We start from the raw sequence: 93324 nt of genomic DNA on the forward strand, positions 1-93324 counted from the left end.
CGTCGCGCTGCGGCCCGAAGGCACGCCATTCGATGATGTCCGGATCAAGGAGGTTCCAGTCACTGACGGGACGCACCCGCGTACCGACGTTCGGCCGGGCGCTGACCAGGCCCTTCGCCTCCAGTACACGAAGGGACTCGCGCACCACGGTGCGGGAGACCTCGAAACGCTGGCCGATCTCCTCGGGCACCAGCGGGCGGTCGGCACCCAGGTCGCCCGAAACGATCATCTGGCCGAGCTGCTGGACGAGTTGCCCGTGCAGCCCACGGCCACGGTTGCCCGCGCTGCGCCGGCCCACGCGGCCCAGCTCGGTCTCCACCCCTTCCCAGGAGGGCGCTCCGACGCGGTCGACGGCGGGCGTCTCGGCGTACGGGTAGCGGTCGAGTTCGCCCGGGTTCGCGAGGCCGGAGTCGGCGGAACGGGCGGCGGTCATCATGGTGTGCGCAAGGGTACTCACGCATCCTTTGTCGGCGCCCACCCCAACTCCCTTGAGGTCTTTGGTGAAAAGCACACGAAAGGGTGATCGCTCACCCCGTCGCAATTGACGCCTTATCGGAAAGAAATGGGCTTTCCCCGGGGAGTTGCGCACACGGTCGGAACGGAAGGGTGAGACAGGCGTCATCGAACCCTGTTGCGCAGGGTCATGAGCAGGTACACGCAGAGCAGCGCCGTCAGCCACAACGTCATTGCCCCGCCCACGGGTTGGGCGATCAGTCGCAGCATCTCCGCCACGTACCGCTCGCCCCCGAACGGCCACTGGGTCAGGAGGACCTCGCGCACTCGCATCGGGAAGCCGGCGGCCGTCCGCACGGACGGGCCCTCCCAGACCTTCTGTACGAGCGGTACGACGGCGACCGGAACGGCGACCACCGCCGCCAGCCCGGCGGTGGTGGACCGGAAGACCCCCGCTGCGAGCACCCCGGACCACGCGCAGCCGACGACGAGTCCGAGCCAACCGGCACTCAGCTCGGGCCAGTCGGCGGGGAGCCCCGCGAGCTCGGACCCGTAGAAGAGACGCAGCACTTCGGCGTCGCAGCCCACCGTCAGGACGCCCAGCAGCAGTGCGGTGGCCGCGGAGACGAGGAGTTTGGCGGTCAGCAGTCCCATGCGGCGGGGCACGGTGCCGCGGTCCGCCGCGAGGGCGGGGTGGCGGAACTCGTCGCCGAAGGCGAGCGCGCCGAGCAGCCCGGCGCCGAGCGCGGCGGGCGGCAGCGGGAGCTCTCGCGGCCACGCGGCCAGGAGCCGCGCCTGCGGGGTGTGTCCGACTCGGGCGAGGACCACGGCGGTAACGGCTGACACGAGGAGCACCGCCGCGCCGGTGACGAAGCCGGTGCCGACTCCCAGTGCGCGCCGGAGTTCGTAGCGCAGCGGCCGGAGGGGGCTGGGGGCGGACCGGACGGAGATGGGCGGCGGAAGGGCGACTGCCCCGTCCCGGGACCTCGCCGCGCGGAGCGTGAGGGCACTGAACGGGCGCGGCGCACGGTGCGGGACGGCGTCGGGCGCGGCGGGCCCGCGGGCTGCGGGAGCGTCCGCGGGGGCGGGGGCTTGGCGAGGCCCGGGCGTCTTGCGGTTGGCGGTCCCGCACGCGGATACGTCCGTGTCCGTGCCTCCGTCGGCGGCGGACACCCGGGGGCCGGTGGGAGGGGTTGCGTCGCCGGGGCTCGGCTGCGAGACGGCGGACGGAGGGGAGGAGGAGCCGGCGGGCGAGGAGCGGAGCGCACCCGGTGTCCCGGCGCCCTGCGCACGGTCGCCGTCCGTCTCCCGTCGCTCTCGGTGCCGGGCTGCGGGGACCGCGCCGGCCCCGGCACCCATGTCGCCCACCTCGTCGGCCAGTTGGTGTACGAGGATGCCGTGCCGGAAAGCCGTCTCGCCGATGTCGGCGCACGTACTGCCGTACACCGCGAGACGGTTGCCGCCCTCGGGCACCACCTCGACGGAACGGCGGGCCGTACGCGCCTCCTTGGCCACCAGGGCGGCGAGCCGGACGGCGTGCGGGCTGCGGACGGCGACGCGGGGGCGCAACCGGGTGCGGGAGAACTCCGTCGCCTCCTGGTCGGCGACGACTCTGCCCCGCTCCAGCGTGACGACGTGGTCGGCGCTGCGCGCGGCCTCCTTCGGATCCGCCGTGCTGAACAGGACCGTGCCGCCCTGGGCGGCGTGGGCACGCAGTGCGCCGTGCAGCCGTCGGGCGTCCTGGACGGAGAGTGCGCCGGCCGGGTCGTCGAAGACCAGGGTGTGCGGGTCGGGCACGAGCGCGCAGGCCAGGCCGAGCCGCCGGTCCATGCCCCGGGAGAGGGTGCCCAGGCGTTCGTCTCGCAGGCTCTCGAGACCGAGCGACTCCAGGACCTCGTCGGCCCTGCGGACGGGAACACCGGCGGCCGCGCACAGCATGCGCAGATGACCGCGCACCGTACGGGCGGGGTGCCCCGGTACGTCACCCAGCAGCACGCCGACCTCGCGGGAGGGGTGGGCGATGCGGTGCAGGGGGCGGCCTCTGAAGTAGGTGAGGCCCCGGCCGTGTTGGAGCTCGAGCATGAGTCTGAGAGCCGTCGTCTTCCCGGCGCCCGATGCTCCGAGCAGTGCGGTGACGCGGCCCGCGCGCGCCTCGAACGAGACGTCGTCGACGGCGGGCGGAAGCTCCTTGCGGGGGTTGCTGGTCAGTCCGAAGGCCTGGATCACCCGTAGCAAGATAGCGTGTGATATCCGGTTTTTCGGGTATAGCGCGGCCTGTCGGCACGGGCGCGGCACCGCTCCCCACGATCCTTCGCCCGCCATGCGCGCCCGGTCCGGCCGGACCCGGCGTCAGACCTCGGGACGGAGCATCGGAGGGTTGAGGAGGGTCGCGCCGCCCGCCCGGAAGAGCTGGGCGGGACGGCCGCCCTGGCGGGTGGTCGTCCCGCCGGTGGGCACGAGGAACCCCGGCGTGCCCGTCACCTTGCGGTGGAAGTTGCGGGGGTCGAGCGCCACGCTCCACACAGCCTCGTAGACGCGGCGCAGCTCGCCTACGGTGAACTCGGGCGGGCAGAAGGCAGTGGCCAGCGACGAGTACTCGATCTTGGAGCGGGCTCGTTCCACGCCGTCCGCCAGGATCTGGGCGTGGTCGAAGGCGAGCGGTGCCACCGCCTCGCCGGCGTGGCCGTAGCCGCTCTGTTCCAGCAGCTCCTCGACCGGTGCCCAACGGGCGTTGCTGGCGTCGCCCCCCGCTCTCGGTGCGGGCAGATCGGGGGCGAGTGCGAGGTGGGCGACGCTGACCACCCGCATCCGGGGGTCTCGCTCGGGGTCGCCGTACGTCGCCAGCTGCTCCAGGTGGGCACCGTTGTCCGTCGGCGCGGCAGGGTCGTGGACGCACAGTCCCGTCTCCTCGGCCAGTTCCCGCGCCGCCGCCTGCGCCAGGTCCTCGCCAGCCCTCACGAACCCGCCGGGCAGAGCCCAACGGCCCTGGAACGGCGGCTCGCCCCTGCGCACCGCAAGCGCGCACAGGGAGTGGCGGCGCACGGTCAGCACGACCAGGTCCACAGTGACGGCGAAGGGCGGAAAGGCTGACGGGTCGTAGGGCATGCCGCGATCATAGTCGTCTGCCTGACGATAAACACTCCCTTCGCCAACCGCTGCGGACAGTGATCCACTCTCTTCCCACCATGTCCCACTACCCGTCCCGGCCAGCCGCACGAGCACGTGTCGCACCAGGTCAGGCGACCATTCTCAGCCGGGTCCCGGGGCCGGGGGCGAGCAGCGCCCGCCGGCATCGGCCCAACGCCTCGGGGACGGCGACCGCCCGCTTCAGGAGCGCCCGTCCCCGTCGGTCCCGCGCTCTCCCGTATGTGTCCCGTCCGGGCGTGGCCCCTGCCTGCCCGTGGCCGCCGTCCCCGAGGCGTCGGGGCGGGTCCGGCCCGTCCGCGTGGTTCCGGGCCGGCCGCCCCCGGAGGGCGTGCGAGGACGCACGATCCCGGTGCCCGGCTCGTCGGCCCGCGACCTCATACGGCGTCGGACGCCGTGCGGCGAGCTGACGGCGCGCGAGCGGCGCCGACGGCCGGACGGCGAGGCGGACGAGAGGTCGGCCGGCTCCCGTTCCCCGGGCGCACCGCCGCGTCCGTCGGAGCCCGAAGCGCCGCCTTCCGTGTCCGCGCCACCCTCCCTGTCCGCGCCGCCTTTCCTGCCCTCACGCAGGCAGCGCCGGATCGACTCGGGGTCGAGACCCTCGTTGCACGCCTGGTGCAGCAGCCGGGCGAAGAGGTAGTCGGGGTCCGCTCCGAGGGCCATGGCCAACGCCTCCCGCGCCTCCAATTCGTCCCCGGTGGACCAGGCGACCCAGCCCGCGAGGGTGAGGGGCGCCGCCGCGTGTTCGCCGTAGGGCCCGACGCAGCGACGGGCCAGGGCCCGCCAGAGGCGCATCGCGGGTGCCGCCTCGTCGCCCTCCATCCATGCGGCCGCGCGGTCGCGTGTCGTACGGTCCTGGAGTCCGAGGATCAACGCCGCCGCTTCCTCGTCGCCGAGCAGTTGGTCGTCGCGCAGGTCTTCGGCCGGCATACCGGAGACGGGCGGGGCCCCGGCGAGGCGTCGCATGACCCGCTCCGCCGTGTCCAGCGTCTCCTCGGCCACCTCCGAGCGGCCGCCGGCGTCCAGGATCCGGGCGACCAGCGTCGTGGCGGCCGCGTCCAGGACGGCCGTCTGCCCGCCCGCCGCCACGTCTTCCCGTGGGAGCATCCTGGCCCTCAGGTCACGGAGCGAGCCGCGCACCTGGATACCGGCGTAGGTGGCCGCCGCGGCCAGTACCGACGTGCCCGGCAGTCCCATGGGGAGGCCGCCTGCCGGGCAACAGGCCTCTTCGTCGCAGCAGTAGGACCAGAACCGCCCGGCCGAGATGCACAGCGCCTCGACGACGGGAACGTCGAGGGCACCGCACTCGACGCGCAGCTTCTGTGCCAGCGGTCGCAGTCGCTCCATCACGTCGCGTCCGGTCTCGCCCGGGCCCGGTTCCTGGCAGAGGTAGGCGACCATCTGCTCGGGCCGCACCCCTCGCCGCTCGCTTCCGTACACCAGGCCGTGGACCAGTTGTCCGGCCGCGCCCGCCCAGTCGTCCGGGTTCGCGGGGATGCCGAGTCGCGCGCGGCCTCCGAAGCGGCCCCGCCCGTCCCTGTCCCGCAGGGCGGCCAGGACGATGCTGTCCTCGGGGCGGTACCCGAGCAGGTACGGCAGGGCGTCGGCGAGTTCCGCGGGGGTGCGCAGGGTGACCTGGTGTTCGTCTCCGGGGCTCTCGTGCGGGGCGCGGTCCAAGCGGCTCTGCTCCGCGGCGTCCGGGATGTCGCCGTTCTCGAAGGATCCGGTCGTTTCGCTGTGGTTCGTCATGGCTCGACGATCTCGCGGATCGCCAAGTTCCGCTTGCCCTGTGGATAACTCCCGGCAGGAGCCGTCACTCGGGGCGGTCCCGGCCTTGGGGCGCCTGGCCCGGGGCGCCGTCCCAGCCCGTCCGCGACGCTCGCCGGGCGGGCCGCCGAGTCCTGCCGTGCGCAGGGAGGAGGAAGACGCACAGCGACTCCTGCGAGAGACGCACCACGAAGATGCACCACGACTCCCGCGAGCTGCCCGCCTCGCAGCAGTTGCGGGCCTTGCCGAGGGGGTTCCACACCCGCTCACTCGGCATCCGCACACCGACCCGCTGCCCGGCATGCGCGACCCGGCTGCGACCTTTCCCTCGCGCCCTGTCCGGCCCTTTTCGCTCGCGCCCTATCCGGCCAGGGCGAGGACGAGCGGGAGCACTGGGCCGGCGCCGGCCTGGCGCAGGAGGCGTGCGCCCACGGCCAGGGTCCAGCCGGAGTCGGTGTAGTCGTCGACGAACAGCACCGGGCCGGGAGTGCCGGCCAAGGCCGTGGCGAGTTCGCCGGGCACCGTGAACGACTCCGCCAGGGCCCGCAGCCGCTGGGCGGAGTTACTGCGGTGGGCGGCGTACTCGTCGGCGTGCGGGGTGTGGGCGAGGCTGCCCAGCAGCGGGAGCCTGCCGACCCGTGCCACTCCCTCGGCCAGTGAGGCGACCAGCTGGGGACGGGTGCGGGAGGGCATGGCGACGACGCCCACGGGCCTCGCCACCGCGTCGGGTGAGCCGGTGGCCCAGCCGCCCGGCGAGCGGGCCCAGTCGGCCAGCACCGTCACGACGGCGGCCAGGACGTCGTCCGGGACCGGCCCGTCCGCCGCCTGTGCCGACAGCAGCGGGCGCAGACGGTTGCCCCAGCCGATGTCGGAGAGCCTCCCCAGCGCCCGCCCGGTGAGTGCCTGCTGCCCCACGGGGATACGGCCCTTGAGGTCCATGCCCACCGCGGCGAGCCCGGTCGGCCACATCTTGCGCGGCTCGACCTCCACGCCCGGACGGTCCAGCTCGCCCGCCGCCGCCGCGAGGGCCGCGGCGGAGACGGCGGGGTCGAGCCAGGGTCCGGCACAGGTGTCGCAGCGACCGCACGGGGAGGCCTTCTCGTCGTCCAGCTGCCGCTGCAGGAACTCCATCCGGCACCCCGTGGTCGCCACGTAGTCCCGCATGGCCTGCTGCTCCGCCTGACGCTGCCGGGCCACCCACGCATACCGTTCCGCGTCGTACGTCCACGGCTGCCCCGTGGCGGTCCAGCCGCCCTTCACCCGCTTGACCGCGCCGTCCACGTCCAGGACCTTGAGCATCGTCTCCAGACGCGAGCGGCGGAGGTCCACCAGCGGCTCGAGCGCCGGAAGCGACATCGGCCGCCCGGCCTCCTCCAGCACCGCCAGCGTGCGCCGCACCTGATCCTCCGGCGGAAAGCCCACCGAGGCGAAGTACGCCCAGATCGCCTCGTCCTCCTGGCCCGGGAGCAACAGGACGTCCGCGTGGTCCACACCGCGCCCCGCACGTCCCACCTGCTGGTAGTACGCGATGGGCGACGAGGGCGAACCCAGGTGCACGACGAAGCCCAGGTCGGGCTTGTCGAAGCCCATGCCCAGCGCCGAGGTGGCCACGAGGGCCTTCACCCGGTTCGCCAGCAGGTCCTCCTCCGCCTGCAGCCGGTCGGCGTTCTCCGTCTTGCCCGTGTAGGAGGCCACCGGATGTCCGCGCTGGCGCAGGAACGCCGCGACCTCCTCCGCCGCAGCCACGGTCAGCGTGTAGATGATCCCGGAGCCGGGCAGATCGCCCAGCCGCTCCCCCAGCCATGCCAGCCGGTGCGCCGCGTCCGGCAGCCGGAGCACGCCCAGCCGGAGGCTCTCCCGGTCGAGCGGTCCCCGCAGCACCAGCGCGTCCCCGCCGCCCGTGCCCAGCTGCTCCGCCACGTCGGCCGTGACCCGCGCGTTGGCGGTGGCGGTGGTGGCCAGCACCGGCACCCCGGCCGGCAGCTCGGCCAGCATCGTGCGCAGCCGGCGGTAGTCCGGGCGGAAGTCGTGTCCCCAGTCGGAGATGCAGTGCGCCTCGTCCACCACGAGCAGGCCGGTCGTGGCCGCGAGCTTCGGCAGTACCTGATCCCGGAAGTCCACGGAATTGAGGCGTTCCGGGCTCACCAGGAGGACGTCGGTCTCACCCCGCTCGACCTCCCCGTAGATCGTCTCCCACTCCTCAGGGTTGGCCGAGTTGATCGTGCGCGCCCGGATCCCTGCCCGCGCGGCCGATTCGACCTGGTTGCGCATCAGCGCCAGCAGGGGCGAGACGATCACCGTGGGGCCCGCGCCACGCCTGCGCAGCAGGGCCGTGGCCACGAAGTAGACGGCCGACTTTCCCCAGCCGGTGCGCTGCACCACCAGGGCCCGCCGGTGCTCCTCCACCAGGGCCGCCACCGCCTGCCACTGATCCTCCCGCAGCCGTGCCGATCCCTCACGATCGCCGACGAGCTCGGCGACGACGGCGTCGGCTTCGGTACGGAGTTCCACGTGGTTCATGCCCCCATGCAACCCGATGGCACTGACAATCGGCGAATCCGGAGCGGACCGGAGTGGGTGCCGCGTCCCATGCGTCGCGCGGTGGCCCTCCGGGTAGGGATATAGAACGCACATCAGCCGATAAAGGGCCTCGGCCTCAATTGCTCGTTGCCGCATTCCAGTTCGACAGGAAGAATTGAAGTCCGCTCCCCGCACGGCCCTTCCGTGATCCGGCAGGGCTTCGCTGCGGTGCGCGCTCCCCGAATCCGACCCTGCCCGCAGTGTGGGCGCGTAGCCGAAGGGAGGAACGTGACCTTCGGATTCGCTCCGTCCTCGGCGGCCTCGTTTTCGTCGTCCGCCGCTTCCGCAACCCGCATGCTCGAGCCGGCGGAGTGGGCCGCCGCCGGAATCCCGCTGCTGCGCAACCCTCGGGAGGTCGTCAGCGGGCTGCACTCGCGACACCGCCCCGAACCGGCGACGGCGGTCGTGGCCGTACTCGACCCGGCCGAACGGCTGCGCGCCAGCGCCTCGTTCACCAGCCGCCACTCCCCGGCCGACGGCTGGATGTTCCGCAACGCACTGCTGTCCCAGCTGCGCCGGGTCATCCCGCACGATCTGCGGCGCCGCACACCGGTGCGCACCGCCGTACTGCTCTACTGCCGTGAGGGCGACGCGCGTTGGACGCAGGAGGACGGCGCGTGGATGTGGGGGCTGCGGGACGCGTGCACGCTGCACGGGCTGCGCTGCGGCGCGTACATCACGCTGACCCGGGACGGCTGGCAGGTGCTCGGCGAGGGCCGTGGCGGCCGTCGGCCCAACGCGGCGTCGGTGCCGGAACCCTTCGCCACGGCGGAGTCGCCGCCCCCGCCACCACGCACCGGCGGTGTGGCCTCGGACGTACTGCGTCGCGCCGCGGCCCGCTGAGTACCGCAGCGGCGGCTCGGGGGACCGCTGCGGGCCCACCCGAGCCGTGACACGGCCCGCCCGTGACCCGCTCCGCGCGCGGGCGGTCCGGCCTGCGCCGGAACCCGGCAGCACCCGTAGACCGCCCGCGCCCCGGTGACGGGCACGGGCAGGGGTGCTCCCGGTCCGCCCAGGCCGGTACCGCGTGGAGGGGCGTCGGTGCACACGGGCCACCGAAGCCGCCGCCGCGTGGGCAGCACCGGCCCGGCGCTCTCCGCGTCACACCGCCGACTGCCGCACTCGGCGCTACGGGCTCAGACGGTCGCGCCCAGCACCGAGTTGATGCGCTGCGGGTCACCGCAGACGATCAGCAGGGCGCCGGCCCGGGAGTGGGCCGCGGTCAGGGCGGTGACGGCGGCGGCCTCGGGACCGCCGTTGAGCGCGACCACGACCACGGCCCGCGATGCGGCGCGGTCCGCGACGGCGGTGTCGGCATAGAAGACGTCGTCGCCCGCGTCGTGTTGCGCCCAGTAGGCGGCGTCGCCGAAGGACAGTTCGTGGGCCGCCCACGGGTGGGCGTCGCCGGTGGTGATCACCAGCACGTCACCGGGGGTACGGCCCGAGTCCAGCAGCAGGTCCACGGCCTCTTCGGCGGCGTCGAGCGCGCCGTCGGGCGTGGCCGGGATCAGCTGGATCTGCGGAGCGGCCGGGGCGGTGGCCGGGGCAGCCGGACCCGCGGGTCCGGGCTTGGCCGCGGCCGTGTCGCGCGACGCGCGTTGCGCCGGCGGTGCCGGCCGCGCCGGGCCGGGTCGGCCGGGGCGCGGCGGGGCCGCGGGGCGGGGGCCGGGTACGGGGCGGGGGGTCGGCGCGGTGCGGCCACTGGCCGGAGTGGCGCGGGGACCCTGGGCCTTCTCGTGAATCTGAGGCTCCTCGGGAATGAGAGGCATGAGCTGATGTTTATCAAACGTTGGTGCGGCGCGCGTCGGCGGGTGGCACATGTCTGCGAGCGGAACCGTCAGAAATCGAAGCCGAGCTGACCCTCGATTTCCGGAACGCTTCCCTCCACCCAACTGCGGACCTTCTTGAGGTGCCGCCACTGGGGCAGCGCATCAAGATACGCCCACGACAACCGGTGGTGCGGGGTGGGGCCCCGCTCCTCCAGTGCGGCCTTGTGCACGGGCGACGGATACCCGGCGTTGTCCGCAAAACCGAAGTCTGCATGGTCGACACCCAGTTCGGCCATCATTTTGTCGCGCTGGACCTTGGCGAGCACCGAGGCCGCCGCGACGGCGACGCAGGACTGATCGCCCTTGATCACCGTACGAACCCGCCAGGGGACTCCGAGATAGTCGTGCTTGCCGTCCAGGATGACGGCCTCGGGGCGGACCGGCAGGGTCTCCAGGGCCCGCACCGCCGCCAGTCGCAGCGCGGCGGTCATGCCCAGCGCGTCGATCTCCTCGGGAGAGGCGTGCCCCAGGGCGTATGACGTGACCCAGGTACGCAACTCCACGGCGAGCTCGGTGCGTCGCTTGATGGTGAGCAGCTTGGAGTCGGTCAGACCGGCCGGTGGCCGGCGCAGTCCGGTGATCGCGGCGCAGACGGTGACCGGACCGGCCCACGCGCCGCGCCCCACCTCGTCGACACCGGCAATGATCTTCGCTCCGGTCGTGGCGCGAAGAGAGCGCTCGACGGTGTGAGTAGGTGGTTCGTACGGCATGGCGTCCCTAGCCTACGCCGCCGCGATCCCCGGGCGACACCCCGGTTCCCCGAACGAGCGCGGCCTCTTCGACGGCGGGATTCAGGGACCGTCGGCCCGCAGCAGCGGGACCATCAACTGGTCGATCATTTCCTCGAGCTCGCGGTCCGGCCATTCACTTGCACAAATCTTGGAGCGGTACATCATCATCGCCGGGATGGCGTCGAAGACGTATCCGTTGGCCGCGTCGCGACGGACCTCTCCCCGCTCCATTCCGCGGTTGATGACCTCGCAGATCATCGTGAGGGTCGGCTCCACCACACCCTTGATGATCACCGCGTGGAAGCGTTCGGCCTGCATGTTGTCGCATTCGTGAATCACCGAACGCAGTGCGAATCCGGGCCGGGAGAACATCGCGTCCCGCGCCCTGCGGCACAGCTCCAGCAGGTCCTCGCGGACGCTCCCGAGGTCGGGAACCGTGTCGAAGTCCGGTAGCCCGGACCGCAGCGCGTCCGCGACGAGGTCCTCCTTGGACGGCCAGCGCCGGTAGACGGCCGCCTTGCCGGTCTGCGCGCTCGCGGCCACGCCCTCCATCGTCAGGCCGTTCCAGCCGACGGTGCCGAGCTGGTCCAGCGCGGCCTCGAGGATGGCGCGCTCCAGGACCGCGCCGCGCCTGCGGGAGGGCGTCTGGGCGGAGGCGGCCGCCCAGTGCGAAGGAACCATGTCGAACGTCTCCAGAAAGCGGTGAAAACGGGTATTCGGGGATAAGGCACACATCGCGCGGCCGCGACGGGGGACCGGCGGCACGACGGCTCACTAAGTGAACGGTTGCGTTCACTGTCTCGGGGTCACTAACGTTGAGGCAACAGTGAACGCGAGCGTTCACTAAGTGATTCGTGGGGGACACATAGTGACAACCTCTTCTCTGATCAAAGACCAGAAGCCGGGAGCGGCCCGCCGGGAGGGGCATCCCGGCATCGCACTCGCCGTCATCGCGGCCTGCCAACTCATGGTCGTACTCGACGCGACGATTGTGAACATCGCGCTCCCGCACATTCAAAACGCGCTCGAGTTCAGCACCACCGACCTCACCTGGGTCGTCAGCGCGTACACACTCACCTTCGGCGGCCTGCTCCTGCTCGGCGGCCGAGCCGGTGACATCCTGGGCAGGCGCCGGGTCTTCATGACCGGCATCCTGCTGTTCACCTTCGCCTCGCTGCTCGGCGGCTTCGCCCAGGAACCCTGGCAGCTGCTGGCGGCGCGCGTGCTGCAGGGCATGGGAGGCGCGATCGCGTCGCCCACGTCGCTGGCCCTTATCACCACCACCTTCCCAGAGGGGCCGGAACGCAACCGTGCCTTCGGCGTCTTCGCCGCCGTCTCCGCGGGTGGCGGCGCCATCGGCCTGCTGGCGGGCGGCATGCTCACCGAGTGGCTCGACTGGCGCTGGGTGCTCTTCGTCAACGTGCCGATCGGTGTGCTGATCGCCGTCCTCGCGCCGCTCTACATCAACGAGTCCGAACGGCACTCCGGCCGCTTCGACATAGCCGGCGCCGTGACGTCCACCGCGGGCATGGCGTCTCTCGTCTACGGCTTCATCCGGGCCGCGGACGAGGGCTGGCGGGACAACCTGACCATCGGCTCCTTCGCTGCCGCCGCGGTCCTGCTGCTGGCCTTCGTCCTCATCGAGCGGCGGGCCAGGGAACCGATCACGCCGCTGAAGATGTTCGCCGACCGCAACCGCTCCGGCACGTACGTGATCATGCTGAGCCTGGCCGCGGCGATGTTCGGCATGTTCTTCTACATCGTGCTGTTCGTGCAGAACGTGCTCGGCTACACCCCCATCCAGGCCGGCCTGGCCTTCCTGCCGGTCACGGTCGTGATCGCGCTCGGGGCGGGCCTGTCGCAGCGGTTCCTTCCCGTCTTCGGCCCGAAGCCGTTCATGATCGTGGGTTCGACGCTCGCCGCGGTCGGACTCGGCTGGCAGGCCCTCATCAGCGCCGACAGCTCCTATGTCGGCGGCGTCCTGGGACCGATGCTGATCTTCGGCTTCGGCATGGGGCTGAACTTCGTGACACTGACGCTGACCGCGGTCTCCGGGGTCGCCCAGCACGAGGCGGGTGCGGCGTCGGGGCTGCTCAACGCGATGCAGCAGGTGGGCGGATCGATCGGTCTCGCCATCCTGACCACGGTCTTCGGCACGGCCAGCAAGGACGAGGCGGAGAAGCAGGTGACGGACTTCCTCACCAACGGTTCGCCGCAGCAGAAGGCGGAGTTCGCCCAGACGCACCAGCTGCCCGCGCCCTGGTCGCACGACGTGCTGGCGCAGGGGATCTCGGCCGCCTTCATCCCGGCCGCCGCCATGGCCGTACTCGCCCTGGCCACGGCGTGGCTGGTGATCCGGGTACGCAAGAGCGACCTGGAGGCCCTCTCCGGCTCCGCCGGTCCGGGGGTGGGCTGACCCCGCGGCACGGGGGCCCTGGCGGGCTCCGGACGGCGTCCCGCACGCCGTCCGGAGCCCGCCTTGCAGGCTCGCGGTCGCCCGAGGGCCCGGCCGGCCGGGCAGGACGACGGACAGCGCCAGGGACAGCAGCGCGACGCACGCCGACAGCGTCTCCATGCCCAACCCCCTCATGACCTTCCGTCCGGTCCGGGGCCCGCGCCCCGCACGGCGGCTGTCATGAGAACGGGCAAACGGTCACAGAGAGTTCCCGGCCCATACGGAGAGTTTCCGTACGCACACCTGTCAGGCCGACGCCGTCATCCAGGCGGGCAGCGCCTCGACCCGTGCCGCCCACTCGGCCGGGGGTGCCCCCGCCTCGCCGGCCGCGACCACCCCGCCCACGATGGCGCAGGTCGTGTCCACGTCGCCGCCGACCTGGGCGGTCGTCCAGAACGCGGTCTCGTACTCCCCGAGGGCGCGGGCCGCGGACCAGAGGGCGAAGGGAACCGTGTCGTGTGCGGTCGTACGCCGGCCGCAGCCCAGGACCGCCGCGACCGTGGCCGCGTCGCCGTAGTCGAGCATGTCCCGGGCGCGGCGCAGTCCGGCGCCCACCGCGCTCTTCGGCACCAGCGCGATCACCCCGTCGAGGAGTGCGTGCGCGCGGGGCGGGCCGGCCGGATCCGCGGCCAGCGCCGCGGCCGCGGCGACGGCCATCGCGCCGACCACCGCCTCACGGTGCTGATGCGTGGGGTAGGCCGAGATCTCCGCCTGGTGGGTCGCCTGTTCCGGGTCGTCCGCGTACCAGGCACCCAGCGGCGCGATGCGCATGGCCGCGCCGTTGCCCCACGAGCCCTGGCCGTTGAACAGCGCGGCGGCCAGCTCGCGCCAGTCGCCGCCCTCCCGCACCAGCCGCAGCAGCCGGTTGACGGCAGGACCGTACCCACGGTCGAAGTCGTGGTGCCGGGCGAAGGAGAGCGCCAGCGCGTCCTGGTCGATGCGGTGGTGTCCGGCCAGGACGGAGACCACGGAACAGGCCATTTCCGTGTCGTCCGTCCACTGCCAGGTGCCGGGCGGCAGCTCGCGGCGCCCCAGCAACGGGTAGTTCGCGGGAACGAAGAACTGTGAGCCCAGCGCGTCCCCCACCGAGAGTCCGCGCAGGCTGGAAAGGGCGCGGTCCAGGCGCCCGTCGGGAGAGGAATGAGCGGTCATCGCCCTGCCACCCTATCCGGTGATCCCGTACGGTTCCGGATCTCGCCAGCGTTCGAAGGGCCGGTCAAGTGTGTACTTGCCGTCCGCACCGAGAACGAGCATCCGCATCTCGGCGTTCCCGGGATTGGACAGCGACTCGAACTCCGCGACCGTCCAGTGGAACCACCGCATGCAGAACAGCCGCATGGCGAGCCCGTGGGTCACCAGGAGCACGTTCGGCGGGTGGTCGGGGTCCTCGAAGCTGCGGAAGAGACTCTCCAGGAAGTTGCCGACGCGGTCGTACACGTCCGCGCCGGACTCGCCCTGGGCGAAGCGGTAGAAGAAGTGCCCGTAGGCGTCGCGACAGGCCTTCTGCAACCGCACGTCGTCGCGGTCCTGCCAGTTGCCCCAGTCCTGCTCGCGCAGCCGGGGCTCCTCGCGTATGCGTATGAGGTCCGGGTCGAGGTGGAAGGCCCGGAGTGTCTCGTGGGTGCGGCGGTACGGGGAGACGTACACGCTGATCCGCTCGCGGCCGAACACCTCGCGCAGCGCCTTGCCGGTCTCCCCGGCCTGCGCCCGGCCCCGGTCGGTGAGGGCCAGGGAGTGGTCGGGTTCGCGCTCGTACACGGTGTCATCGACGTTGCCGGTCGACTCGCCGTGCCGGACAAGAACGATGCGCCGTGGTCGTGCCATGCCAGAACCCTAGATCGAGACGGCCGGAACCAAGCACTCGTACGGCCCCCGTACGGCGTACGTCACACAGTTTCCACACCTTGGCCGGGCCGGGTCCGGTGTCATGCGGGTCCGGATCTCAAACCGTCCAGGACGGTTCCAGTTGGACGATGTCGCCCGTGAGGGCCGCGATGTCGGCCTCCGTCTGGGCGCGCAGGGCGAGTCGCTCCACCCGCTCGGTGCGGTACTTTCCGTGCTCGGCGGCCGACATCCACATGGAGAGCACGAGGTACTCGTTGTACCCGTCTCCCGGGGCCTCGCCGAACAGGCCGCGGATCATCCCGGGCGAGCCGGCCATCGCCGGGTTCCAGACCTTCTCCTGCATGAGGACGTAGTGCTCGGCCCGCTCCTCGTGGACGCGGCACAGCGCCACCCGCAGGAGGTCGGCGTCGGTGAAGCGCGGCTCGAAGCCGGTCTTCACGTCGAACCGGTAGTCGAAGAGCCTGACCTGGGCGTCCTTGAAGGTGCCCACCTGGGCCGAGGCCAGTCTGTCGTGGGAGCGGGCCATGAAGGAGTCGTAGAAGGCACGGCTCTCCCAGAAGGCGAAGACGTGCGCCACGTCCGGCCGCCCCCGGCTCCAGCCACCCCCCTGTCCCCGAAAACCCGGCTCCCCCGGAAGCCCCGCCCACTTCCGCTGCCCCCGTTCGAAACCGCGGCGGTCCACCACGGTGCAGCGAATCCACTTGACCAGCACCGCGCCATGGTAAGGCCAGGGAACGTGGCACCGGTCACTCTCCGGAGGACCGCTTTCCCGCACCCACGTCCCGGTGCGTGGCAGGATGGACAACCGGCCGTCACCGTCCGGCAGTTCGGATGGCCGGGCAGGGCGGGGGACCGTGGAAGGGGAAATCTGTGAACGGCCTCAGCAAGGGCATGCGCAAGGTAGAGGTCGCGCTGCGGTGGGACCCGAGTCCGGCGGGACAGCCGGCCGCCGACCTGGACCTCGTCGCCGGGACCTATACGGCCGACGATCCGTACGGCACTCCCTCCTACGTGGTGCACTTCGACAGCCGCTCGCCGGACGGCACGATCTATCTCAACCGGGACAGCAAGGACGGCAAGGGCTTCGGTTTCGACGAGGTCATGACGCTGGAGCTGGAGCGGCTCGACCCCCGCTACGCGCGCGTGGTGGTGGGCGTGGCCATCCAGCAGGGCGCCGAGGACCGGACGTTCGGCGAGGTGGCCGGCCCGGGCCTGCGCATCCGTGAGGGGTACACGGACCTGGCCACGGAGGACTTCGGCGGCGTCCTGGGCGCCACCGCGGCGACGGTCGCGGAGTTCGTCCGGGACGAGACCGGGGCCTGGGAGTTCCGCGCCGGTGTGCACGGCTTCGAGGGGGACCCCGCGACGTTCACCCGCGTGATGGGCGCGGCGCGGCGCACCTGAGGGCGCACGGGCACGAGTAAGGGGCACCCGCCATGGCGGGTGCCCCTTACTCGTGGGCCACTACTTACTCATGAGCGCCTACGCACGGCTGCCCGTCAGCTGCAGCCGCTGGTCGAGCCGCAGCCCTCGCAGATGTAGCAGGAGCCGGCGCGCTGCATCTTCGTGCCGCAGGAGAAGCACAGCGGGGCGTCGGCCTGGATGCCGAGCTGCATCTCCACCAGTTCAGCGCTGGTGTGCGCCTGCTGCGGAGCGGGCTTGGCGGCCTCGGCCTCGGCCTTCGGCGTGGCGACGGCCTTCAGTTCCTGGGCGAGCGGCGCCGACTGGGCCAGGCCCTCGACGTCCATCTCGTCGTCGGACGGCTCGTACGAACCGGTCTCCAGGTGGCGCTGGCGCTCCTCGGCGGAGTGGATGCCGAGCGCGGAGCGCGTCTCGAAGGGCAGGAAGTCCAGCGCCAGGCGGCGGAAGATGTAGTCGACGATCGACTGCGCCATCCGCACGTCCGGGTCGTCCGTCATGCCGGCCGGCTCGAAGCGCATGTTGGTGAACTTCGAGACGTACGTCTCCAGCGGCACGCCGTACTGGAGGCCGACGGAGACCGCGATGGAGAAGGCGTCCATCATGCCCGCGAGGGTCGAGCCCTGCTTGGACATCTTCAGGAAGACCTCGCCGAGACCGTCGTCCGGGTAGGAGTTGGCGGTCATGTAGCCCTCGGCGCCGCCGACCGTGAAGGACGTGGTGATGCCGGGACGACCCTTCGGGAGGCGCTTGCGGACCGGGCGGTACTCGACGACCTTCTCGACCGTCTCGCGGATGGCCGCCTCGGTCTTCTCGGTGATCTCCGCCTTCTCCGCGTCCTTGACCGACTTGGTCTTGGCGGAGAGCGGCTGGCCGACCTTGCAGTTGTCGCGGTAGATGGCGAGCGCCTTGACGCCCATCCTCCAGGCCTCGAAGTAGACCTCCTCGACGTCCTCGACGGTCGCCGACTCCGGCAGGTTGACCGTCTTGGACAGCGCGCCGGAGATCCACGGCTGGATGGCGGCCATCATGCGGACGTGGCCCATCGCGGAGATGGAGCGCTCGCCCATCGCGCAGTCGAACACCTCGTAGTGCTCGTGCGCGAGGCCGGGCGCGTCGACCACGTTGCCGTGCTCGGCGATGTGGGCGACGATCGCCTCGATCTGCTCCTCCTGGTAGCCCAGGCGGCGCAGGGCCTGCGGGACGGTGCCGTTGACGATCTGCATCGAGCCGCCGCCGACCAGCTTCTTGAACTTGACCAGGGCGAGGTCGGGCTCCAGGCCGGTGGTGTCGCAGGACATCGCCAGACCGATGGTGCCGGTGGGGGCGATGACGGACGCCTGGGAGTTGCGGAAGCCGTTCTTCTCGCCGAGGCGCAGCACGTCCTGCCAGGCCTCGGTGGCGGCGGCCCAGACCGGAGTGTCGAGGTCGTCCATGCGGACGGCCTTGGCGTTCTCGTCGGAGTGCTGCTTCATGACCCTGAGGTGCGGCTTGGCGTTGCGGGCGTAACCGTCGTACGGGCCGACGATCGCGGCGAGTTCGGCGGAGCGGCGGTACGACGTGCCGGTCATCAGGGAGGTGATGGCGCCGGCCAGGGCGCGGCCGCCGTCGGAGTCGTAGGCGTGGCCGGTCGCCATCAGCAGGGCGCCGAGGTTGGCGTAGCCGATGCCGAGCTGGCGGAAGGCCCGGGTATTCTCGCCGATCTTCTGGGTCGGGAAGTCCGCGAAGCAGATGGAGATGTCCATCGCGGTGATGACCAGCTCGACGACCTTGGAGAAGCGCTCGGCGTCGAAGGACTGGTGGCCCTTGCCGTCGTCCTTCAGGAACTTCATCAGGTTCAGCGAGGCGAGGTTGCAGGACGTGTTGTCCAGGTGCATGTACTCGCTGCACGGGTTCGAGCCGTTGATGCGGCCGGACTCCGGGCAGGTGTGCCAGGCGTTGATGGTGTCGTCGTACTGGATGCCGGGGTCGGCGCACGCCCAGGCGGCCTCGGCCATCTTGCGGAAGAGCGCCTTGGCGTCGACCTCCTCGATGACCTCGCCGGTCATGCGGGACGCCAGGCCGAACTTGCCGCCGTCCTGCACGGCCTTCATGAACGTGTCGTTCACGCGGACCGAGTTGTTGGCGTTCTGGTACTGGACGGACGTGATGTCGTCCCCGCCCAGGTCCATGTCGAAGCCCGCGTCGCGCAGGGCGCGGATCTTCTCCTCTTCCTTGACCTTGGTCTGGATGAAGTCCTCGATGTCGGGGTGGTCGACGTCGAGGATGACCATCTTGGCCGCGCGACGGGTGGCGCCACCGGACTTGATGGTGCCGGCGGACGCGTCGGCGCCGCGCATGAAGGAGACCGGTCCCGAGGCGTTGCCGCCGGAGGAGAGCAGTTCCTTGGAGGAGCGGATCCGGGAGAGGTTCAGGCCGGCGCCGGAGCCGCCCTTGAAGATCATGCCCTCTTCCTTGTACCAGTCGAGGATCGACTCCATGGAGTCGTCGACGGACAGGATGAAGCAGGCGGAGACCTGCTGCGGCTGGGGCGTGCCGACGTTGAACCACACCGGGCTGTTGAAGCTGAAGATCTGGTGCAGGAGGGCGTAGGCCAGCTCGTGCTCGAAGATCTCGGCGTCGGCGGGCGAGGCGAAGTACTTGTTGTCCTCACCGGCCTTCCGGTACGTCTTCACGATGCGGTCGATGAGCTGCTTGAGGCTCACCTCGCGCTGAGGGGTGCCCACGGCGCCCCGGAAGTACTTGCTGGTGACGATGTTGACCGCGTTCACCGACCAGAACTCGGGGAACTCGACGCCACGCTGCTCGAAGTTGACCGAGCCGTCGCGCCAGTTGGTCATGACGACGTCACGACGCTCCCAGGCCACCTCGTCGTAGGGGTGGACGCCGGGAGTGGTGTGGACGCGCTCGACGCGGAGTCCCTTGCCCGCCTTGGTGCCCTTGGCGCGGGAACTCCGTGCCGGACCGCTCGCCGTCTCTGTCATGCCGCCTCCCTGTACGGGCGAAAACGCCCTGAAGTGCCCCGATTGTTCCCGTGGGCACGGTGTTCTGTCTGGTGCTGCGGGGCATCTCTCGCTGCGCCCGCAACAGGTCTCTGCTCGCCGCCGTCCGGCCGGGCCCGGGCGCCGAAGTCCGGGTCCGGCCCGCCGGTCAGTCGGCGGCGCCTGCGGGCTCGGGGACCTGTCCTGCCCCCGTGGACCCGCGGTCGTTCTTCTGGCTCCCCGCGCCGGTGCCGTCGTCTCCGCCGGGACGCCCCGTCGTCTCCCTCAGTTCCGCGATCGCGGCCTCGAAGTCCTCGAGCGAGTCGAACGCCCGGTAGACCGAGGCGAACCGCAGATAGGCGACGAGGTCGAGTTCCTGCAACGGGCCGAGGATGGCCAGCCCCACGTCGTGGGTGGTCAGCTCGGCGCTTCCGGTGGCCCGCACCGCCTCCTCGACCCGCTGGCCGAGCTGCGCGAGCGCGTCCTCGGTGACCGGCCGGCCCTGACAGGCCTTGCGCACCCCGTTGATCACCTTGGTACGGCTGAACGGTTCGGTGACCCCGGACCGCTTCACCACCATGAGTGAGCACGTCTCCACGGTCGTGAACCGACGGGAGCAGTCAGGGCACTGGCGGCGCCTGCGGATCGACGTGCCGTCGTCGGTCGTACGGCTGTCGACGACACGGCTGTCGGGGTGCCTGCAGAAGGGGCAGTGCATGGACTCCGAACCCTCCTCACAGCAGACTCAACAGCCTCGAAAGGCCCTTCAGGCCCCTCGAAGCAGCCCCCAGCATAGGCGATCGCGGCGGACTCGAAGACCCGGGGGACCACAACTTGTGGGCTGCTGATGCAATCCAACCACTAGATGTGGGGATTGGCTCATACAAACACGCCGTGCACGCGTGTCGCGCCTGTGCGTACGCGCCCGGAGCGCAAGGGCGCGGCGCGCCCACCCGTGGGGCCGCAGAGGCGCGCACACGGGCGTACACAGGCACACGCGGCCACCCGCACGGCCGTATCGCCCGGGAGCATGCGGAGATACCGTGGGCGCCGCGGGGAGGGGACGTGGGACTACCGCAACAGATGGGAGACCCACCCCGTCGAACGGGATGCCGGATGGCAGACTGGAGCGACATCCCGGAGGTTGTCACCACGGCGGTGAAGAGTACAGCAATAAGCCCTTTTGTCCGCCGGGCGCCACGGTAGCCATACACCCAGACATGCAATACGGATGAGAGATTCGCGGATTTTCACTCGAACGTGTGTTTGGCGCAACCTTTCGAAAGCTACTACCGTTGTGCAGCAGGGAGACCATCGAGAGGGGCCGACGTGACCACCACCGCCGACAGTGCCACCATCACTGCCCAGGAACGCCCCCAGGGCCGACCTGAGCCGGTGCACGCGATGAGCGACGCCACGAATCCCGAGGGGCACAAGCGCTCCCTGCCGGGGCGACCTCCCGGCATCCGGGCGGACAGCTCGGGGCTCACCGACCGGCAGCGCCGGGTGATCGAGGTCATCCGCGACTCGGTGCAGCGACGTGGGTACCCGCCGTCGATGCGGGAGATCGGCCAGGCCGTCGGCCTCTCCAGCACCTCGTCCGTGGCGCACCAGCTGATGGCGCTGGAGCGCAAGGGCTTCCTGCGCCGTGACCCGCACCGCCCGCGCGCCTACGAGGTGCGCGGCTCCGACCAGGCCGCCTCGGTGCAGCCCACGGACACCGCCGGAAAGCCGGCCGCGTCGTACGTGCCGCTCGTCGGGCGCATCGCCGCCGGTGGTCCGATCCTCGCCGAGGAGTCCGTCGAGGACGTCTTCCCGCTCCCCCGGCAGCTGGTCGGCGACGGTGAGCTGTTCGTCCTGAAGGTCGTCGGTGACTCGATGATCGAGGCCGCGATCTGTGACGGCGACTGGGTCACGGTCCGCCGCCAGCCGGTCGCCGAGAACGGTGACATCGTGGCCGCCATGCTCGACGGCGAGGCCACCGTCAAGCGCTTCAAGCGCGAGGACGGCCACGTCTGGCTCCTCCCGCACAACTCGGCCTACGAGCCGATCCCCGGTGACGACGCGACCATCCTCGGCAAGGTGGTGGCCGTACTGCGCCGCGTCTGAGCGCCACGGCGGGCGGGTACGCGCGACAGCGCCCCGCCGACCCGACCGGGCCCCGGAACCTCTGCGCCGGTTCCGGGGCCCCGCGCTGTGCGGGGTCGTGCGGCCCGGCGCACGGGCCGCCCTCTCAGTCGCCCTCCGTCTGCTCCGCGGCTTCGGCGGGGCGCGCGTCCTCGCCCGGCCCGGTGGCGCCCTCTGTCTGCTTCGCCTTCGCGTCGATCGCGGCGAGCGACTTGCGGACCTGGTTGCGGTCCGTGGTGAACCAGAAGTCGGGCAGGGACGCCTTCAGATAGCTCCCGTACCGGGCCGTCGCCAGCCGCTGGTCCAGTACGGCGACCACCCCGCGGTCGCCGGACGCCCGGACGAGCCGGCCCGCGCCCTGGGCCATCAGCAGCGCGGCGTGTGTCGCCGCCACCGCCATGAAGCCGTTGCCCCCGGCCTCCTCGACCGCCTTCTGGCGGGCGCTCATGAGCGGATCGTCCGGACGCGGGAACGGGATCTTGTCCATGACGACCAGCTGACAGCTCGGCCCTGGGACGTCGACGCCCTGCCACAGCGACAACGTCCCGAAGAGACAGGTCCGCGGGTCGGCGGCGAAGTTCTTGATCAGCTCGCCCAGGGTCTCCTCGCCCTGGAGGAGGATCGGGTACTCCGGGATCCGCGAGCGCAGCTCCTCGGCGGCCAGCTGAGCAGCGCGCATCGAGGAGAACAGTCCCAGCGTGCGACCGCCCGCCGCCTGGATCAGCTCGGTCAGCTCGTCGAGCATGTCGCCGCGGTCGCCGTCCCGCGCGGGGCGGGCCAGATGCTTGGCGACGTAGAGGATGCCCTGCTTGCGGTAGTCGAAGGGGGAGCCGACGTCGACGCCCTTCCACTGGGGCACGTCCTCGCCCTCGGTGCCCTCTGGGGCGAGGCCCAGCGAGGCCCCCACGCCGTTGAAGTCGCCGCCGAGCTTCAGGGTCGCGGAGGTCAGGACCACCGAGCGGTCGGTGAAGAGCTTCTCCCGCAGCAGCCCCGAGACGGACATCGGGGCGACCCGCAGCGAGGCGCCACTGTACCGATATGCGGCTCCGCCGCGGGGCTCGTGGCGCTCGTACCAGACGACGTCCCACTCGGAGCCGTTGGTGATCCGCTCCGCCACGTCGTGCACGGACTCCACCGAGGCAAGCGCCTGCTTGCGGACCGCGTCCTCGTCCTGCACGGACTTGTCGCGGGTGCTGCCGATGGCCGAGATGACCGTGCGGCAGGCGTCCCGCAGCGCCATCAGGGCGTAGCCCAGGTCTTCCGGGATCTCCTCCAGGCGGCCCGGCAACGCCAGCTCCATCAGCCGCTCGAAGCCCTCGGCGGCGGTCTGGAGCTGGTCGGCGGCCTTCTCGTTGACCAGCTTCGCGGCGCGGCGCACCGCACGGTTGACCTGGCCGGGGGTCAGCTCGCCGGTGGCGACCCCGGTGACCCGGGAGACCAGCTCGTGCGCCTCGTCGACGATCAGCACCTCGTGCTGCGGCAGGACGGGCGCGCCCTCGATGGCGTCGATCGCGAGCAGCGCGTGGTTGGTGACGACGACCTCGGAGAGCTTGGCGCGCTCGCGGGCCGACTCGGCGAAGCACTCGGCGCCGTAGGCGCACTTCGAGGCACCCAGGCACTCGCGGGAGGAGACCGACACCTGTGACCAGGCCCGGTCGGAGACGCCCGGCGTCAGGTCGTCGCGGTCGCCGGTCTCGGTCTCGTCGGCCCAGTCGCGCATCCGCAGCAGGTCCTGGCCCAGCCTGCTGGTGGGGGCGGCGGCCTCGAACTGGTCGAAGAGGCCCTCTTCCTCGTCCTGCGGAACGCCCTCGTTCAGCCGGTGCAGGCACAGGTAGTTCGACCTGCCCTTGAGCATCGCGAACTCCGGGCGGCGGCGCAGCTGCGGGTGGAGCGCGTCGACCGTGCGGGGCAGGTCCCGCTCGACCAGCTGGCGCTGCAGGGCCAGGGTCGCCGTGGCCACGACCACCCGCTCCCCGTGTGCCAGCGCGGGCACCAGGTACCCCAGCGACTTTCCGGTGCCGGTGCCGGCCTGGACCAGCAGATGGGAGCCGTTGTCGATGGCTTCCTCGACGGCTTCGGCCATGGCCACCTGGCCGGGACGCTCCGTGCCGCCGACGGCGGTGACGGCGGCGTGCAGGAGTTCGGGGAGTGAGGGCTTCGTCATAGCGCGACCACCCTACGGCCCGGGACTGACAAACGGGTCGGCAAGGCGGGTACGAGGGGCGGGGGTGGCTGTGGAGGCAGAGGGCGCAAAGGTGGCTCCTGGGCAGTCGGCCGGAGTGACGGGCAGGAGGGGCGGACGGCGGAGTCGGCGGGCACCGCGCGTCACCGCGCCCCCCGCGCCGCCCGTTCGCGGACCATGAGCGCGGCCCGCTTGCCGGGCAGGTCCACCTCGGCCGCCAGCCGGAACCCGGCGCCGAGGAACGCCGCGACGGACGGCCCGTTGCGGACGTCGGGTTCGGCGAGCACGCGCGTGCAGGCGGGGCGCCCCGCGAGGACGAGGTCGGCGACGGTCCTGATCAGCGCGGTTCCGATGCCCCGCCCGCGGTCGGCGCCGTCGCCGATCAGCAGGTGGACACCGGTGTCGTGCGGCCGGACCGGGCAGTACCTGGCCAGCGGGTCGAGGTCGGCCCGGTAGATCTCCCAGTAGCTCATCGGCACTCCGTCCAGCGTCCCGACGCACGGGATGCTGCGCCCGTCCCCGGCCAGCTGGGCTCCCAGATGGTCCGCGGTCACGCTCTGGGGCCCGGTCAGCTGCCAGTACGCGGCGACGGCGGGGTCGTTCATCCAGCGGGCGACGAGCGGGGCGTCCCGTTCGGCGTCGACGGGCACCAGGTGGAACACGCCGACGGGGGTGACGCTCGGTCCCCAGTCTGCGAGTCGGTCGAGGAGGTCTTCGCGCGCGCGTGCCTCGGCCGCCTGCGCGCGGTCGTTCCCCTCGCCGCGCAGGAGGGCGACGAACTCGTCCGGCAGGTGCAGGTCCAGGGTGTCGTCGGCGCTCGCGTCGGTGGAGTTCACAGTGTCGTCCTTCAAGAGGGCGGCCCGCTCAGGCGCGCAGGGGGTTGGCGATGGTGACGTAGACGGACTGGGTGTCCACCGGTCCGACGAGTTCGTCGAGTCCGTGCAGCCGGGTCAGCAGGTTCGCCTTGCAGCGCAGGGCCGGCGAGTCGAGGAGGTACGCGGGGAGCGGACCGCCGAGTGGGGCGGGGCCCGAGAGCAGCTCGGCGAGGAAGCGGCGGAAGGCCGCCAGCAGCGTTCCTTCGTCGGCGAGCTCCTGGGAGCCGAAGGCCCCGACGAGACCGAAGACGTTGTTGACGGCGAGGTAGTAGGCGAAGCGCTCGTCGGTGACGTCGTCGGCCACGAACGTGTCGCTGTGTTCACCGATCCCGGGCAGCCTGGCTTCGAGTTCCGCCCGCCTGGACTCGCGGAAGTAGTACCCCTGGTTGTCGCGGTAGCGGCCGCCCGAGGGCCAGCCGTCCGCGTCCAGCAGGACGAGCGTGTTCTGCTGGTGCGCCTCCAGGGCGATCCCCGCGCGGGCGTCCAGCCACAGGACGGGACGTACGACGTGGTGGAGGTAGCGCAGGAACCACTCGACGGCGACGGCTCCGCGCGGTCGGCCGGTCCGTCGGGCGAGCCGGGCGACGATCTCGGCCAGCCGGGAGCGTACGGCGGTCCCGGACCCGCCGGCCCCGGCGGGCCGCGCCACCGCCCGGGTGTGCGGTCGCGGCGCGACGAGGGCGGCCACGCAGGAGACGTCGTCCGAGGGCCGGAAGGGGTTGTGGCGGACGACCACGTCGAGCCCTCGCACGGGTGTGCCGTCCGGTTGGTCGACGGCCAGCCAGGCCGGGTCGCGGACGATGTCGAAGCCCGGGTGGGCCGCCTGCCACCGGCGGGCCAGGCCGCGGCGCAGCAGGCGGTGGACCTCGACGCCGCGGTGGAGTTCCTTGCGGAGGTTCTCCCGTCGGGAGTTGGTGATGTGCAGGGCCAGCGAGAGCTTGAGCATGGCGGGGGCACCCGTGCGGTGGACGGTGCGCACGGAGGACGTGGGGTGCCACTCCGGGCCCTGCGCGCCGAGGTCCCTGACCAGGCCGGTGTCCAGCAGTGCGGTCATCTCCGGCCGGTGCAGCAGCGCGCGGAACTGCCAGGGGTGCAGGGGCAGGAGGGCGTGCCCGTCCGGTGGCGCCGGCCCGTCCGCCGCGAGGCGCTCGGTGAGCTCGGTCGCCTGGACCGGGCGGCCGCGCTCGGTCCAGGCCGAGTCGGTGGCGAGTACGCAGGGGGCGACGGCCAGCCAGTGCAGCGGGAAGGAACCGCGCAGCTCCGGTGAGTACCGGTGGGCCTCCGCCTCGGTGAGGCCCTCACGGCTCTTCGGGGTGGGGTGCAGCGGGTGTCCGAGGAGGAGCGCCTGTTCGGCGGCGAGGAAGAGGTCGGGTCCGCCGTGGTCTCCCGGGCCTTCCATGGGGCGTTCCGCCCGGTCCCGGAGGAACACGGCGGTGCGGCGGACGGAGTCGGCGACGCGCGCGACGAGATCGGGACCGTCGGGCCCCGGTGCGCCGTCCGTCTCCCGTACGAGCAGCGCGGCGAGTGTGACCGCGTCCACGGGCGGCGCCGAGGCGGGCGCACCGGCCAGCCGCGGGGGGCCGAAGCGGTGCCGTCCGGTCGGGGACCAGTAGCGGACGGGAACGGCAAGGGCCGTACCGCAGGCCGGGAGCGGCACCCGGAGGAAGCCGTCGTCGGGGTCGGGCGCGTCGGCCTCGCGGGCCCAGCAGCGGATCAGGTTCTCCGTGGCCGCGGCCTGGGCGGCGGCGTAGGGGTCGAGGTGGTCGAGCGGGTCGGCCGCCGGGGGCGCGACGGACGGGGCCAGCAGGGGCGGGGGCGCGGGCGGCGAAAGGAGCAGGGCGTCGGAGACGGTGCCCGCCCCCGGGGCCGGACCGCGCCCGGCGCCCGGAGCGGCGGCAGGCTCCGCGGTGGCCGGACCCACCGGATCGATCGGTGCTCCGGAGGCGGAGACGGCCGCGGGGGCCGGTTCGGGTACGGAGTCGGGGTGCAACGCGGGTCCTCCTGGCGTGCTGTGTCCGGGCGGTGCAACTCATCGCGGCGTGCGCTCACAGCGCAACGTGGCGGCACCGTGCGCGCGGTGGCGGTCCACCGCCCGGACCGCGTCGAAGAGCCGGTCCAGGACCGCCGACATCTGCTCCTCGCTGACGATGAGCGGGGGCAGCAGCCGTACGACGTTCGCGCACGGCCCCGCGACGTCCACGATCAGCCCGCGGCGCAGACACTCCCGGCGGACGGCGGCGGCGAGGTCGGCAGGCGTGCCGGGTATGCCGGCTGTGCCAGTGCCAGTGCCAGTGCCAGTGCCGGGGCGGGGGCCGGGGTGCACGCCGTCGCTGGGGACGTCGGTCGTTCCGTCCGGTGCGACCAGTTCGATGCCCGCCATCAGGCCCCGCCCCCGTACGTCGCCGACGCACTCGAACTCCCCGGGCAGGGCGCGCAGTCGGGTCAGCATCCATTCGCCCAGTGCGGCGGCGTGTTCGGCGAGGCGGTGTTCGCGGACGTGGGCGAGTGTGGCGGCGCCCGCGGCCAGGGCGAGTTGGTTGCCGCGGAAGGCACCGGCCGCGCGTGCGGCGGCCGGGCGGCCCACCGTGTCCTTCCCTGCCGGTCCGCCCGAGTCGCCCAGGTCGCCCAGGTCGTCGCGGTGGACCACCGCGGCCAGCGGCAGACTGCCGCCGACCGCCCTGGCGAGGACCAGCACGTCGGGTGTGACCCCGCTGTGCTCGAACGCCCAGTAGGCACCGGTCCGGCCGACGCCCGTCTCGGTCTCGTCGACGACGAGCGGGACGCCCCGCCCGTCCGTGCGGGAGCGCAGGCGCCGTACCAGGGCGTCCGCCGCCGGGAACACCCCGGCCTCGCTCCGGACCGGCTCCAGGAGGAGCGCGGCGGGCGGTTCCCGCCCCGTCTCGTCGTCGTCGAGAAGCGGCTCGGGCGCGTCGGCGACGGCGATCACCCGGGCCCGCCCCGTGGCGGCGCGGACCAGCGAGACGGCGGTGGCGACCGGATCGGTCCCGGTCGGGCCGCAGAACCTCACGCGCGCGTGGTCGGCGAGCCCGGGCGGCAGGGTGCGCAGCAGCTCGGTGACGAAGGCGTCCTCGACCGGAGTGGTGAGGTCCATGACGTGCAAGGGGGCGCCCGAGTCGAGCACCGCGCGGATCGCCTTCAGGACGACGGGGTGGTTGTGGCCGAGGGCCAGGGTTCCCGCACCGGAGACGCAGTCCAGGTAACGGCGGCCGTCGGCGCCCTCGATGGTGAGCCCCCGGGCCCGCACCGGCACGACCGGGAGTGCGCGCGCGTAGGTGCGCGCGGCCGGTTCACGCGCCGGCTGGCGCCTCGAAGCGCCCCCCTGCACGGCACCCTCCCGCAGGGCGCCCTCCCGCACGACTCCCTCGTGCGCGGCGCCTTCCCGGGCCGCACCCGCCCGCGTGGACGCCACGCCCGCGGGCTCCCCCGGCACGACCGGCCGCACGTTCCCGCCTCCGGCCGCCCGGCTCCCGACAAGGGATCCCGCCACGTCCTGTCGACCTCCCGCTGTCCGGACGCGGCGGCGTGCCGGGCGCTCCCGGCCTGGGGGACCGCGTCCGGACAGCAGGCCCCCCACCGCTACCAACCGCGGACCGCTCAGGGGGTTACGGCCTGCCCGAAGATCGTTGCCGGGACGGGGACTTCACGGTCCGCTCCGTCCGCGCGGCCCGGTCCTCCGCACCGGCGGGCGCCGCGTGCCAGGTCAGGCGGCTGTGTCCGAACCGTTGCCGTTCCGTCGGAAGTCCCCCACAGCCGGCTAATAGTGTGTGGTGCCGTTCCCGGTCACCGTCGCTCGGCGGTCCGGCCGCGGCACCACGTTCGTTCACAGCAGGGGGAGTCAACACCATGCGATCCATACGGCCGTCGTTCACCACACGCGGACGCAGACGCGGGCGGCGCGGAGCCTCCTCCACGGCCGCCGCCGTGGCGCTCGTCTCGGCGCTCGCGCTCACCGCCACGGCGTGCGAGGACGGCGACCCCGAGGCGGGCGGCGACGCCTCCGCGTCCGCTGCCGCCGACGACGGCAACGGCAGCGGCGGCATCCGGATCCCGGACCACATCAAGGACAAGCTCAAGGAACACGGGATCGACGTCGACGACTGGAAGAACGGCGCCTGGAAGGACTGGAACAAGGACGACTGGCTGCGCGAGGCGCAGGACTTCGTCAACCCGATCATCGAAGGCCTGTGGGACCCGGACCGGATGCGGGACGCCGAGGAGCCGGATCAGGAGGTCGACGAGAACGACATCTCCGGCGACCAGGGCGTCACCGACCCGGAGCCCGCACCCGTCGAGGCGGAGGCCGTACCGGCCAAGTACCACGACAACGCCGCCACGGCCGGCAAGCTCCTCTTCGACTCCCCCAAGGGCTCGATGGTGTGCTCCGCGACGGTCGTGAAGGACCCGGCCCACCCCGGCAAGTCCAACATGGTCTGGACGGCCGGTCACTGCGTGCACGCCGGCAAGAACGGCGGCTGGTACCGCAACATCGCCTTCGTCCCGTCGTACAACGACGCGGACATGTCGGTCGACGAGCTGCAGAACGCCACCAAGGAGGAGGTCGCTCCCTACGGCGTCTGGTGGGGCGACTGGGCGCAGACCTCGGACCAGTGGATCGAGCAGGGTGGTGCGACCGGCGGTGAAGGTGCCTCGTACGACTTCGCGGTGATCCACGTGACGCCGGAGAAGGGCAGCGGCGGCAAGTCGCTGGAGGAGACGGTCGGCTCCGCGCTGCCGGTGGACTTCGACGCGCCCGCCGTGCCGGACATCGAGAGCATGAAGGCGATCGGCTACCCGGCCGCGCCGCCGTACGACGGTCAGAAGCTGTACCAGTGCCAGGACAAGCCCGGACGGCTGTCGATCAACGCGTCCGACCCGACGATGTACCGCATCGGCTGCACCATGACCGGCGGTTCGTCCGGCGGCGGCTGGGTCGCGACCGGCTCCGACGGCAAGCCCGCGCTGGTCTCCAACACCTCGATCGGCCCGGTGACGGCCGGCTGGCTGGCCGGTCCGCGCCTGGGCAAGGAGGCCAAGGGCGTGTTCGACGCGGTGAGCGGCAAGTTCACCGGCCAGTGATCGCGCGCCGCCCGCGCCGATGAGCGGGCGGCCGGTGGGGTGTGCCGGGCCGAGGCCGGCACACCCACCGCGCGGTTTCGAGACTTTCATGTGTTCACGGACGTTCAGACGTTTCAACGGGGGTCGTAGCACCATGCGTTCCACATCCGTGTCCGCCGCGCCACGGCGCGGGCGGCGTACCGCACTCACCGCCGCCGGCCTGGTCGCCGCGCTCACGCTCACCGCCACCGCCTGCGGCGGGTCGGAGCAGGACGGGGCCGATGCCAGGCCCGGCGGCGGCACGTCCCAGGCCGCCGACGCCGGCGACACCGGTGGCGGCGAGGGCGGTCTGCCGGCCGGCCTCGCGGACCGGCTCAAGGAGCACGGCATCGACGTCGGCCAGTGGAAGGACGGCGGCTGGAAGAACTGGGACGAGGACAAGTGGCTCAGTGAGGCCAAGGACTTCGTCAATCCGGTGATCGAGGGCCTGTGGAAGCCGGACCGGATGAAGTCCGCGAAGGAGGCCGACAAGACCGTCACCACCAAGGACGCCTCCGCGGACCAGGGCGCCACCGACCCGGAGCCGGCGCCCGTGGAGGCCGTGGCCGAGAAGAAGCCGTACCACGAGAACGCCGCTCCGGTGGGCAAGGTCTTCTTCGACTCCCCCGAGGGCTCGATGGTCTGCTCCGGCACGGTCGTCAAGGACGTGAACCACCCCGGCAAGTCGAACCTGGTGTGGACGGCGGGCCACTGCGTGCACGCCGGCGGCAGCGGCGGCTGGTACCGCAACATCGCCTTCGTCCCGTCGTACAACGACTACGGCAAGTCCGAGGCGGAGCTGGCGAACGCGACGACCACCGAGATGGCGCCGTACGGCACCTGGTGGGCCGACTGGGCCTCGACCTCGGACCAGTGGATCCGGGGCGGCTCGGAGAGCGGCGGCGACGGGGCCGCGTACGACTACTCGGTACTGCACGTGAAGCCCGAGCAGGGCGGCAAGTCGCTGGAGGAGACGGTCGGCGCCGCGCTGGAGGTGGACTTCTCCGCCCCGTCGGCGACCGAGGTGTCCAGCATGGGCGCCTGGGGCTACCCGGCGGCGGCGCCGTACAACGGCCTGGAGATGTTCAAGTGCGTCGACCGGCCCGGCCGGCTGTCGCTGAGCCCGTCGCTGCCGGCGATGTACCGCATCGGCTGCACCATGACCGGCGGTTCGTCCGGTGGCGGCTGGTTCCGGGTGGTGGACGGCGAGACCAAGCTGGTCTCGAACACGTCGATCGGCCCGCTGGAGAACACCTGGCTGGCCGGTCCGCAGCTGGGCCGGTCGGCCGAGGCGATGTACCAGAACATGAGCAAGACGTACGGCGGGCAGTGAGCACCACCCGACGACCGAGGGCCCGCCCCCTGCCGTGGCAGGGGGCGGGCCCTCGGTCGTTGTCCGCCGGACGGACGCGGGTGTCTCAGGCGAGCGGCGCCGGAACGTACGGCGTGAGCTCCGCCGCCAGTTCCTCGTGCACCCGCGCCTTGAGCAGGGTGCCCTCCGGGGTGTGCTCCTCGGAGATCACCTCGCCCTCGTCGTGGGCTCGGGCGACCAGCTTGCCGTGGGTGTACGGCACGAGCGCCTCGATCTCGACCGAGGGACGCGGCAGCTCGTCGTCGATGAGCGCGAGCAGCTCGTCGATGTTCCGACCGGTGCGCGCCGAGACCGCGATGGACCGCTTCTCGACCCGCAGCAGCCGCTGGAGGACCAGCGGGTCGGCCATGTCGGCCTTGTTGATCACGACGATCTCGGGCACGTCGGTGGCGCCGACGTCCCTGATCACCTCGCGCACGGCGGCCAGCTGCTCCTCCGGGACGGGGTGCGAACCGTCGACCACGTGCAGGATCAGGTCGGAGTCGCCGACCTCCTCCATCGTGGAGCGGAACGCCTCGACCAGGTGGTGCGGCAGGTGCCTCACGAAGCCGACGGTGTCCGCCAGGGTGTAGAGGCGGCCGCTCGGCGTCTCCGCGCGGCGCACGGTCGGGTCGAGGGTGGCGAACAGCGCGTTCTCCACCAGCACGCCCGCGCCCGTGAGGCGGTTGAGCAGCGAGGACTTGCCGGCGTTGGTGTAGCCGGCGATGGCGACGGAGGGCACCTTGTGACGCTTGCGCTCCTGGCGCTTGATCTCGCGGCCGGTCTTCATCTCCGCGATCTCACGGCGCATCTTCGCCATCTTCTCGCGGATCCGGCGCCGGTCCGTCTCGATCTTGGTCTCACCGGGACCGCGGGTGGCGAGGCCGCCGCCCTTGCCGCCGCCCATCTGCCGGGACAGCGACTGACCCCAGCCCCGCAGCCTCGGCAGCATGTACTGCATCTGCGCGAGCGCGACCTGTGCCTTGCCCTCTCGGGACTTGGCGTGCTGGGCGAAGATGTCCAGGATCAGGGCCGTGCGGTCGATGACCTTGACCTTGACGACGTCCTCGAGGTGGATCAGCTGGCCGGGGCTCAGCTCACCGTCGCAGATGACGGTGTCCGCGCCCGTGTCGAGGACGACGTCCCGCAGCTCCTCGGCCTTGCCGGAGCCGATGTAGGTGGCGGCGTCGGGCTTGTCGCGGCGCTGGACGACGCCGTCGAGCACGAGCGCGCCCGCCGTCTCCGCGAGGGCGGCCAGTTCGGCCAGCGAGTTCTCCGCGTCCTGCACGGTGCCCGAGGTCCACACGCCGACGAGGACGACCCGCTCCAGGCGGAGCTGGCGGTACTCGACCTCGGTGACGTCCTCGAGCTCGGTGGACAGGCCCGCCACCCGTCGCAGGGCCGCGCGGTCGGAGCGGTCGAACTGCTCGCCGTCCCAGTGCGAGTCGGTGTCGTGGTTCCAGGCGACGTCCTCTTCCATCAGGGCATCGGCCCGGAGGCCCTCGGGATAGGTCTGCGCGAGACGCTTGGTGTCCTGGGAGGGGGAAGAAGAGGGGGTCATTGGATCCTTACGCAGTCGGGAAACGGTGGGCGCGGCACATTCGCCGCGTCGTTCTGTACAACGTGCGGACCGCCGGGGAGATTCCCGCGGCCCGTACCGCGCCGTCCCGAAGATGGTCGCACGGTACGGGCCGTCTCGTCACCGGCTTATTCCCCGTGTGCCTTCGCCGGCGCCTTGGCGGGTGCCTTCGCGGCGGCCTTTTCAGGGGCCTTCTCGACGGGGGTCTGCTTCCAGTCGGGGTGGCCGGGCATCGGCGGGGTCTTCTCCCCGTACAGCCAGGCCTGGAAGAAGTCGCCGAGGTCGCGGCCGGAGACCCCGGAGGCGAGCCGGACGAAGTCGGCGGTCGTCGCCGTGCCGTCCCGGTTGTGGGCGACCCATGCGCGCTCGAGGCGTTCGAAGGCGGCTCGGCCGATCTCCTGGCGCAGTGCGTAGAGCACGAGGGCGGCGCCGTCGTACACGTTGGCGCGGAAGATCCCGGTCTTGCTGCCGTTCTTCGGCGGCTTCGGGGCGGCGGGCGGTCCGCCCGCCGTGCGCCAGCGGTCGGAGGCGCCGTAGGCGGCCTTCATGCGGGCCGCCATGGGCTTGTCGGCGGTCTCCTCGGCGTACAGGGCCTCGTACCAGGTGGCGTGTCCCTCGTTGAGCCACAGGTCGGACCAGGTGGCCGGGCTGACGCTGTTGCCGTACCACGAGTGGGCCAGCTCGTGCACCATGATCGACTCGACGTACCACTTCGGGTAGGCCGGCTCGGTGAACAGCTCCCGCTCGAAGAGGGTGAGCGTCTGGGTCTCGAGCTCGAAGCCGGTGGTGGCGTCGGCCATGAGCAGGCCGTACGTCTCGAAGGGGTAGCGCCCGACCTTCTGTTCCATCCAGGCGATCTGGTCGGGGGTCTTCGCCAGCCACGGTTCGAGCGCCGCGCGGTGCTCGGTCGGCACTACGTCCCGGACGGGCAGCCCGTGCGGGCCGGCGCGGTGCAGCACCGTGGAGCGCCCGATGGACACCTGGGCCAGCTCGGTGGCCATGGGGTGCTGGGTCCGGTAGGTCCAGGTGGTCGACCCGCCGTCCCGGTCCACGTCGGTGGGCAGGCCGTTCGCGACGGCCGTGAGCCCCTTGGGAGCGGTGATGCGGAAGGTGAACCGCGCCTTGTCGGAGGGGTGGTCGTTGCAGGGGAACACCAGGTGGGCGACGTCGGCCTGGTTGGCCATGGCGAGGCCGTCGGCGGTGCGCACCCAGCCGCCCTGACGGTCCTCGGGGTACACCGGGTCGCTGCTGTGCCGCACGGTGATCCGCGTCCGCTCGCCCTCGTCGAGCTCGTCCTCGGGCGTGACGACGAGGTCCTCCCCGGCGGTCGCGAAACCGGCGGGCTCGCCGTCGACCTCGACGGACTCGACCTTCCCGTGGGCGAAGTCGAGGTTGATCCGGTCGAGGTCGGCGGTGGTACGGGCGTCGATGGTGGTGACGGCCTCCAGCGGCTTGCTGTTGTCGCCGGAGTAGGTGAAGGAGAGGTCGTACGCCGTCACGTCGTAGCCGGGGTTGCCCAGCTGCGGGAAGAGGCGGTCGCCGACGCCCAGCGGGGCCGGCGGGGCGCTCGCGGCGACCAGGCAGACCGAGACGGCGGAGGCGAGCAGCGCCGCGGCCCTGAGCCGGCGCCGGGAGCGTGCGCGGAGGCGCGGAGTCGGGGGGTGAGGGGTGTGCAGCATCCCTCACGGCTATCAGCGCGCGCGTGCCGTACGGCGACGGCGCGCGCCCGGAGCACCCGAACGGGGTCCCGTGCGACGCGCCGGATCAGGCGCCGGCCGGCTGCGGCTGGGCCCGGCTGACGTCGTACACGCCGGCGACGTCGCGCATGGCGCGCATGAGGGCGGGCAGTCGGGCCGCGTCCGGGAGCACGACGGTGTAGCTGTGCCGCACCCGCTGGCGGTCCGGGGGGTCGACGGTCGCGGAGACGATTTCTGCGCCTTCGAGGGCCATGGCCTCGGTGAGGTCGGCCAGGAGGTGCGGGCGGCCGAACGATTCGGCGAGCAGGGTCACCCGGCAGCCGGTGCTCTCCCCCCAGCGCACCCCGACCTCCGCGCGGCCGGCGCTTTTCATGCGCGCCACCACGGCGCACTGCGCGCGGTGCACAGTCACCACTCCCCCGCGCACGGCGAAGCCGGTGATCTCGTCGGGGGGTACGGGGGTGCAGCAGCCCGCCAGCCGCACGGTCGCGCCCGGCGGGTCGACGAGGACGTCGGCGGCGGGGCGGGCGGCGGGTGCGGCGCCCGTGGCCGGACGCGGGGAGCCCGAGTGGGGGTGGGCGGGGGACTCGGGTGCGGCGGGGCGGCGGACCGGCTCCTCCGCGCCCGGCGCCGGTTCCGGGTGGGCCGCGAGCCGTCGCTGGATGGCGATGCGCGCGGCGGGCGTGCGGGCGTGCTCCAGCCAGTCCCTGGAGGGCTCGGAGGCGGGGTCCTGGCCCATGAGGAGCTGCACGGTGTCGCCGTCCCGCAGGACCGTGCTCATGGTCGCCAGGCGGCCGTTGACCCGGGCGCCGATGGTCGCGTGGGCGTCCTCGCCGTACTGGGCGTAGGCGGCGTCGACGCAGGTCGCGCCCTCGGGGAGGCCGAGGGTGCCGCCGTCGGGGCGGAAGACGGTGATCTCGCGGTCCTGGGCGAGGTCCTCGCGGAGGGTGGACCAGAAGGTGTCGGGGTCGGGGGCGCCGCGCTGCCAGTCGAGCAGCCGGGAGAGCCAGCCGGGGCGGGTCGGGTCGGCGCGCTCGCCGTCGCCCGCGCCCTGGTCCTCCGCCGGAGGCGCGTACGGGTTGCCGAGGGCGACGACACCGGCCTCGGCGACCTTGTGCATCTGGTGGGTGCGGATGAGGACCTCGACGACCTGGCCGTCCTGCGCGCGCGCCACCGCCGTGTGCAGCGACTGGTAGAGGTTGAACTTGGGGACGGCGATGAAGTCCTTGAACTCCGAGACGACGGGCGTCATACAGGTGTGCAGTTCACCGAGGACGGCGTAACAGTCGGCGTCCTCCTGGACGAGCACCAGGAGGCGGCCGAAGTCCGCGCCGCGAAGGGTGCCGCGCTTGCGGGAGACGCGGTGCACCGAGACGAAGTGACGGGGGCGGATGAGTACCTCCGCCTGGATGTCGGCCTCGCGCAGCACCCCCCGCACCTCGTCGGCGACGGCGGCGAGCGGGTCGTCCGCGCGGACGGCGTTCTCGTGGACCAGCTCCCGCGTGTGTGCGTACTCCTCGGGGTGCATGACCGCGAAGACGAGGTCCTCCAGCTCGGACTTGAGCGCCTGGACGCCGAGCCGTTCGGCGAGCGGGATGAGGACGTCGCGGGTGACCTTGGCGATGCGTTCCTGTTTCTCGCGGCGCATGACGCCGAGGGTGCGCATGTTGTGCAGCCGGTCGGCGAGTTTGATCGACATCACGCGGACGTCGTTGCCGGTGGCGAGGAGCATCTTGCGGAACGTCTCGGGTTCGGCGGCTGCGCCGTAGTCGACCTTCTCCAGCTTGGTGACGCCGTCGACGAGGTAGCGGACCTCGGCGCCGAACTCCTTGCCGACCTGGTCGAGCGTCACCTCGGTGTCCTCGACGGTGTCGTGCAGGAGGGACGCGGTCAGGGTGGTGGTCTCCGCGCCGAGTTCGGCGAGGATCAGGGTGACGGCGAGGGGGTGCGTGATGTACGGCTCGCCGCTCTTGCGCATCTGCCCTCGGTGCGAGGACTCGGCCAGGACGTAGGCGCGGCGCAGCGGGTCGAGGTCGGCGTCGGGGTGGTGGGCGCGGTGGGCCTCGACGACATGTCCGATGGCGTCGGGCAGGCCCCGGCTGCGGGTGGCGGAGCCGAGCAGGGCGGCGCGGCCGAGACGGCGCAGGTCGATGCGGGGGCGGGCCTTCCTGCGGGGCGCCGGCGCGACGGCACCGGTGGGCGCGGGCGGCACAGGGCCCGGGCTCGTTGGGTTCACGGCCTCCGCGTTCATGGGCACCTCCGGCTGCACGGACCGGCGGACGGGGAATCCCAGGGCGGACACGGCTCAGGGGATGGTGTCGGTCCCCCGTCCGGGCCGGTGCTTGATGCTATCGAGCCCATCACGTGCGGCCGACCGCCTCTCGCCGAGCGTGAAACGGATCACCCATTCGAGCGATGGTCCGAGGGTTTACGTTTTCGCACTGAGTGTCATGGACCGGGCTGTGGTTCCCCGCGGCCGCGGTCACCGGGTCGTGGTTCAGGCGAGTACCCCTTCCAGCCAGGCGGAGTCGAACTCGCCCTCCGCGACGATCACCGCGGGCCCGGTCATCTCGATCTCGCCGTCCGGGCGCTCGGTGATCACCAGTCTGCCGCCGGGCACGTCCACGGTGTACGTGGCCGGGGTACCGGTGACCGCCGGGTCGACGCCGTCCCGGCGGGCGGTGGCGACGGCGACGGCACAGGCGCCGGTGCCGCAGGAGCGGGTCTCCCCGGAGCCGCGCTCGTGGACGCGCATCGCGACGTGGCCGGGGCCCCGGTCGGCCACGAACTCGACGTTGGCCCCGTCCGGATAGGCGCCGACGGGCTCGAAGGGCGGCGGGGCATGGAGGTCGCCCGCGTGGGCCAGGTCGGCGACGAAGGCGACGGCGTGCGGATTGCCCATGTTCACGTTCCGTGCGGGCCAGGTGCGCTCGCCCACACTCACCTCGACGTCGCCCCCGGGGAGCCGCGCACGGCCCATTCCGACGGTGACGTCACCTGCGGCGGAGCCGCTGCCGGAGCCGGCCTTGGCGATGTGCACGCGCTTGACTCCCCCGCGCGTCGCGACGGCCAGATCGCCCTCGGTGACGTGTCCGGCGCGCTGGAGGTAGCGGGCGAAGACCCGCACGCCGTTGCCGCACATCTCGGCGACCGAGCCGTCGCCGTTGCGGTAGTCCATGAACCACTCCGCCTCGGCGGCCATGGCCCCGGCCTCGGGATGCGCCGCGGACCGCACCACGTGCAGCAGTCCGTCCCCGCCGAGGCCCGCACGGCGGTCGCACAGGGCGGCGACGGCGGCGGCGGACAGGTCGAGGGCGTTCTCCGGGTCGGGAACGATCACGAAGTCGTTCTCGGTGCCGTGGCCCTTGAGGAAGGCGATCCGCGTGCTCATTCCTCGATCGTACGGGGTGGGCACACCTCGACGACGAGGAGCGGCCGGGCCCCCGGGCGGGGCGCTCCCTCAGCCCCGCAGGCGGGCGACCCGCCACACGGCCAGGACGACGACAGCGGCGACCGCCAGGGCGTACACGAGGATCGTCCGCCAGTCGGCACGGCGCTCCGACCCCCGCTGGGGCAGGCCCGGCCACGTGTAACCGACCCGGCGGGCGGCCATCATGCCCCAGCCCGCCGCGCAGGAGCAGATCAACAGCCCCAGCATCGCGATCACGGCGCCGCTGTCGCCGAAGTCGAAGGCGAGGGGAAAGGCGAACATCAGGGAGCCGAGTGCGGCCAGGCACACGATGGGGGCGAGCTGCCAGATCCGCAGCCGGCGCTGGGGGCGCAGCTCGACCTCGACCTCGTCCCCGTACATCTCGTCGGGCTCGGGACCGTCCGCTGCGACACCCTCCGGCGTCTCGTCGGGTCCGTCGGGGCTCAGGGCGCCGCCGTCCGGCCCCGGCCCACCGCGGTCGGCGGTGCCGTGCTCGGTGCTCGGTGCGGTGTCGCGAGGGCCGGCCTCCATCGCCACGCGCCCTCCCAACTAGGACTCACTCGGTCGATCGAAGCTCGATGATGGCACGCCGCCGAAGGCCCGGATGACGGCCGGGGCGTCCCGATGCCATCACGTGATCAGGCTGTAACCGGTCGTTCGACCAACGACAGGGCGAGCCGCGGAAGTTCCGTGCGGTCCGCCACACTCCCACTCAGCCAGTGCACCCGCGGATCGCGCCTGAACCACGAATCCTGACGGCGCGCGAAGCGCTTGGTGGCACGGACGGTCTCGGCGCGCGCCTCGTCCAGCGTGCACTGGCCGGCGAGCGCCGCGAGGACCTGCTGGTAGCCGAGCGCGCGCGACGCCGTACGCCCCTCGCGCAACCCCTGTGCCTCCAGTGCCCGCACCTCGTCGACCAGACCGGCCTCCCACATCCGGTCGACGCGCAGGGCGATGCGCTCGTTCAGTTCGGGGCGCGCCACGTCGACGCCGATCTGCACGGTGTCGTAGACGGAGTCGTGGCCGGGGAGGTTGGCGGTGAAGGGCCTGCCGGTGATCTCGATCACCTCCAGGGCGCGCACGATCCGGCGGCCGTTGCCGGCCAGGATGGCCCGCCCCGCCTCCGGGTCGGCGGCGGCCAGGCGGGCGTGCAGCGCACCCGAGCCGTGCCGTTCGAGCTCTTCCTCGAGGCGGGCCCTGATCTCGGGGTCGGTGCCGGGGAACTCCAGGTTGTCGACGGCCCCTCGGACGTAGAGGCCGGAACCGCCGACGAGGACGGGCCAGCGCCCCGCGGCGAGCAGCGCGTCGATCCGCTCCCGCGCGAGGCGCTGGTACTCGGCGACGGACGCCGTCACCGTCACGTCCCAGACGTCCAGCAGATGGTGCGGGACTCCGCCCCGCTCCTCGGGCGTCAGCTTGGCGGTGCCGATGTCCATCCCACGGTAGAGCTGCATGGAGTCGGCGTTGACGACCTCGCCGCCGAGCCGCTCGGCCAGGAAGACGCCCAGATCGGACTTTCCGGCCGCGGTGGGTCCGACTACGGCGATGACGCGGGGGGCGGGGGGTGCGCTGCTCACCGCACCAGTCTCGCAAACCTCTCGGCGGGCCCTCGAACGAGTTACGTGACGGTCCGCTGCCGGGTTCGTTGCCCGTTGCGAGGTTCCCGCTCCCCGGACCACCGGGTCATGGCCCCGGCCACGCAAACGGACGCACCGGATGCCGCGGGATTTCGCCCGCACGAGTAACGTATGGAGTTGATATGGGCGTTTTTGCACGGCTCTTTCGGAGGTCGAAGCGCACCGAGGCGGCGGCGGCCGCCGAGACGCGGACCGACACCCCGGACGCCGAGAGCGCGGCGGACGTGAGCACGGCCGAGGCCGCGGACACGGCCGACGCCGGTCCCCGGAACACGGCGGAGGCCGCCGAAGCCGCCGGGGCCACCGCCGAGGGCGGCGACTCGGAGAGCGTCGGCATCCCCAAGCAGCAGTCGGCCGGGGAGGCCGTCGACAACGAGGCCGACAACGGCGCCCGCACCTGACTGCCCCGTGAGGGAAGGCGAACCATGGGTCTACTGGACAACCTGAAGGCCAGACTCGAACCGGCGAAGGGCAAGGTCTCCGACCTCGCGCAGCAGCACGGCGACAAGATCGATCGCGGCCTGGACAAGATGGCGCGGACCGTCGACGAACGGACCAAGGGCAAGTACAGCGACCGTATCCAGACGGGCACGGGCAAGGCCAAGGACGCCATGGACCGCCTCGCTCACAAGGACGACGAGGGCGGGGAGTCCGGCGGTGGCACACCCGGCGGCCGTCCTCCGGCCGGCCCGCCTCCGGCTTCCTGACCCCGGTACGTCGTCGGACGGTCGCGGAGCCCGATCGCCGGACCGGATCCGGGCCGTCCGCGGGTGGCCGAGGCGTCCGGGCCGCGAGGCACGCGCGCGTGCGCCGGCCGGTCCCGGTCGGCGCCGCCCGCGCGTGACCGTCGGGCCGCCGCGGCCCGGCTCACCCGCTACGACCAGGTGGCCGCGACGTATCCCACCCCGTACGGCGCGTCCTCGTACAGCAGCGCGCCGGCGAGGTCCCCGCTCCCGGCCGCACCCGCGAGGACCTGCCAGGGCGCCCGGCCGGATGCCTTGAGCTCGCGGGCCAGTGCGACGTCCAGGGCCGCGAGGGCGGCCACGTCGGCCGTGCCCAGGGCGCGTCCCACCTCCGCGTCGAAGGGCGCCGCCCGCTCGTCGAGATACCCGGGCGCCTTGAGTGTGCGGCACGCGCTGGCGTCGCCCAGCACCAGCAGTGCGGTCCGCCCGGACGCGGCGGCGATCTCCCGGCCCACGGAGGCACAGCGCTCGGCCGACAGCTCCTCCCCCACCCCGACGCCGTCGACGGGGGCGTCGGTCCAGCCGGTCCGCCCGAGCAGCCAGGCGCCCACGGTCAGGCCGTACGGCAGGTCGGCGCCGGCCGCGTCGCCGCGGTCGGCGCCCAGGTACACGTCCACGTCCACGCCGAAGCCGCGCAGCGAGCCCCGCGCACCCTGCGGATAGACCTCGGGGCCCGCGGAGTCCGCGGGTCCGACGACCACGAGCCGGTCGGGCCGGGACGCGGCGAGCACGCCCAGCGCGTCCGTGCACGCGGCGCGTGCGGCGTCCAGCTCGGGTGCGGCACCCGCGGCGACCTCCGGAACGAGGAGCGGCGGGCAGGGACAGACGGCGGCGGCGACAAGCATGATCGGCAGCGTATCCCCGTACCGCCGCCCCCGGCGGCACCCCCTGCGGTCAGTCGCAGCCGCAGCCGCTCGCCACGGCCGGCTGGGGCTCGGGGACGCCGATCTTCGGCAGGCCGAGGAGCACGCCGGCCGGCTTGGCCTGCTCGGTCGTGTTGCGCTTCTCCCAGGCGTCGCCCGCGCGCGTGCGGCGCACGTCGAGCACCGCGCCCTCGGCGAGGAGGTGGTGCGGGGCGGCGTAGGTGATCTCGACCGTCACCACGTCGCCGGGGCGGACCTCCTGCTCCGGCTTGGTGAAGTGCACCAGGCGGTTGTCGGGGGCCCGGCCGGAGAGGCGGTGGGTGGCACCGTCCTTGCGGCCCTCGCCCTCGGCCACCATCAGCTCCAGGGTGCGGCCGACCTGCTTCTTGTTCTCGTCCCAGGAGATCTCCTCCTGCAGGGCGACCAGGCGCTCGTAGCGCTCCTGGACGACCGCCTTGGGGATCTGGCCGTCCATCTCGGCGGCCGGGGTGCCGGGCCGCTTGGAGTACTGGAAGGTGAAGGCCTGGGCGAAACGGGCCTCGCGCACCACGTGCAGGGTCTGCTCGAAGTCCTCCTCGGTCTCGCCGGGGAAGCCCACGATGATGTCGGTGGTGATCGCCGCGTGCGGGATGGCCTCGCGCACCTTCTCGATGATCCCCAGGTAGCGCTCCTGGCGGTACGAGCGGCGCATCGCCTTGAGGACCGGGTCGGAGCCGGACTGGAGCGGCATGTGCAGCTGCGGCATCGCGTTCGGCGTCTCGGCCATGGCGGCGATGACGTCGTCGGTGAAGTCGCGCGGGTGCGGCGAGGTGAAGCGGACGCGCTCCAGGCCCTCGATGTTCCCGCAGGCGCGCAGCAGCTTGCTGAACGCCTCGCGGTCGCCGATGTCGGAGCCGTAGGCGTTGACGTTCTGCCCGAGCAGGGTGATCTCGCTGACGCCCTCGGCGACCAGGGCCTCGACCTCGGCGAGGATGTCGCCCGGGCGGCGGTCCTTCTCCTTGCCGCGCAGCGCGGGGACGATGCAGAAGGTGCAGGTGTTGTTGCAGCCGACGGAGATGGAGACCCAGGCCGCGTAGGCGCTCTCGCGCCGGGTGGGCAGCGTGGACGGGAACGCCTCCAGGGACTCGGCGATCTCGACCTGCGCCTCCTCCTGGACCCGGGCGCGCTCCAGGAGCACCGGGAGCTTGCCGATGTTGTGGGTGCCGAAGACGACGTCCACCCAGGGGGCCCGCTTCACGATGGTGTCGCGGTCCTTCTGCGCCAGGCAGCCGCCGACCGCGATCTGCATGCCGGGGCGGCTCGCCTTCCTGGGGGCGAGGTGGCCGAGGTTGCCGTACAGCTTGTTGTCGGCGTTCTCCCGTACGGCGCAGGTGTTGAAGACGACGACGTCCGCGTCGCCGTCGGCGCCCTCGGGGGCGCGGACGTAGCCCGCGTCCTCCAGCAGACCGGACAATCGCTCGGAGTCGTGGACGTTCATCTGGCACCCGTAGGTGCGTACTTCGTAGGTGCGCGTGCCGCCCACTGACTGGCTCCGGTCGATGCTGCTCATGGCCACAAGGGTAGGCGCTCGCGATGGTGGCGAAGGCCGCCGCATGTATTGACAGTGCACCGTCAGGTCGGTGTGATGCGTGAGAGCGCGAATGGGAGCGCTCCCACGCATACGCGCTGCATCCCTTCTTCCATACTGGAGGCACACTGTGCTCACCCGAGTCCCGCGATTACTGCGCCGGCCCTGGACCGCGGCCGTCGCCGCCGTCGCGCTGGCGGTGTCGGTCCTGGTGGCGATGCCCGCGAGCGGTGCGTCGGCGGCCGCGTGCCGCGTCGACTACACCGTCGACGCGTGGGCGGGCGGCTATACCGCCCAGGTGAGGATCACCAACCTCGGTCCCGCGGTGACCGACTGGCGTCTGACCTGGAGCTACCCCGGCGATCAGCAGGTGACGTCGGCGTGGAACGCGACCGTCACCCAGAGCGGCGCGTCCGTCGTCGCCGTCGACGCCGGCTGGAACGGCACGCTGGCCACGGGCGGCACCGCCGAGTTCGGGCTGCAGGGGACCTGGCGGTCCGCGAGCCCGGCGCCGGAGGACTTCGCGCTCAACGGCCTCTCCTGCGGCGCGGACGGCGGCACACCGCCCACGACGCCGCCGACCACTCCTCCCGGGACGACTCCGCCGCCGTCCGCGGAGTGCGGTGACGCCGTGATCTGCTCGGGCTTCGAGGAGCAGGCCGGTCCCGAGCCGTCCGGCGACTGGCGGTTCACCGCGCCCGACTGCCAGGGCACGGGCGCGGTCGCCGTCGACTCGGCGGTGTCGCACGAGGGCGGCAAATCCCTCCGGGTGGACGGCCGCGCCGGCTACTGCAACCACGCCTTCGTCGCGCATGCCGCGGACCTGTCGGCGGTCGGCCCGGTGATGTACGTGCGCATGTGGGTACGGCACACCACCGCGCTGCCGGTCTCGCACGTCACCTTCGTGTCGATGCCGGACTCGGCCCAGGGTGGCCGGGCGCTGCGCGTGGGCGGCCAGAACGGCGCGCTGCAGTGGAACCGGGAGAGCGACGACGCCACCCTGCCCGCGCAGAGCCCGGCCGGGGTCGCGCTGAGCAGGCCGCTGCCGACGGACGGGTGGCAGTGCTTGCGGTTCGCGGTCGACACGTCCGCCGGCCACCTGGACACCTGGCTCGGCGAAGAGCAGGTCCCCGGTCTGCACGCCGACGGGGTGCCGACGCAAGACGTCGACCAGCAGTGGCTCGCCAACGGTACGGCGCCCCGGCCGACCGCGCTGCGACTGGGCTGGGAGAGCTACGCGACGGGCGACGACACGGTCTGGTTCGACGACGTGGCCGTGGGCTCCGCGCCGATCGGCTGCTGACCACCGACGCACCGGCACCGGGCGCGGACCCGCCCGGACCGTCGTCCCCACCCGCTTTCCGCTGCCCGCCCGGCACGCCCCGACCTCCGCCGCCAGAGCCCCGGCGGGCGGGCGCGGCGGCTGCGGGGTCGGCCGGGGAGCGCAGGCCGGGCCGCTGTGCGAGCGCCGCGGGCCCGGCCCTGCGGTGCTCGGCCAAGCGGCCGGGCGCCGGGCCGGTTTCGCGGTCTCGGACGCGCGAGCGGGCAGCCGCCCCGGCAACGCCCGTGGGCTGCGTGCAGGCCTTGTGCGAGCCCACGCGTCGGCACCCGGCGCGGATGCCGCAGCCGTGACGGTGTCCGGTTCCCACGAACCCGTCGCACCAGCCCGGCAGGTGTCGGCAGCTGTGCGGACTGCGCGACTCACGCGCAGTCCGGACCGGGCCCCGTCGCTCAAGCTCGACGAGAAGCGCGGCTCACGGCTCGATCAGCCCCGCGCGGATCGCGTACCGGGTGAGTTCCAGACGGTCGCGCACGCCCAGTTTCTGCAGGAGGTTCGCGCGGTGGCGTTCGACGGTCTTGGCGCTGATGAACAGCAGCTCGCCGATCTCCTTGGACGTGTGGCCCTCGGCGACGAGCTTGAGGATCTCCTCCTCGCGTTCCGTGATGGGCCGCTCGGGCAGGCCCTCACCGCCCTGTACGCGCTCCAGGTAGGAACGGACGAGGGCCCGCTCGGCGCCGGGGTAGATGAACGGCTCGTCGCGCACGGCGGCCCGGCACGCCTCGACCAGGTCGCGGTCGGCGACGGACTTGAGGACGTATCCGCAGGCGCCCGCCTTGAGGGCCTCGAAGAAGTACTGCTCGTTGTCGTACATGGTCAGGATCAGGATGCGCAGCTCGGGCAGGCGGCGGGAGAGTTCACGGGCCGCCTGGAGGCCCGTCATGCGGGGCATCGCGACGTCCAGGACGGCCAGGTCGACCTCGGTGGCCCGCGCGGCCGCGACCGCTTCGGCACCGTCACCGGCCTCGGCGACCACCGTCAGATCGGGTTCGCCGTCCAGGATGAGGCGGACTCCGCGGCGTACGAGGGTGTGGTCGTCGGCGAGCAGGACGCGGATCGGGGGCCGTGCGGACATCAGGGGCGGTCTCCGGTTCTGTCTGCGGTTCGGTCACCCGGTGGCGCGGGGACGCGCAGGCGTACGTCGGTGCCCCCTCCGGGGGCGGCTGCGAAGTGGATCTCGGCTCCTATCAGCAGGGCCCGCTCCCGCATCCCGCGGATGCCGGCACCCTCGGCGGCCGTGCCGAGGCCGGTGCCGTTGTCGCGGACGAGCAGTTCGACGCCGCCGCCCTCGGGCGGCGGCAGCGGGCGCAGGGTGAGGCGGGCGCGGTCGGCGTCGGCGTGGCGGGCGGTGTTGGTCAGGCCCTCCTGGGCGACCCGGTAGAGCACGAGTTCGGCCTCCGGGGCGAGCGGGGGCAGGTCGCCGGGAATGTGGTGCTGGACGGTCAGCCCGTGGTGGGTGAACTCGGCGGCGAGCGAACGCAGGGCGCTGGTGAGACCGAGTTCCTCCAGTACGCCCGGGCGCAGCCGGCGGGCGATGCGGCGGATCTCGTCGAGCCCGGCCCGGGTGGCCTCCTGCGCCAGGCTCACCTCCTCGCGCAACTCCCCGGGGACACGGTCGGCGACCCGCTTGAGCTGGAGGAGGACGGCGGTCAGGGTCTGGCCCACCTCGTCGTGGAGCTCGCGGGCGATGCGGTGGCGTTCGCGCTCCTGGGCCTGCAGCGCGCGGCCCGCACCGGCGGCACGCTCGGCCTGGAGCCGGTCCAGCATCGTGTTGTACGTGGCGATCAGCTGCGCCGCCTCGGCCGGGCCGGAGACCTCGGGACGTGTGCCGGGCACCAGCAGGTCGGCGGTGGACATGGCCCGGCCCAGCCGGTGCAGCGGGGTGAGGCCGATACGCAGGACGACCGCGTTGCCGGCCAGCAGCGCCGCGAGGCCGGCCAGCAGGATGAGGGCCTCCCCGGCCAGCACGGGCGTCGACACGGTGACCGGTCCCAGCAGCAGGGCGGTGGCTACGACAAGGCCGGCGGCGTTGAGCAGGAAGATCCGCCAGAACAGCGACACGTTCTTACTTCCGCTCCTCCCGGCCTTCGCGCACGACACCCCCACATCCAGCCTCGCCGACCGCGACCGGCTCCGTATATCCGTCACGACACCCATATCGCCACCGTACGTGCGGATGGCAGCATGGCGAGGTCGCGAGCACGTCACCCACGTGCGGGAACGCGGCGCGAGACGCAGGACGAATGAGGGGAAAGCACGTGTCAGCTCCACGCCTGAGGGCGACGCCGCTCCCGGGTATCGGGGTCCAGTACGACCTGGTGACCCGCGAGCACCGCCACCTGTCGGTGGTGGCCCACCGCGACGGCGCCCGCACGGTGAACGTGTACCGGACCGACGACCCCGATTCCTGCGCCCACTCACTGCGGCTGACGGGGCCCGAGGCGGGTGCGCTGATAGACGCGCTGAAGCCTTCGCACCACAGCGCGAGCCTGCTCTACACCACCGATCTGGGGCTGGTCGCCGAACGGATCGAGGTGGCCGCCGCCTCCCGGTGGAACGGGCGGCTGCTCGGCGACACCCGGATGCGGACCGACACCGGGGCCTCGATCGTGGCGGTTCTGCGGCGGGCCGAGGCGATTCCCTCGCCGGCGCCGGACTTCCGGCTCGTGGGTGGTGACACCTTGATCGTCATCGGCACCCGTGAGGGCGTCGACGCCGCCGCGGCGATCCTCGGGCAGGAGTGAGCGCGTGCACTCCGCGGTACTCCTGATCGAGTTCGGTTCCATCATCCTGGGGCTCGGGCTGCTCGGCCGGTTCGCCGGCCGCTACCGCCTCTCCCCCATCCCGCTGTACCTGCTGGCCGGCCTGGCCTTCGGCGAGGGCGGCCTGCTCCCGCTCGGCGCGAGCGAGGAGTTCGTCGCGACCGGCGCCGAGATCGGTGTCATCCTCCTGCTGCTGATGCTGGGCCTGGAGTACACGGCCAGCGACCTGGTCACCAACCTCAAGTCCCACTATCCGGCGGGTCTCGTCGACTGCGCGTTCAACGCCGTGCCGGGCGCGGTGGCCGCGCTGCTGATGGGCTGGGGCCCGGTCGCCGCCGTCGTCCTCGCCGGCGTGACGTGGATCTCGTCGTCCGGTGTGATCGCCAAGGTCCTCGGAGACCTGGGGCGGGTCGGCAACCGCGAGACGCCGGTGATCCTCAGCGTGCTGGTCCTCGAGGACCTGGCGATGGCGGTGTACCTGCCGATCGTCACGGCCCTGGTGGCCGGCGCCGGTCTGATGACGGGCAGCATCACACTGGCGATCGCGCTGGCCGCGGCGGGCCTCGTGCTCTTCGTCGCGGTGCGCTACGGGCGCCTCATATCCCGCTTCGTCTCCAGCGACGACCCCGAGAAGCTGCTCCTGGTGGTGCTGGGCCTGACGATCCTCGTCGCCGGTGTCGCGCAGCAGCTCCAGGTGTCGGCCGCGGTGGGCGCCTTCCTGGTGGGCATCGCGCTGTCCGGGGAGGTCGCGGAGGGTGCGCACACGCTGCTGAGCCCGCTGCGGGACCTGTTCGCGGCGGTCTTCTTCGTCTTCTTCGGGCTGCACACGGATCCGGCCAGCATTCCGCCGGTCCTGCTGCCCGCCCTGGCGCTGGCGCTGCTGACCGCCTTGACGAAGATCGCCACCGGGTACATCGCGGCGCGGCGGGCCGGGATCTCCGTCAAGGGCCGCTGGCGGGCGGGCGGCGCGCTGGTGGCACGCGGCGAGTTCTCCATCGTCATCGCGGGTCTCGCGGTCTCGGCCGGCATCGAGCCGTCCCTGGGCCCGCTGGCCACGGCGTACGTCCTCATCCTGGTCGTCCTCGGCCCCCTCACCGCGCGCTTCACCGAGCCGCTGGCGATGCGCCTCTTCCGGCACCGCTACAACCCCGACCGCCCCGCCGGCCCCACGGAGGGGACGCCCCGGGCGACGGAGGCGGAGGCCGGGGCGGAGGCCTCGGTGGGCGACTGACGTCTGCGCGGCCCCGGCCCGCGGCGCCCCCGCTCGCAGCTACCCCGGCACGACCCCGGCACACAGGTGCCGGGGTCGTCGTACGGGGGCCCTCGGCACGCGACCGGACCCGACCCGATCGACGGACGGGACGGCAGGCGGGACGGCAGGCGGGGCGGCGGCCTCACGTCCCGTTCCCGGACGCCGATCCGCGTCCGCACCCCGGTGCCGTCTCGCCGCCGTGTGAGCCCGGCCCTGGTCAGTGCGGGTGCCGGCTGGCAGGATCGCCCCCATGTCCACGCTGCTCTCCCGTATCGGCAGGCGCCGGGCCGTGCAGGGCGCGGTCGCGGGTGCCGTCGTGCTCGGGCTGCTGCTCTGGTGGCTGCTGCCGCTGGGCGAGAAACCACCGAGCGGGACGATCACGTTCAGCACGGGCACCCGCGCGGGCGTCTACCAGAAGTACGGCGAGCTGCTGCGCACCGAGCTGCGCAAGGACATGCCGGGCCTGGACGTACGGCTGATGACGAGCGCGGGCTCGCAGGAGAACGTCGAGCGGGTGGCGACCGGCGAGGCCGACTTCACGATCGCGGCGGCGGACGCGGTCGAGACGTACAAGCTGGCCGGCGGCCCGGGCGCCGATGAGCTGCGCGGGGTCACCCGGCTCTACGACGACTACGTGCAGCTGGTCGTGCCGAACGACTCGGGCATCCAGTCGGTGGCCGACCTGCGTGGCAAGCGGGTGGCCATCGGGCTGCCCGACTCGGGGGTACGGCTGATCGCCACCCGGCTGCTGAAGGCCGTGGGCATCGATCCGGAGACGGACATCACACCCCGTGCGGACGGCATCGACACCGGCCCGGGGCGGCTGGGTGACGAACTGGACGCGTTCTTCTGGTCGGGAGGGGTGCCGACGGACGGTCTCAAGCAGATCGCGGAGAACTCCGCCTTCCGGTTCGTCCCGATCGGCGACGACCTGATCACCAAGCTGCACCAGTCGGGCGGCGCGACCCGCTACTACCGCACCACCAACATGCCGGAGTCGGCCTACCCCACCGTGCAGAACGGTGCCGTGGTGCCCACCATGGCGGTGTCCAACCTGCTGGTGACCCGTGCCGACGTCGATCCGCGGCTCACCGAGTGGCTGACCCGGACCGTGCTCGACAGCCGCGACGGCATCGGGGCGCACGTGCACTCCGCGCAGCTGGTGGACCTGCGCACCGCGATCTACACAGACCCGCTGGAACTGCACGAGGGCGCCCGGCGCTACTACCGGTCGGTCAAGCCCTAGGGCCGCGGCTCCGCGGGCGCCGTGCCCGTCCTGGGCACCCTGACCGTGACCTCCAGGCCGTGCGGGTCGTGGTGGCCGAAGGAGAGCGAGCCGTCGCCCGCCGCGAGCAGCGCCCGGCAGATGGACAGGCCCAGACCCGAGCCGTTGATGTTCTGGTGACGCCCGCTGCGCCAGAAACGGTCCCCCACGCGCGCGAGCTCCTCGTCGGTGAGCCCGGGACCGTTGTCGGTGACGACGACGGTGGCGGTGTCCCCGGTGGAGGCGACCTCGACCCGCACGGTCTCGTCGGGGGGCGTGAACTTCACCGCGTTGTCGATGACCGCGTCCAGGGCGCTGGACAGGGTCACCGGGTCGGCCCAGCCCGTGGTCGGCGGGCAGTCCCCGACCAGCCGTACGCCCTTGGCCTCGGCCGTCGGCGCCCAGGCCGCCACGCGCTCGGCGGTCAGCGCGCCGATGTCGGTGACCTTGAGGTCGGTCTGGCTGTGTTCGGCCAGCGCGAGGTCGAGCAGGTCGTCCAGGACCCGGGCCAGACGCTTGCCCTCGGTCTGGACGGAGGCGATCTCCTCGTTGCCCTCGGGCAGCTCGAGGGCGAGCAGCTCGATGCGGAGCAGGAGGGCGGCGAGCGGGTTGCGCAGCTGGTGCGAGGCGTCGGCGACGAAGGCGCGCTGCTGCTCCAGCACGTCCTCCACGTGGTCGGCCATCTCGTTGAAGGACCCGGCCAGGCGTCTGAGCTCGGGCGGCCCCCCGGCCGGCGCGACCCGGGACTTGAGCCGGCCGGTGGCGATGTCGTGGGTGGTGGCGTCGAGCACCCGCACGGGCCTGAGCACCCAGCCGGTCAGCCGCAGCGCGGCGCCGACGGCGAGCAGCATCGCGGCGACCTCCCCGGCGCCGATGACCAGCCAGCCGCGCAGGGTGCTCGCGCGCATCGAGTCGGTCGGCGACTCGGTGACCACGACCGCGACCACGTCGCCGTCCCGGATGACCGGCGAGGCGACCACGAGCCGCCCGTCCTGCCAGGGCCACACCTGCTCGGGGTCGTGGCTGCGGCGGCTGAGCAGCGCCTCGTCGAAGGAGTCGCGGACCTCACCGGTCTGGGGCAGGAACCACGTCGTGGGGGCGTTGGCCATCGGGATGTGGTTGCGGTAGAAGACGCCCGCATTGATGCCGTAGACCTCGTAGTAGCTGGTCAGCTCGGTCTGCAGGGTCTCCAGGCGCTCGTCCGTACTCGTCCGGCGTGAGCCGCCGGAACCGTCCTGGGTGACGAACTGGGCGAGCGCGGCGAAGCGTGCCGTGTCGTCGATGCGGTCGATGACGACCTTCTGCTGCTCCGCGCGCGCGACGCTGACGCCGAGCGGCACACCGAGCGCGAGCAGCACGGCAGCCATCAGGACGATGAGCAGCGGGAGCAGGCGTGTGCTCACCCGGCCCCTTGGGCGGTGGGGGCGACGAGGCGGTAGCCGACGCCGCGGACGGTCTCGATCAGTGCGGGCATGTGCAGCTTGGAGCGCAGGGAGGCGACGTGGACCTCCAGGGTGCGGCCGGTCCCCTCCCAGCTGGTGCGCCAGACCTCGCTGATGATCTGCTCGCGGCGGAAGACCACACCGGGGCGCTGGGCGAGCAGGGCGAGCAGATCGAACTCCTTGCGGGTGAGTTGGACAACCGAACCGTTCACGCTCACCTGGCGTGTCGGCAGTTCGATGCGCACGGGGCCGAGGCGCACGACGGTCTCGGTGCTCCCGGTGGCGTCCTCGTGGGCGGTGCGCCGGCTGACGGCGTGGATCCGGGCGAGCAGTTCCCCGGTGTCGTACGGCTTGACCACGTAGTCGTCGGCGCCGAGGTTGAGGCCGTGGATGCGGGAGCGGACGTCGGAGCGCGCGGTGACCATGATGACCGGGGTGCCGGTGCGCTTGCGGATCTTGCCGCAGACCTCGTAGCCGTCCTGGTCGGGCAGGCCCAGGTCGAGCAGGACGACGCCGAAGCCGTCGACCTCGGGGACGAGCGCCTGGAGCGCCTCTTCGCCGCTGCGCGCGTGGGTGACGTCGAAGCCGTGCCGTGCCAGGATCGCGGACAGGGCGGCGGCCACGTGATTGTCGTCCTCTACGAGCAGCAGTCTCATCTGGGCTCCCTTCGGTTCATCGGCCGTACGCTCGGGGCGGGTAGGAATCGGGACGGGTGACAGGACCCTCACGCGCGCGTGCGTCCTGTGCAGTGACGCCGATGCAGGGGGACGGCGTCAAGAGGCTTCCGGTTGCGGCCGCTCGAAGTTATCCGGCCGATATGCGCCCAGCTCACAAGTGCTGCGACTCGTGTCCGATTGCTATCGGATCGTGATGCTCAGATCTCGCTCAGATGTAGAGACGTGACGTGGCCCGGGTCACTACTGTCCTGCGAAACCCAGGAGGACGGAGCCCGAGAGCGATGACCGAAGTATCGGTGGCCAAGGAAGACAAGGCTGCGACCGGCGAACTGGTCGTCCTGAACAGTGTCAACAAGCACTTCGGCGCGTTGCACGTGCTCCAGGACATCGACCTGACGATTCACCGCGGCGAGGTCGTCGTGGTCATCGGACCCTCGGGGTCCGGCAAGTCCACTCTGTGCCGCACCGTCAACCGTCTGGAGACCATCGACGACGGTTCGATCACGATCGACGGCAAGCCGCTGCCCGCCGAGGGCAAGGAGCTGGCCAGGCTGCGCGCCGACGTCGGCATGGTCTTCCAGTCCTTCAACCTCTTCGCGCACAAGACGGTGCTCGAGAACGTGACCCTGGGCCAGGTCAAGGTCCGCAAGGTCGACGCCAAGAAGGCCGAGGAGAAGGCCCGCGCCCTGCTCGACCGGGTCGGCGTGGGCGCCCAGGCCGACAAGTACCCCGCGCAGCTCTCCGGCGGTCAGCAGCAGCGTGTCGCCATCGCGCGTGCGCTGGCCATGGACCCGAAGGTCATGCTCTTCGACGAGCCGACGTCGGCCCTCGACCCCGAGATGATCAACGAGGTGCTCGAGGTCATGAAGCAGCTCGCCGAGGACGGCATGACCATGGTCGTGGTCACGCACGAAATGGGCTTCGCGCGCTCCGCCGCCAACCGCGTGGTGTTCATGGCGGACGGCCGCATCGTCGAAGAGGCCACGCCGGACCAGTTCTTCAGCAATCCGCGCAGCGACCGTGCCAAGGACTTCCTGTCGAAGATCCTGCACCACTGATTTCCCGAGGCGGCTTGGACGTCCCGCGTCGCCCACCGTGGCGGCGCGCCGTCGAAGGCCGCGTCTGATCGCCTGATCCTCTGATCGTCCGATCGCAGCTCGTTCTCAGCCAAAAGGATGTTCACCATGAAGCTTCGCAAGGTCTCCGCCGCCTCGGCCGCCGTGCTCGCCCTCGCCCTGACCGCCACCGCGTGCGGCGGCGACGACAAGGACAGCGGCTCCTCCGGCGGTGGCGACAAGAAGATCACCATCGGCATCAAGTTCGACCAGCCCGGTCTCGGCCAGAAGACCCCGGACGGCTACGCCGGCTTCGACGTGGACATCGCCACGTACGTCGCCAAGAAGCTCGGTTACACCGAGGACCAGATCGAGTGGAAGGAGTCGAAGAGCGCCGACCGCGAGACGATGCTGCAGCGCGGTGACGTCGACTTCATCGCCGCCACGTACTCGATCACCCCGCAGCGCCAGGAGAAGGTCGACTTCGCCGGCCCGTACCTGCTCGCCCACCAGGACGTGCTGATCCGTGCCGACGACGACAAGATCAAGTCGCCCGAGGATCTGAACGACGCGAAGCTCTGCTCGGTCACCGGCTCGACCTCCGCCCAGAACATCAAGGAGAAGCTGGCCCCCAAGGCCCAGCTGCAGCCGTACCCGACGTACTCGGCCTGCCTGCCCGGCCTGCAGAACGGTGCGATCGACGCCCTGACCACGGACGACTCGATCCTCGCCGGTTACGCCTCCCAGTCGCAGTTCAAGGGCAAGTTCAAGCTCGGCGGCTTCAAGCTGACGAACGAGAACTACGGCATCGGCGTCAAGAAGGGCAGCGACCTCAAGGACAAGATCAACAAGGCCCTTGAGGACATGGTCGCGGACAAGTCCTGGGACAAGGCCGTCAAGGACAACTTCGGTCCGGCCAACTACCAGAACGAGCCGGCGCCGAAGATCGGCGACATCAAGAGCTGAGGCCGGGCCTGACGGGGTGCGCCGCCGCACGGCAGGGGCGGCGCACCGGGGCGGGCATCCCTACACGCGGAAGCGCGGGAGATCGTGTTCGACTTTCTTCAGGATTACGACCTGGCAGGTGCCGTCTGGACGACAGTGCAGCTCGCTGTGCTCTCGGCCGTCGGCTCCCTGATCTGGGGCACCTTGCTGGCCGCCATGCGGGTCGGCCCGGTTCCGTTGATGCGCGCTTTCGGAACCGCGTACGTGAACATCGTGCGGAACATCCCGCTGACCGTGATCATCCTGTTCGCGTCGCTGGGACTGAACCAGACGCTGGGCGTCACCCTCGGCGGAGGGAATGACTTCGAGACGATCAACTTCCGGCTCGCCGTCCTGGGCCTGATCCTCTACACGTCGTCGTTCGTGTGCGAGGCACTGCGCTCCGGAATCAACACGGTGCCGGTCGGTCAGGCGGAGGCTGCCCGGGCCCTCGGCCTAAGCTTCGGCCAGGTGCTCCGGACGGTGGTCCTGCCGCAGGCGTTCCGCTCGTCCGTGGTTCCGCTGGCGAACGTGCTGATCGCGCTGATCAAGAACACCACGGTCGCCGCCGCCATCGGTGTGGCGGAGACGGCGCTGCTGATGAAGGAGATGATCGAGAACGAGGCCCAACTGCTGCTCATCTCCGCGGTCATCGCTCTCGTGTTCGTGGTGTTGACCCTGCCGACCGGCCTGATCCTCGGCTGGGTGGGCAAGAAGGTGGCGGTGAAGCGATGAGCTCGGTCCTCTACGACGCCCAGGGCCCCCGTGCCAAGCGTCGCAACATCCTCTTCACGGTCGTCTTCCTGGCCGCCTTCGCCGCCCTGCTGTGGTGGGTGTTCGGCACCCTCAACGACAAGGGCCAGCTCGAGTGGGCTCTGTGGAAGCCGTTCTTCACAGGCACCGAGGCGTGGTCGACGTACATCTGGCCGGGTCTGCAGAACACCCTGAAGGCCGCGGTCCTCGCGGTGGTCATCGCGCTGCCGCTCGGCGCGGCGCTCGGTATCGCCCGGCTCTCCGACCACCGGTGGGTGCGGGTACCGGCCGGGGTCGTGGTCGAGTTCTTCCGGTCCATCCCCGTGCTGGTGCTGATGATCTTCGGTCTCGCGCTGTTCGCGGAGTACACGAACGTCAGCTCGGACGACCGCCCGCTCTACGCCGTCGTCACCGGCCTGGTGCTGTACAACGCCTCCGTCCTCGCCGAGATCGTCCGGTCCGGCATTCTCGCCCTCCCCAAGGGCCAGGCCGAGGGCGCGATGGCGGTCGGGCTGCGCAAGGGTCAGATCATGCGGCTGATCCTGCTGCCGCAGGCGGTCACGGCGATGCTGCCGGCCATCGTCAGCCAGCTCGTCGTGATCCTCAAGGACACCGCGCTCGGTGGCGCCATCCTCACCTTCCCCGAGCTGCTCGCCTCGGCCAACACGATGAGCGGCTACTACGGCGCCAACGTGATCGCCAGCTACACCGTGGTGGCCGTGATCTACATCGCGCTCAACTTCTCCCTCACCACCTTCGCGGGCTGGCTGGAGCGCCGGCTGCGCCGGGCGAAGAAGTCGACCGGTGCGGTGCTCAGCGCGGACGACGTGGAGACCGCCGACGCCGGAACCGTCGGCAAGGTCTGACACACCTGACGCACCTGACACACAGTCATCTCGTATGACCATCAGCGGAGGCCGTGGCATGATCGCCACGGCCTCCGTCGCTTGACGCAAGCTGCGGCAATAGGTTGCATACGTTCTGTGACCGTGCACCCTGCTCAAATGTCCTGTTCACCCACGTCCCCCGGGACACCGCCACGGGCAGGGGGCGCCGCACCGTGGACCCGGTGATCATCACCGGAGCGGGGCCCGTCGGGCTCACGCTCGCCCTGGCGCTGGCGCGGCAGGAGGTGCCCTGTGTGGTCCTCGACGAGGGACCGGGCAAGGACGAACCCCGCCCCGCGCGCACCGTCGTCCTGCGCGAGGAGGCCGTCGCGCTCGTCGAGCGGCTGACCGGCACACCGCTGACGGGGCTGGGTTCGCGTTGGGCCGGATGGCGGTCGATGCGGCGCAAGCAGGTGATGCGCGAGGTCGTGTTCGGCGACGCCGAACCGGCCCCTCTGCACATCGCCCAGCACGAGCTGGCCGGGGTCCTGCGCACGGCACTCGCCCGTGAACGGCTCGTCAAGGTCGCCGTGGACAGCCGCCTGGACGGCATCGAGCAGGAGAGGTCCGGCGTCACGGCCCACACCCGCGGCCCCGCCGGCACCTGGTGGCGCGGCAGTTACCTGGTCGGCTGCGACGGCCCCCGCTCCACCGTCCGCAAGCTGCAGGACATCCGCTTCCCCGGCCGTACGGCGGTGGAACGATACGCCGTCGCCGCGCTGCGCACCGAACTCCGCTGGTCCGACGAGGCGCTCCTCCACCGCGTGCCGCCGTGGCGGACGACCGGGCCGTCGGCCGGCGAGGTGGTCGGCCGCCCGCTGCCGGACGGCGTCTGGCGCCTGGACTGGCTGCTGCCGCCCGGCAAGGACCTGGTCACGCCGGAGCTCCTGGTGAACCGGGTCCGCGAGACCCTCACCGGGTGGGCCGACGGTACGACCCCGGCGTACGAACTGCTCGACACCGGTGTACACACCGTCCACCATCGTCTCGCCCGCCGCTGGCGGGTGGGCCGCGTGCTGCTCGCCGGGGACGCGGCGCACCTGCTGGGCGCGCTGGGCACACAGGGCCTCGAGGAGGGGTTGCTGGACGCCGACAACCTCGCCTGGAAACTGGCTCTGGCCTGGCACCACGGGCCTCGCGAGGCGCTGCTGGACAGCTATCAGAAGGAGCGGCGGGCGGCGGTCTCCGCACGGCTGCGCGCCGCCGACCAGCTGCTCCCCCTGCTCCGCGGCGGCAGCGGGCTGCGCTCCTACGTCCCCGGCTCGGCGCGCGGCAACGACGCGCTGCTGACGGACGGTCACCTCGGGCGCGGAACGCTGGGCGCGCTCGGGACGTACGCCGACTCGCCGCTGGCGCCCGAGCACCTCACCGGGGAGGTGTCCGTGGGCACACCGCCCGGGACGCCGGTCACCGACGTGCGGGTCACGGCGGAGGACGGCACCTTCGTACGGCTGCGCGACCGGCTCGGGCGCGGGGCGCTGCTGGTGGTGCTGATCGCGCCGGGTACGGGGGTGTGGGAGCGCAAGCACTGGGTGACGGCCGGGATCATGCCCCGGCTGGCGGCGGCGGTGACGGCGCTGCCTCACCACGCCGAGTTGCTGGTCGCCGAGAGCTATCCGGGTGCCGCCGCCCACACGGTGCTGCTGGTGCGGCCCGACGGCCATCTGGTCACGGCGCTGAACGGGGTGCGCCCGGCCGACCTCTACGCGGCCGCGGAGAGCGCGCTGGGCGGCGGAGCGACGGCGGGGGCGTCGACGGACGCCGAGGAGGGGGCGGGGGCGGGGGCAGCGGCCGGGTCGCGTTGAGCGGGCCGGCCCGCCGGCGCCCGGCCGCCGACGCCTCGTGGCCTTCGGCCACCGGGCGCACGGTCGCTGTCCGCATGGTGACGGCGAGTTGACCGGTTCGCACCGTCATGGTCTACTCCGGATCGTGACCGACACCTGTGTGCGCCTGTGGCGGAGGGTCCATATGGACCTCGTCCGCTATGCGGGCTGCGTGTGTCGTCCGTCCTGCTGACTTCGCATCCCCCTCTTCGCGCCGCCGCAGCTTCTGCCTGCCTGCCGCCGCGCGCTCCCTCGCGAACTCCCAGGACGGTACCCGTGTCCCTCCCCTCTCTTTCTCCTGCCTCCGCTGCCACGGCCGCACCGACGCAGGCCGAACTCCTCGACTTCGTACGGCGTGCGGCGGCCGACGCCGAGCTGATCGCCTCCCTGCCGCTCGACCCGGAGGGCCGCACCTGGGTGCGGCTGGCCGGCCCGGGCGGCAGCGAGGCCTGGCTGATCGGCTGGCCGCCCGGCACGGGCACCGGCTGGCACGACCACGCCGACTCCGTGGGCGCCTTCGTCACGGCCGCGGGCGAACTCAAGGAGAACGCGCTTGCCGCCCGCCTGCCCACCGACGGCTGGAAGACCCTGGAACTCAGCGACGGTGTGGACCGGGAACGCCGGCTGACCGCCGGCCAGGGGCGCGCCTTCGGCCGGCACCATGTGCACGAGGTCCTCAACGAGTCGTCCGACCGCCACGCGGTGTCCGTGCACGCCTACTACCCGCCCCTGCCCCAGATCCGGCGCTACAGCCGCAGCGGGCAGGCCCTGCGCCTGGAGCAGGTCGAGCGCCCGCAGGACTGGCAGTGAGCGGACCCACCGAGCCCGCGGGGCCGACGAGCCCCACTGGAATCGACGACCTGCTGGAGCGCGTGCGCGCCGGATACCGGCGGATCGCACCGGACGAGGCGTACGACGCCGCCGAGGCCGGCGCGGCCCTGCTCGTCGACATCCGGTACGCCGCTCTGCGCGAGCGGGACGGTGTGATTCCCGGCGCTCTGGTGGTCGAACGCAACGAACTGGAATGGCGTCTGGATCCACAGGGCAGCCACCGCCTGCCCGAGGCGACGGACCACGACGTGCGGGTGGTCGTGGTGTGCAACGAGGGCTACGCCTCCAGCCTGGCGGCGGAGTCCCTGCACCGTCTGGGCCTGCACCGGGCCACCGATCTCATCGGTGGTTTCCAGGCCTGGCGCGCCGCGGGCCTGCCGGTGGCCGCCGGTCCTCAGTAGTCGGCGGGGCAGTACAACGGTGCCGTGTCCGCGTTGCCCTTGGTCACCAGGCGGATCGGGGTGTGGTCGATCTTCTTCGTCTTCCTGTCGCGCAGCAGGGCGATGGTGTTGCGGACGGCCAGCTCACCGGTGTTACCGGCCGAGTTGGACACCGTCGCGGAGAAGCGTCCGTCCTTCAGCGCGGCCAGGGCTTCGTCGGTCCCGTTGACCGTCACGATCCTGACCCGGTCGGCTCCGGCCGCGTCGAAGGCCTCGCGGGCCGCGAAGGCCATCTGCTCGTTGGCGACGAAGGCGTAGTCCAGGCCGGGATGGGTGCGGGCCATGGCGGCGGCGATCTTTCCGGCCTTGCCTGCGTCGAACATGCCGGGTTCTTCGGCGACCACCTCGGCGTTGGCGGGCAGGGCCTCGGTGAAGCCGTCGGTGAGCAGGTCGGAGGCGGCACCCGGTGCCCCGGCGATCACGCCGACCTGCACGTCCCGGCCGGCCGCGTCGTCGGCGACCCAACGGGCGTCGAGCCGCCCGACGGCCTCCAGGTCGACCACCACGGCCCCCAGGATGTCGTCGGGGTCGGTGCTCACGGAGGTCAGGAAGACGGGGATGTCCGCGCTCTCGGCCTTCTCGATGTCGCGTTCCAGGGCGCCCGTGTCGACGGGCTGCAGGATGATCGCGTCGACCCCGCGCGCGATCATCTCCTCGATGTTGCTCAGCTCGGTCGCGGCGTTCTGCCGGGAGTTGGCGGTGACCAGCCTGGCGAAGTTGTTCTTGGCGGCGATCTCCACGGACCGCTGGAGACAGGTGTGGAACGGGCTGTCGCCGCCGTTGACGAATCCGAGGGTGAGCGGCCCGTCGTCCGCGGAACCGGAGCCGGCCGTTTGGAGGCCGCAGCCGCTCAGCAGCAGGCCGGTACCGAGGAGCAGGACAGGGACGGCTCTTCGACGGCGCACGGGCGTGGGCATGGCGGGGCCGCCTTTCCGGGGCGTGCTTGAGGAGTGTCCGCGCGGGTCGGTCGCCGCCGGTCCTCCGGCGACGGTGTGCGCGTGCGGTGACCGCGGCTCTTGCGGCCACGCGACGGCGCAGACGGTACCGCCGCGCGGAGGGTGTTCACCCTTCCGGGACCGCAAGGTAAGCCTGCGCGCTCCTCGCCCTGCCCGGCCTGCCCGCCCACGGCTTGCCTGCCCCGGAGCGCCACGGGCCGGACGCCGGCTCAGAACCCCTCGTCGCCGAGGAACTCCGTGTCCTCGCCCTCCTCCTCCAACGCCTGGCGGACCACGCGCAGGGCCATGCCCTCGGGGTAGCCCTTGCGGGCCAGCATGCCCGCGAGGCGGCGCAGTCTCTTGTCGCGGTCGAGGCCCCGGGTGGTGCGCAGCTTGCGGTCGACCAGGTCGCGCGCGGTCTCCTCCTCCTGCTCGGAGTCCAGTCGGGACACCGCCGCGTCGATGAGCGGGGCGTCGACGCCCTTGGTCCGCAGCTCTCTGGCGAGGGCCCGTCTGGCCAGCCCGCGGCCGTGGTGCCGGGACTCCACCCAGGCCTCCGCGAAGGCGCTGTCGTTGATCAGGCCGACCTCCTCGAACCTGGACAGCACCTCCTCCGCGGCCTCGTCGGGGATCTCCCGCTTGCGCAGGGCGTCGGCCAGCTGTCTGCGGGTGCGCGGGGTCCCGGTGAGCAGACGCAGGCAGATCGCCCGTGCCTGCTCGACCGGGTCCCGCGGAGGCTCCCCCTTCTCGGCCCTCGACGAGGAAGTGGCACCTCCGTCCTCGGCTGGCGGCTGGGCGCGCTCGCGCCGCCGGCGGCCTCGCCCGCCGCCCCCGCCGCGGCCCCGTCCGCCCTTGCGGCGCGCCTCGCCGTCACCGTGGCGTGCCTCGTCGTACTCACGGGAGTCCGCGGCGAAGAGGTCCGTCTCGTACGGGGCCGCAGCCGCCCCGTACGTGCCGTCGCCCGGCCCGGCGGAACCGTCGGTGTACTCGGCCCAGTCGGTTCGTCGGGTCACGGGTCAGCTCTTGGCTGCCGCGGCCTTGGACTTGGTGGCCTTGGCGGTCGTGGGCGCGGGCACCGCAGGGGCGGCATCGGCCGTGGCGGCGGAGGCGGCGTCCGCGCCGGACTCGGTGGCCGGCTCCTCGGGACGCACGCCGACGCCCAGCTTCTCCTTGATCTTCTTCTCGATCTCGTTGGCCAGGTCGGGGTTGTCCTTCAGGAAGTTGCGCGCGTTCTCCTTGCCCTGGCCGAGCTGGTCGCCCTCGTACGTGTACCAGGCGCCGGCCTTGCGGACGAAGCCGTGCTCCACGCCCATGTCGATCAGACCGCCCTCGCGGCTGATGCCCTGGCCGTAGAGGATGTCGAACTCGGCCTGCTTGAAGGGCGGCGCGACCTTGTTCTTGACGACCTTGCAGCGGGTGCGGTTGCCGACCGCCTCCGTGCCGTCCTTCAGCGTCTCGATGCGGCGGATGTCGATGCGCACGGAGGCGTAGAACTTCAGCGCCCGGCCACCGGTCGTGGTCTCCGGGGAGCCGAACATCACGCCGATCTTCTCGCGGAGCTGGTTGATGAAGATCGCGGTGGTCTTGGACTGGTTGAGCGCGCTGGTGATCTTCCGCAGGGCCTGGCTCATCAGCCGGGCCTGCAGACCGACGTGGCTGTCGCCCATCTCGCCCTCGATCTCCGCGCGCGGGACGAGCGCGGCGACGGAGTCGATGACGATGAGGTCGAGGGCGCCGGAGCGGACCAGCATGTCCACGATCTCCAGAGCCTGCTCGCCGTTGTCCGGCTGGGAGAGGATCAGGTTGTCGATGTCGACGCCGAGCTTCTTGGCGTACTCGGGGTCGAGGGCGTGCTCGGCGTCCACGAACGCGACCTGGCCGCCGGCCTTCTGCGCGTTCGCCACCGCGTGCAGGGTCAGGGTCGTCTTGCCGGAGGACTCGGGGCCGTAGACCTCCACGACACGGCCGCGCGGGAGGCCGCCGACGCCGAGGGCCACGTCGAGCGCGGTCGACCCGGTGGGGATGACCTCGATGGGCTCGTTCGGCCGCTCGCCCATGCGCATGACCGCGCCCTTGCCGAACTGCCGTTCAATCTGTGCGAGCGCGGCGTCCAGGGCCTTCTCGCGGTCGGTGCCTGCCATGGGTTCCACCCGGTTTGCTTGATTCGATCGCTTCACGTCAAAGACGCTAATGCCTGCCACTGACAATGGGCCTCGACACGGGTCCGGCCTGTGGATAACTCGGGTGCATCTCCACCCGAACCCACTTGAATCACCCGCCACGAGCCCTGCCGGAGCCTCCATGAGAATGGATGTTCGATTTTCGTGTCAAGCGCACCACGCGGCACTTCCGAGCGTACGTCTCCCGGCCCGGTGGGCCCGGAGGTTGGACGCGGGGTGAGCCGGAAGAAGGGCGCCGGGGCCGGGACCGGCATCGGTCTCGACGCCGAACCGGCGGTCACCGCACCGAGACCCCGCACCGAGTCCGAGGACCGCGGCCTGCGGGACATCGACGCCAAGCCGCAGGAGCCGCAGGGCTGCCCCTGCTCCCGCAGGCGTACGACAGGAGCCTCCGGCCGGACGACGACGGGGCGGGCCGCCCGTTGGCAGGCTCCTCCCATGCAGAACGCGAGGACCGCCCCGATCGCCCACCGGACCGGATCCACCCCGTCCACGGGCGCCGCTCCCTCCCAGCCCTCCTCCCCCGTACCGCGCCTGTGCCACGCGACCGGCCTCCTGCTGGTCCTCTCCGGTCTCGCGCACCTGGTGGTGTTCGCGGTGGACGGCGGCCCCTGGGACGGGCCGGTGTCCTGGCGGAAACCGGTGACGTTCGGGCTGTCCTTCGGGGTGACGCTGATCGCGGTCACCTGGGTCACCTCGTACCTGGGCGTGCGTCCGCGGCTGCGCTCCGCGCTGCTCGCGGTGTTCGCGGCCGACTGCCTCGTGGAGGTGGGCGGGATCACCCTCCAGGCATGGCGCGGGGTGCCCTCGCATCTCAACATGGAGACCTCGTTCGACACCGCCGTGTCCATGACGCTCGCGGTGGGCGGCGGCGTCCTGGTCGTGCTGCTCTCCGTGTTCGCACTCGCCGGGTTCCTCCGTCGACCCACGGGACCCGCGGGAATGGCCCTGGCGGTGCGCTCGGGGTTCGCGGTGCTGCTCGTCGGGCTCGCCTCGGGCGCCGCGATGATCGCGCGCGGTGTGGTGCTCACCCGCACCGGTCACCAGGAGGCCGCCTACCACTCCACGGCGTGGCTGAAGCCACTGCACGGCGTGTCCCTGCACGCGGTGCTGGTCCTGCCGCTCCTGGCCCGCTTGCTCGCCTACACACCGTGGAGCGAGGCGGTACGGCGGCGGGTCGTGACCGCAGCGGTGTGCTGCTACGCGGCTGCCGTGGCCGGCGCCGGCGTGTGGGCCGGTCTGACGTACTGACGCGGCATCCCCCGAGAAGGCCCGCCGCCCTCACGAGGATTCGCCGTCCCCGTCCCCTTCCGGCCCCTCCGCCCCCGGGTGTCCCTGCTCCGGTCGCCGGACCCACAGCGTGCGCAGCCGCGTGGACCCCCCGGGCGCCACCCTGCGGACCCGGCGCCCGTGCACGCGCGGATCGTCCGTGACGTCGTAGCGCTTGACGTACGCCCCGAGGAACGCCTGCAGCGTGGCGACCGCCGGGATGGCGATCAGCGCGCCGACGGCACCGAGCAGGGCGGTGCCCGCGATGACGGAGCCGAAGGCGACCGCGGGGTGGATGTCCACGGTCTTGGCCGTCAGCTTGGGCTGCAGCATGTAGTTCTCGAACTGCTGGTAGATCACCACGAAGACCAGCACCCACAGCGCGTACCAGGGGTTGACGGTGAACGCGATCAGCATGGGCAGGGCGCCCGCGAGATAGGTGCCGATGGTCGGGATGAACTGCGACACCAGGCCCACCCAGACGGCGAGCGCGGGGGCGTAGGGCACCTCGAGGATCTCCAGGAGGATGTAGTGCGCGATGCCGGAGATCAGCGCCATCAGCCCGCGTGAGTACAGGTAGCCGCCGGTCTTGTCCACGGCGATCTCCCACGCGCGCAGGACCTCGGCCTGGCGGGCGGGCGGCAGGACGGAGCAGAGCCCGCGCCGCAGCCGGGGGCCGTCGGCGGCGAAGTAGAACGAGAACAGCACGACCGTCAGCAACTGGAAGAGACCGCCGAGGACCTGGGCCGACACGTCCAGGACGCCCGTCGCGCTGTTCTGCACGTAGTTGCGCAGCCAGTCGGAGCGGAGCAGGCCCTCCTGGATGTCGACCCGTCTCAGCTCGGTGTGGAAGTGGCCGTTGACCCAGTTGATGACGGAGTCGAGGTAGTCCGGGAACTCCTCGACCATCTTGACGATCTGGCCGGCGAGCATGGAGCCGAGCAGGGTGACGAACCCCGCGGCGGCGATCAGCACGGCGAGGAAGACGAGGAAGGTGGCGAACCCGCGGCGCAGGCCGCGCGCGGCCATCCAGCTCACCGCGGGTTCGATGGCCAAGGCCAGGAAGAACGCGATGAGGACGTTGACCAGCAGCCCGGTGAGCTGGTGGAAGGCCCAGCTGCCCAGCTGGAAGGCGGCGATCAGCGCGAGGGCCAGCACCATGGCACGCGGCAGCCAGCGCGGCATGCGGGCACCCGGGCCGGCGCCGGCGGAGACGCCGTCGGCCGGGGGCCCGGTGGGCGGCGTGGGGCCGGCCGGGGATGCGTGCCGGGCCGCCTGCCCGGTCTCGTCAGTGGATGGCACGGAGCAAGTCTCGCCCACACCACCGACAGGCAGACCCCGCCGGGTGATCTTCGTGAACTTTCACCGCTTCTCCCGCGGCACGTTCATGACGGTGCACACCACCCGCCACACGTCCTTGGCGTCCCAGCCGGCGTCCAGCGCCTCGTGCACCGTACGTCCGCCCAGCTCCGCCATCACGTGATCGCGCGCGAAGGTGTCGGCGTACCCCGGACCGAAGTGGTCCGTCATCCGCTCCCAGAAGACCGTCAACCGCATGCCCCCAGTATCCCGCCCCTGGGAGTGGGCCTTGGGCCGGGACCACTTGAGGGAACCGCTTTTCGGCCTACGGTCTGTCCCATGGCCGAAACCGGAGCGTCCCCACTCCCCGCGATCCCGCCGCCCACGTCCCCCCGTGCCCCGGATCCGCGCTCACCGCTCGCGCGCGCGGAGCACCTCGTGTGGCTCACCGCGCGCGTACTGGAACGGCGGCTGTTCGCGTACCACTTCCGCGGCGGCGACCCCGGCCCGGTGGAGACCGCGCTGGAGGCCTACCGCAACGAGGACGGCGGGTACGGGCACGCGCTGGAGCCCGATGTGCGCGGTCCTGCCAGTCAGCCGCTGCACACCGCGCGCGCCCTGCGCGTCCTGGACGCCGTGGGCCGCTGCGGCGGGCAGCGCGTCGAGCGGGTGTGCCGCTATCTGACCTCCGTGTCCACCCCGGAGGGTGCCCTGCCCCTGATCCGCGCGGGCGGGCAGTCCCGTCCGGCCGCGCCCTTCGTGCCGGTCGCGGCCGGCCCTTCCGGCGAGCTGCTCGCCACCGGCCCGGTGGTCGGTCTGCTGCACCGCAACGAGGTCTGGCACGCCTGGCTGTTCCGCGCCACCTACTTCTGCTGGCAGGCGGCCGAGTCACTGGAGCCGTCGCACCCGTACGAGGTCCAGGCCGCCGTGGCCTTCCTGGACACCGCTCCGGACCGTCCGCGCGCGCAGGCCGCGGCCGACCGGCTGGGCCGCCTGGTGCGCGAGCGACGCCTGGCCGTGCTGGACCCGGACGATTCCGGCGCGTACCCGGTCTCCCCCGGCTGTGCACCAGACGAGCACCGTTTCCCGCACGACTACGCGAGGGATCCGCGTTCGCTCGCGCGCGCGTGGTTCACGGACGACGAGGTGGCCCGCTCCCTGGACTTCCTCGCGGCGGAGCAGGAGGGCGACGGCGGCTGGCCCGTCCGCCGGCCCCGTTGGGCGCTCGCCCCGGCGCTGGAGGCCCGCGCCCGGACGACGATCGAGGCCCTGCGCACGCTCAGGGCGTACGGCCGTCCCCTCGGCTGACCTGCCGGCCTCCGGGCGCTCAGCCGCCCATGGCCCGCACGCCTGCGGTGACCACCACGGCGGCCGCGACGACGAGCAGGAACGGCGCGCGCAGCAGCAGCGCGACAGCGGCCGCGGCGACGCCCGCGGTCCGCGCGTCCAGCACGAGTGCCTGTCCGTCGGCGAAGGTCTGCTGGGCGGTGAGCGCCGCGAGGAGGGCCACGGGCAGCAGCGCGGCGAGCCTCCGGACCAGGGGCCGTTCCAGGGCGCCCGCGGGCACCAGCAGCCCCAGAAGCTTGACGGCGTAGCAGCCCACCGCGGTCACTCCGATCGCGATCCACACGCTCACCGTTCCTCCTCCCCCTCGGCGGTCCCACGGCCCGCGCCGTCCCCGGCACCACCCGCGCGGCGTCCGCGCGCCCACAGGACGAGGGGTGCCGCCAGTGCGGCCACCAGGACGGGCACGCCGGCGGGCAGCACGGGCAGCAGACCGAGCCCCAGGAGCACGGCCAGGGCGGCGACGGTGCGCTCGGTGGTGTCCTTCAGCATCGGTGCGAGCAGCGCGAGGAAGACGGCGGGGCCGGCCGCGTCGAGGCCCCAGGCGTCGGTGTCCCCGATGGCCTCCGCGCCCAGCGCGCCGAGCAGTGTGGTGAGGTTCCACAGGACGTACAGGGTGAGTCCGGTGACGGTGAACCCGATCCGGACGCCGCGCCGTGTGGGCTGGGCGAGGGCCACGGCGGTCGTCTCGTCGATGACCCACTGCGCGGCCAGCGGCCGCACCGCGCGCGGGAGGGCCAGCAACTGCGACAGCCGCAAACCGTAGAAGGCGTTGCGCACGCCCAGGAAGAAGGCCCCCGCCGCCGCGGTGAGCGGGTTGCCGCCCGCCGCGAGCGCACCGACGAGCGCGAACTGGGACGCCCCGGTGAACACCAGGAGGCTGAGCGCACAGGTCTGGGCGAGGGTGAGTCCGCTGCCGGCCGAGGTCACTCCGAAGGCGAACCCGGACAGTCCGACGGCGACTCCGACCCCGAGGGCGTCCCGCACGACGGCGGCGTCCGGCTTGCCACCGGTGGCGCCCGCGTCGGGGGCGTCGGGAAGAGCTGTCTGTTCTCTCACGCCTCGAACGGTAGGAGCAGCTCCGACCGCGCGTCTTGTACGTTCTTGCGCTCCCGCTGGTAGGCACCGGGCGGCACGCCGACGATCCGCGCGAAGTGCCGGTTCAGGTGCGGCTGATCGGTGAACCCCACGGCGACGGCGGCCTCGGCCGGGGAGGTCCCGGTGTCCAGCAGCCGCCGCGCCCGACGCACCCGGGCGTCCGTCAGCCAGGTGTGGGGCGGCATCCCGTAGGCGTCCCGGAAGGCGCGCAGCAGCGCGAACGGGCTGCTGCCGAGCTCCCCGGCCAACCGCTCCAGGCTCGGCGGGTCGGCCATCCGCTCTTCCAGCGCGGCACGCGCGCGTGCTGCCGTCCTGGCTCCGGCCGTGCGCACCGGGCGCCGTGGCAGCGGGCCGCCGTTCAGCCGCAGCAGCCGGGTCACGGCCACCCGCAGCAGGGTGTCGGCGGCGAGCGCGTTCCCGTCGTCGGCGGCCCGCAGCACGCGGTGCACCAGCTCGACGGTGTACGGATCGTCGAGCACCGGCCGGACGAACCCCGGTGTCCCGCGCAGTGTCGTCGTCTCCGCCGCGATCCCGGCCACCAGCTCGGGCGCCGGGTAGACGGCCCCGTACCGCCACCCCTCGGGTACTCCGGCCCGTCCGGTGTGCGGGGTGTCCGGGTTGACCAGGGCGAGCGAGCCGGCCCCGGCGTACTGGTCGCCGCCGCCGTGGTGGAAGACCTCCACGCCGTCGGCGATGGCGGCGATGACGAAGTGCTCGTGCGTGTGGCGCACGAAGGTCTTCCGTATGTACTGGGCGCGGAGCAGGTCGACGTCGGGCAGCTCCGCGTAACGCCAGTGCCGTGCCCGCTCACCCGATCCCGCCATGTCCCCATTCTCCGCCACGCGCACCCTGCCGTCCCCGCCTCGCCGCCCGCGCCGGCCCGGGCGGGCTCGACGACCTGCGGGGACTGCCGACGGGGACTGCCGACGGGCTCGGCCGGCCCGGTCGACCGGAGCGATCCACCCTCGGCTGCCCCGGCCTCCGGCCACCGCCCGGGCCACCGCCCCCGGCGCCCGGCCCGGAGGCCGCAACGACGCCGCCGCCGACGCCGACGGGCCACCCAATCCGGCCCTCGGACATTCGCGCCCGGCCTCCGACGACGCCCCGGACGGGCTCGACGACCAGCCCGTACCCCCTTCCCGGAACGCCGGCGTGACCGAAGCCCCCGGACGCGCGGCCCCGGCCGTCGTTCCCCGCGACCGACTCGGAACGCCCCACCAGTCCGTCACGCTCGCACGACCCGCGTCCGGCCGGACGGACTCGACGACCAGTCGGTCCGCACGCCCTGCCGGCCACCGGCCGTGGACGTCCGGCTCCGGGCCGGCTCGGAACCCCCTGACGCCCGGCTCGGACGAGCGGCCCCGGCATCCGGCCGGTACTGCCGCCTGCCCGGCGTCCGGCCGCCCGCTGCGCACCGGCGGGGACCGGCCCGTCCGCCCGGCTCGGGCCGATTGTCAGTGGCCGGGTGCACGATGGATCCATGGTCAGCTCCGCACACCGAGCCCTCGACGGCTTCTCCCCCGCGACCCGCGGCTGGTTCACGGGGGCATTCTCCGCGCCCACCTCCGCCCAGGCGGGCGCGTGGCAGGCCATCTCGCAGGGTTCGGACGTGCTGGTGGTCGCGCCCACGGGATCCGGCAAGACACTGGCCGCCTTCCTCGCCGCACTGGACCAGCTGACCTCGGCACCCCCGCCCGCCGACCCCAAGAAGCGCTGCCGCGTCCTGTATGTCTCCCCGCTCAAGGCCCTGGCCGTCGACGTCGAGCGCAATCTCCGCAGCCCGCTGACCGGCATCCGCCAGGAGTCGGTACGTCTCGGCCTGCCCGAGCCCGAGGTCAAGGTCGGCATCCGCTCCGGCGACACCCCCGCCGCCGAACGCCGCGCGCTGGCCACCCGGCCGCCGGACATCCTGATCACCACCCCGGAGTCCCTGTTCCTGATGCTGACGTCGGCCACGCGCGACGCGCTGACCGGCATCGACACGGTGATCCTGGACGAGGTGCACGCCGTCGCGGGCACCAAACGCGGCGCCCATCTCGCGCTGACCCTGGAGCGGCTGGACGAGCTGCTGCCGAAGCCGGCCCGCCGCATCGGTCTGTCGGCGACGGTCCGCCCGGTGGACGAGGTCGCCCGGTTCCTCGCCCCGCGCGGCCGGGTCGAGATCGTCCAGCCGGAGTCGGGCAAGGAGTTCGACCTGTCCGTCGTCGTCCCCGTCGAGGACCTGGGAGAGCTGGGCGGCTCCCCGGTCGCGGACGGCAACGAGGGGGCGGAGCGTCCGTCGATCTGGCCGCACGTCGAGGAGCGGATCACCGATCTGGTCCAGTCGCACCGCTCCACGATCGTCTTCGCCAACTCCCGGCGGCTTGCCGAGCGCCTGTGCAACCGGCTCAACGAGATCGCCTACGAGCGTGCCACCGGCGAGCCGCTGGACGAGCACCACTCCCCGGCCGAGCTGATGGGCGGCTCGGGTGCCGCCCAGGGCGCGCCGCCCGTGATCGCCCGCGCCCACCACGGCTCGGTCTCCAAGGAGCAGCGCGCCGTCGTCGAGGAAGACCTCAAGGCCGGCCGGCTGCCCGCCGTCGTCGCGACCTCCAGCCTCGAGCTGGGCATCGACATGGGCGCCGTCGACCTGGTCGTCCAGGTCGAGTCGCCGCCCTCCGTCGCCTCCGGCCTCCAGCGCGTCGGCCGCGCGGGACACCAGGTCGGTGCCGTCTCCACGGGCGTGGTCTTCCCCAAGTACCGCGGCGACCTCGTGCAGTCCGCCGTGGTCACCGAGCGGATGCGCAGCGGCGCCATCGAGGCCCTGAGGATCCCCGCCAACCCGCTGGACGTACTGGCCCAGCAGCTGGTGGCGATGACCGCGCTGGACACCTGGCAGGTCGACGACCTCCTCGCCACCGTCCGCCGCGCCGCGCCCTTCGCCTCGCTGCCCGAGTCGGCCTTCACCGCCGTCCTGGACATGCTCGCGGGCCGCTATCCCTCCGACGCCTTCGCCGAGCTGCGTCCGCGCGTGGTGTGGGACCGGATCGCCGGCACGGTCACCGGCCGCCCTGGGGCCCAGCGGCTCGCCGTGACGTCCGGGGGCACGATCCCCGACCGGGGGCTCTTCGGGGTGTTCCTCGCCGGTGCCGACCCGAAGAAGGGCGGCGGCCGGGTCGGCGAGCTGGACGAGGAGATGGTGTACGAGTCCCGCGTGGGGGACGTCTTCACGCTCGGCACCAGCTCCTGGCGGATCGAGGACATCACGCGCGACCGGGTCCTGGTCTCCCCGGCGCCGGGCGTACCGGGCAGGCTGCCGTTCTGGAAGGGCGACCAGCTGGGGCGTCCCCTGGAGCTGGGCCGCGCGCTGGGCGCGTTCCTGCGCGAGGTCGGCTCCCTGTCCAAGGAGGACGCCCGGCTGCGCCTGATCGCCGCGGGCCTGGACTCCTGGGCCGCGGACAACGTGCTGTCGTACCTCGACGAGCAGCGCGAGGCCTGCGGCCACGTCCCCGACGACCGCACCATCGTCGTCGAGCGCTTCCGGGACGAGCTGGGCGACTGGCGGGTCGTGGTCCACTCCCCCTTCGGCGCCCAGGTCCACGCCCCCTGGGCGCTGGCCCTGGGCGCCCGCCTGTCCGAGCGGTACGGCATGGACGCCCAGGTCATGCACGCCGACGACGGCATCGTGCTGCGCCTGCCGGACGCCGACCTGATGGGCCTGGACTTCCTCGACCGGGACCCCGCCAAGCCGGGCCTCGAGTACGACGCCGAGAAGGCCCCCGTCGGCGCCGCCGACGTCGTCTTCGACAAGGGCGAGGTCGACCGGGTCGTCACCGACCAGGTGGGCGGTTCGGCGCTGTTCGCGTCCCGTTTCCGCGAGTGCGCCGCCCGCGCACTGCTGCTGCCGCGCCGCAGCCCCGGCAAGCGCACCCCGCTGTGGCAACAGCGCCAGCGGGCCGCGCAGCTGCTGGAGGTGGCGAGCGAGTACGGCTCGTTCCCGATCGTCCTGGAGGCGGTCCGCGAGTGCCTGCAGGACGTCTTCGACGTGCCCGGCCTGGTCGAGCTGATGGGCGACGTGGAGTCCCGCAAGGTGCGCCTGGTCGAGGTGACCACCCCGGAGCCGTCCCCGTTCGCCCGTTCCCTGCTCTTCGGCTACGTCGCCCAGTTCCTGTACGAGGGCGACTCGCCGCTCGCCGAGCGCCGGGCCGCAGCCCTGTCGCTGGACTCGCGGCTGCTGGCGGAGCTGCTCGGCCAGGCGGAGCTGCGCGAGTTGCTCGACGCGGAGGTGCTCACCGAGCTGGAGCGCGAGCTGCAGTGGCTCACCGAGGACCGCCGGATCAAGGATCCCGAGGGGGTCGCGGACCTGCTGCGGGTGCTCGGCCCGCTGACGGACGCGGAGCTGGCCGAGCGGGGCGCCGAGCCGCAGTGGGCACCCGAACTGGCCGCGGCCCGCCGCGCGATCAGGGTGCGTGTCGCCGGCGCCGACCACTGGGCGGCGATCGAGGACGCGGGCCGGCTGCGCGACGCGCTGGGCACGGCGCTGCCCGTCGGTGTGCCGGAGGCCTTCACCGAGCCGGTCAAGGACCCGCTCGGCGACCTCCTCGCCCGCCATGCCCGCACCCACGGCCCCTTCACGTCGGTCACCGCTGCGGCCCGCTTCGGCCTGGGCGTGGCGGTCACCGAGGGCGCCCTGCAGCGGCTGGCCGGGACGGGGCGGGTCGTGCAGGGCGAGTTCCACCCGGCCGGCATCGGCCAGGAGTGGTGCGACGCGACGGTTCTGCGCAGGCTGCGCCGCCGTTCCCTGGCCGCGCTCCGGCACGAGCTGGAGCCGGTGGCACCGGCCGCGCTCGGCCAGTTCCTCCCCCAGTGGCAGCACATCGGCAAGGGACACACCCTGCGCGGCGTCGACGGGCTGGTCCGTGCCGTCGAGCAGTTGCAGGGCGCCTCCGTGCCCGCCTCCGCCCTGGAGAAGCTGGTCCTGCCCTCCCGGGTGGCGCACTACAACCCGGCGATGCTGGACGAGCTGACGGCCGCCGGTGAGGTGGTGTGGGCGGGGGCGGGTTCGCTGCCCGGCAAGGACGGCTGGGTCTCCCTCTACCTGGCGGACGCGGCCCCGCTGCTCCTGCCGCCCCCGCACCCCCTGGAGACGACCGCCCTGCACGAGTCCGTCCTGAGCACCCTCTCGGGCGGGTACGGCCTGTTCTTCCGCCAGATCGCCGACCAGGTCCGCGCCACCACTCACCCGGAGGCCACCGATCCGCAGCTGGCCGATGCCCTGTGGGACCTCGCCTGGTCCGGACGGCTGACCAACGACACCCTCGCACCCCTGCGCTCCCTGCTGGGCTCCGGGCGCACCGCCGGTTCCACCGCCCACCGTGCCAAGCGCGCGGTGCCCCGAGGCCGGTACGGCTCGCTCACGGCCGCCGCCCGCCCGGCGTCCCGCACCGGCCCGCCGACGGTCGCGGGCCGCTGGTCGCTGCTCCCGGCACGCGAGGCCGACGGGACGGTGCGGGCCCATGCCCTGGCCCGCACGCTCCTCGACCGGCACGGCGTGGTGACCCGCGGCGCCGTCGCCGCGGAAGGCGTGGAGGGCGGATTCTCGGCGGTGTACCGGATCCTGGCCGCCTTCGAGGAGAGCGGCCAGGCCCGGCGCGGCTATGTGGTGGAGGGGCTCGGTGCGGCGCAGTTCGCCATGGAGGGGGCCGTGGACAGGTTGCGCGCGGTGGCGAACGCCCGCGAGCGCGGTGACGGCCCGACCGTTCAGGCGGGTCGCCCCGGCGGCCCCGTGAACGGTCCGGCACCCGGCGGCCCCGCCGGACCGGCCGGCGACTCCCCCCTCGGCCCTCCGGACCCCTTCGGCGACCCGGCCTCCGGCGGCCCCGACTCCGCCCCGGACCCCTTCGCCGACTTCGCCCTCGGAAGCCCGGGAGGCCGGGAAGGCCCGGGAGACCTGGGAGGGCCCGGCGCCCCGGCGCCCTTCGACGACGTCTTCGCCGATCCCGACGGCCTGGGACGTTCACCGTCCCGAGGGGATTACATCTCGCCGCGCGACTATGCCGAGCCGGGCGCCGGCGGTCCGCGCGGGGGCGCCGGCTTCGGCGGCGGGCACGTCCCGTACGACAGCGGGTTCCCCGGCCGGCGCGACCGCCCCGCCGCGGGACCGCGGGCGGTCGTCCTGGCCGCCGCGGACCCGGCGAACGCCTACGGCGCGGCCCTCGGCTGGCCCGAGCCGCCGGCCGGTGCCACGCACAAGCCCGGCCGCAAGGCGGGCTCCCTGGTGGTGCTCGTCGAGGGCGAACCGGCGCTCTACATGGAGCGCGGTGGCAAGACGCTCCTGCTGTGGCCCTCGGAGCCCGACCGCCTGCCCACCGAGGACCGGCGCCTGCGCGCCGCCGCGGAGGCGCTCGCGGAGGCCGCCCGCGCCGGTTCCCTCGGCACCGTGACCGTGGAGCGGGTCAACGGGGCGGCGGCGCTGACGTCCCCCTTCGGCCCCCTCCTGGAAGGAGCGGGCTTCATCGCCACCCCGCGCGGTCTGCGCATCAGGGCGTGACCCTGTCACCCTTGGACCATGCCCGAAGGAGACACGGTCTGGCAGGCGGCGCGACGGCTGCACGACGCCCTCGCGGGCAAGGTGCTGACCCGCAGCGACTTCCGCGTCCCCAGGTACGCCACGGCCGACCTCACCGGCCGCGCCGTCCTGGACGTGACCCCACGCGGCAAGCACCTGCTCACCCGTGTCGAGGGCGGCCTGACGGTGCACTCGCACCTGCGGATGGACGGCTCCTGGAAGGTGTTCGCACCCGGTCAGCGCTGGAGCGGCGGCCCCGCGCACCAGATCAGAGTGGTCCTCGGCACCGCCGACCGCACAGCTGTCGGCTACCGCCTCCCGGTGCTGGAGATCCTGCGCACCACCGCCGAGCAGCGCGCCGTCGGCCATCTCGGCCCTGATCTGCTCGGCCCCGACTGGGACCCGGCGCGGGCACTCGACAACCTGCGTGCGGACCCGGCCCGTCCGCTCGGCGAGGCCCTGCTCGACCAGCGCAATCTCGCCGGTATCGGCAACGTCTACAAGAGCGAGCTCTGCTTCCTGCTCGGCATCACGCCGTGGCTGCCGGTCGGGGAGCTGTCCGCCGACCGCGCCGCACAGCTCCCGGCACTCGCGCACGAGCTCCTGGAGGCCAACCGCGACCGCCCGGTCCGCCGTACGACGGGCGTGCGGGGCCAGGACCTGTTCGTGTACGGCCGGGCGCCCCGTCCCTGCCTGCGCTGCGGCACGTCGGTCCGGGTGGCCGACCAGGGCGACGGCTCCCGCGAACGCCCCACGTACTGGTGCCCGACCTGCCAGAGCGGGCCCGCGCCGCGCCCGGGCGGACCCGCGGGCGCCCGCAGGAGGCGCTGAGGCGCCCGCCCAGGGCACCGACGGGGAAGCGACGGGCGACCGGGCAGCTCAGCCGGCGGCGAGCAGCGCGTCCATCTGCCCGGCCGCCTCGCGCATGCCCTCGTCCATGCCCATCGTCATGAGCTGGTCCATCTGCTCCCGGGTGTCGAAGACGGACCGCATCTCCATGCGGGTGCCGCCGTCGCGCTCGGTGAGCGTCACCCGGTTCGCGGTCGTCGGCATCGCGGCGTTCGGCACCCCGTCCGCGTCGGCGAATCCGTCGGTGAACTCCAGCGACCGCGGTGCGTCGACCGTGGCCACCCGCCACCAGCCGCGGTACTTCTCGTCCCCCGGGCCGGTCATGTAGTACGTCACGTCCCCGCCCGGCGTCAGGTCGTGCTCCTCCACCGTCGCCGGGTAGGACGGCGGTCCCCACCAGCGCTCCAGCTGCCGGGGGTCGGCCCACAACCGCCACACCCGCTCCGCGGGGGCGGCGAAGTCGGCGACCAGGGTGAGGGTCAGGTTGTCCAGGTCCTTGTCCAGGCTGGTGACACTCATCGGCTCTGTCCTTCCGTTCATCGGTGGGCTTCGGAGTCCGACGGCACCGCGACTAAGCACGGCCTGCCCGCGCGGGCGCACCCCTGCCGTTCACAGCGCGCCCGCAGTGGCCGCACACCCCCGGCCGCCGCACTCCCCGCCACCGCTCACTACTCGCCCACGGCCCGCTCACCGCCGTCCGGGCCGGGCGACGCCGACCCCGGCACCGCCCCGCGCAGGGCCCGCCGCCACCGCCCCGCCGCGAGGGCCCCCACGGCCGCGCGCCGGGGCACACAGTGCACCGGAAGCACGCTCAGTCCCCAGCCGCCGACCGCGACCGCCCCTTCCAGCACCCCGGCAGCGGGCTCCAGCGCCAGGCGCAGTACGGCCCACCACCACAGCGCGCACAGGCCGAGCGCGGCCGTCCGGCGGGCGGTCCGCGCCGCCGCCATCACGCGTCATCCGTTTCCGGCCTGGAACATCCAGTGCTGCTTCTCGAGATCGGCCGTGATCTGGATGAAGATGTCCTGGCTCACGGGATCGGGGTCGTCGCTCGCCGCGACCCGCTCGCGCATCCGCCCGATCACCGCGCCCAGCGCGTCCACGATGGTCTGTACGGCGGTGGTGTCGTCGACCCAGCCCTCGGGGGTCACGTCGATGCCGCTGCCGACGGCGACCGTGGCGGCCCGCCCGTCCGGGGACACGCCGAGCGCCGAGGCCCGTTCCGCCACGGTGTCCGAGTGCGTGCGGGCGGTGTCGACGAGTTCGTCGAGCTGGAGGTGTACGGAGCGAAAGCGCGGACCGACCACGTTCCAGTGGATCTGCTTCGCCACCAGGGCCAGGTCGACCAGGTCGACCAGGGCGCCCTGCAGCGCTTCGGAGACGGTCTTCAGGTCCGCGTCGGACAACGGGCTCTTCACGACGTACATCCACGCCTCCGTCGGTTGGTCCCCCGGCCATCTCCCTCCACGATGACCGCACCCGCACGGACCGGCAAACCGGCGGGGCCACCGGGTCCGGGCACCGTCCGGGAATGCGAAAACCCCGACCACGTCACTCCGCTGCGACGGAGCGACCCCGGCCGGGGCCTCACACGCACATGTTCCCGGGCGCTCAGGCGGCGACGACGTCCACTGCCTCGGCGGGCGCCTTGATGGTGACCCGTTCCGGTGGCACGCCGGTCACCGAGACGGAACCGAGCATCGGACGCACCGGCGCCGGAACGGTCTCGCTGGGTGTCGCCGCAGCGGACCGGGCCAGCTCGGCGAGGGCGAGTTCGTCGCTCACTTCCCGCATGAGCTCGGACATCCGTACGTCCAGCGCGTCGCAGATGGCGGAGAGCAGCTCGGAAGAAGCCTCCTTCTGCCCCCGCTCCACCTCGGAGAGATAGCCGAGTGAGACTCGGGCGGACGAGGAGACTTCGCGCAGAGTACGGCCCTGGCGTTGGCGCTGCCGACGCAGCACGTCACCCAGCAGGCGACGGAGCAGAATCATCGGTGGCTCCCTCCTCGGACCGTGTAACCGCATCCTTCACGCCCCACCGTACCGCCTCGCGCCGCGGCCGTGCGGGGAGCGATGTCGTGTTCACTCAGGGCTGCAAACATCAAAACCCCCCGTTCCGTTCCGTATCCTGTGCCCGCTCATTCCCGGTCTGTTCGCTCGCAAGCTCCCTCAAAAGAAGTGCGAGTACGCTCCGTACACTCTCCATACGAATTTCCGCGCGGTCGCCGTTCAACCGCAGCGCCTCCACTTTTCCGCCATCGGCGCAACCACGATCGGCCCCACGGGGCCCGTCCACGGCCACGTACACCGTCCCCACGGGGCGGCCGTCCTGCGCATCCGGTCCGGCGACGCCCGTCGTCGCGATGCCCCAGTCGGCGCCCAGGGCCGTGCGTACGCCTGCCGCCATCTGGGCGGCGACCTGCGGGTCCACCGCTCCGCGTGCCGCGAGCAGTCCGCCGTCGACGCCGAGCAGTTCCCGCTTCAGCTCGGTCGCGTACGCGGTGACGGAGCCCCGGAAGGCCTTGGAGGCCCCGGGGACCGCGGTGAGCGCGGCGGCGACCATTCCGCCGGTCAGTGACTCGGCGACCGCAAGGGTCTCGCCCTTGACCGTGAGTAGTCGCACCACGTCGGCGGCCGTGGAACTCAAACTTCCATCTCCTTCAACGCCGCTCTGTGTTCGGCGATTCCCCGGCGGCGCAGCACAATGGCCTGCTTCACATAGTCGAGGCCGGTCGCGACCGTCAGGACGACCGCCGCCGCCATCACCCAGAACCTCAGGGTGGCCAGGGGCCCCGTCAGCGCCAGGACGTACATGCCGACGGCGATGCCCTGGGTGAGCGTCTTGAGCTTGCCGCCCCGGCTCGCGGGGATGACCCCGTACCTGATGACCACGAAACGCAGGACGGTGATCCCGAGTTCCCGGCCGAGGATCACGGCCGTCACCCACCACGGCAGGTCGCCCAGCGCGGACAGACAGATGAGCGCCGCTCCCATGATCGCCTTGTCGGCGATGGGGTCGGCGATCTTCCCGAAGTCGGTGACGAGGTTGTAGGTGCGCGCCAGGTGACCGTCGAAGAGGTCGGTGAACATGGCGACGGCGAAGGCCGCCCAGGCGAAGGAGCGCCAGGCCGGGTCGTATCCGCCGTTGCCCAGCATCAGCACCACGAAGACCGGCACGAGGACCAGCCGGAACATCGTCAGCAGATTGGCGACGTTCCAGACGCTCGCCTGGTTGACGGCGGCCGCCGCGATCTTGCCGCCGCGCCCGCCCGCGCCGCCCTCCGTCGCGCCCCGTCCCACGGCACCCCCCGGAGTCGTACGCTCGGCCGGTCCCTGAGCCGCCCCGGGAGTGCCGCGCGGGCCGGTCCTGCGCGCGCCGGAGGAGCCGCTCGCCGCGGACGCCGGGACTCCGCTCATCTGCCGGCCTCCTCACTCCACTCGGGCGAGCCCTGCAGCGGCTCGGCCACCAGGTCGACACCTTCCGTACCGACCACCTTCGCGTCGACCATACGACCGACCTTCAGGCCTTCGCCGCTCGTGAGCAGCACCTGGCCGTCCGTCTCCGGCGCCTGATGCTCCGCGCGACCGCGGACGCCGCCCTCCTCGTCGGCGGGGTCCACGGACTCGACCAGTACCCGCACGGTCGCTCCGACACGCTCCTCGGCCCGCTGCGAGACCAGCTCCTCGGCCAGCCGGGAGACACGTGCCAGCCGCTCGGCGACGACGTCCTCGTCGAGCTTGTCGCCGTAGGTCGCCGCCTCGGTGCCCTCCTCGTCCGAGTATCCGAAGACGCCGATGGCGTCGAGGCGGGCGTGGTTCAGGAACCGCTCCAGCTCGGCGAGGTCGGCCTCGGACTCGCCGGGGAAGCCGACGATGAAGTTGGAGCGCACACCGGCCTCGGGAGCCTTGCTCCGGATGGTGTCGAGGAGCTCCAGGAAGCGGTCGGTGTCGCCGAAGCGGCGCATCGCGCGCAGCACGTTCGGAGCGGAGTGCTGGAAGGAGAGGTCGAAGTAGGGCACGACCTTCTCGGTGGAGGTCAGCACGTCGATCAGGCCGGGACGCATCTCGGCGGGCTGGAGGTAGCTGACCCGCACCCGCTCGATGCCGTCGACCTCGGCGAGATCCGGCAGCAGCGACTCCAGGAGCCGGATGTCGCCGAGGTCCTTGCCGTAGGAGGTGTTGTTCTCGGAGACCAGCATGATCTCCTTGACGCCCTGCTCGGCCAGCCAGCGCGTCTCGTTCAGCACGTCGCTGGGGCGGCGCGAGATGAAGGAGCCGCGGAAGGACGGGATGGCGCAGAAGGAGCAGCGCCGGTCGCAGCCGGAGGCCAGCTTCACCGAGGCGACCGGGGAGCCGTCCAGGCGACGGCGCAGGGGCGCGCGGGGCCCGGAGGCGGGGGCGACGCCCTCGGGCAGGTCGGTCGGGCCGTGCCCCGGCAGGGCGACGGAGGCGCCGGCCTCCTGCCGCTCGGCGGGGCTGATCGGCAGCAGCTTGCGCCGGTCGCGCGGGGTGTGGGCGGCGTGGATGCCGCCGTTCAGGATGGTCTGGAGCCGGTCGGAGATGTCGGCGTAGTCGTCGAAGCCGAGGACGCCGTCGGCCTCCGGGAGGGCGTCGGCCAGCTCCTTGCCGTACCGCTCGGCCATGCAGCCCACGGCGACCACGGCCTGAGTTCTTCCGTGGCCCTTGAGGTCGTTGGCCTCCAGGAGGGCGTCGACGGAGTCCTTCTTGGCGGCCTCGACGAAGCCGCACGTGTTCACGACGGCGACGTCCGCTTCCTCGGCGTCCTCGACGAGCTTCCAGCCGTCCGCCTCCAGACGGCCTGCGAGCTCCTCCGAGTCCACCTCGTTACGGGCGCAGCCAAGGGTGACGAGTGCGACGGTGCGGCTTTCAGGCATGGGCTCAAGACTACTTCGTCCCGCCGACGGCCCATGTCGACGGGGTTGACCGATCCCGGCCAACCCCGTGACGACTCGATGCGGCGGATCCGCTATCCGACCTGCGGATCGCCCTTCGTGTACGTCAGACGCTCGACGGCGCCGGGCTGGAAGTCGTCCTCGATCTTCTTGCCGTTGACGTAGAGCTCTATGGCTCCGGCGTCGCCGAGGACGAGGTTGACCTTCTCGTTGTCCTGGAAGGTCTTGGAGTCGCCCTGCTTGAGCAGGCCGTCGAAGAGCAGCCGGCCGTTGTGGTCCTTGGCGGAGATCCAGCTGCGTCCGTCGGTGGCGCTGACCTTGACGGTCACCTTGTCCGCCGGTGCGGCGGCGATGGCGCTGTCGCTCGGTTCGGGCTTGGGGTCGGCGGGCTTCTTGGGCTTGGCCCCGGCCGAGGCGGACTCGCCGGACGAGGGCTGGGCGCCCTCGGCGACACTCGCCTCGTTGCCGCCGTCGTCGCCGCCCTTGACGAAGGTGAAGCCGACGAAACCGATCACCGCGACGATGGCGGCGACCATGGCGGCGGTCCAGTTGGGTCCGCGCCGCTCGGGGCGGATGCGCTCGGCCTCGAACAGGGGCGCGGCGGCGGTCGGCGCCGGGCGCCCCCCGTGCTCGGCGTCGAACCGGGCGAGCAGCTCGGCCGGGTCGAGCCCGACGGCCTTGGCGAGGGTGCGGATGTGACCGCGCGCGTAGACGTCGCCGCCGCAGGGCGCGAAGTCGTCCGCCTCGATGGCGTGCACGATGGCGATGCGGACCCGGGTGGCGGTGGTGATGTCGTCGACGGTCAACCCGGCGGCGATCCGTGCCTCCTTGAGGGCACGGCCGACGGAGGGGCGGGCTTCCTCGGACACGTCTTCAGGGGCGTCGTGGGACACGTCTTCGATCGGACGCTCGTCTTCGGGGGAGTTGCCGTTGGACACGGGGGCGCCTTTCGAGCGTTTAGCCGCCTGTGCTGGGCGTTCAGTCTAGGAGGAGTGCGAAGGGGTGGGGCAACCGGGCGGTACGACCTTTACGCCATCGGAATGGCCCGGCACCCCGATGGTCGACTACCTGTTTGTCACTTCCCTCAACTTGACGTAGGGCATGGGGAAACGGTTGCTCAATGATCCCTAACGGGTGAGTCACGATCGGCCGCCCGGCCGCCGTGACCCTCCGCCGGAGGAACGTCGGCGGAACCCTTCGCCTACCCGTCCCTACCCTTCAGACTCCCCCCGGATCAGCGCGAGCACGCCGTCCAGCTCGTCAGGCTTCACAAGAACGTCACGAGCCTTCGAACCCTCGCTCGGACCGACGATGGAGCGCGACTCCATCAGGTCCATCAGCCGCCCGGCCTTGGCGAAGCCGACGCGCAGCTTGCGCTGGAGCATCGAGGTGGACCCGAACTGCGTGGAGACGACCAGCTCGGCGGCCTGGCACAGCAGGTCGAGGTCGTCGCCGATGTCCTCGTCGATCTCCTTCTTCTGCTTGGTGCCGACGGTGACGTCGTCGCGGAAGACCGGCGCCATCTGGTCCTTGCAGTGCTGGACGACGAGCGCGACCTCCTCCTCGGTCACGAAGGCGCCCTGCATGCGGGTCGGCTTGTTCGCGCCCATCGGCAGGAAGAGACCGTCGCCCTTGCCGATCAGCTTCTCGGCGCCGGGCTGGTCGAGGATGACCCGCGAGTCGGCGAGCGAGGAGGTGGCGAAGGCGAGCCGGGAGGGCACGTTGGCCTTGATCAGACCGGTGACGACGTCCACGGACGGCCGCTGGGTGGCGAGCACCAGGTGGATGCCGGCCGCGCGCGCGAGCTGCGTGATCCTGACGATCGCGTCCTCCACGTCGCGCGGCGCGACCATCATCAGGTCGGCCAGCTCGTCCACGATCACCAGCAGGTACGGGTACGGCTGGAGCTCGCGCTCGCTGCCCTCGGGCGACTTGACCTTGCCCTCGCGCACCGCGCGGTTGAAGTCGTCGATGTGCCGGTAGCCGTAGGCGGCGAGGTCGTCGTAGCGCAGGTCCATCTCGCGCACGACCCACTGGAGCGCCTCGGCGGCCCGCTTCGGGTTGGTGATGATCGGCGTGATCAGGTGCGGGATGCCCTCGTAGGCGGTCAGCTCGACGCGCTTGGGGTCGACCAGGATCATCCGGACGTCCTCGGGGGTCGCCCGCATCATGATCGAGGTGATCAGGCAGTTGATGCAGGACGACTTGCCGGAGCCGGTGGCGCCGGCGACCAGCATGTGCGGCATCTTCGCCAGCGAGTGCATGACGTAGCCGCCCTCGACGTCCTTGCCGAAGGCGACCAGCATGGGGTCGTCGTCCTCGGCGGACTCCGCGAGGCGCAGCACGTCGCCGAGGTTGACCATCTCCCGGTCGGTGTTGGGGATCTCGATGCCGACCGCGGACTTGCCGGGGATCGGGCTGATGATCCGCACGTCGGGGCTGGCGACGGCGTAGGCGATGTTCTTGGTCAGCGCGGTGATCCGCTCGACCTTCACGGCGGGGCCCAGCTCGACCTCGTAGCGCGTGACCGTCGGGCCGCGGGTGAAACCGGTGACGGCGGCGTCGACCTTGAACTCGGTGAAGACGGTGGTGAGCGAGGCGACTATGGCGTCGTTGGCGGCGCTGCGCGCCTTGCCCGGGCCGCCGCGCGTGAGGGAGTCGAGGGACGGCAGGGAGTAGGTGATGTCGCCAGAGAGCTGGAGCTGCTCGGCGCGCGGCGGCAGGTCCCGTTCCTTGGGCAGCGGTGTCTTGGTGAGGTCGGGGACCCCACCGCCCGCCGATTCCCCTTCGGGCGTCCTGGCGGCGTCCTTCTTGAGCTTGCCCGGCTGCGGCCGCGCGGCCGGCACGGGCGTGGGGGTCGGCGTCGTGGACTCGCGCTCCCCCGTGCTCACGCCCTGGGTCAGGTCGGCGACCAGCGGCGAGGGCGGCATTCCGTGCAGTACGGCGCCGTCGAGCGCGGCGGCCGCGGCGGCGGCGACGTCCACGGCGTCCATCGGACGGTTCATCTCGGGCTGGGGCACGGCGGACCGCCGGGGCCTGCCGCGGCGCCGGCCGAGCGCCTCCTGCTCGGCCGCGTCGGGGTCGTACGGCTGCTCGGCGGCGGCCGGTGCGCCGCGCTTGCGGGACCGGGCGGGCAGCGCCTCGCGCCACTGTTCGTCGTACCGCTCGTCGTCCTCGGTGTACTCGTCCACCTCCGGGTCGCCCACCACGCCGAGCCGCACCCCGAGCTGCCGCAGCCGCTGCGGAATCGCGTTGACGGGGGTGGCCGTGACGACGAGCAGCCCGAAGACCGTGAGCAGCACGAGCAGCGGCACGGCCAGCACGTCGGTCATCGTGTACGACAGCGGGGTCGCCGCCCCCCAGCCGATCAGCCCGCCGGCGTCCCTTATGGCCTGCATGCCGTCGCTGCGGGCCGGTGAGCCGCAGGCGATGTGCACCTGCCCGAGCACGCCGATGACGAGCGCGGACAGGCCGATCACGATCCGCCCGTTGGCCTCGGGCTTCTCGGGGTGCCGGATCAGGCGTACGGCGATGGCGCCGAGCAGGATCGGCACGAGCAGGTCCAGGCGGCCGAAGGCGCCGGTCACGAGGATCTCGACGAGGTCGCCGACAGGGCCCTTGAGGTCGGCCCAGGTGCCCGCGGCGACGATCAGCGCGACGCCGAGCAGCAGCAGCGCGACACCGTCCTTGCGGTGGGCCGGATCGAGGTTCTTGGCGCCCTGCCCTATGCCGCGGAAGACCGCGCCGACTCCGTGCGCGAGGCCCAGCCAGAGCGCGCGCACCAGCCGGTAGACGCCCCCGGTGGGGTTGGGAGCCGGTTTGGGCGCGGGCTTCTTCGCCGCGGCCTTCTTGGCGGGCGCCTTCTTGGGAGGCGCCTTTTTCGCGGCGGCCTTCTTGGCGGGACCCTTCGCGGGAGCGGCCGCCTTCTTCGCGGGCTGCTTCTTGGCTGCGGAGGGACGTGAGGCCATGGGTGCGAGGTTACCGGGGGAGACGGCGGTCGACACGTGTGCCTACCGCTTCACCCGTTCGTGTCGCCCCCGGACAGGGGCGGAACTGACCGTTCCGGTGCAGCGCCTGACACGGCCTCACCGGACACCCCGCGGAGGGCCGCGCCAGACCGCCGCACCGCGCCGCACGCGGCATCCGGTGGCTGTGCGACGTCAGTTGACCGCGGCCTGGCCTCCGGGCGTGCCCGGCTCCAGGGCGTCCAGGGCTCGTCGCAGCCCGGTGAGCTTGCGCTCCAGGTGGGCCGCCGTCGCCACCGCCGCCGCGTCCGTCGACTCGTCGCCCAGCTGCTTGGACAGCGCCTCCGCCTGCTCCTCCACGGCCGCGAGCCGGGCCGACAGCTCGGCGAGCAGCCCGGCCGGCTCCTTGGCCTCACCGGCCTCGGCCTTGCCGTTGCCCTCCAACTGGAGGCGCAGCAGCGCCGCCTGCTCACGCAGCTGGCAGTTCTTCATGTACAGCTCGACGAAGACCGAGACCTTGGCGCGCAGCACCCAGGGGTCGAACGGCTTGGAGATGTAGTCCACCGCGCCCGCCGCGTACCCGCGGAAGGTGTGGTGGGGGCCGTGGTTGATCGCGGTGAGGAAGATGATCGGGATGTCCCGGGTCCGCTCCCGTCGCTTGATGTGCGCGGCGGTCTCGAAACCGTCCATGCCCGGCATCTGGACGTCCAGCAGAATGACCGCGAAGTCGTCCGTGAGCAGTGCTTTGAGCGCTTCCTCCCCGGACGATGCCCGCACCAGCGTCTGATCGAGCGCCGAGAGGATCGCCTCCAGCGCAAGCAGATTCTCCGGCCGGTCATCGACCAGGAGGATCTTGGCCTTCTGCACCATGGCCCGCCCTCCTCGCCCCGGCGTGGGGCCTCCCCTGTCCACAGGACTTGGCACGGCACCGGCGGGTGCCGCCCCGGGGGACGGCTCCCTTGCGCCGCCCGTCCTTGTGCCGGTCATCGTAGCCGCACCCCGCCTGTCGCCACACCCTGTCACCGTGATGTCACTGTGCTCGTAGCAGAAACGCGGCGGGAGACCAGAAGGTTCCCCGAATCCCGTGCTTCTACACGGCTTCGGGCACGCTGAGTCAGCGACCTCGCGTGAGTCCCGAAGGTTCCCGCCGTTTACACACACTCCACGTTCGCACACCGCGCGAGCGAGCCGCACGGAAGGTGCCCCAAGTTACGAGGGCACCGTGCCCGAACGTACTACGGCCACGAGGTCCGAACGTACCGGTCGCTTCCCGCCGGCTCCCGGCGGCCCGCCGCGCTCACTCCTCACGCATCCACTGCTGCATCACCGTCAGCAGGTGGTCCGGGTCGACCGGCTTCGTCACGTAGTCGGACGCGCCCGACTCGATCGCCTTCTCCCGGTCGCCCTTCATCGCCTTCGCGGTCAGCGCGATGATCGGCAGCCCGGCGAACTGCGGCATCCTGCGGATCGCCGTCGTCGTCGCGTACCCGTCCATCTCCGGCATCATGATGTCCATCAGGACGACCGCCACGTCCTCGTGCTGCTCCAGGACCTCGATGCCCTCGCGCCCGTTCTCGGCGTACAGCACGGACAGACCGTGCTGCTCCAGGACGCTGGTGAGGGCGAAGACGTTGCGGATGTCGTCGTCGACGATGAGCACCTTCTGCCCGCCGAACCGGATCCCCCGGCTCGACTGCGGCGCCGGCTCCTGCCCGTCGTCCGACTGCCGCTCCCGCACCGCGGGCAGCCGCTCCTCGGTCTCCGCCGACCGGCGGCGCCGCCGGAACAGCGCGGCAGCCCCGTTGTGCGCGTCGTGGTACGACTTCACCTCGGCCGGTGCCTCGGCCTCCGCACCCGGCAGCTCGGCCACGGCACCGGAGGACGCCGGCAGCTCACCGCCCTCCACGGAGGGCAGCGGCTGCTGGTAGCCGTGCGGCGGCAGCTCGCTCGGGTGCAGCGGCAGGTAGAGCGTGAACGTCGAGCCGCGGCCCGGCTCGCTCTGCGCGTGGATCTCGCCGCCGAGCAGCTGCGCGATCTCCCGCGAGATGGACAGTCCGAGTCCCGTACCGCCGTACTTGCGGCTGGTGGTGCCGTCGGCCTGCTTGAACGCCTCGAAGATCACCTGCATCTTGCTGGCCGCGATCCCGATACCCGTGTCGCTCACGGAGAACGCGATCAGCTCGGCGTCCGGGTCGTTCATCGAACCGGCCTCAAGCAACTGCTCCCGGATGGCCTTCGGAACCTCGTCCCTGGCCGGCCTGATGACCAGCTCGACGGAGCCGGAGTCGGTGAACTTCACCGCGTTGGACAGCAGGTTGCGCAGGACCTGGAGCAGCCGCTGCTCGTCGGTGTGCATGGTGGCGGGCAGCCCCGGCGACACCCGCACCGACAGGTCCAGGCCCTTCTCCGCGCTCAGCGGCCGGAAGGTGGCCTCCACGTAGTCCACCAGCTGGACGAGCGCGATGCGCGTCGGGGAGACGTCCATCTTCCCGGCGTCGACCTTCGACAGGTCGAGGATGTCGTTGATGAGCTGGAGCAGGTCGGACCCGGCGCCGTGGATCGTCTCGGCGAACTCGACCTGCTTCGGGGAGAGGTTCGCGTCCGCGTTGTCCGCGAGCAACTTGGCCAGAATCAGCAGTGAGTTGAGCGGCGTCCGCAGCTCGTGCGACATGTTGGCCAGGAACTCGCTCTTGTAGCGCATGGAGACCGCGAGCTGCTCCGCACGCTCCTCCAGGACCTGCCGGGCCTCCTCGATCTCGGTGTTCTTCACCTCGATGTCGCGGTTCTGCTGCGCCAGCAGCTCGGCCTTCTCCTCCAGTTCGGCGTTGGACGACTGGAGCGCCTTCTGCCGCTGCTCCAACTCCTCCGACCGCTCTCGAAGTTGCTCGGTCAGCTCCTGCGACTGGCTCAGCAGCACCTCCGTCTTGGTGTTCACGGAGATGGTGTTGACGCTGGTCGCGATCATCTCGGCGATCTGGTTCAGGAAGTCCTTCTGGATGTGCGTGAACGGCGTGAAGGACGCCAGCTCGATGACGCCGAGCACCTGCCCCTCGAACAGCACCGGCAGCACGATCACCTGCGCGGGCGGGGCCTCGCCGAGCCCGGAGGAGATCTTCAGGTAGCCGCTCGGCGCGTTCTCCACGAGGATCGTGCGCTTCTCCTCGGCGGCCGTGCCGACCAGCGCCTCACCCGGCCGGAAGGAGGTCGGCATCGACCCCATCGAGTAGCCGTACGAGCCGAGCATCCGCAGCTCGTACGCGTCGCCCTCGGCGCCCGCCTGCTCCTGCCCGTCGACCAGCGGCATCGCGAGGAAGAACGCCCCGTGCTGGGCGGAGACGACGGGAGTCAGCTCGCTCATGATCAGCGAGGCCACGTCCTGGAGGTCGCGGCGGCCCTGCATCAGACCGGAGATCCGGGCCAGATTGCCCTTCAGCCAGTCCTGCTCCTTGTTGGCGATCGTGGTGTCGCGAAGGTTGGCGATCATCTTGTTGATGTAGTCCTGAAGCTCGGAGATCTCGCCCGAGGCATCCACGTCGATCTTCAGGTTCAGGTCGCCGCGCGTCACCGCGGTCGCCACGCGCGCGATGGCCCGCACCTGCCGGGTCAGGTTCCCGGCCATCTCGTTCACGGACTCCGTCAGATCGCGCCAGGTGCCGTCGACGTCCCGCACGCGTGCCTGGCCGCCGAGCTGCCCCTCCGTGCCCACCTCGCGGGCGACGCGGGTGACCTCCTCGGCGAAGGACGACAGCTGGTCCACCATCGTGTTGATGGTCGTCTTCAGCTCCAGGATCTCGCCGCGCGCGTCGATGTCGATCTTCTTCGTCAGGTCGCCCTTCGCGATGGCCGTGGTGACCATGGCGATGTTGCGCACCTGACCGGTCAGATTCGACGCCATCTGGTTCACCGACTCGGTGAGGTCCTTCCACGTCCCCGACACGCCCGGCACCTGTGCCTGACCGCCCAGGATGCCGTCGGTGCCCACCTCGCGGGCCACCTTGGTCACCTGGTCGGCGAAGGACCGCAGGGTCCGCACCATGGTGTTGAAGGTGTCGGCGAGCTGCGCGACCTCGCCGCGCGCCTCGATCGTCACCGTCCGCGTCAGGTCGCCGTTGGCGACGGCCGCGGCCACCTGGGAGATGTTCCGCACCTGGACCGTGAGGTTCTTGGCCATCAGGTTGACGTTGTCGTTGAGGTCCTTCCAGATGCCCACGACGCCCGGCACGCTCGCCTGACCGCCGAGGATGCCCTCCGTACCCACCTCGCGGGCCACCCGCGTGACCTGCTCGGCGAAGGACGACAGCTGGTCGACCATGGTGTTCACGGTGGTGACCAGCTCGAGGATCTCGCCCTTCGCGTCGACGGTGATCTTCTTCGACAGGTCGCCCTTGGCGACCGCCGTCGTCACCTCGGCGATGTTGCGCACCTGCATGGTCAGGTTGTTGGCCATGCCGTTCACGGACTGCGTGAGGTCCTTCCAGGTGCCGGAGACGCCCTGCACCTCCGCCTGGCCGCCGAGGATGCCCTCGGTGCCCACCTCGCGCGCGACGCGCGTGACCTCCTGGGCGAACGACGACAGCTGGTCCACCATCGTGTTCAGCGTGTTCTTCAGCTCCAGGATCTCGCCGCGCGCGTCCACGGTGATCTTCTGGGACAGGTCACCGCGCGCCACCGCCGTCGCGACCTGCGCGATGTTGCGCACCTGCGCGGTGAGATTGCCGGCCATGCCGTTCACGGAGTCCGTCAGGTCGCGCCACACGCCGGCGACGCCGGGCACCTGGGCCTGACCGCCGAGGCGGCCCTCCGTACCCACCTCGCGGGCCACCCGCGTGACCTGCTCCGCGAAGCTGGAGAGCTGGTCGACCATCGTGTTGATGGTGTTCTTCAGCTCCAGGATCTCGCCGCGCGCGTCGACGTCGATCTTCTGGGACAGGTCACCGCGCGCCACCGCCGTCGTCACCTGCGCGATGTTGCGCACCTGGGAGGTCAGATTGCCGGCCATGGAGTTGACGGAGTCCGTCAGCTCCTTCCAGGTGCCGGACACGCCGTCGACCCGGGCCTGACCGCCCAGGCGCCCCTCCGTGCCCACGTCGCGGGCCATCCGGGTCACCTGATCGGCGAAGCTGGAGAGCTGGTCCACCATGGTGTTCACGGTGTTCTTCAGCTGGAGCATCTCGCCGGAGACGTCCACGGTGACCTTCTGCGACAGGTCGCCGTTGGCCACCGCCGTCGTCACCTGGGCGATGTTCCTCACCTGACCGGTGAGGTTGCGGAACGCGGTGTTGACGGAGTCGGTGAGGTCCTTCCAGGTCCCCGCCGCCCCCGGCACCTGCGCCTGGCCGCCCAGCTCACCCTCGACACCGACCTCGCGGGCCACCCGCGTGACCTCGGCACCGAAGGCGGACAGCTGGTCCACCATCGTGTTGACGGTGTTCTTCAGCTCCAGCATCTCGCCGGCCACGTCCACGGTGACCTTCTGCGACAGGTCACCGCTGGCCACTGCCGTCGTCACCGCGGCGATGTCGCGCACCTGCGTCGTCAGGTTCCGGAAGACCGTGTTGACGGAGTCCGTCAGGTCCTTCCAGATGCCGGCCGCGCCCGGCACGTTCGCCTGGCCGCCGAGCTGGCCCTCGCCGCCGGTCTCGTTCGCGACGCGCGTGACCTCGTCCGCGAAGATCCGCAGCGTCTCGGTCATCTGGTTGATCGTCTCGGCGAGCTGCGCGACCTCGCCCCGGGCCGGCACTGTCACCTTCTTCGACAGGTCACCGTTGGCGACCGCCGTCGTCACGTGGGAGATCTCCCGCACCTGGGCCGTCAGGTTCCCGGCCATGGTGTTGACGGAGTCGGTCAGCTCCTTCCACACCCCGGCCACGCCCGGCACCCGCGCCTGACCGCCCAGCGCGCCCTCGGTGCCCACCTCACGGGCCACCCGCGTCACCTCGGACGAGAACGCCGAGAGCTGGTCCACCATCGTGTTGACGGTGTTCTTCAGCTCCAGCATCTCGCCGGCCACGTGCACCGTGACCTTCCGGGACAGATCACCCTTGGCCACGGCCGTCGTCACCAGCGCGATGTCCCTCACCTGGGCGGTGAGCCGGTACGCCATCGTGTTGACGGAGTCCGTCAGGTCCTTCCAGGAACCGGACATACCGCGCACCCGGGCCTGACCGCCCAGCTTGCCCTCGGTGCCGACCTCACTGGCCACCCGCGTGACCTCGTCCGTGAACGTCGACAACTGGTCGACCAGGTTGTTCACGGTCCGGCCGACCTTCAGGAACTCACCGCGCAGCGGCTGCCCGGAGCCGTCGTCGCTCTGCGTCCGCAGCTCCATGCGGGGCGACAGATCACCGTCCGCGACCGCCGAGAGCACCCGGCTGACCTCGGAGACGGGCCGTACGAGGTCGTCCACCAGCGCGTTCGAGTTGTCGATCGCGGTCGCCCAGGAACCCTCGCAGGCCCCGGTCTCCAGCCGCTCCGTGAGTTTTCCCTCACGTCCGACCACGCGCCGTACCCGCGCCAGCTCACCCGTGAGGTGCAGATTGCGGTCGGCCACCTCGTTGAAGACCGCGGCGATCTCCGACATCACGCCGTCGCCGGACACCGTGAGCCGCCTGCGGAAGTTTCCCTCCCGCATGGACACGAGCGCCGCGAGCAGCCGGTTCAGGGCCGCCGTGTCCACCGTCGTAGTGCCGCTCCGCGCGCCGCCACCCCGCGTTTTGCCCTGGTTACTCAGGGACTGTCCGCCTTTCGCGCGCGTCTTCGTGGCCCGCGTCGCTGCGCCAGACTCCACTGTGTCCCTCCCGCAGGGGTCGACCGATACCGCTGTGCCCGGCCGCCAAACGCTCGGCGGACCGGTTCCTGCCGCCTACTTCTCGTACTGCCGGGCGAGCCGGTCCGGTGCGCCGGACCGCTTCCAGGGGCTGCTGCCCACCCGACTCGGCGCGCATTCACCTGCCCGGACCCTCATAAGCAGCTTGCCCAGTGTTTCACCCCGGCCGAACCAGGCCATAACAGTTCGGCAGCTTCGCACATCGTCCGCACACCCTCTGGGCGGAAACACTGCAGACCGGCATCCGGATGGACGGCGAAGGTAAGTAACCTTGCATACGGCTGTCCAGCCAAACCGGTCCGTCCGGTCTGGGCGGTGGCACGGAGACGAGCGGGCATCGGAGGGGCGGCCGGAATGACCACCGGACTGATCCCGGGGGAGCAGCCCCCGGATCCCGGGCCGACGGGTGGACTGCCGCAGCAGCGGCGCGAGCCGGTCGGCCATGAGGCCGTGCACGGGGAGAGAGGGTCGAGGAGTTCTGTGATCACCGCGCGCGCGGCCGCCAGCTTCGAGCCCGTCGGGCGATCCGTGGCGAGCGCCCGCTCCTTCGTCCGCGACACGCTCCAGGGCTGGGGTCATGCCGACATCGTCGACGACGCCGTGGTGCTCACCAGCGAACTGGTGACCAACGCGGTGGTGCACGCGGGCACCACCGCCGACGTCGTGTGCCTGCGCAGCGACGACGGCGTGCGGATCGAGGTCGCCGACCACTATCCGGAGCGCGAGGTCCCGCTCCAGGGCTCCCCCGCCAACATGGGCAGCCTCGACCGCGAGGGCGGCCGCGGCCTCCAGCTGTGCGCGGCGCTGGCCGACCGCTGGGGCGTGGAGTACACGCCCACGCTGAAGAACGTCTGGTTCCACCTCCACCTGCCCGAGCGCCCGGTCGGCACCCGCGCAGCAGGGCCCTCCCTCCCGGCCGCCCTGCTGCCCCTCGCCGACGGCCGGGTCCGCGTCGCGGTCGTCCAGATCGACCGCACCGGCGCCGTCACATCCTGGAACGAGGACGCCGAGGACCTCTTCGGCTACTCCGCCGACCAGGTCACCGGCAAGCCGCTGACCGACCTCGCCGCCTGGCCGCACACCCCAGGCACCAGCACCGGCATCGCCGAGGCGCTCCAGCTCTCCCGCTGGGAGGGCAGCTACGGCATAAGGGGCGCCGACGGCCGAGTCACCCCGGTCTACGCCTCCCACCTCCGCGTCCGCGACGCCGACGGCGAGCCCTCCACGGTCTGCCTCCTCGTCCGCGACCACGAACGCGCGGTGCTGCAGACCCCGTTGCGGGTGCCAGCCTCCGACTCCCCCTCCTCCGAGGGCCAGAGCGCCGACCCCTTCGAGGTGTTCATCGGCTCCCCCGCCCCGGACGACCTCGACGGGCTCCTCCAGCGCACGGTCGAACGCGCCCGCGACATGCTGGACGCGGACGCCGCCTTCCTGCTCCTGGCGACCGACGACGAGACGGAGTTGGAGGTCCGCGCCTCCACCGGCCTGCCCTCCGCCCGCCAGCGTTTCGCCCGCGTCCCCGTCGAGGCGGGACCCGGCCGCTACGGCTCGGCGCGCATGCCCGCCGTCCACGACGACCTGGAGGCCGTCCCCGGCGCGGTCCCGCTGCTCAACAGCACCGGCATGCGCTCGGTCGTCACCGTCCCCCTCAAGGTCGAGGGCCGCCTCACCGGCTCCCTCGGCGTCGCGGCCGAGGCCGCCGGCCGGTACTCCAACGAGGAGGCGCTGCGCCTCCAGTTCGCCGCCGACCGCATCGCCCTGGCCGTCGAGTCGGCGCGCCTGGGCGAGCTGGAGCGGCTGCGCCGCGGCTCGCTCAGCTTCCTCGTCGAGGCCTCAGACCTCCTCGCGGGCACCCTGGACCGCGACCAGACGCTGGCGCTGATGGCCCAGATGACGGTCCCGACGCTGGCCACCTGGTGCGCCGTCTACACCATCGCCGACCAGGCCTCGGACCCGTATCTCTCCTACGTCCTGCACGAGGACGAGGAGCTCATCGACGGCATCAAGTCCCTGCTGTCCAAGATCGCCCCGCCCGACCCGGTGCCCACCCCCGGCGCCCGGGTGTGGACGGCCCCCGCCGAGATGGCCCACCAGGCGGCGCTGCGCACCTCGATGCGCGACCTCGGCCTCAGCGGCGGCACCCCCCAGCCGGTGAGCACCGGCATCGGCCCGACCCTCGCCACCGCCTCAGCCGTCGGCGGCGAGACCGTCGTCCTGCCCCTGGTCGCCCGCAACCGCGTCATCGGCATGCTCACGCTCGGCAAGCCCACCGACGACCACTTCCGCCAGGAGATCCTCGAACTCGCCGAGGACCTGTCCCGACGGGCCGCCCTGGCCCTGGACAACGCCCGGCTGTACTCCGAGCGCACGGCCATCAGCCAGTCCCTCCAGCGCAGCCTCCTGCCCCCGGAACTCCCCGTCATCGACGGCGTCGAGGTCGAGGTCATCTACCGCGCGGCCGGCGAGGGCAACGAGGTCGGCGGCGACTTCTACGACCTCTTCCCCATCAGCGACGACGCGTACGGCTTCGCCATCGGCGACGTCTGCGGCACGGGCCCCAACGCGGCGGCCGTCACGGGCCTCGCCCGGCACGCCCTGCGCCTGCTGGCCCGCGAGGGCCTGAGCGGTCCCGCGGTCCTGGAGCGCCTCAACTCCGCCATCCTCGACGAAGGAGCCCGCAGCCGCTTCCTCACACTCCTGTACGGCGAGATGCGCCCGCAGGAGGACGGCAGCGCCGAGCTGAAGGTGGTCTGCGCCGGCCACCCCCTCCCGCTCCGCCTGCGCCAGGACGGCACGGTCGAGCCGGCCGCCGAACCGCAGCCGCTCCTCGGCGTCATCGAGGACCTGGAGCTGTACGAGCAGACGGTCACCCTCGACCCGGGCGACGTCCTGCTCTGCGTCACGGACGGCGTCACCGAACGCCGCGAGGGCACACGCATGCTGGGCGACGACGGTCTCGCCGACGTCCTCACGACCTGCACGGGCCTGACGGCCGGCGCCGTGGCCGCCCGCATCATGCGCGCGGTGGAGCGCTTCGCCTCCGACGCCCCGTCCGACGACATGGCGATCCTCGCGATGCGCGTCCCGGAGCCCCACGCGGACTAGCGGGCGGGCCCCGGGACTTGGCCCGGGGCCCTGACCTCACGCTCAGGACATGCGAAAGGCCCCGCCCAATCGGGCGGGGCCTTTCTGATGGAGCCCCCAAACGGAATCGAACCGTTGACCTTCTCCTTACCATGGAGACGCTCTACCGACTGAGCTATAGGGGCCTGTCGCTTTTCGAGGTTTCCCTCGTGGCAACGGAATAGATCATACCCCGAACAAGCCGGTGCTCCCAACCACGGACTTGCCGTCAGTAGGCGGGCTGCAGCAGCCCCCCGAGCGCATTGCAGGCGGACACGATCCGCTGCATGTCCCGTTTGGTCAACGCGGCCTCGACAGGCAGCGCGAGCGTCTCGTCGACGGCCCGTTCCGTCTCCGGCAGCGACACGCATCGCCGGAACCCCGGCATCCGGTGCACGGGCACCTTCACCGGCACGCGGCACTCGACTCCTCTCCCCCGCACCGCGCGGGCGAACGCGTCACGGTCGGGCCGCCCGTTCCCCGGCACCCGCACCACATACTGCTGGTAGGTGTGCCCGTCCCCCCAGTCCGGGATCCGCACACCCCTCAACTTCCCGTCGAGATAAGCCGCCCGCTGCCTGCGCCGGGCTATCTCGTCGTACGGCACCTCGGACTCGCCGTGCTCCAGCACGAGCAGTCCGCGCCGCTGCCCGACCCGGTGCAGTGCGCCCAGGTCCGCCGGCCGCCCGAACCGGTGCACGACGACGATGGCCGCGGTCCGAGGCGTCAGCGCCGCCTCGACGAGGGACGCGTCCAGGCAGTACGTCGCCGGATCTATGTCGGCGAACACCGGCGACGCGCCCACCAGGGCCACGGCCTCGGCGACTTCCACGTTCCCGAAGGCAGGGACGACGACCTCGTCACCGACGCCCACGCCGGCGGCCCTGAGCATTGCTGCAGTACCCATATGTGGGATGGTCGGGGCGGAACGTGAACTCGAAGTGACGGAAAACAAAAAAGGGCTGGTCCCGGAACCGAAGTTCCGGGACCAGCCCTTCTAATGATTGTTCGGCGGCGTCCTACTCTCCCACAGGGTCCCCCCTGCAGTACCATCGGCGCTGTAAGGCTTAGCTTCCGGGTTCGAAATGTAACCGGGC

At 72.2% G+C, this 93324-nt stretch carries 74 protein-coding genes, 1 tRNA gene and 1 rRNA gene (1 of these 76 cut by a window edge); 25 read left to right on the forward strand and 51 right to left on the reverse strand.

Annotated features, from left to right (window positions below; translation table 11 throughout):
• The 5 genes from whiH to ACIQFU_RS30075 form a co-directional block, all read right to left on the reverse strand.
• Positions 1 to 457 carry the 5' portion of a sporulation transcriptional regulator WhiH gene (gene whiH / locus ACIQFU_RS30055; protein WP_402555647.1) on the reverse strand. It extends 431 nt beyond the left edge of the window, so 457 of the gene's 888 nt are visible here — the first part of the coding sequence; its start codon is at positions 455 to 457; its stop codon lies off the left edge, out of view.
• A 161-nt stretch (positions 458 to 618) separates the two neighbouring features.
• Positions 619 to 2679: an ATP-binding cassette domain-containing protein gene (locus ACIQFU_RS30060; RefSeq protein WP_402555648.1), complete on the reverse strand. Its 2061-nt coding sequence runs from the start codon at positions 2677 to 2679 to the stop codon at positions 619 to 621.
• 123 nt (positions 2680 to 2802) lie between these two features.
• Entirely contained in the window at positions 2803 to 3558 is a 756-nt protein-coding gene (locus ACIQFU_RS30065; protein ID WP_402555649.1) for an NUDIX domain-containing protein, read from the reverse strand.
• A gap of 222 nt (positions 3559 to 3780) precedes the next feature.
• Positions 3781 to 5346 carry a DUF4192 family protein gene (locus ACIQFU_RS30070; protein ID WP_402555651.1) on the reverse strand — a complete coding sequence of 522 codons (1566 nt, stop codon included), beginning with the start codon at positions 5344 to 5346 and terminating at the stop codon, positions 3781 to 3783.
• 378 nt (positions 5347 to 5724) lie between these two features.
• Entirely contained in the window at positions 5725 to 7884 is a 2160-nt protein-coding gene (locus ACIQFU_RS30075) for a DEAD/DEAH box helicase (RefSeq protein WP_402555652.1), read from the reverse strand.
• A 288-nt stretch (positions 7885 to 8172) separates the two neighbouring features.
• Between ACIQFU_RS30075 and ACIQFU_RS30080 the strand changes: the two genes are divergently transcribed.
• Entirely contained in the window at positions 8173 to 8787 is a 615-nt protein-coding gene (locus ACIQFU_RS30080) for a hypothetical protein (RefSeq protein WP_402555653.1), read from the forward strand.
• A 293-nt stretch (positions 8788 to 9080) separates the two neighbouring features.
• Here ACIQFU_RS30080 and ACIQFU_RS30085 read toward each other — a convergent pair whose 3' ends face one another.
• The 3 genes from ACIQFU_RS30085 to ACIQFU_RS30095 all read right to left on the reverse strand — a co-directional run bounded on the left by ACIQFU_RS30085 (position 9081) and on the right by ACIQFU_RS30095 (position 11185).
• Positions 9081 to 9713, reverse strand: a complete 633-nt coding sequence (locus tag ACIQFU_RS30085) for a hypothetical protein (RefSeq protein ID WP_402555655.1) — start codon at positions 9711 to 9713, stop codon at positions 9081 to 9083.
• Positions 9714 to 9781: 68 nt separating this feature from the next.
• Positions 9782 to 10483, reverse strand: a complete 702-nt coding sequence (locus ACIQFU_RS30090; protein ID WP_402555656.1) for a ribonuclease HII — start codon at positions 10481 to 10483, stop codon at positions 9782 to 9784.
• Positions 10484 to 10564: 81 nt separating this feature from the next.
• Positions 10565 to 11185, reverse strand: a complete 621-nt coding sequence (locus ACIQFU_RS30095; protein WP_402555658.1) for a TetR/AcrR family transcriptional regulator — start codon at positions 11183 to 11185, stop codon at positions 10565 to 10567.
• A 187-nt stretch (positions 11186 to 11372) separates the two neighbouring features.
• Between ACIQFU_RS30095 and ACIQFU_RS30100 the strand changes: the two genes are divergently transcribed.
• Complete coding sequence (locus ACIQFU_RS30100) at positions 11373 to 12920, forward strand: MFS transporter (protein ID WP_402555659.1); 1548 nt, start codon at positions 11373 to 11375, stop codon at positions 12918 to 12920.
• Positions 12921 to 13205: 285 nt separating this feature from the next.
• Here ACIQFU_RS30100 and ACIQFU_RS30105 read toward each other — a convergent pair whose 3' ends face one another.
• From ACIQFU_RS30105 to ACIQFU_RS30115, 3 genes are all read right to left on the reverse strand, one after another.
• Positions 13206 to 14111 (reverse strand): ADP-ribosylglycohydrolase family protein, encoded by a 906-nt coding sequence (locus tag ACIQFU_RS30105; RefSeq protein ID WP_402555661.1) that lies wholly within the window; start codon positions 14109 to 14111, stop codon positions 13206 to 13208.
• A 12-nt stretch (positions 14112 to 14123) separates the two neighbouring features.
• Positions 14124 to 14783 (reverse strand): histidine phosphatase family protein, encoded by a 660-nt coding sequence (locus ACIQFU_RS30110; protein ID WP_402555663.1) that lies wholly within the window; start codon positions 14781 to 14783, stop codon positions 14124 to 14126.
• Between the two features lie 118 nt (positions 14784 to 14901).
• Positions 14902 to 15516, reverse strand: a complete 615-nt coding sequence (locus tag ACIQFU_RS30115) for a YdbC family protein (RefSeq protein WP_402555664.1) — start codon at positions 15514 to 15516, stop codon at positions 14902 to 14904.
• 158 nt (positions 15517 to 15674) lie between these two features.
• On the opposite strand from ACIQFU_RS30115, the gene ACIQFU_RS30120 reads away from it, so the two are divergent.
• The gene (locus ACIQFU_RS30120; RefSeq protein ID WP_402555665.1) at positions 15675 to 16208 is read left to right on the forward strand and encodes a TerD family protein; all 534 of its coding nucleotides are present in this window, start codon (positions 15675 to 15677) and stop codon (positions 16206 to 16208) included.
• A gap of 95 nt (positions 16209 to 16303) precedes the next feature.
• Here ACIQFU_RS30120 and ACIQFU_RS30125 read toward each other — a convergent pair whose 3' ends face one another.
• Together ACIQFU_RS30125 and nrdR are read right to left on the reverse strand one after the other, a co-directional pair.
• A complete protein-coding gene (locus tag ACIQFU_RS30125) occupies positions 16304 to 19207 on the reverse strand; it encodes a vitamin B12-dependent ribonucleotide reductase (protein WP_402555667.1) in 2904 nt (967 codons plus the stop codon).
• Positions 19208 to 19373: 166 nt separating this feature from the next.
• Positions 19374 to 19922: a transcriptional regulator NrdR gene (nrdR, locus tag ACIQFU_RS30130; protein WP_402555668.1), complete on the reverse strand. Its 549-nt coding sequence runs from the start codon at positions 19920 to 19922 to the stop codon at positions 19374 to 19376.
• A 611-nt stretch (positions 19923 to 20533) separates the two neighbouring features.
• Between nrdR and lexA the strand changes: the two genes are divergently transcribed.
• Positions 20534 to 21313, forward strand: a complete 780-nt coding sequence (gene lexA, locus ACIQFU_RS30135; protein WP_402555670.1) for a transcriptional repressor LexA — start codon at positions 20534 to 20536, stop codon at positions 21311 to 21313.
• 124 nt (positions 21314 to 21437) lie between these two features.
• Here lexA and ACIQFU_RS30140 read toward each other — a convergent pair whose 3' ends face one another.
• The 4 genes from ACIQFU_RS30140 to ACIQFU_RS30155 form a co-directional block, all read right to left on the reverse strand.
• Positions 21438 to 23495, reverse strand: coding sequence for an ATP-dependent DNA helicase (locus tag ACIQFU_RS30140; protein ID WP_402555671.1), 2058 nt, complete (start codon positions 23493 to 23495; stop codon positions 21438 to 21440).
• A gap of 161 nt (positions 23496 to 23656) precedes the next feature.
• Positions 23657 to 24349 (reverse strand): GNAT family N-acetyltransferase, encoded by a 693-nt coding sequence (locus ACIQFU_RS30145; RefSeq protein WP_402555672.1) that lies wholly within the window; start codon positions 24347 to 24349, stop codon positions 23657 to 23659.
• A 28-nt stretch (positions 24350 to 24377) separates the two neighbouring features.
• Positions 24378 to 26378 carry an IucA/IucC family protein gene (locus ACIQFU_RS30150; RefSeq protein WP_402555674.1) on the reverse strand — a complete coding sequence of 667 codons (2001 nt, stop codon included), beginning with the start codon at positions 26376 to 26378 and terminating at the stop codon, positions 24378 to 24380.
• A gap of 39 nt (positions 26379 to 26417) precedes the next feature.
• Positions 26418 to 27818, reverse strand: coding sequence for an aminotransferase class III-fold pyridoxal phosphate-dependent enzyme (locus ACIQFU_RS30155; protein ID WP_402555676.1), 1401 nt, complete (start codon positions 27816 to 27818; stop codon positions 26418 to 26420).
• A gap of 434 nt (positions 27819 to 28252) precedes the next feature.
• Between ACIQFU_RS30155 and ACIQFU_RS30160 the strand changes: the two genes are divergently transcribed.
• Positions 28253 to 29485 (forward strand): trypsin-like serine peptidase, encoded by a 1233-nt coding sequence (locus ACIQFU_RS30160; RefSeq protein ID WP_402555678.1) that lies wholly within the window; start codon positions 28253 to 28255, stop codon positions 29483 to 29485.
• Positions 29486 to 29618: 133 nt separating this feature from the next.
• Positions 29619 to 30836 (forward strand): trypsin-like serine peptidase, encoded by a 1218-nt coding sequence (locus ACIQFU_RS30165; protein WP_402555679.1) that lies wholly within the window; start codon positions 29619 to 29621, stop codon positions 30834 to 30836.
• Between the two features lie 85 nt (positions 30837 to 30921).
• Here the strand turns inward: ACIQFU_RS30165 and hflX are convergent, their stop codons facing one another.
• From hflX to miaA, 6 genes are all read right to left on the reverse strand, one after another.
• The gene (gene hflX, locus ACIQFU_RS30170) at positions 30922 to 32415 is read right to left on the reverse strand and encodes a GTPase HflX (protein ID WP_402555680.1); all 1494 of its coding nucleotides are present in this window, start codon (positions 32413 to 32415) and stop codon (positions 30922 to 30924) included.
• Positions 32416 to 32561: 146 nt separating this feature from the next.
• The gene (locus ACIQFU_RS30175; protein ID WP_402555681.1) at positions 32562 to 34112 is read right to left on the reverse strand and encodes a M1 family metallopeptidase; all 1551 of its coding nucleotides are present in this window, start codon (positions 34110 to 34112) and stop codon (positions 32562 to 32564) included.
• A gap of 85 nt (positions 34113 to 34197) precedes the next feature.
• Positions 34198 to 36381: a RelA/SpoT family protein gene (locus tag ACIQFU_RS30180; RefSeq protein WP_402555745.1), complete on the reverse strand. Its 2184-nt coding sequence runs from the start codon at positions 36379 to 36381 to the stop codon at positions 34198 to 34200.
• A gap of 246 nt (positions 36382 to 36627) precedes the next feature.
• Positions 36628 to 37521, reverse strand: coding sequence for a diaminopimelate epimerase (dapF, locus tag ACIQFU_RS30185; protein ID WP_402555683.1), 894 nt, complete (start codon positions 37519 to 37521; stop codon positions 36628 to 36630).
• Between the two features lie 69 nt (positions 37522 to 37590).
• Positions 37591 to 38091, reverse strand: coding sequence for a hypothetical protein (locus tag ACIQFU_RS30190; RefSeq protein WP_402555746.1), 501 nt, complete (start codon positions 38089 to 38091; stop codon positions 37591 to 37593).
• 107 nt (positions 38092 to 38198) lie between these two features.
• Positions 38199 to 39137 carry a tRNA (adenosine(37)-N6)-dimethylallyltransferase MiaA gene (gene miaA, locus ACIQFU_RS30195; RefSeq protein WP_402555684.1) on the reverse strand — a complete coding sequence of 313 codons (939 nt, stop codon included), beginning with the start codon at positions 39135 to 39137 and terminating at the stop codon, positions 38199 to 38201.
• A gap of 182 nt (positions 39138 to 39319) precedes the next feature.
• Between miaA and ACIQFU_RS30200 the strand changes: the two genes are divergently transcribed.
• Together ACIQFU_RS30200 and ACIQFU_RS30205 are read left to right on the forward strand one after the other, a co-directional pair.
• Positions 39320 to 39598: a hypothetical protein gene (locus tag ACIQFU_RS30200; RefSeq protein ID WP_402555686.1), complete on the forward strand. Its 279-nt coding sequence runs from the start codon at positions 39320 to 39322 to the stop codon at positions 39596 to 39598.
• Positions 39599 to 39622: 24 nt separating this feature from the next.
• Complete coding sequence (locus tag ACIQFU_RS30205; protein ID WP_402555687.1) at positions 39623 to 39904, forward strand: antitoxin; 282 nt, start codon at positions 39623 to 39625, stop codon at positions 39902 to 39904.
• A gap of 167 nt (positions 39905 to 40071) precedes the next feature.
• Here ACIQFU_RS30205 and ACIQFU_RS30210 read toward each other — a convergent pair whose 3' ends face one another.
• Both ACIQFU_RS30210 and miaB read right to left on the reverse strand, forming a co-directional pair.
• Positions 40072 to 40785 (reverse strand): class III extradiol dioxygenase subunit B-like domain-containing protein, encoded by a 714-nt coding sequence (locus ACIQFU_RS30210; protein ID WP_402555688.1) that lies wholly within the window; start codon positions 40783 to 40785, stop codon positions 40072 to 40074.
• A 49-nt stretch (positions 40786 to 40834) separates the two neighbouring features.
• Positions 40835 to 42352: a tRNA (N6-isopentenyl adenosine(37)-C2)-methylthiotransferase MiaB gene (gene miaB / locus ACIQFU_RS30215; RefSeq protein ID WP_402555690.1), complete on the reverse strand. Its 1518-nt coding sequence runs from the start codon at positions 42350 to 42352 to the stop codon at positions 40835 to 40837.
• A gap of 148 nt (positions 42353 to 42500) precedes the next feature.
• Between miaB and ACIQFU_RS30220 the strand changes: the two genes are divergently transcribed.
• Positions 42501 to 43673, forward strand: coding sequence for a cellulose-binding domain-containing protein (locus ACIQFU_RS30220; protein ID WP_402555692.1), 1173 nt, complete (start codon positions 42501 to 42503; stop codon positions 43671 to 43673).
• Between the two features lie 451 nt (positions 43674 to 44124).
• Here ACIQFU_RS30220 and ACIQFU_RS30225 read toward each other — a convergent pair whose 3' ends face one another.
• Both ACIQFU_RS30225 and ACIQFU_RS30230 read right to left on the reverse strand, forming a co-directional pair.
• On the reverse strand, positions 44125 to 44784 hold the full coding sequence (locus tag ACIQFU_RS30225) for a response regulator (RefSeq protein WP_402555694.1): 660 nt from the start codon (positions 44782 to 44784) through the stop codon (positions 44125 to 44127).
• Positions 44784 to 45866, reverse strand: a complete 1083-nt coding sequence (locus tag ACIQFU_RS30230) for a HAMP domain-containing sensor histidine kinase (protein ID WP_402555696.1) — start codon at positions 45864 to 45866, stop codon at positions 44784 to 44786. The genes ACIQFU_RS30225 and ACIQFU_RS30230 overlap by 1 nt, the downstream gene beginning before the upstream one ends.
• Positions 45867 to 45967: 101 nt before the next feature.
• Here ACIQFU_RS30230 and ACIQFU_RS30235 point away from each other — a divergent pair, with 101 nt between their 5' ends.
• The 3 genes from ACIQFU_RS30235 to ACIQFU_RS30245 all read left to right on the forward strand — a co-directional run bounded on the left by ACIQFU_RS30235 (position 45968) and on the right by ACIQFU_RS30245 (position 48969).
• The gene (locus ACIQFU_RS30235) at positions 45968 to 46453 is read left to right on the forward strand and encodes a cation:proton antiporter regulatory subunit (RefSeq protein ID WP_087789342.1); all 486 of its coding nucleotides are present in this window, start codon (positions 45968 to 45970) and stop codon (positions 46451 to 46453) included.
• Positions 46454 to 46457: 4 nt separating this feature from the next.
• Positions 46458 to 47702 (forward strand): cation:proton antiporter, encoded by a 1245-nt coding sequence (locus tag ACIQFU_RS30240; RefSeq protein ID WP_402555698.1) that lies wholly within the window; start codon positions 46458 to 46460, stop codon positions 47700 to 47702.
• Between the two features lie 271 nt (positions 47703 to 47973).
• Positions 47974 to 48969 (forward strand): TAXI family TRAP transporter solute-binding subunit, encoded by a 996-nt coding sequence (locus ACIQFU_RS30245; RefSeq protein WP_402555700.1) that lies wholly within the window; start codon positions 47974 to 47976, stop codon positions 48967 to 48969.
• Here ACIQFU_RS30245 and ACIQFU_RS30250 read toward each other — a convergent pair.
• Together ACIQFU_RS30250 and ACIQFU_RS30255 are read right to left on the reverse strand one after the other, a co-directional pair.
• Positions 48966 to 50390 carry an ATP-binding protein gene (locus ACIQFU_RS30250; protein WP_402555701.1) on the reverse strand — a complete coding sequence of 475 codons (1425 nt, stop codon included), beginning with the start codon at positions 50388 to 50390 and terminating at the stop codon, positions 48966 to 48968. The two genes, ACIQFU_RS30245 and ACIQFU_RS30250, sit on opposite strands and share 4 nt — an antisense overlap.
• Complete coding sequence (locus ACIQFU_RS30255) at positions 50387 to 51085, reverse strand: response regulator transcription factor (protein ID WP_402555703.1); 699 nt, start codon at positions 51083 to 51085, stop codon at positions 50387 to 50389. The genes ACIQFU_RS30250 and ACIQFU_RS30255 overlap by 4 nt, the downstream gene beginning before the upstream one ends.
• A gap of 302 nt (positions 51086 to 51387) precedes the next feature.
• Here ACIQFU_RS30255 and ACIQFU_RS30260 point away from each other — a divergent pair, with 302 nt between their 5' ends.
• The 8 genes from ACIQFU_RS30260 to ACIQFU_RS30295 all read left to right on the forward strand — a co-directional run bounded on the left by ACIQFU_RS30260 (position 51388) and on the right by ACIQFU_RS30295 (position 57840).
• On the forward strand, positions 51388 to 52164 hold the full coding sequence (locus ACIQFU_RS30260; RefSeq protein WP_402555705.1) for an amino acid ABC transporter ATP-binding protein: 777 nt from the start codon (positions 51388 to 51390) through the stop codon (positions 52162 to 52164).
• A gap of 126 nt (positions 52165 to 52290) precedes the next feature.
• A complete protein-coding gene (locus tag ACIQFU_RS30265) occupies positions 52291 to 53127 on the forward strand; it encodes a glutamate ABC transporter substrate-binding protein (RefSeq protein ID WP_402555707.1) in 837 nt (278 codons plus the stop codon).
• An 84-nt stretch (positions 53128 to 53211) separates the two neighbouring features.
• A complete protein-coding gene (locus ACIQFU_RS30270; protein WP_402555709.1) occupies positions 53212 to 53880 on the forward strand; it encodes an amino acid ABC transporter permease in 669 nt (222 codons plus the stop codon).
• Entirely contained in the window at positions 53877 to 54764 is an 888-nt protein-coding gene (locus tag ACIQFU_RS30275) for an amino acid ABC transporter permease (protein WP_402555711.1), read from the forward strand. Before ACIQFU_RS30270 ends, ACIQFU_RS30275 begins: the two co-directional genes overlap by 4 nt.
• 194 nt (positions 54765 to 54958) lie before the next feature.
• Positions 54959 to 56590, forward strand: coding sequence for an FAD-dependent monooxygenase (locus ACIQFU_RS30280; RefSeq protein ID WP_402555712.1), 1632 nt, complete (start codon positions 54959 to 54961; stop codon positions 56588 to 56590).
• 163 nt (positions 56591 to 56753) lie between these two features.
• On the forward strand, positions 56754 to 56801 hold the full coding sequence (locus ACIQFU_RS30285) for a hypothetical protein (protein WP_309506048.1): 48 nt from the start codon (positions 56754 to 56756) through the stop codon (positions 56799 to 56801).
• An 83-nt stretch (positions 56802 to 56884) separates the two neighbouring features.
• Entirely contained in the window at positions 56885 to 57418 is a 534-nt protein-coding gene (locus tag ACIQFU_RS30290) for a cysteine dioxygenase (RefSeq protein ID WP_402555714.1), read from the forward strand.
• On the forward strand, positions 57415 to 57840 hold the full coding sequence (locus ACIQFU_RS30295; RefSeq protein WP_402555716.1) for a rhodanese-like domain-containing protein: 426 nt from the start codon (positions 57415 to 57417) through the stop codon (positions 57838 to 57840). The genes ACIQFU_RS30290 and ACIQFU_RS30295 overlap by 4 nt, the downstream gene beginning before the upstream one ends.
• Here ACIQFU_RS30295 and ACIQFU_RS30300 read toward each other — a convergent pair.
• From ACIQFU_RS30300 to recA, 3 genes are all read right to left on the reverse strand, one after another.
• Positions 57834 to 58796 (reverse strand): sugar ABC transporter substrate-binding protein, encoded by a 963-nt coding sequence (locus ACIQFU_RS30300; RefSeq protein WP_402555717.1) that lies wholly within the window; start codon positions 58794 to 58796, stop codon positions 57834 to 57836. The genes ACIQFU_RS30295 and ACIQFU_RS30300 overlap by 7 nt on opposite strands.
• 248 nt (positions 58797 to 59044) lie before the next feature.
• Complete coding sequence (recX, locus tag ACIQFU_RS30305) at positions 59045 to 59827, reverse strand: recombination regulator RecX (RefSeq protein WP_402555719.1); 783 nt, start codon at positions 59825 to 59827, stop codon at positions 59045 to 59047.
• Positions 59828 to 59830: 3 nt separating this feature from the next.
• Entirely contained in the window at positions 59831 to 60955 is a 1125-nt protein-coding gene (gene recA / locus ACIQFU_RS30310; RefSeq protein WP_402555720.1) for a recombinase RecA, read from the reverse strand.
• A 477-nt stretch (positions 60956 to 61432) separates the two neighbouring features.
• On the opposite strand from recA, the gene ACIQFU_RS30315 reads away from it, so the two are divergent.
• Complete coding sequence (locus ACIQFU_RS30315; RefSeq protein ID WP_402555747.1) at positions 61433 to 62245, forward strand: hypothetical protein; 813 nt, start codon at positions 61433 to 61435, stop codon at positions 62243 to 62245.
• Between the two features lie 30 nt (positions 62246 to 62275).
• Here the strand turns inward: ACIQFU_RS30315 and ACIQFU_RS30320 are convergent, their stop codons facing one another.
• Together ACIQFU_RS30320 and ACIQFU_RS30325 are read right to left on the reverse strand one after the other, a co-directional pair.
• Positions 62276 to 63448, reverse strand: a complete 1173-nt coding sequence (locus tag ACIQFU_RS30320) for an AI-2E family transporter (RefSeq protein ID WP_402555748.1) — start codon at positions 63446 to 63448, stop codon at positions 62276 to 62278.
• Positions 63449 to 63625: 177 nt separating this feature from the next.
• Entirely contained in the window at positions 63626 to 63820 is a 195-nt protein-coding gene (locus ACIQFU_RS30325) for a DUF3046 domain-containing protein (protein WP_031037914.1), read from the reverse strand.
• An 81-nt stretch (positions 63821 to 63901) separates the two neighbouring features.
• Here ACIQFU_RS30325 and ACIQFU_RS30330 point away from each other — a divergent pair, with 81 nt between their 5' ends.
• The gene (locus ACIQFU_RS30330; RefSeq protein ID WP_402555722.1) at positions 63902 to 64870 is read left to right on the forward strand and encodes a hypothetical protein; all 969 of its coding nucleotides are present in this window, start codon (positions 63902 to 63904) and stop codon (positions 64868 to 64870) included.
• A gap of 19 nt (positions 64871 to 64889) precedes the next feature.
• On the opposite strand, the gene ACIQFU_RS30335 is transcribed toward ACIQFU_RS30330, so the two are convergent.
• From ACIQFU_RS30335 to ACIQFU_RS30345, 3 genes are read right to left on the reverse strand one after another with little or no spacing between them, the layout of a single operon-like run.
• Positions 64890 to 65198, reverse strand: a complete 309-nt coding sequence (locus ACIQFU_RS30335; protein WP_007445008.1) for an AzlD domain-containing protein — start codon at positions 65196 to 65198, stop codon at positions 64890 to 64892.
• On the reverse strand, positions 65195 to 65965 hold the full coding sequence (locus tag ACIQFU_RS30340; protein WP_402555723.1) for an AzlC family ABC transporter permease: 771 nt from the start codon (positions 65963 to 65965) through the stop codon (positions 65195 to 65197). The genes ACIQFU_RS30335 and ACIQFU_RS30340 overlap by 4 nt, the downstream gene beginning before the upstream one ends.
• Positions 65962 to 66828: an AraC family transcriptional regulator gene (locus ACIQFU_RS30345; protein WP_402555724.1), complete on the reverse strand. Its 867-nt coding sequence runs from the start codon at positions 66826 to 66828 to the stop codon at positions 65962 to 65964. The genes ACIQFU_RS30340 and ACIQFU_RS30345 overlap by 4 nt, the downstream gene beginning before the upstream one ends.
• Before the next feature lie 656 nt (positions 66829 to 67484).
• Here ACIQFU_RS30345 and ACIQFU_RS30350 point away from each other — a divergent pair.
• Both ACIQFU_RS30350 and ACIQFU_RS30355 read left to right on the forward strand, forming a co-directional pair.
• Positions 67485 to 72533, forward strand: coding sequence for an ATP-dependent helicase (locus ACIQFU_RS30350; protein ID WP_402555726.1), 5049 nt, complete (start codon positions 67485 to 67487; stop codon positions 72531 to 72533).
• A gap of 18 nt (positions 72534 to 72551) precedes the next feature.
• Complete coding sequence (locus ACIQFU_RS30355; RefSeq protein ID WP_402555727.1) at positions 72552 to 73382, forward strand: Fpg/Nei family DNA glycosylase; 831 nt, start codon at positions 72552 to 72554, stop codon at positions 73380 to 73382.
• 48 nt (positions 73383 to 73430) lie between these two features.
• On the opposite strand, the gene ACIQFU_RS30360 is transcribed toward ACIQFU_RS30355, so the two are convergent.
• The 11 genes from ACIQFU_RS30360 to ACIQFU_RS30410 form a co-directional block, all read right to left on the reverse strand.
• Positions 73431 to 73919, reverse strand: coding sequence for an SRPBCC domain-containing protein (locus tag ACIQFU_RS30360; RefSeq protein ID WP_402555728.1), 489 nt, complete (start codon positions 73917 to 73919; stop codon positions 73431 to 73433).
• Between the two features lie 149 nt (positions 73920 to 74068).
• Complete coding sequence (locus ACIQFU_RS30365) at positions 74069 to 74350, reverse strand: hypothetical protein (protein ID WP_402555730.1); 282 nt, start codon at positions 74348 to 74350, stop codon at positions 74069 to 74071.
• Positions 74351 to 74356: 6 nt separating this feature from the next.
• Complete coding sequence (locus tag ACIQFU_RS30370; RefSeq protein WP_402555732.1) at positions 74357 to 74827, reverse strand: Dps family protein; 471 nt, start codon at positions 74825 to 74827, stop codon at positions 74357 to 74359.
• Positions 74828 to 75011: 184 nt separating this feature from the next.
• Entirely contained in the window at positions 75012 to 75392 is a 381-nt protein-coding gene (locus tag ACIQFU_RS30375; RefSeq protein WP_003973269.1) for a helix-turn-helix domain-containing protein, read from the reverse strand.
• A 109-nt stretch (positions 75393 to 75501) separates the two neighbouring features.
• Positions 75502 to 76047 carry a CinA family protein gene (locus tag ACIQFU_RS30380; RefSeq protein WP_402555734.1) on the reverse strand — a complete coding sequence of 182 codons (546 nt, stop codon included), beginning with the start codon at positions 76045 to 76047 and terminating at the stop codon, positions 75502 to 75504.
• Entirely contained in the window at positions 76044 to 76817 is a 774-nt protein-coding gene (pgsA, locus tag ACIQFU_RS30385; RefSeq protein WP_402555736.1) for a CDP-diacylglycerol--glycerol-3-phosphate 3-phosphatidyltransferase, read from the reverse strand. The genes ACIQFU_RS30380 and pgsA overlap by 4 nt, the downstream gene beginning before the upstream one ends.
• Complete coding sequence (gene rimO, locus ACIQFU_RS30390) at positions 76814 to 78295, reverse strand: 30S ribosomal protein S12 methylthiotransferase RimO (protein WP_402555737.1); 1482 nt, start codon at positions 78293 to 78295, stop codon at positions 76814 to 76816. The genes pgsA and rimO overlap by 4 nt, the downstream gene beginning before the upstream one ends.
• 92 nt (positions 78296 to 78387) lie before the next feature.
• On the reverse strand, positions 78388 to 79251 hold the full coding sequence (locus ACIQFU_RS30395) for a helix-turn-helix domain-containing protein (RefSeq protein ID WP_402555738.1): 864 nt from the start codon (positions 79249 to 79251) through the stop codon (positions 78388 to 78390).
• Between the two features lie 273 nt (positions 79252 to 79524).
• Entirely contained in the window at positions 79525 to 82281 is a 2757-nt protein-coding gene (locus tag ACIQFU_RS30400) for a DNA translocase FtsK (RefSeq protein ID WP_402555740.1), read from the reverse strand.
• A 192-nt stretch (positions 82282 to 82473) separates the two neighbouring features.
• A complete protein-coding gene (locus ACIQFU_RS30405) occupies positions 82474 to 83148 on the reverse strand; it encodes a response regulator (protein WP_328563011.1) in 675 nt (224 codons plus the stop codon).
• 427 nt (positions 83149 to 83575) lie between these two features.
• Complete coding sequence (locus tag ACIQFU_RS30410) at positions 83576 to 89065, reverse strand: HAMP domain-containing protein (RefSeq protein ID WP_402555742.1); 5490 nt, start codon at positions 89063 to 89065, stop codon at positions 83576 to 83578.
• Positions 89066 to 89458: 393 nt separating this feature from the next.
• Here ACIQFU_RS30410 and ACIQFU_RS30415 point away from each other — a divergent pair, with 393 nt between their 5' ends.
• Positions 89459 to 92209 carry a SpoIIE family protein phosphatase gene (locus ACIQFU_RS30415; protein WP_402555743.1) on the forward strand — a complete coding sequence of 917 codons (2751 nt, stop codon included), beginning with the start codon at positions 89459 to 89461 and terminating at the stop codon, positions 92207 to 92209.
• Positions 92210 to 92297: 88 nt separating this feature from the next.
• Here ACIQFU_RS30415 and ACIQFU_RS30420 read toward each other — a convergent pair.
• From ACIQFU_RS30420 to rrf, 3 genes are all read right to left on the reverse strand, one after another.
• A tRNA-Thr gene (locus ACIQFU_RS30420) sits at positions 92298 to 92373 on the reverse strand.
• Positions 92374 to 92456: 83 nt separating this feature from the next.
• Complete coding sequence (locus tag ACIQFU_RS30425; protein WP_402555749.1) at positions 92457 to 93119, reverse strand: DegT/DnrJ/EryC1/StrS family aminotransferase; 663 nt, start codon at positions 93117 to 93119, stop codon at positions 92457 to 92459.
• Between the two features lie 114 nt (positions 93120 to 93233).
• A 5S ribosomal RNA gene (rrf, locus tag ACIQFU_RS30430) occupies positions 93234 to 93324 on the reverse strand; the annotation flags it as partial.

This window comes from Streptomyces sp. NPDC093065 (genome assembly GCF_044754585.1).
Classification (GTDB): Bacteria; Actinomycetota; Actinomycetes; order Streptomycetales; family Streptomycetaceae; genus Streptomyces.

Excerpts from the sequence above, each read along its gene's own strand:
- ACIQFU_RS30065 (WP_402555649.1), bottom strand. The coding sequence starts at position 3,558 with ATGCCCTACGACCCGTCAGCCTTTCCGCCCTTCGCCGTCACTGTGGAC.
- ACIQFU_RS30070 (WP_402555651.1), bottom strand. The coding sequence starts at position 5,346 with ATGACGAACCACAGCGAAACGACCGGATCCTTCGAGAACGGCGACATC.
- ACIQFU_RS30075 (WP_402555652.1), bottom strand. The coding sequence starts at position 7,884 with ATGAACCACGTGGAACTCCGTACCGAAGCCGACGCCGTCGTCGCCGAG.
- ACIQFU_RS30085 (WP_402555655.1), bottom strand. The coding sequence starts at position 9,713 with ATGCCTCTCATTCCCGAGGAGCCTCAGATTCACGAGAAGGCCCAGGGT.
- ACIQFU_RS30090 (WP_402555656.1), bottom strand. The coding sequence starts at position 10,483 with ATGCCGTACGAACCACCTACTCACACCGTCGAGCGCTCTCTTCGCGCC.
- ACIQFU_RS30095 (WP_402555658.1), bottom strand. The coding sequence starts at position 11,185 with ATGGTTCCTTCGCACTGGGCGGCCGCCTCCGCCCAGACGCCCTCCCGC.
- ACIQFU_RS30105 (WP_402555661.1), bottom strand. The coding sequence starts at position 14,111 with ATGACCGCTCATTCCTCTCCCGACGGGCGCCTGGACCGCGCCCTTTCC.
- ACIQFU_RS30110 (WP_402555663.1), bottom strand. The coding sequence starts at position 14,783 with ATGGCACGACCACGGCGCATCGTTCTTGTCCGGCACGGCGAGTCGACC.
- ACIQFU_RS30125 (WP_402555667.1), bottom strand. The coding sequence starts at position 19,207 with ATGACAGAGACGGCGAGCGGTCCGGCACGGAGTTCCCGCGCCAAGGGC.
- nrdR (WP_402555668.1), bottom strand. The coding sequence starts at position 19,922 with ATGCACTGCCCCTTCTGCAGGCACCCCGACAGCCGTGTCGTCGACAGC.
- ACIQFU_RS30140 (WP_402555671.1), bottom strand. The coding sequence starts at position 23,495 with ATGACGAAGCCCTCACTCCCCGAACTCCTGCACGCCGCCGTCACCGCC.
- ACIQFU_RS30160 (WP_402555678.1), top strand. The coding sequence starts at position 28,253 with ATGCGATCCATACGGCCGTCGTTCACCACACGCGGACGCAGACGCGGG.
- ACIQFU_RS30165 (WP_402555679.1), top strand. The coding sequence starts at position 29,619 with ATGCGTTCCACATCCGTGTCCGCCGCGCCACGGCGCGGGCGGCGTACC.
- hflX (WP_402555680.1), bottom strand. The coding sequence starts at position 32,415 with ATGACCCCCTCTTCTTCCCCCTCCCAGGACACCAAGCGTCTCGCGCAG.
- ACIQFU_RS30175 (WP_402555681.1), bottom strand. The coding sequence starts at position 34,112 with ATGCTGCACACCCCTCACCCCCCGACTCCGCGCCTCCGCGCACGCTCC.
- ACIQFU_RS30180 (WP_402555745.1), bottom strand. The coding sequence starts at position 36,381 with ATGAACGCGGAGGCCGTGAACCCAACGAGCCCGGGCCCTGTGCCGCCC.
- dapF (WP_402555683.1), bottom strand. The coding sequence starts at position 37,521 with ATGAGCACGCGGATCGCCTTCCTCAAGGGCCACGGCACCGAGAACGAC.
- ACIQFU_RS30190 (WP_402555746.1), bottom strand. The coding sequence starts at position 38,091 with ATGGAGGCCGGCCCTCGCGACACCGCACCGAGCACCGAGCACGGCACC.
- ACIQFU_RS30200 (WP_402555686.1), top strand. The coding sequence starts at position 39,320 with ATGGGCGTTTTTGCACGGCTCTTTCGGAGGTCGAAGCGCACCGAGGCG.
- ACIQFU_RS30205 (WP_402555687.1), top strand. The coding sequence starts at position 39,623 with ATGGGTCTACTGGACAACCTGAAGGCCAGACTCGAACCGGCGAAGGGC.
- ACIQFU_RS30210 (WP_402555688.1), bottom strand. The coding sequence starts at position 40,785 with ATGCTTGTCGCCGCCGCCGTCTGTCCCTGCCCGCCGCTCCTCGTTCCG.
- miaB (WP_402555690.1), bottom strand. The coding sequence starts at position 42,352 with ATGAGCAGCATCGACCGGAGCCAGTCAGTGGGCGGCACGCGCACCTAC.
- ACIQFU_RS30225 (WP_402555694.1), bottom strand. The coding sequence starts at position 44,784 with ATGTCCGCACGGCCCCCGATCCGCGTCCTGCTCGCCGACGACCACACC.
- ACIQFU_RS30230 (WP_402555696.1), bottom strand. The coding sequence starts at position 45,866 with ATGGGTGTCGTGACGGATATACGGAGCCGGTCGCGGTCGGCGAGGCTG.
- ACIQFU_RS30245 (WP_402555700.1), top strand. The coding sequence starts at position 47,974 with ATGTCCACGCTGCTCTCCCGTATCGGCAGGCGCCGGGCCGTGCAGGGC.
- ACIQFU_RS30255 (WP_402555703.1), bottom strand. The coding sequence starts at position 51,085 with ATGAGACTGCTGCTCGTAGAGGACGACAATCACGTGGCCGCCGCCCTG.
- ACIQFU_RS30260 (WP_402555705.1), top strand. The coding sequence starts at position 51,388 with ATGACCGAAGTATCGGTGGCCAAGGAAGACAAGGCTGCGACCGGCGAA.
- ACIQFU_RS30265 (WP_402555707.1), top strand. The coding sequence starts at position 52,291 with ATGAAGCTTCGCAAGGTCTCCGCCGCCTCGGCCGCCGTGCTCGCCCTC.
- ACIQFU_RS30275 (WP_402555711.1), top strand. The coding sequence starts at position 53,877 with ATGAGCTCGGTCCTCTACGACGCCCAGGGCCCCCGTGCCAAGCGTCGC.
- ACIQFU_RS30300 (WP_402555717.1), bottom strand. The coding sequence starts at position 58,796 with ATGCCCACGCCCGTGCGCCGTCGAAGAGCCGTCCCTGTCCTGCTCCTC.
- recA (WP_402555720.1), bottom strand. The coding sequence starts at position 60,955 with ATGGCAGGCACCGACCGCGAGAAGGCCCTGGACGCCGCGCTCGCACAG.
- ACIQFU_RS30315 (WP_402555747.1), top strand. The coding sequence starts at position 61,433 with ATGCAGAACGCGAGGACCGCCCCGATCGCCCACCGGACCGGATCCACC.
- ACIQFU_RS30320 (WP_402555748.1), bottom strand. The coding sequence starts at position 63,448 with ATGCCGCGCTGGCTGCCGCGTGCCATGGTGCTGGCCCTCGCGCTGATC.
- ACIQFU_RS30325 (WP_031037914.1), bottom strand. The coding sequence starts at position 63,820 with ATGCGGTTGACGGTCTTCTGGGAGCGGATGACGGACCACTTCGGTCCG.
- ACIQFU_RS30330 (WP_402555722.1), top strand. The coding sequence starts at position 63,902 with ATGGCCGAAACCGGAGCGTCCCCACTCCCCGCGATCCCGCCGCCCACG.
- ACIQFU_RS30345 (WP_402555724.1), bottom strand. The coding sequence starts at position 66,828 with ATGGCGGGATCGGGTGAGCGGGCACGGCACTGGCGTTACGCGGAGCTG.
- ACIQFU_RS30350 (WP_402555726.1), top strand. The coding sequence starts at position 67,485 with ATGGTCAGCTCCGCACACCGAGCCCTCGACGGCTTCTCCCCCGCGACC.
- ACIQFU_RS30355 (WP_402555727.1), top strand. The coding sequence starts at position 72,552 with ATGCCCGAAGGAGACACGGTCTGGCAGGCGGCGCGACGGCTGCACGAC.
- ACIQFU_RS30360 (WP_402555728.1), bottom strand. The coding sequence starts at position 73,919 with ATGAGTGTCACCAGCCTGGACAAGGACCTGGACAACCTGACCCTCACC.
- ACIQFU_RS30365 (WP_402555730.1), bottom strand. The coding sequence starts at position 74,350 with ATGGCGGCGGCGCGGACCGCCCGCCGGACGGCCGCGCTCGGCCTGTGC.
- ACIQFU_RS30370 (WP_402555732.1), bottom strand. The coding sequence starts at position 74,827 with ATGTACGTCGTGAAGAGCCCGTTGTCCGACGCGGACCTGAAGACCGTC.
- ACIQFU_RS30375 (WP_003973269.1), bottom strand. The coding sequence starts at position 75,392 with ATGATTCTGCTCCGTCGCCTGCTGGGTGACGTGCTGCGTCGGCAGCGC.
- pgsA (WP_402555736.1), bottom strand. The coding sequence starts at position 76,817 with ATGAGCGGAGTCCCGGCGTCCGCGGCGAGCGGCTCCTCCGGCGCGCGC.
- rimO (WP_402555737.1), bottom strand. The coding sequence starts at position 78,295 with ATGCCTGAAAGCCGCACCGTCGCACTCGTCACCCTTGGCTGCGCCCGT.
- ACIQFU_RS30400 (WP_402555740.1), bottom strand. The coding sequence starts at position 82,281 with ATGGCCTCACGTCCCTCCGCAGCCAAGAAGCAGCCCGCGAAGAAGGCG.
- ACIQFU_RS30405 (WP_328563011.1), bottom strand. The coding sequence starts at position 83,148 with ATGGTGCAGAAGGCCAAGATCCTCCTGGTCGATGACCGGCCGGAGAAT.
- ACIQFU_RS30415 (WP_402555743.1), top strand. The coding sequence starts at position 89,459 with ATGACCACCGGACTGATCCCGGGGGAGCAGCCCCCGGATCCCGGGCCG.
- ACIQFU_RS30425 (WP_402555749.1), bottom strand. The coding sequence starts at position 93,119 with ATGCTCAGGGCCGCCGGCGTGGGCGTCGGTGACGAGGTCGTCGTCCCT.